This is a genomic window from Escherichia sp. GZ89 (assembly GCF_019366485.1).
Classification (GTDB): domain Bacteria; phylum Pseudomonadota; class Gammaproteobacteria; order Enterobacterales; family Enterobacteriaceae; genus Escherichia; species Escherichia fergusonii.
Genome location: NZ_JAEOHX010000002.1, coordinates 288358 through 403700, shown reverse-complemented (window position 1 = coordinate 403700; position 115343 = coordinate 288358). Strand labels below are relative to the sequence as shown.

110 protein-coding genes, 1 tRNA gene and 2 pseudogenes (2 of these 113 only partly in view) are annotated in these 115343 nt (G+C 49.1%); 72 read left to right on the top strand and 41 right to left on the bottom strand.

Annotated elements, in window-relative coordinates:
* From K0335_RS06275 to K0335_RS06260, 4 genes are all read right to left on the bottom strand, one after another.
* Positions 1-868: the 5' portion of a DUF1266 domain-containing protein gene (locus K0335_RS06275; protein ID WP_000442532.1), read on the bottom strand. The gene continues 695 nt to the left of window position 1, outside the view; 868 of the gene's 1563 nt are visible here — the first part of the coding sequence; it begins with the start codon at positions 866-868; its stop codon lies off the left edge, out of view.
* Positions 869-1017: 149 nt separating this feature from the next.
* Positions 1018-1938 (bottom strand): agmatinase, encoded by a 921-nt coding sequence (gene speB / locus K0335_RS06270; RefSeq protein WP_000105566.1) that lies wholly within the window; start codon positions 1936-1938, stop codon positions 1018-1020.
* A 190-nt stretch (positions 1939-2128) separates the two neighbouring features.
* Complete coding sequence (locus tag K0335_RS06265) at positions 2129-3382, bottom strand: enolase C-terminal domain-like protein (protein ID WP_104920301.1); 1254 nt, start codon at positions 3380-3382, stop codon at positions 2129-2131.
* Between the two features lie 78 nt (positions 3383-3460).
* The gene (locus K0335_RS06260) at positions 3461-4186 is read right to left on the bottom strand and encodes a FadR/GntR family transcriptional regulator (RefSeq protein ID WP_000773633.1); all 726 of its coding nucleotides are present in this window, start codon (positions 4184-4186) and stop codon (positions 3461-3463) included.
* Positions 4187-4373: 187 nt separating this feature from the next.
* On the opposite strand from K0335_RS06260, the gene K0335_RS06255 reads away from it, so the two are divergent.
* The 4 genes from K0335_RS06255 to K0335_RS06240 all read left to right on the top strand — a co-directional run bounded on the left by K0335_RS06255 (position 4374) and on the right by K0335_RS06240 (position 8101).
* Positions 4374-5141 carry an SDR family oxidoreductase gene (locus K0335_RS06255; RefSeq protein WP_000546457.1) on the top strand — a complete coding sequence of 256 codons (768 nt, stop codon included), beginning with the start codon at positions 4374-4376 and terminating at the stop codon, positions 5139-5141.
* Positions 5142-5218: 77 nt separating this feature from the next.
* Entirely contained in the window at positions 5219-6241 is a 1023-nt protein-coding gene (locus K0335_RS06250) for a DctP family TRAP transporter solute-binding subunit (protein ID WP_219393771.1), read from the top strand.
* A gap of 58 nt (positions 6242-6299) precedes the next feature.
* The gene (locus K0335_RS06245; protein WP_104920302.1) at positions 6300-6824 is read left to right on the top strand and encodes a TRAP transporter small permease; all 525 of its coding nucleotides are present in this window, start codon (positions 6300-6302) and stop codon (positions 6822-6824) included.
* A complete protein-coding gene (locus tag K0335_RS06240; protein WP_001196216.1) occupies positions 6824-8101 on the top strand; it encodes a TRAP transporter large permease subunit in 1278 nt (425 codons plus the stop codon). Before K0335_RS06245 ends, K0335_RS06240 begins: the two co-directional genes overlap by 1 nt.
* 43 nt (positions 8102-8144) lie before the next feature.
* On the opposite strand, the gene speA is transcribed toward K0335_RS06240, so the two are convergent.
* The 3 genes from speA to K0335_RS22610 form a co-directional block, all read right to left on the bottom strand.
* Positions 8145-10121 carry a biosynthetic arginine decarboxylase gene (gene speA, locus K0335_RS06235; RefSeq protein WP_002431382.1) on the bottom strand — a complete coding sequence of 659 codons (1977 nt, stop codon included), beginning with the start codon at positions 10119-10121 and terminating at the stop codon, positions 8145-8147.
* A gap of 8 nt (positions 10122-10129) precedes the next feature.
* Positions 10130-10261, bottom strand: a complete 132-nt coding sequence (gene yqgB, locus K0335_RS06230; protein ID WP_000729003.1) for an acid stress response protein YqgB — start codon at positions 10259-10261, stop codon at positions 10130-10132.
* Between the two features lie 93 nt (positions 10262-10354).
* Positions 10355-10498, bottom strand: a complete 144-nt coding sequence (locus K0335_RS22610; protein WP_269446566.1) for a hypothetical protein — start codon at positions 10496-10498, stop codon at positions 10355-10357.
* Positions 10499-10915: 417 nt separating this feature from the next.
* Between K0335_RS22610 and metK the strand changes: the two genes are divergently transcribed.
* From metK to ruvX, 8 genes are all read left to right on the top strand, one after another.
* Complete coding sequence (gene metK / locus K0335_RS06220) at positions 10916-12070, top strand: methionine adenosyltransferase (RefSeq protein WP_001062131.1); 1155 nt, start codon at positions 10916-10918, stop codon at positions 12068-12070.
* A gap of 435 nt (positions 12071-12505) precedes the next feature.
* On the top strand, positions 12506-13900 hold the full coding sequence (gene galP, locus K0335_RS06215) for a galactose/proton symporter (RefSeq protein ID WP_001352953.1): 1395 nt from the start codon (positions 12506-12508) through the stop codon (positions 13898-13900).
* A 76-nt stretch (positions 13901-13976) separates the two neighbouring features.
* A complete protein-coding gene (locus tag K0335_RS06210) occupies positions 13977-14474 on the top strand; it encodes a SprT family zinc-dependent metalloprotease (protein ID WP_104917519.1) in 498 nt (165 codons plus the stop codon).
* 94 nt (positions 14475-14568) lie between these two features.
* A complete protein-coding gene (gene endA / locus K0335_RS06205) occupies positions 14569-15276 on the top strand; it encodes a deoxyribonuclease I (RefSeq protein WP_104920303.1) in 708 nt (235 codons plus the stop codon).
* 79 nt (positions 15277-15355) lie between these two features.
* Complete coding sequence (rsmE, locus tag K0335_RS06200; protein WP_219393770.1) at positions 15356-16087, top strand: 16S rRNA (uracil(1498)-N(3))-methyltransferase; 732 nt, start codon at positions 15356-15358, stop codon at positions 16085-16087.
* Positions 16088-16099: 12 nt separating this feature from the next.
* On the top strand, positions 16100-17050 hold the full coding sequence (gshB, locus tag K0335_RS06195; RefSeq protein ID WP_000593298.1) for a glutathione synthase: 951 nt from the start codon (positions 16100-16102) through the stop codon (positions 17048-17050).
* A gap of 108 nt (positions 17051-17158) precedes the next feature.
* On the top strand, positions 17159-17722 hold the full coding sequence (locus K0335_RS06190) for a YqgE/AlgH family protein (RefSeq protein ID WP_002431379.1): 564 nt from the start codon (positions 17159-17161) through the stop codon (positions 17720-17722).
* Positions 17722-18138: a Holliday junction resolvase RuvX gene (gene ruvX / locus K0335_RS06185; RefSeq protein WP_000017111.1), complete on the top strand. Its 417-nt coding sequence runs from the start codon at positions 17722-17724 to the stop codon at positions 18136-18138. Before K0335_RS06190 ends, ruvX begins: the two co-directional genes overlap by 1 nt.
* A gap of 114 nt (positions 18139-18252) precedes the next feature.
* On the opposite strand, the gene K0335_RS06180 is transcribed toward ruvX, so the two are convergent.
* Positions 18253-19233 (bottom strand): PilT/PilU family type 4a pilus ATPase, encoded by a 981-nt coding sequence (locus K0335_RS06180; protein ID WP_072048899.1) that lies wholly within the window; start codon positions 19231-19233, stop codon positions 18253-18255.
* 17 nt (positions 19234-19250) lie between these two features.
* Here K0335_RS06180 and yggS point away from each other — a divergent pair, with 17 nt between their 5' ends.
* The 8 genes from yggS to K0335_RS06140 all read left to right on the top strand — a co-directional run bounded on the left by yggS (position 19251) and on the right by K0335_RS06140 (position 25705).
* Complete coding sequence (gene yggS, locus K0335_RS06175; protein ID WP_000997795.1) at positions 19251-19955, top strand: pyridoxal phosphate homeostasis protein; 705 nt, start codon at positions 19251-19253, stop codon at positions 19953-19955.
* 17 nt (positions 19956-19972) lie between these two features.
* Positions 19973-20539, top strand: a complete 567-nt coding sequence (gene yggT, locus K0335_RS06170; RefSeq protein ID WP_001094831.1) for an osmotic shock tolerance protein YggT — start codon at positions 19973-19975, stop codon at positions 20537-20539.
* Positions 20536-20826, top strand: coding sequence for a DUF167 family protein YggU (gene yggU, locus K0335_RS06165; protein ID WP_001277222.1), 291 nt, complete (start codon positions 20536-20538; stop codon positions 20824-20826). The genes yggT and yggU overlap by 4 nt, the downstream gene beginning before the upstream one ends.
* Positions 20827-20833: 7 nt before the next feature.
* Positions 20834-21427: an XTP/dITP diphosphatase gene (locus tag K0335_RS06160; RefSeq protein ID WP_001174747.1), complete on the top strand. Its 594-nt coding sequence runs from the start codon at positions 20834-20836 to the stop codon at positions 21425-21427.
* Positions 21420-22556, top strand: a complete 1137-nt coding sequence (gene hemW, locus K0335_RS06155) for a radical SAM family heme chaperone HemW (protein WP_000239970.1) — start codon at positions 21420-21422, stop codon at positions 22554-22556. The genes K0335_RS06160 and hemW overlap by 8 nt, the downstream gene beginning before the upstream one ends.
* Positions 22557-22869: 313 nt before the next feature.
* Positions 22870-23856: a TRAP transporter substrate-binding protein gene (locus K0335_RS06150; protein ID WP_000783993.1), complete on the top strand. Its 987-nt coding sequence runs from the start codon at positions 22870-22872 to the stop codon at positions 23854-23856.
* Positions 23857-23900: 44 nt separating this feature from the next.
* The gene (locus K0335_RS06145; protein WP_000577031.1) at positions 23901-24404 is read left to right on the top strand and encodes a TRAP transporter small permease; all 504 of its coding nucleotides are present in this window, start codon (positions 23901-23903) and stop codon (positions 24402-24404) included.
* Positions 24404-25705 (top strand): TRAP transporter large permease, encoded by a 1302-nt coding sequence (locus tag K0335_RS06140; RefSeq protein WP_219393769.1) that lies wholly within the window; start codon positions 24404-24406, stop codon positions 25703-25705. Before K0335_RS06145 ends, K0335_RS06140 begins: the two co-directional genes overlap by 1 nt.
* A gap of 103 nt (positions 25706-25808) precedes the next feature.
* Here K0335_RS06140 and K0335_RS06135 read toward each other — a convergent pair whose 3' ends face one another.
* From K0335_RS06135 to trmB, 5 genes are all read right to left on the bottom strand, one after another.
* Positions 25809-26813 carry a DUF1202 family protein gene (locus tag K0335_RS06135; RefSeq protein ID WP_181199298.1) on the bottom strand — a complete coding sequence of 335 codons (1005 nt, stop codon included), beginning with the start codon at positions 26811-26813 and terminating at the stop codon, positions 25809-25811.
* Positions 26814-26929: 116 nt separating this feature from the next.
* Positions 26930-27976 (bottom strand): L-asparaginase 2, encoded by a 1047-nt coding sequence (gene ansB, locus K0335_RS06130; RefSeq protein ID WP_000394143.1) that lies wholly within the window; start codon positions 27974-27976, stop codon positions 26930-26932.
* A gap of 185 nt (positions 27977-28161) precedes the next feature.
* The gene (locus K0335_RS06125) at positions 28162-28881 is read right to left on the bottom strand and encodes a DUF2884 domain-containing protein (protein WP_160193705.1); all 720 of its coding nucleotides are present in this window, start codon (positions 28879-28881) and stop codon (positions 28162-28164) included.
* Positions 28882-28933: 52 nt separating this feature from the next.
* Positions 28934-29260 carry a YggL family protein gene (locus tag K0335_RS06120; protein WP_104920308.1) on the bottom strand — a complete coding sequence of 109 codons (327 nt, stop codon included), beginning with the start codon at positions 29258-29260 and terminating at the stop codon, positions 28934-28936.
* Entirely contained in the window at positions 29260-29979 is a 720-nt protein-coding gene (gene trmB / locus K0335_RS06115) for a tRNA (guanosine(46)-N7)-methyltransferase TrmB (protein WP_000786911.1), read from the bottom strand. Before trmB ends, K0335_RS06120 begins: the two co-directional genes overlap by 1 nt.
* 160 nt (positions 29980-30139) lie before the next feature.
* Between trmB and mutY the strand changes: the two genes are divergently transcribed.
* From mutY to nupG, 4 genes are all read left to right on the top strand, one after another.
* Entirely contained in the window at positions 30140-31192 is a 1053-nt protein-coding gene (gene mutY / locus K0335_RS06110) for an A/G-specific adenine glycosylase (protein ID WP_104920309.1), read from the top strand.
* Positions 31193-31219: 27 nt separating this feature from the next.
* Positions 31220-31495: an oxidative damage protection protein gene (locus K0335_RS06105; RefSeq protein WP_000091700.1), complete on the top strand. Its 276-nt coding sequence runs from the start codon at positions 31220-31222 to the stop codon at positions 31493-31495.
* Positions 31496-31559: 64 nt separating this feature from the next.
* On the top strand, positions 31560-32639 hold the full coding sequence (mltC, locus tag K0335_RS06100) for a membrane-bound lytic murein transglycosylase MltC (protein ID WP_104920310.1): 1080 nt from the start codon (positions 31560-31562) through the stop codon (positions 32637-32639).
* A gap of 227 nt (positions 32640-32866) precedes the next feature.
* Positions 32867-34123, top strand: coding sequence for a nucleoside permease NupG (nupG, locus tag K0335_RS06095; protein WP_001049783.1), 1257 nt, complete (start codon positions 32867-32869; stop codon positions 34121-34123).
* Between the two features lie 50 nt (positions 34124-34173).
* Here nupG and K0335_RS06090 read toward each other — a convergent pair whose 3' ends face one another.
* Complete coding sequence (locus K0335_RS06090) at positions 34174-36309, bottom strand: ornithine decarboxylase (RefSeq protein ID WP_104920311.1); 2136 nt, start codon at positions 36307-36309, stop codon at positions 34174-34176.
* Positions 36310-36715: 406 nt separating this feature from the next.
* Between K0335_RS06090 and K0335_RS06085 the strand changes: the two genes are divergently transcribed.
* From K0335_RS06085 to K0335_RS05995, 18 genes and pseudogenes are all read left to right on the top strand, one after another.
* Positions 36716-37423: a DUF554 domain-containing protein gene (locus K0335_RS06085; protein ID WP_024256526.1), complete on the top strand. Its 708-nt coding sequence runs from the start codon at positions 36716-36718 to the stop codon at positions 37421-37423.
* Positions 37424-37528: 105 nt separating this feature from the next.
* Positions 37529-37604: transfer RNA gene (locus tag K0335_RS06080), tRNA-Phe, on the top strand.
* A gap of 167 nt (positions 37605-37771) precedes the next feature.
* Positions 37772-37951 carry an Arm DNA-binding domain-containing protein gene (locus K0335_RS22600; protein ID WP_307774214.1) on the top strand — a complete coding sequence of 60 codons (180 nt, stop codon included), beginning with the start codon at positions 37772-37774 and terminating at the stop codon, positions 37949-37951.
* 760 nt (positions 37952-38711) lie between these two features.
* Positions 38712-43238, top strand: coding sequence for a lipoprotein metalloprotease SslE (gene sslE / locus K0335_RS06065; protein ID WP_219393768.1), 4527 nt, complete (start codon positions 38712-38714; stop codon positions 43236-43238).
* Between the two features lie 163 nt (positions 43239-43401).
* Entirely contained in the window at positions 43402-44211 is an 810-nt protein-coding gene (gene pppA / locus K0335_RS06060; RefSeq protein ID WP_160193708.1) for a prepilin peptidase PppA, read from the top strand.
* Between the two features lie 65 nt (positions 44212-44276).
* Positions 44277-44687, top strand: a complete 411-nt coding sequence (gspS2, locus tag K0335_RS06055; RefSeq protein ID WP_001332998.1) for a type II secretion system pilot lipoprotein GspS-beta — start codon at positions 44277-44279, stop codon at positions 44685-44687.
* A 15-nt stretch (positions 44688-44702) separates the two neighbouring features.
* Positions 44703-45656, top strand: a complete 954-nt coding sequence (gene gspC, locus K0335_RS06050; protein WP_160193709.1) for a type II secretion system protein GspC — start codon at positions 44703-44705, stop codon at positions 45654-45656.
* 29 nt (positions 45657-45685) lie between these two features.
* Entirely contained in the window at positions 45686-47752 is a 2067-nt protein-coding gene (gene gspD / locus K0335_RS06045; RefSeq protein WP_181199301.1) for a type II secretion system secretin GspD, read from the top strand.
* Entirely contained in the window at positions 47752-49245 is a 1494-nt protein-coding gene (gspE, locus tag K0335_RS06040; RefSeq protein ID WP_000249374.1) for a type II secretion system ATPase GspE, read from the top strand. Before gspD ends, gspE begins: the two co-directional genes overlap by 1 nt.
* Positions 49245-50468, top strand: a complete 1224-nt coding sequence (gene gspF, locus K0335_RS06035) for a type II secretion system inner membrane protein GspF (RefSeq protein ID WP_001173476.1) — start codon at positions 49245-49247, stop codon at positions 50466-50468. Before gspE ends, gspF begins: the two co-directional genes overlap by 1 nt.
* Positions 50469-50484: 16 nt before the next feature.
* On the top strand, positions 50485-50940 hold the full coding sequence (gene gspG, locus K0335_RS06030; RefSeq protein ID WP_001087291.1) for a type II secretion system major pseudopilin GspG: 456 nt from the start codon (positions 50485-50487) through the stop codon (positions 50938-50940).
* A gap of 3 nt (positions 50941-50943) precedes the next feature.
* Positions 50944-51507 (top strand): type II secretion system minor pseudopilin GspH, encoded by a 564-nt coding sequence (gene gspH, locus K0335_RS06025; protein ID WP_160193710.1) that lies wholly within the window; start codon positions 50944-50946, stop codon positions 51505-51507.
* A complete protein-coding gene (gspI, locus tag K0335_RS06020; protein ID WP_046076356.1) occupies positions 51504-51875 on the top strand; it encodes a type II secretion system minor pseudopilin GspI in 372 nt (123 codons plus the stop codon). Before gspH ends, gspI begins: the two co-directional genes overlap by 4 nt.
* Entirely contained in the window at positions 51872-52477 is a 606-nt protein-coding gene (gspJ, locus tag K0335_RS06015; protein ID WP_001255038.1) for a type II secretion system minor pseudopilin GspJ, read from the top strand. Before gspI ends, gspJ begins: the two co-directional genes overlap by 4 nt.
* Entirely contained in the window at positions 52474-53451 is a 978-nt protein-coding gene (gene gspK, locus K0335_RS06010) for a type II secretion system minor pseudopilin GspK (protein WP_219393767.1), read from the top strand. The genes gspJ and gspK overlap by 4 nt, the downstream gene beginning before the upstream one ends.
* Positions 53448-54626 (top strand): type II secretion system protein GspL, encoded by a 1179-nt coding sequence (gene gspL, locus K0335_RS06005; RefSeq protein ID WP_160193712.1) that lies wholly within the window; start codon positions 53448-53450, stop codon positions 54624-54626. Before gspK ends, gspL begins: the two co-directional genes overlap by 4 nt.
* Before the next feature lies 1 nt (position 54627).
* A complete protein-coding gene (gene yghD, locus K0335_RS06000) occupies positions 54628-55164 on the top strand; it encodes a GspM family type II secretion system protein YghD (RefSeq protein WP_160193713.1) in 537 nt (178 codons plus the stop codon).
* Positions 55165-55552: 388 nt separating this feature from the next.
* Positions 55553-56341: pseudogene (locus tag K0335_RS05995) on the top strand (hypothetical protein).
* A gap of 437 nt (positions 56342-56778) precedes the next feature.
* Here the strand turns inward: K0335_RS05995 and gss are convergent.
* Positions 56779-58638, bottom strand: a complete 1860-nt coding sequence (gene gss / locus K0335_RS05990) for a bifunctional glutathionylspermidine amidase/synthase (protein WP_000033699.1) — start codon at positions 58636-58638, stop codon at positions 56779-56781.
* Between the two features lie 416 nt (positions 58639-59054).
* Here gss and K0335_RS05985 point away from each other — a divergent pair, with 416 nt between their 5' ends.
* Together K0335_RS05985 and yghU are read left to right on the top strand one after the other, a co-directional pair.
* Complete coding sequence (locus tag K0335_RS05985; RefSeq protein WP_001239994.1) at positions 59055-59816, top strand: AraC family transcriptional regulator; 762 nt, start codon at positions 59055-59057, stop codon at positions 59814-59816.
* A gap of 69 nt (positions 59817-59885) precedes the next feature.
* The gene (yghU, locus tag K0335_RS05980) at positions 59886-60752 is read left to right on the top strand and encodes a glutathione-dependent disulfide-bond oxidoreductase (protein ID WP_002432522.1); all 867 of its coding nucleotides are present in this window, start codon (positions 59886-59888) and stop codon (positions 60750-60752) included.
* A 69-nt stretch (positions 60753-60821) separates the two neighbouring features.
* On the opposite strand, the gene hybG is transcribed toward yghU, so the two are convergent.
* The 10 genes from hybG to yghX form a co-directional block, all read right to left on the bottom strand.
* A complete protein-coding gene (hybG, locus tag K0335_RS05975; protein ID WP_000334896.1) occupies positions 60822-61070 on the bottom strand; it encodes a hydrogenase maturation factor HybG in 249 nt (82 codons plus the stop codon).
* 12 nt (positions 61071-61082) lie between these two features.
* A complete protein-coding gene (hypA, locus tag K0335_RS05970; protein ID WP_000544957.1) occupies positions 61083-61424 on the bottom strand; it encodes a hydrogenase maturation nickel metallochaperone HypA in 342 nt (113 codons plus the stop codon).
* Positions 61417-61905, bottom strand: a complete 489-nt coding sequence (gene hybE / locus K0335_RS05965; protein ID WP_104920283.1) for a hydrogenase-2 assembly chaperone — start codon at positions 61903-61905, stop codon at positions 61417-61419. The genes hypA and hybE overlap by 8 nt, the downstream gene beginning before the upstream one ends.
* Positions 61898-62392 (bottom strand): HyaD/HybD family hydrogenase maturation endopeptidase, encoded by a 495-nt coding sequence (locus K0335_RS05960; RefSeq protein WP_104920282.1) that lies wholly within the window; start codon positions 62390-62392, stop codon positions 61898-61900. Before K0335_RS05960 ends, hybE begins: the two co-directional genes overlap by 8 nt.
* The gene (gene hybC / locus K0335_RS05955; RefSeq protein WP_000083057.1) at positions 62392-64095 is read right to left on the bottom strand and encodes a hydrogenase 2 large subunit; all 1704 of its coding nucleotides are present in this window, start codon (positions 64093-64095) and stop codon (positions 62392-62394) included. Before hybC ends, K0335_RS05960 begins: the two co-directional genes overlap by 1 nt.
* Positions 64092-65270: a Ni/Fe-hydrogenase cytochrome b subunit gene (gene hybB / locus K0335_RS05950; protein WP_000017694.1), complete on the bottom strand. Its 1179-nt coding sequence runs from the start codon at positions 65268-65270 to the stop codon at positions 64092-64094. The genes hybC and hybB overlap by 4 nt, the downstream gene beginning before the upstream one ends.
* Entirely contained in the window at positions 65260-66246 is a 987-nt protein-coding gene (gene hybA / locus K0335_RS05945) for a hydrogenase 2 operon protein HybA (RefSeq protein WP_104920281.1), read from the bottom strand. Before hybA ends, hybB begins: the two co-directional genes overlap by 11 nt.
* Positions 66247-66248: 2 nt before the next feature.
* Positions 66249-67367, bottom strand: a complete 1119-nt coding sequence (gene hybO / locus K0335_RS05940) for a hydrogenase 2 small subunit (RefSeq protein ID WP_000145402.1) — start codon at positions 67365-67367, stop codon at positions 66249-66251.
* A 188-nt stretch (positions 67368-67555) separates the two neighbouring features.
* Complete coding sequence (locus K0335_RS05935) at positions 67556-67843, bottom strand: DUF2623 family protein (protein ID WP_001059144.1); 288 nt, start codon at positions 67841-67843, stop codon at positions 67556-67558.
* 113 nt (positions 67844-67956) lie between these two features.
* Positions 67957-68844, bottom strand: coding sequence for a YghX family hydrolase (yghX, locus tag K0335_RS05930; protein ID WP_024256528.1), 888 nt, complete (start codon positions 68842-68844; stop codon positions 67957-67959).
* Positions 68845-69000: 156 nt separating this feature from the next.
* Between yghX and gpr the strand changes: the two genes are divergently transcribed.
* Entirely contained in the window at positions 69001-70041 is a 1041-nt protein-coding gene (gpr, locus tag K0335_RS05925; protein ID WP_000262185.1) for an L-glyceraldehyde 3-phosphate reductase, read from the top strand.
* A gap of 39 nt (positions 70042-70080) precedes the next feature.
* On the opposite strand, the gene K0335_RS05920 is transcribed toward gpr, so the two are convergent.
* Positions 70081-70575, bottom strand: a complete 495-nt coding sequence (locus K0335_RS05920; protein ID WP_000439331.1) for a TIGR00645 family protein — start codon at positions 70573-70575, stop codon at positions 70081-70083.
* 190 nt (positions 70576-70765) lie between these two features.
* Here K0335_RS05920 and yghA point away from each other — a divergent pair, with 190 nt between their 5' ends.
* Positions 70766-71650, top strand: coding sequence for an NADP(+)-dependent aldehyde reductase (yghA, locus tag K0335_RS05915; RefSeq protein WP_000018772.1), 885 nt, complete (start codon positions 70766-70768; stop codon positions 71648-71650).
* Positions 71651-71688: 38 nt separating this feature from the next.
* On the opposite strand, the gene exbD is transcribed toward yghA, so the two are convergent.
* Together exbD and exbB are read right to left on the bottom strand one after the other, a co-directional pair.
* Positions 71689-72114 (bottom strand): TonB system transport protein ExbD, encoded by a 426-nt coding sequence (gene exbD / locus K0335_RS05910; protein WP_001240704.1) that lies wholly within the window; start codon positions 72112-72114, stop codon positions 71689-71691.
* A 6-nt stretch (positions 72115-72120) separates the two neighbouring features.
* Positions 72121-72855 carry a tol-pal system-associated acyl-CoA thioesterase gene (exbB, locus tag K0335_RS05905; protein WP_000527865.1) on the bottom strand — a complete coding sequence of 245 codons (735 nt, stop codon included), beginning with the start codon at positions 72853-72855 and terminating at the stop codon, positions 72121-72123.
* Between the two features lie 251 nt (positions 72856-73106).
* Here exbB and metC point away from each other — a divergent pair, with 251 nt between their 5' ends.
* The gene (metC, locus tag K0335_RS05900; RefSeq protein WP_104920279.1) at positions 73107-74294 is read left to right on the top strand and encodes a cystathionine beta-lyase; all 1188 of its coding nucleotides are present in this window, start codon (positions 73107-73109) and stop codon (positions 74292-74294) included.
* A 139-nt stretch (positions 74295-74433) separates the two neighbouring features.
* Positions 74434-75093: a DedA family general envelope maintenance protein YghB gene (yghB, locus tag K0335_RS05895; RefSeq protein WP_000268411.1), complete on the top strand. Its 660-nt coding sequence runs from the start codon at positions 74434-74436 to the stop codon at positions 75091-75093.
* A gap of 37 nt (positions 75094-75130) precedes the next feature.
* On the opposite strand, the gene K0335_RS05890 is transcribed toward yghB, so the two are convergent.
* Positions 75131-76030, bottom strand: coding sequence for an AraC family transcriptional regulator (locus tag K0335_RS05890; RefSeq protein ID WP_141095969.1), 900 nt, complete (start codon positions 76028-76030; stop codon positions 75131-75133).
* 192 nt (positions 76031-76222) lie between these two features.
* On the opposite strand from K0335_RS05890, the gene yqhD reads away from it, so the two are divergent.
* From yqhD to yqhH, 4 genes and pseudogenes are all read left to right on the top strand, one after another.
* Entirely contained in the window at positions 76223-77386 is a 1164-nt protein-coding gene (gene yqhD / locus K0335_RS05885; RefSeq protein WP_001058836.1) for an alcohol dehydrogenase, read from the top strand.
* A 103-nt stretch (positions 77387-77489) separates the two neighbouring features.
* A complete protein-coding gene (gene dkgA / locus K0335_RS05880; RefSeq protein ID WP_000013171.1) occupies positions 77490-78317 on the top strand; it encodes a 2,5-didehydrogluconate reductase DkgA in 828 nt (275 codons plus the stop codon).
* 155 nt (positions 78318-78472) lie between these two features.
* Positions 78473-79955 (top strand): annotated as a pseudogene (locus tag K0335_RS05875) (DASS family sodium-coupled anion symporter).
* 116 nt (positions 79956-80071) lie between these two features.
* Positions 80072-80332 (top strand): lipoprotein YqhH, encoded by a 261-nt coding sequence (yqhH, locus tag K0335_RS05870; protein WP_000719318.1) that lies wholly within the window; start codon positions 80072-80074, stop codon positions 80330-80332.
* A 50-nt stretch (positions 80333-80382) separates the two neighbouring features.
* On the opposite strand, the gene K0335_RS05865 is transcribed toward yqhH, so the two are convergent.
* A complete protein-coding gene (locus K0335_RS05865) occupies positions 80383-82602 on the bottom strand; it encodes a YgiQ family radical SAM protein (RefSeq protein ID WP_000095188.1) in 2220 nt (739 codons plus the stop codon).
* A 252-nt stretch (positions 82603-82854) separates the two neighbouring features.
* Between K0335_RS05865 and K0335_RS05860 the strand changes: the two genes are divergently transcribed.
* The 7 genes from K0335_RS05860 (at position 82855) to K0335_RS05830 (ending at position 90330) form a co-directional block, all read left to right on the top strand.
* Entirely contained in the window at positions 82855-83604 is a 750-nt protein-coding gene (locus K0335_RS05860; RefSeq protein ID WP_000438651.1) for an FCD domain-containing protein, read from the top strand.
* Between the two features lie 324 nt (positions 83605-83928).
* Positions 83929-85401 carry a mannitol dehydrogenase family protein gene (locus K0335_RS05855; RefSeq protein WP_000016333.1) on the top strand — a complete coding sequence of 491 codons (1473 nt, stop codon included), beginning with the start codon at positions 83929-83931 and terminating at the stop codon, positions 85399-85401.
* Positions 85398-86414, top strand: a complete 1017-nt coding sequence (locus K0335_RS05850) for a zinc-binding alcohol dehydrogenase family protein (protein WP_000853934.1) — start codon at positions 85398-85400, stop codon at positions 86412-86414. Before K0335_RS05855 ends, K0335_RS05850 begins: the two co-directional genes overlap by 4 nt.
* 10 nt (positions 86415-86424) lie before the next feature.
* Complete coding sequence (locus K0335_RS05845) at positions 86425-87435, top strand: Ldh family oxidoreductase (protein WP_000214529.1); 1011 nt, start codon at positions 86425-86427, stop codon at positions 87433-87435.
* A 72-nt stretch (positions 87436-87507) separates the two neighbouring features.
* Complete coding sequence (locus K0335_RS05840; protein WP_219393766.1) at positions 87508-88491, top strand: TRAP transporter substrate-binding protein; 984 nt, start codon at positions 87508-87510, stop codon at positions 88489-88491.
* 41 nt (positions 88492-88532) lie between these two features.
* Positions 88533-89015, top strand: a complete 483-nt coding sequence (locus tag K0335_RS05835) for a TRAP transporter small permease (RefSeq protein ID WP_219393765.1) — start codon at positions 88533-88535, stop codon at positions 89013-89015.
* A 10-nt stretch (positions 89016-89025) separates the two neighbouring features.
* Positions 89026-90330, top strand: coding sequence for a TRAP transporter large permease (locus tag K0335_RS05830; RefSeq protein WP_104920277.1), 1305 nt, complete (start codon positions 89026-89028; stop codon positions 90328-90330).
* A gap of 213 nt (positions 90331-90543) precedes the next feature.
* Here K0335_RS05830 and ftsP read toward each other — a convergent pair whose 3' ends face one another.
* From ftsP to K0335_RS05810, 4 genes are all read right to left on the bottom strand, one after another.
* On the bottom strand, positions 90544-91956 hold the full coding sequence (gene ftsP / locus K0335_RS05825; protein WP_000059407.1) for a cell division protein FtsP: 1413 nt from the start codon (positions 91954-91956) through the stop codon (positions 90544-90546).
* A gap of 68 nt (positions 91957-92024) precedes the next feature.
* Positions 92025-92762: a 1-acylglycerol-3-phosphate O-acyltransferase gene (plsC, locus tag K0335_RS05820; protein ID WP_104920276.1), complete on the bottom strand. Its 738-nt coding sequence runs from the start codon at positions 92760-92762 to the stop codon at positions 92025-92027.
* 251 nt (positions 92763-93013) lie between these two features.
* The gene (gene parC, locus K0335_RS05815; protein WP_001281867.1) at positions 93014-95272 is read right to left on the bottom strand and encodes a DNA topoisomerase IV subunit A; all 2259 of its coding nucleotides are present in this window, start codon (positions 95270-95272) and stop codon (positions 93014-93016) included.
* A 119-nt stretch (positions 95273-95391) separates the two neighbouring features.
* On the bottom strand, positions 95392-95784 hold the full coding sequence (locus tag K0335_RS05810) for a YgiW/YdeI family stress tolerance OB fold protein (RefSeq protein ID WP_000731634.1): 393 nt from the start codon (positions 95782-95784) through the stop codon (positions 95392-95394).
* Positions 95785-95934: 150 nt separating this feature from the next.
* Here K0335_RS05810 and qseB point away from each other — a divergent pair, with 150 nt between their 5' ends.
* The 4 genes from qseB (at position 95935) to K0335_RS05790 (ending at position 98975) form a co-directional block, all read left to right on the top strand.
* Entirely contained in the window at positions 95935-96594 is a 660-nt protein-coding gene (gene qseB / locus K0335_RS05805; RefSeq protein WP_002431359.1) for a quorum sensing response regulator transcription factor QseB, read from the top strand.
* Positions 96591-97946 carry a quorum sensing histidine kinase QseC gene (qseC, locus tag K0335_RS05800; RefSeq protein WP_104920275.1) on the top strand — a complete coding sequence of 452 codons (1356 nt, stop codon included), beginning with the start codon at positions 96591-96593 and terminating at the stop codon, positions 97944-97946. The genes qseB and qseC overlap by 4 nt, the downstream gene beginning before the upstream one ends.
* A 102-nt stretch (positions 97947-98048) precedes the next feature.
* Positions 98049-98630: an NADPH:quinone oxidoreductase MdaB gene (gene mdaB, locus K0335_RS05795; protein WP_000065442.1), complete on the top strand. Its 582-nt coding sequence runs from the start codon at positions 98049-98051 to the stop codon at positions 98628-98630.
* A 30-nt stretch (positions 98631-98660) separates the two neighbouring features.
* On the top strand, positions 98661-98975 hold the full coding sequence (locus K0335_RS05790; RefSeq protein ID WP_104920274.1) for a putative quinol monooxygenase: 315 nt from the start codon (positions 98661-98663) through the stop codon (positions 98973-98975).
* A gap of 47 nt (positions 98976-99022) precedes the next feature.
* On the opposite strand, the gene parE is transcribed toward K0335_RS05790, so the two are convergent.
* Genes parE through nudF form a run of 5 tightly spaced genes read right to left on the bottom strand, consistent with a single transcriptional unit; the run spans position 99023 to position 103428 of the window.
* Positions 99023-100915 carry a DNA topoisomerase IV subunit B gene (parE, locus tag K0335_RS05785; RefSeq protein WP_104917486.1) on the bottom strand — a complete coding sequence of 631 codons (1893 nt, stop codon included), beginning with the start codon at positions 100913-100915 and terminating at the stop codon, positions 99023-99025.
* Positions 100916-100943: 28 nt separating this feature from the next.
* Positions 100944-101525 carry an esterase YqiA gene (gene yqiA, locus K0335_RS05780; protein ID WP_000105732.1) on the bottom strand — a complete coding sequence of 194 codons (582 nt, stop codon included), beginning with the start codon at positions 101523-101525 and terminating at the stop codon, positions 100944-100946.
* Complete coding sequence (gene cpdA / locus K0335_RS05775) at positions 101525-102352, bottom strand: 3',5'-cyclic-AMP phosphodiesterase (protein ID WP_000444764.1); 828 nt, start codon at positions 102350-102352, stop codon at positions 101525-101527. Before cpdA ends, yqiA begins: the two co-directional genes overlap by 1 nt.
* Positions 102353-102376: 24 nt before the next feature.
* Positions 102377-102799 carry a DUF1249 family protein gene (locus K0335_RS05770; protein ID WP_000833402.1) on the bottom strand — a complete coding sequence of 141 codons (423 nt, stop codon included), beginning with the start codon at positions 102797-102799 and terminating at the stop codon, positions 102377-102379.
* The gene (gene nudF, locus K0335_RS05765) at positions 102799-103428 is read right to left on the bottom strand and encodes an ADP-ribose diphosphatase (RefSeq protein ID WP_000917196.1); all 630 of its coding nucleotides are present in this window, start codon (positions 103426-103428) and stop codon (positions 102799-102801) included. The genes K0335_RS05770 and nudF overlap by 1 nt, the downstream gene beginning before the upstream one ends.
* Positions 103429-103633: 205 nt before the next feature.
* Here nudF and tolC point away from each other — a divergent pair, with 205 nt between their 5' ends.
* From tolC to dsbI, 6 genes are all read left to right on the top strand, one after another.
* Positions 103634-105109, top strand: a complete 1476-nt coding sequence (tolC, locus tag K0335_RS05760) for an outer membrane channel protein TolC (RefSeq protein ID WP_000735267.1) — start codon at positions 103634-103636, stop codon at positions 105107-105109.
* 144 nt (positions 105110-105253) lie between these two features.
* Positions 105254-105925 (top strand): DUF1190 family protein, encoded by a 672-nt coding sequence (locus tag K0335_RS05755; RefSeq protein ID WP_000831540.1) that lies wholly within the window; start codon positions 105254-105256, stop codon positions 105923-105925.
* Positions 105926-105930: 5 nt separating this feature from the next.
* The gene (locus K0335_RS05750) at positions 105931-107091 is read left to right on the top strand and encodes a glutathionylspermidine synthase family protein (RefSeq protein WP_160193714.1); all 1161 of its coding nucleotides are present in this window, start codon (positions 105931-105933) and stop codon (positions 107089-107091) included.
* A 522-nt stretch (positions 107092-107613) separates the two neighbouring features.
* Positions 107614-109410: an aryl-sulfate sulfotransferase gene (locus K0335_RS05745; protein ID WP_000459875.1), complete on the top strand. Its 1797-nt coding sequence runs from the start codon at positions 107614-107616 to the stop codon at positions 109408-109410.
* A 15-nt stretch (positions 109411-109425) separates the two neighbouring features.
* Entirely contained in the window at positions 109426-110094 is a 669-nt protein-coding gene (locus K0335_RS05740; protein ID WP_000039664.1) for a thiol:disulfide interchange protein DsbA/DsbL, read from the top strand.
* A 14-nt stretch (positions 110095-110108) separates the two neighbouring features.
* Complete coding sequence (gene dsbI, locus K0335_RS05735; RefSeq protein ID WP_000511503.1) at positions 110109-110780, top strand: protein-disulfide oxidoreductase DsbI; 672 nt, start codon at positions 110109-110111, stop codon at positions 110778-110780.
* 47 nt (positions 110781-110827) lie between these two features.
* Here dsbI and ygiD read toward each other — a convergent pair whose 3' ends face one another.
* Positions 110828-111616, bottom strand: a complete 789-nt coding sequence (ygiD, locus tag K0335_RS05730; RefSeq protein WP_219393764.1) for a 4,5-DOPA dioxygenase extradiol — start codon at positions 111614-111616, stop codon at positions 110828-110830.
* A 141-nt stretch (positions 111617-111757) separates the two neighbouring features.
* Between ygiD and zupT the strand changes: the two genes are divergently transcribed.
* Entirely contained in the window at positions 111758-112531 is a 774-nt protein-coding gene (gene zupT, locus K0335_RS05725; protein ID WP_000115867.1) for a zinc transporter ZupT, read from the top strand.
* A 65-nt stretch (positions 112532-112596) separates the two neighbouring features.
* Here the strand turns inward: zupT and K0335_RS05720 are convergent, their stop codons facing one another.
* Positions 112597-112764, bottom strand: a complete 168-nt coding sequence (locus tag K0335_RS05720; RefSeq protein ID WP_002431356.1) for a hypothetical protein — start codon at positions 112762-112764, stop codon at positions 112597-112599.
* Between the two features lie 570 nt (positions 112765-113334).
* On the opposite strand from K0335_RS05720, the gene K0335_RS05715 reads away from it, so the two are divergent.
* Positions 113335-113898, top strand: coding sequence for a fimbrial-like protein (locus tag K0335_RS05715; RefSeq protein WP_000475130.1), 564 nt, complete (start codon positions 113335-113337; stop codon positions 113896-113898).
* 86 nt (positions 113899-113984) lie between these two features.
* Positions 113985-115343 carry the 5' portion of a fimbria/pilus outer membrane usher protein gene (locus K0335_RS05710; RefSeq protein ID WP_104920272.1) on the top strand. 1164 nt of this gene lie beyond the right edge of the window, so 1359 of the gene's 2523 nt are visible here — the first part of the coding sequence; it begins with the start codon at positions 113985-113987; the stop codon falls past the right edge of the window.

Below are 115343 nucleotides of genomic sequence, written 5' to 3'. Positions count from 1 at the left end.
TAACGACTCGTCGCGCCCAGTGATTGTTACCCGCAATGGCATAAGGCGCGCCGACTGCCATTGCCCAACGTTCAGCCACGGGAATTTTTTGAATTGAGGGATCTTTACAAGATGCTTTGAAAAGGCGATGTCCGGCGAACACCAGGCCATAACCAATCCACAAAACAGCCACCAAGGCGAGAATAAGTATTATCGCTACCAGATAAAGGGCATATTTGCCTATTGTCAGTAAGACATCCAGCCAGGAAGAGTCTTGCTCCGTAACTGTTTGCTCCACCGATGTCAAAGGGGACTTACTGACCCGCTCAGGCGCGGTCCTCGTCAACACAGGGGAATCCCTATGTTGCTTGAATGAGCGTTTTTTAAGCAAATCTATTTGCTTTTGCACCTCATCAGTAACCCGAGCGTTTTTTTCAAACTCATGTAACGATGCAAAATCAATCGCCGCAATCTTCCATTTACCATCCCCTTGCCGGATTAACTCCATTGGAATATCAATATCAGATTGGTGACCAAAAAAAGCACCAACCTGCGCCTTGTCGCCTTCGATGAAGGTCGCTAAAGGATCGCTATAACTGGGAAAACGTCGTTTACACGTTTTGGGTGACTCTTGCCAGAATTTCAGTACAGGCTCCATTAAAGCAGGCGTAAATACTTGCTGCATTTCCGCAAGGCGATCGTGCGAATCTGTGCTGGTGACAAACTCAGGGCCACATAATGCGCGATAACTCTTTTTGACGACAGAGGAAATAGCTTCTTTGTCTTGTTGCAGCTGTGCGGCAATTTTCTGTTTTTCTGCTCTATCGCAGCCAGTTGATAAAAGAAATAACAAACAAAGAAGGGGCTTCCAGGGAAGAGTGCGTTCCATCTATTTATTCCCTTAAAAACGCAATAATAACAATCCATTAAAAAACAGCAGCCACGGTAAAAATGACTTAATTAACAGGAAAGACTTTAAATGATAAGCCCCTTGTGCCATACAAGGGACTGTGCAAAAAATTCAACCAGGCAGATTACTTACTCGCCCTTTTTCGCCGCCTGAATATACAGCATCTCCAGCGCCAGCGTCGCCGCAGCCAGAGCGGTGATTTCCGACTGATCGTATGCCGGAGCCACTTCCACTACGTCCATCCCAACGATGTTGAGATCTTTCAGGCCGCGTACCAGTTTAATGGCGCGATCGGAGGTCAGACCGCCAATCACCGGTGTACCGGTGCCCGGCGCGAAAGCAGGATCCAGGCAGTCGATATCAAAGGTCAGGTAAACTGGCATATCACCTACAATCTGTTTCACCTGGGCGATAACGTCATCCACGCTGCGATCGTTCACCTGGCAGGCGTCCAGTACGGTAAAGCCGTTGTCTTTATCAAACTCGGTACGAATACCAATCTGTACGGAGTGATTCGGGTCGATCAGACCTTCTTTCGGCGCGGTATAGAACATGGTGCCGTGGTCAAATTCACAACCGTTCGCATAGGTATCGGTGTGGGCGTCAAAGTGTACCAGCGCCATTTTGCCGAAATGCTTCGCATGAGCACGCAGCAGCGGCAGCGTCACAAAGTGGTCACCACCGAAAGAGAGCATACGCTTACCAGCAGCCAGCAGTTTTTCCGCGTGTGCCTGCAGTTTCTCGCTCATCTCACGGGCATCGCCGAAGGCATATACCAGATCACCGCAGTCCACGACGTTCAGACGCTCGCGCATGTCGAAATTCCACGGGAAGCGGTTGTGTTCCCAGGCCAGATTTGTTGAAACCTGACGGATCGCCGCCGGACCGTGGCGTCCACCCGCACGGCCTGACGTCGCCATATCAAACGGTACGCCGGTAATCACCCAGTCGGCGTCACTGTCGTACGGCTGGAAGTTCATCGGCAGGCGTAAAAAACCAAAGGCGTTAGAAACCAGTGAGTTATCGTATTGATGACCTAAGGTGCTCATGGATGGACTCCTATTACAAAGTCGATATAAAAAAAACCCTTCCGCGTCGTTAGGCCCGACGAGGAAGGGTTGGATTTGGTAGAAGCGTATTAAGAAGAATTATCGCTGGTAATTTGCACGAGTTCAAGTAAGTCAGGGGAAAGGTTACAGTTCCCCTTGATGAGAGATAACGTCAAAAATAAATCTACGGCTATGGTCGGGCAGCCGTACCGTCAGGGGTACGCGCTAATGTCCAGCCTGGAATACCGCCATTAATTGGCCATGCTTTTGCTTTATGTTCATCCAGTTCGATACCCAGCCCTGGTTTATCACTCACATAGGCAAATCCGTCCTTAACCTGAACGCAGCCTGTAAATACCTCTTGCAAAGCCTCATTGACTGGCGTGTATTCCTGAATACCAAAATTGCCAGAACTTACTGACAAATGCATATTAGCGGCTACCCCTACCGGAGAAATATCCCCTGGACCATGCCATGCCGTTCGAACACCGAACATCTCGCTCAAAATCGCCAGTTTTCTTGCTGGAGTGATCCCGCCAATTGTACTTACATGGCAGCGAATAAAATCGATCTGTTGATTAATTATTAATGGCTTATATTCATTAACATTCGTGAACAATTCCCCCATTGCAATAGGTGTTGATGATTGCTGACGCATTAACTTCAACCACTCAAGATTTTCTGGGGCTACGGGATCTTCAAGATAAAAAAGTGAGTAAGGTTCGAGTGATTTTGCTAATTGAATTGCGTTGATGGGACTTATACGTTCATGAACGTCATGGATAAATTCAATGCCAAAACCAAACTTATTACGCAAATGATCGAACAAACGAGGAACACTTCTGGCATACGCTTCTGGGTCAAAATAGATGCCTGAAGTTTTATTGGCGGGTGAACGTTTCGGTTGAATATTTTTAGCTCTGGCTAATTTACTGGCAATAAGTTTCAGATCATCGGTTCCAGCCCCACCATACATCCCCATCTGACAACGAACATACTGATACCCTTCTGCGATAGCGCGGTGAATATTATCTTCAACCTCAATCTCATCAGCCCCATCAGTATGGCGGTATAATGGCACGCCATCACGGCATTTCCCCCCCAGTAATTCATAAACAGGGAGTCCGGCGACTTTTCCCTTTAGATCCCATAAAGCCATATCGATCCCTGACAAGGCATTATTCATAATTGGGCCATTACGCCAGTAGCCGCTGACACATGCTGATTGCCAGATATCTTCTATACGAGCAGGATTTTTCCCAATCAAGAAAGGCTTCATATACTCATTTACTGCTTTTTCCACTGCCACTATCCGCTGAGTAAACGTAGCGCATCCAAGCCCATACAAACCTGGCTCATTTGTTTCAATTTTTACAACTGCCAGATCGATCCCGCCGGGTGCAGTGAGGATCGTTCTAACATCCGTTATTTTTAAATTCTGCATATTCATTTCCACTATAGTTAACCGATTCGCGCAACCTGTCAGTTGTCCTACGAGTGGTATGAAGCAGTATGAGCTGAATTATTTTCTCAGGCAACTATTTTTTTCATTAAGGGTTTGGATGACTTTGAGATTGCTCGCCATATGCGTATCAAGAATTTCGGCAGCAGCTTGCGGATCGCGGTTTTTTATTGCCAGATAAACATTCAAGTGAGCATCAATGCTTTCAATAGTGATACCAAGAGTACGATTTAACTCTTCAAGATATTGATAATATATGTCTTTTATTGCATGCATTGCTGCAGTAAAAACAGTGTTTTTTGCTGCATTAACAATGCCAAGATGGAATTCGTAGTCCGCTTTACTGTACTTTTTATAGTCGTTTTTGTTAATTAACATTTGTCCAAGCAGGCGTTCGAGAGTCGCGATATCTTCATCATCTGCGTGCTGTGCAGCGAGTTCAATGCACTTAAATTCCACTGTTTGCCGGAAAACCAGCATATCGCGAAACGCAGCTTCACTAAGATGCATAGCAGGTTTTGCGAGTAAATCATCAATACCATATTTATCTATATTATCAGTTACATACGTTCCTTTACCCTGATACGTAATAACAGCCCCCATATCACGCAATTTTTGAACTGCACTTCGAACGCTGACCCTGCTTACACCAAATTGAGTGGCAAGTTGAGCTTCTGAAGGAAGTTTGTAACCCGCTTTCCAGCTACCATCTTGCAGATAACCTTTCATAGCCTCAAATAAAACAGATACAACATTATGATTTTTAACGGATTTATTCAATTTCATATTTCAACAGGCTTTATAAAATAATGATGAGTATAACATGTCCTACAAGTTCAAATTTTAGTTTTTTGTGATTATCCACACATTTTACAAGTACTTTTATTGAACAAGATTCTTAATGATGTATCGTTTTTATGCAACTTGTCAGACGTCCTACCTTTAAAACTTTTCTATCGATAAGGAAAATAGAATGCATCATTTATTTGATCTGACAGGAAAAATAGCTTTGATTACAGGCTCCGCTCGCGGTCTGGGATTTGCATATGCAGAGGGATTAGCCAACGCTGGTGCACATGTCATTCTAAACGACCTGAATGACACCGTGTTGCAAGAAGCTGTTGAGCAACTCCAGAGCAAGGGCTTGTCTGCGCAAGGAATTGTATTCAATGTGGCAGATGAAAAAGCTGTGGAACAAGCATTTCAACAAATAGATGAACAAGATATCGCTATTGATATTCTTATTAATAACGCGGGAATTCAGTACCGCCAGTCGATAGTAGATCTTGCTTTAGCAGACTGGCAGAAAGTTATTGATGTAAATCTCACCAGTGTTTTTCTGGTTTCAAAGGCAGTAGCCTCTCGCATGATAGCTCGCAATACAGGTGGCAAAATTATCAATATTGCCTCTTTAACAAGTGAAGCAGCCCGCCCCACTGTTTCTCCTTATACGGCTGCAAAAGGCGGGGTAAAAATGCTTACCCGTTCGATGGCTGCTGAATGGGCAAAATTTAATATTCAGGCAAATGCTATTGGCCCTGGATATATATTAACTGATATGAATACTGCGCTTATTAATAATGCTGATTTTGATAAATGGGTGAAAAATAGTAATCCAGCAGAACGATGGGGAAAACCAGAAGAACTGGTAGGAACTGCCATTTTCCTGTCCTCTAATGCTTCCGACTATATCAATGGACAAGTTATTTATGTCGATGGTGGTTGGTTGGCGGTATTATAACAACTTATAAACCAGATCATTAACCTCATAAATGACAATGCAGATACAAATCATATTATTTACTAAAGGATCTTTATATGAAAGCAAAGGAATTTACTTCTGTCGTTCAAAGTCTAAGTTTAGGGATATTATTAGCAAGTTGTAGCCTTTTTTCTACAACCCTTAATGCAGAAGTCAAAGCAGTAAAGTTAGGTCATTCATTTTCAGATGCACATCCAAGAGCCATTGCCATGAAAAAATTTGCGGCAGATGTTGAAAGTGCAACAGATGGTGAAATTAAGATTACTGTTTACGGTAATGCTGTCCTCGGATCTGAACAGCAAATGTTGCAGGCAACACGTAGCAATGTTCAGCAACTCTATATGGGAGCCGTTTCTCCACTTGCAGGTTTTCAGAAACAATTTCAAATATTCGACTTTCCATTTCTTTTCTCCTCTAACGAGGAAGCAGCAAAAATACTTGATAGCGAATTCGGCGATAAATTATTAACAGACCTTAATAGCATCAACCTGAAAGGATTGACATGGGCTGGTGGCGCTTTTCGTAATGTTGCAAATATAAAACGAGAAGTAACCACACTTGAAGGTTTTAAGGGCTTAAAAATTCGTGTAATGCCAACACAGGTTGCTATAGATAGCTTTAAAAGTTTAGGTATAAACCCTTCACCCATGGCTTATTCAGAGGTATTTACAGCACTAGAAACTGGCGCCCTTGATGGACATGAACATCCTTCTGTCGATATTTTACAGAATAAAATGTATGAAGTTGAAAAATATATGACACTGACAGGCCATGTTTATACACCTGTTGCTTTGATTGTGTCTAAAAAATGGTTTGACTCGCTAACTGAGAAACAAAAAAAAGTGATTCAGAAAGTTGCCAACGGCAATAAAATATTTCAACGACAACAGGAAATTGAACAAGAAAAAGGAGCTATTGATGAACTTAAGAAAAATGGCATGATAGTCTCCTCTTTACAGGAAGGAGAACTGTCAAAAATTCAGCAAGCCGTACAATCTGTTATAGAAAAACATAAAAAAACCGTCGGTGAAGATACTATTAAGCATTTTTATGATGTAAAGAAAAAACTCGCTGAATAATATTACCCGGATAGCGGGAAATACTATATACCCGCTATCCTCAAAAAAGGTTCCCATAATGAAAATTCATGAAAAAGCCACAAGGTTTTTTATAGGTAGCCTTGAAGCCATCATGGTGATATGTATCAGCATTATGTTTCTTCTTGTGCTTATCAATGTATTGATGCGTTTTATATTTAACAGTGGAATAGATATTGCCGAAGAATTACCTCGTTTCTTATTCGTATGGATGATATTTATTGGTGCTGTGGTAGCAATCAAAGATCAGAGCCATATTCGCGTAGACCTTTTTATTAAAAAAATGCCTGTATTGGGTCAACAGATGTGCCAATTAGCTTCACAGGTACTTATGTTGATATGTAGTATAACGCTAATTTACGGTACCTGGATTGAGTCTGATATTCTGTCAACAACATATTCACCGGTTTTAGATGTTAATATGTTTCTTATTTTCGGAATTTCATGGCTAACCGGCATTTGTATTTTTATTAGTGCATTGATAAACATCATATCTGTTTTCACAAAAAATTCTCTCTTCCGGACTAAAAAGCTTTCATCCATATATTCAAGGGAGGGTAAGTAATGGCATTATTAATATTTGCTGGTTCACTTTTGTTATCGATGTTCATCGGTTTACCTATCGCTTTCTCACTAATTATTTGCGCTCTTTCATTAATGTATTTTTTGGATATGACAGATATCCAAATTATTACTCAAAATATGTGGAATGGAGCTAATAACTTCCCGTTACTGGCAGTACCTTTTTTCATGCTGGCGGGTGAATTTATGAATGCCGGAGGTATGACCAAACGAATTATTGGTATTGCCATGACCTGGGTTGGTCATGTGCGAGGAGGAATGGGATATGTCGCCGTTTTTGCCGCCATTATTATGGCTTCGCTCTCCGGTTCTGCTGCAGCTGATACTGCTGCATTAGCGGCGATTCTCTTACCGATGATGCGTGAAGCTGGATATAAATTAAATCGGACTGGAGGTTTAATCGGAGCCGGTGGAATAATTGCACCAGTAATTCCACCATCAGTAGCGATGATTTTGTATGGTGTTACAGGCCAAATTTCCATTACCAAATTGTTTCTCGCGGGTATCGTACCAGGCATAATTATGGGGATAGGATTACTCCTGACCTGGCGATTACTGGCTAAATCAGAAAATGTACAAACAAGTCCGAAGAGCACATTACGAGAGAGGCTGAAAAAGACTCGTGAAGGGTTTTGGGCGCTGTTGCTACCTGTTATTATCATTGGTGGATTAAGGATTGGTATATTTACCCCAACAGAAGCGGCAGTGATAGCAGCTGCTTATTCATTATTTGTCGGCGTGTTTATTTATCGTGGCATAAACTTAGGATCGCTTTATGGATTAATGCTCAATGCTGCTAAGACAACAGCTGTTATTATGTTCCTGGTTGCTGCTGCATCGGTTTCTGCATGGCTTATAGCAGCAGCAGATATTCCAGCACAATTAACGGAACTGCTGGCGCCGGTTATGTATAACCAAACTTTGTTAATATTAACATTAATGTTGCTGATATTTATCATCGGTACAGCAATGGATTTAACACCCACAATTTTAGTTATGACACCTGTACTTGTACCTTTGATTAAACAGGCTGGAATAGATCCGGTATATTTCGGTGTTCTTTTTGTAATAAATACGTCCATTGGTTTGATAACACCACCAGTAGGCACAGTATTAAATGTAATTTGTGGTATTGGAAAGATAAGTATGGATGAGCTGGTCAAAGGTATTTTGCCGTTCTTACTCACATGCGTGGTAATCCTTATTTTACTGGTACTCTTCCCGCAATTAGTGCTCTTTCCTTTGGCCCTTATGACCTGAGAAAAGGTTGGGTGTTGTATAAAACACCCAACCATCGCTTTAATTACTCATCTTCAAGATAAGTATAACCGTACAAACCTGCCTCGAACTCTTCCAGGAACTGTTGTTGCAGTTCAGCATCAAGATCGGTTTTCTTCACTTGATCACGGAACTGGGTTAACAGCGTTTTCGGATCGAGCTGCACATATTGCAGCATGTCCGCCACGGTATCGCCTTCGTCAGACAGTTCCACTTCTACGCTACCATCAGGGAAGACGAACACATCAACCGCTTCGGTATCACCAAACAGGTTGTGCATGTTGCCGAGGATTTCCTGATACGCGCCGACCATAAAGAAACCGAGCATCGGCGGATTCTCTGGATCGTACTCCGGCATTGGCATTGTCGTGGCAATACCATCACCATCGATATAGTGATCGATAGCACCGTCAGAGTCACAGGTAATATCCAGCAGCACGGCGCGGCGCTCCGGAACTTGATTCAGCCCTTCCAGCGGCAGAACCGGGAACAACTGGTCGATCCCCCATGCGTCCGGCATCGACTGGAACAGCGAGAAGTTGACGTACATTTTATCCGCCATACGTTCCTGCAATTCGTCGATAATCGGGCGATGCGCGCGGTTTTGCGGATCCAGCTGCTTTTGCACTTCATGGCACATGCTCAAATAAAGCTGCTCAGCCCATGCGCGTTCTTGCAGGCTAAAGGTGCCGGAAGAGTAGCCGATATGAATGTCGTGCAGATCCATCTGGCTGTCGTGTAACCATTCACGCAGAGAACGGCGAGTTCCCGGTTCGTGCATCTCCTGCCAGGTTTCCCACATACTTTGCAATGCGCGCGGCGCGTCTTCTGCTGGCGCGGTCGGCACCGTGTATTCGTTACGTTCCACACCGATGATATTAGACACCAGCACGGTGTGATGCGCAGTCACCGCACGACCCGATTCGGTGATTACCGTCGGATGCGGCAGACCATTTTCTTCACACGCATCACCAATCGCCCAGATGATGTTGTTGGCGTATTCATTGAGGCCGTAGTTCACTGAACAGTCGGACTGCGAACGAGTACCTTCATAGTCCACACCCAGACCGCCGCCGACATCAAAGCACTGAATATTGACGCCCAGTTTGTGCAGCTCAACATAGAAACGCGCGGATTCACGAACGCCCGTGGCGATATCGCGAATATTCGCCATCTGCGAACCAAGGTGGAAGTGCAACAATTGCAGGCTGTCGAGACGCCCGGCTTCACGCAGGGTTTCAACCAGTTGCAGTACCTGAGTCGCCGCCAGGCCGAACTTCGATTTTTCCCCGCCAGAAGACTGCCATTTGCCAGAACCTTGAGACGCCAGACGCGCGCGCACGCCCAGACGAGGAACGACATTCAGACGTTCTGCTTCATCCAGCACAATGGCAATTTCTGACATCTTCTCAATGACCAGATAGACCTTATGGCCCATCTTCTCGCCAATTAATGCCAGGCGGATATATTCGCGGTCTTTATAACCGTTGCAGACGATGACGCTACGGGTCATGCCAGCATGCGCCAGTACCGCCATCAACTCAGCTTTGGAACCGGCTTCCAGGCCCAGTGGTTCGCCCGAATGAATCAGGGACTCAATCACGCGGCGGTGCTGGTTAACTTTGATCGGATAAACGAGGAAGTAATCGCCGTTATAGCCGTAGGATTCCCGCGCACGTTTGAACGCGGCGTTAATGGAACGCAAACGGTGTTGCAGGATCTGTGGGAAACAGAACAGTGCAGGCAGACGCTGACCCTGTGCTTCACGAGTTTTCACTAACTGCGCGAGATCGACGCGAGCTTCCGGGACGTCCGGGTCCGGGCACACGCTAATGTGGCCCAGCTCGTTAACGTCATAGTAGTTATTGCCCCACCAGGCAATATTGTAAGTACGCAGCATCTTGCTGGCTTCCTGGGAGCTCATTGCAACCTCCTGCATGGAGCGTAGTACACCGTGTTCGCCCGCTGACGAAGGCAAACTCATAGACATGTCGTCAGACATAGCGAACCTCAAATTATTTTATTAAGTGTAAAACAGTTAACCACTATCGCAGCCTGAAACTGCGATAACAACCCATAAGCATACGGATTTTCCAGCAGCGTATGCTGGTGTTCCGACTGCGCAATCGGTTTCTTTTTCATAATGATTTAAAGCACTTAACCGAACTGAGAATGACAGATTCGGCGAAACCACGAGAAAACTCTTGTTTTTACAAGAGCGCCCTTGTTCAGCTCTTAGTTACCGTTACCGGCCCTGGAGTCCTGAGAAGCGCCGAGATGGGTATAACATCGGCAGGTATGCAAAGCAGAGATGCAGAGTGCGGGGAACATATCTACACCAGAATGGTGCGGCAGATTAAGCAGAAAACAACGGTTCATTATCTCGTATCACCTCCACGGCCGCCCCGAAAGACGAACCCACAAGCCAAAACACCTATTTCAACCCGGCTGGAAGTGGCGACACGATGAACTTCGTCGTGTGCTTTTTATTTAAGCCGCGCGCCGCGTTTTATACCGTCATGATAAGAAAAATGCAAAACATAAATGCCCACTTTGTCAGCGGCAACAAGAAATATTTTCAGCTACGTTTTTAGCGGAATGAGACCCGATTCAAAAAAAACTGGAAATTGGGTGAAGAAGTAACCTAAAATAGCCATCCAGATGTTAATCCATCCATACCGATTAACACTCAGACTGCCAGTGTTTTTAACCTGCAGAGTCGTGGTAGGATCCGCTACTACAGAAAATCCACACAACAGTTTGAGCTAACCAAATTCTCTTTAGGTGATATTAAATATGGCAAAACACCTTTTTACGTCCGAGTCCGTCTCTGAAGGGCATCCTGACAAAATTGCTGACCAAATCTCTGATGCCGTTTTAGACGCGATCCTCGAACAGGATCCGAAAGCACGCGTTGCTTGCGAAACCTACGTAAAAACCGGCATGGTTTTAGTTGGCGGTGAAATCACCACCAGCGCCTGGGTAGACATCGAAGAGATCACCCGTAACACCGTTCGCGAAATTGGCTATGTACATTCCGACATGGGCTTTGACGCTAACTCCTGTGCGGTTCTGAGCGCTATCGGCAAACAGTCTCCTGACATCAACCAGGGCGTTGACCGTGCCGATCCGCTGGAACAGGGCGCGGGCGACCAGGGTCTGATGTTTGGCTACGCAACCAATGAAACCGACGTGCTGATGCCAGCACCTATCACCTATGCACACCGTCTGGTTCAGCGTCAGGCTGAAGTACGTAAAAACGGCACTCTGCCGTGGCTGCGCCCGGACGCGAAAAGCCAGGTGACTTTCCAGTATGACGACGGCAAAATCGTTGGCATCGATGCTGTAGTACTTTCCACCCAGCACTCTGAAGAGATCGACCAGAAATCGCTGCAAGAAGCGGTAATGGAAGAGATCATCAAGCCGATTCTGCCCGCAGAATGGCTGACTTCCGCAACCAAGTTCTTCATCAACCCGACCGGACGTTTTGTTATTGGCGGCCCGATGGGTGACTGCGGTCTGACTGGTCGTAAAATTATCGTTGATACCTACGGCGGCATGGCACGTCACGGTGGCGGTGCGTTCTCTGGTAAAGATCCATCAAAAGTGGACCGTTCCGCAGCATACGCAGCACGTTATGTAGCGAAAAACATCGTTGCTGCTGGCCTGGCCGATCGTTGTGAAATTCAGGTTTCCTACGCAATTGGCGTGGCTGAACCGACCTCCATCATGGTAGAAACTTTCGGTACCGAGAAAGTGCCTTCTGAACAACTGACTCTGTTGGTACGTGAGTTCTTCGACCTGCGCCCATACGGTCTGATTCAGATGCTGGATCTGCTGCACCCGATCTACAAAGAAACCGCAGCATATGGTCACTTTGGGCGCGAACATTTCCCGTGGGAAAAAACCGACAAAGCGCAGCTGCTGCGTGAAGCTGCTGGACTGAAATAATCCTCCAGCGCCTTCGTCTTCAAGGCCAGCCTCGCGCTGGCCTTTTTCTTTTTGTAAGCCCCAAAATGCTTCCTCATCCATCCGGCAAGAAGACGCTTGCGTGATGACAATAAACTGCCGCTAAGTGCTTTGCATCAAAATCACCACTTTTGATGGAACCGATTACACCTTCTATTCAACTCAACTATTGATAATATTTTCATAATATTATTGAGTTTTCACAAACGTTACATTTATTTTCAGTAAAGTCTTAAGTAAAGACAATTTGCTTTGTTCTATGATGATATAAATCGATAATTTTCATTAAGTTAAATAATAAACATAATGAATGTTAGTGTAAGCGATTACACTAACGTGATGTGCTTCGCATCTTTTTACGCACTACTCACTTATCCTTTACATCAACAAAATAAATAACCCATATTGGAGGGCATCATGCCTGACGCTAAAAAACAGGGGCGGTCAAACAAGGCAATGACGTTTTTCGTCTGCTTCCTTGCCGCTCTGGCGGGATTACTCTTTGGCCTGGATATCGGTGTAATTGCTGGCGCACTGCCGTTTATTGCTGATGAATTCCAGATTACTTCGCACACACAAGAATGGGTCGTAAGCTCCATGATGTTCGGTGCGGCAGTCGGTGCGGTGGGTAGCGGCTGGCTCTCCTTTAAACTCGGGCGCAAAAAGAGCCTGATGATCGGCGCAATTCTGTTTGTTGCCGGTTCACTGTTCTCTGCGGCTGCGCCAAACGTTGAAGTACTGATTCTTTCCCGCGTTCTGCTGGGGCTGGCGGTGGGTGTGGCCTCTTATACCGCGCCGCTGTACCTCTCTGAAATTGCCCCGGAAAAAATTCGCGGCAGTATGATCTCGATGTATCAGTTGATGATCACTATCGGGATCCTCGGTGCTTATCTTTCTGATACCGCCTTCAGCTACACTGGTGCATGGCGCTGGATGCTGGGTGTGATTATCATCCCGGCAATTTTGCTGCTGATTGGTGTCTTCTTCCTGCCAGACAGCCCACGTTGGTTTGCCGCCAAACGCCGTTTTGTTGATGCCGAGCGCGTGCTGCTGCGCCTGCGCGACACCAGTGCGGAAGCGAAACGCGAACTGGATGAAATCCGTGAAAGTTTGCAGGTTAAACAGAGTGGCTGGGCGCTGTTTAAAGAGAACAGCAACTTCCGCCGCGCGGTGTTCCTTGGCGTACTGTTGCAGGTAATGCAGCAATTCACCGGGATGAACGTCATTATGTATTACGCGCCGAAAATCTTCGAACTGGCGGGTTATACCAACACCACCGAGCAAATGTGGGGGACAGTGATCGTCGGTCTCACCAACGTACTCGCCACCTTTATCGCAATAGGCCTTGTTGACCGCTGGGGACGTAAACCAACGCTAACGCTGGGCTTCCTGGTGATGGCTGCTGGCATGGGCATACTCGGTACAATGATGCATATCGGTATCCACTCTCCGTCGGCGCAGTATTTCGCTATCGCCATGCTGCTGATGTTTATTGTCGGCTTTGCCATGAGTGCCGGTCCGCTGATTTGGGTACTGTGCTCCGAAATTCAGCCGCTGAAAGGCCGCGATTTTGGCATCACCTGCTCCACCGCCACCAACTGGATTGCCAACATGATCGTTGGCGCAACGTTCCTGACCATGCTCAACACGCTGGGTAACGCCAACACCTTCTGGGTGTATGCGGCTCTGAACGTACTGTTTATTCTGCTGACACTGTGGCTGGTACCGGAAACCAAACACGTTTCGCTGGAACATATTGAACGTAATCTGATGAAAGGTCGTAAACTGCGCGAAATCGGCGCTCACGATTAATCTCATCAGGCTTCCTCCCGTCGTGGAGGAAGCCACCTCTTGCAGTCATCTTTTCTTCGCTCTATCCTCTGCCGCTATGAAAACATCCCGTCTCCCTATTGCCATCCAACAGGCCGTTATGCGTCGCCTGCGGGAAAAGCTCGCCCAGGCCAACCTGAAACTGGGGCGTAACTACCCGGAGCCAAAACTTTCTTACACCCAGCGCGGAACCTCCGCCGGAACAGCCTGGCTGGATAGCTATGAAATTCGCCTCAATCCCGTTTTGCTGTTGGAAAACAGTGAAGCCTTTATTGAAGAAGTGGTGCCGCACGAACTGGCACATTTGCTGGTATGGAAACATTTCGGCCGCGTAGCGCCACATGGCAAAGAGTGGAAGTGGATGATGGAAAGTGTGCTGGGCGTTCCCGCCCGTCGTACGCATCAGTTTGAACTGCAATCCGTGCGTCGCAACACCTTCCCCTACCGCTGCAAGTGCCAGGAACATCAGCTTACCGTACGCCGTCATAATCGCGTAGTTCGTGGTGAGGCGGTCTATCGCTGTGTTCATTGCGGTGAACAGCTGATTGCAAAATAACCACCTGAACTATCAGGAACTTTCCTGATCTGGCTGATTGCATACCAAAACAACTTTCGCTACGTTGCTGGCTCGTTTTAACACGGAGTAAGTGATGTACCGTTATTTGTCTATTGCTGCGGTGGTACTGAGCGCAGCATTTTCCGGCCCGACGTTGGCCGAAGGTATCAATAGTTTTTCTCAGGCGAAAGCCGCGGCGGTAAAAATCCACGCTGACGCGCCGGGTACGTTTTACTGCGGATGTAAAATTGACTGGCAGGGCAAAAAAGGCGTTGTCGATCTGCAATCGTGCGGCTATCAGGTGCGCAAAAATGAAAACCGCGCCAGCCGCGTAGAGTGGGAACACGTTGTTCCCGCCTGGCAGTTCGGTCACCAGCGCCAGTGCTGGCAGGACGGTGGACGTAAAAACTGTGCCAAAGATCCGGTTTATCGCAAGATGGAAAGCGATATGCATAACCTGCAACCGTCAGTCGGTGAGGTGAATGGCGATCGCGGCAACTTTATGTACAGCCAGTGGAATGGCGGCGAAGGCCAGTATGGTCAATGCGCTATGAAGGTCGATTTCAAAGAAAAAGTCGCCGAGCCACCAGCACGTGCACGCGGTGCCATTGCGCGCACCTACTTCTATATGCGTGACCAATACAACCTGACACTCTCTCGCCAGCAAACGCAGCTGTTCAACGCATGGGACAAGATGTATCCGGTTACCGACTGGGAGTGCGAGCGCGATGAACGCATCGCGAAGGTGCAGGGCAATCATAACCCGTATGTGCAACGCGCTTGCCAGGCGCGAAAGAGCTAACCTACACTAGCGGGATTCTTTTTGTTAACCCCTACCCCACGCGTACAACCGCGTGGGGAGACGACGCGGATTTTTAACTATGCGTATCCCCCGCATTTATCATCCTGAACCACTGACCAGCCATTCTCACATCGCGCTTTGCGAAGATGCCGCCAACCATATCGGGCGCGTACTGCGCATGGGGCCAGGACAGGCGTTGCAATTGTTTGACGGTAGCAACCAGGTCTTTGACGCCGAAATTACCAGCGCCAGCAAAAAAAGCGTGGAAGTGAAGGTGCTGGAAGGCCAGATCGACGATCGCGAATCTCCGCTGCATATTCACCTCGGTCAGGTGATGTCGCGTGGTGAAAAAATGGAATTTACTATCCAGAAATCGATCGAACTCGGTGTAAGCCTCATTACGCCACTTTTTTCTGAGCGCTGCGGCGTTAAACTGGATAGTGAACGTCTGAACAAGAAGCTCCAGCAGTGGCAGAAGATTGCAATTGCTGCCTGTGAGCAGTGTGGTCGTAACCGGGTGCCAGAAATCCGTCCAGCGATGGTTCTGGAAACCTGGTGTGCAGAGCAGGATGAAGGACTGAAACTGAATCTTCACCCGCGCGCCAGTAACAGCATCAATACGTTGCCGTTACCGGTTGAACGCGTCCGCCTGCTGATTGGCCCGGAAGGCGGTTTATCGGCAGATGAAATTGCCATGACTGCCCGCTATCAATTTACTGATATCCTGTTGGGACCTCGCGTTTTGCGTACTGAGACAACTGCGCTCACCGCCATTACCGCGCTACAAGTGCGTTTTGGCGATTTGGGCTAACGGAGAAGAATAATGATCAAGCTCGGCATCGTGATGGACCCCATCGCAAGCATCAACATCAAGAAAGATTCCAGTTTCGCTATGTTGCTGGAAGCACAGCGTCGTGGTTACGAACTTCACTATATGGAGATGGCTGATCTCTACTTAATCAACGGTGAAGCACGTGCTCGTACGCGCACTTTGAGCGTCGAACAAAACTACGACAAATGGTACGAGTTTACGGGTGAGCAGGATCTACCGCTGGCCGATCTCGATGTGATTCTAATGCGTAAAGATCCGCCATTTGATACCGAGTTTATCTACGCGACCTATATTCTTGAGCGTGCCGAAGAGAAAGGGACGCTGATCGTAAACAAACCGCAGAGCCTGCGCGATTGTAACGAAAAACTGTTCACAGCCTGGTTCTCTGACTTAACACCAGAAACGCTGGTCACGCGCAATAAAGCGCAGCTGAAAGCGTTCTGGCAGAAACACAGCGATATCATTCTTAAGCCGCTGGACGGTATGGGCGGCGCGTCGATTTTCCGCGTGAAAGAAGGCGATCCAAACCTCGGCGTCATTGCCGAAACGCTGACCGAACACGGCACCCGCTACTGCATGGCACAAAATTACCTGCCAGCTATTAAAGATGGCGACAAGCGTGTGCTGGTGGTGGATGGCGAACCTGTACCATACTGCCTGGCACGTATTCCACAAGGCGGCGAAACCCGTGGTAACCTGGCTGCCGGTGGTCGCGGGGAACCACGTCCACTGACGGAAAGCGACTGGGAAATTGCCCGCCGTGTTGGCCCTACGCTAAAAGCCAAAGGGCTAATCTTTGTGGGTCTGGATATCATTGGTGATCGACTGACCGAAATTAATGTCACCAGCCCAACTTGCGTTCGTGAGATCGAGGCGGAATTTCCGGTATCGATCACCGGAATGTTAATGGATGCCATCGAAGCACGTTTGCAGAAATCTTAAATAACCTCCGCGGGACGGAGCCCATAAAGACTAAGAGTGACAGCGCCCATCTTTCCCCGCATACTGGGCGCTGTTGCTTTTTTGAACCAGGAAACAGAACCTCTGACAATGAATTTACAGCATCACTTTCTTATTGCCATGCCTGCTCTCCAGGATCCGCTTTTCCGCCGCTCAGTAGTCTACATTTGCGAGCATAATCCCGATGGCGCAATGGGGCTGATCATTAATAAGCCGCTGGAAAATCTGCAGATCGAAGGAATTCTGGAAAAGTTAAAAATTACGCCAGAACCGCGCGATCCTGCCATTCGTCTGGATAAGCCCGTTATGCTTGGTGGCCCGCTGGCAGAAGATCGTGGGTTTATTTTGCATACCCCGCCGTCACGCTTTGCCTCCAGCATCCGTATTTCTGATAACACTGTGGTGACCACTTCCCGCGATGTTCTGGAAACGATAGGCACTCCTAAGCAGCCAGCCGATGTTCTGGTCGCGCTGGGTTACGCCTCCTGGGAGAAAGGCCAACTTGAACAAGAAATTCTCGATAACGCATGGCTAACCGCCCCTGCAGATCTGAATATTTTGTTCAAAACGCCGATAGCTGACCGCTGGCGCGATGCAGCAAAACTGATTGGTGTTGATATTCTCACCATGCCTGGCGTTGCGGGGCATGCCTGATGAGTGGAACCTTACTCGCCTTCGACTTCGGCACCAAAAGCATTGGCGTAGCGGTCGGCCAACGCATTACCGGCACCGCTCGCCCTTTGCCTGCAATTAAAGCACAGGACGGTACGCCGGACTGGAACCTTATCGAACGTTTACTGAAAGAGTGGCAGCCTGACGAAATTATCGTCGGTTTGCCGCTGAATATGGACGGCACCGAACAGCCGTTAACCGCCAGAGCGCGTAAATTTGCCAATCGTATTCATGGTCGTTTCGGTGTTGAAGTAAAGCTCCATGACGAGCGTCTTAGCACCGTAGAAGCACGATCCGGTCTGTTTGAACAGGGCGGCTATCGGGCGCTAAATAAAGGCAAAGTTGACTCTGCCTCTGCGGTTATCATTCTCGAAAGTTATTTCGAGCAGGGATATTAAGGCGATTTACATCATCGCTCCTTATTGCCGGATGCGGCGTGAATGACTATGTTTGTAAGCCTGATTAGCGTAGCGCATCAGGCATATTTACGATGTTATTCAGCCGCCCTGGCCTCACAAACGCCCTTCCCCCACCCGCTGCTGATAACTCTGCTGAAACGTCAACATCCCCACCTGCTGCCCAGTTTGAATAACATGCGGTAACTGGTGGGTTTTCCCTTCACGTATCAAATTCCCCACCGCGGGTGTGTTAATCAGCAATTCAAACAGCGCCACGCGTCCTTCCTGTTTATCCACTTCCAGCTTTTGTGACAACACTGCCCGTAAACTACCTGCCAGTTGATTACGTACGGGATCTTTTTCCTGCGCAGGAAATGAATCCACCAGTCGCTCAACTGCCTGCGCGGCACCGCGTGTATGTAAGGTCGCCAGCACCAGATGTCCGGTTTCTGCCGCGGTCAGCGCCAGACGGATTGTCTCGCTGTCACGCAGCTCTCCGAGCAATATCACATCGGGATCTTCCCGCAATGCGGCACGCAATCCCGATGCGAACGTCATACAGTGCAAACCAATCTCCCGCTGCTGGATCAAACACCGCTGGCTGGCATAGAGATATTCCACAGGATCTTCCAGCGTCAGAATATGCGCATCAGCATGTTGATTGAGATAACCAACCATCGCTGCCAGCGTGGTAGATTTTCCACTTCCCGTCGCCCCCGTTACCAGAATCAGGCCATTCTCGCTCTTGAGTAATTCCGGCAATATCGGTGGTGCGCCAAGCTGTTCGAGCTGCGGGCAGTGCGAAGGCAACAGCCGTAACGCCAGAGAAATGCCTTGCCGTTGCGCGAACGCACTGCCGCGCAATCGCTGTTTTTCCGCCAGCGACACGGCAAAATCCAACTGACCATTCTCCAGCAATATTGCCCGCTGATCGTCATCCAGCCACTCCCGCAGTAGCTCTTCCACGTCCGGCGCATCAAACGGCGCAGCTTCCATTCTCCCGCGAATACGCCATCGTGCGGGCCAGGCGCTGCACAGGTGTAGATCCGAGACATTATGCTTTACACTAAGGGCCACAATTTCTTCCATATTCATACTAAGATCCTCGGAAAATGAACGATATTGCGCATAACCTGGCACAGGTCCGGGACAAAATCTCAGCGGCTGCAACGCGTTGCGGCCGTTCTCCAGAAGAAATTACGCTGCTTGCAGTCAGTAAAACAAAACCCGCGAGCGCCATCGCAGAAGCCATTGATGCCGGGCAGCGTCAATTTGGTGAAAACTACGTTCAGGAAGGGGTAGATAAAATTCGCCACTTTCAGGAACTGGGCGTAACAGGATTAGAATGGCATTTTATTGGCCCGTTGCAGTCTAATAAAAGCCGCCTGGTGGCAGAACATTTCGACTGGTGTCATACCATCGACCGTTTGCGCATCGCCACCCGCCTGAACGACCAGCGCCCGGCAGAACTCCCCCCTCTTAACGTACTGATTCAAATTAATATTAGTGATGAAAACAGTAAGTCCGGGATTCAACTGGCTGAACTGGACGAGCTGGCAGCTGCGGTCGCTGAACTACCGCGTTTACGTCTACGCGGGCTGATGGCGATCCCTGCGCCTGAGTCAGAATATGTAAGGCAGTTTGAAGTTGCACGCCAAATGGCTGTAGCATTTGCCGGACTGAAAACGCGCTACCCGCATATCGACACGCTCTCTCTGGGAATGTCGGACGATATGGAAGCCGCCATTGCGGCAGGTAGCACGATGGTTCGTATCGGCACTGCAATTTTTGGTGCGCGTGATTACTCTAAAAAATAAGGAATTAAAGGAACGCCATGAATACGTTGACTTTCCTGCTTTCAACGGTCATTGAGCTGTATACCATGGTGCTGTTATTACGCATCTGGATGCAGTGGGCTCATTGTGATTTTTATAACCCCTTCTCACAGTTTGTGGTGAAGGTGACGCAGCCGATTATCGGGCCACTGCGCCGCGTTATTCCGGCAATGGGACCGATTGACAGCGCCTCGCTGCTGGTTGCCTATATTCTCAGTTTTATCAAAGCCATCGTGCTGTTTAAAGTCGTGACTTTCCTGCCGATCATCTGGATTGCTGGTTTACTGATTTTGCTGAAAACCATCGGCCTGTTGATTTTCTGGGTCCTGCTGGTGATGGCGATTATGAGCTGGGTAAGCCAGGGTCGTAGCCCGATTGAATACGTCCTGATCCAGCTTGCCGATCCACTGCTGCGCCCGATTCGCCGCCTGCTGCCAGCAATGGGTGGGATTGATTTCTCGCCGATGATCCTCGTTCTGCTGCTGTATGTCATTAATATGGGTGTCGCAGAAGTACTGCAGGCGACCGGAAACATGCTGCTACCGGGGCTGTGGATGGCGTTATGAGTGCCGTAACAGTTAACGATGACGGTCTGGTTTTACGGCTTTATATTCAGCCGAAAGCCAGCCGTGATTCTATTGTCGGTTTACATGGCGACGAAGTAAAAGTCGCCATTACCGCGCCGCCGGTTGACGGCCAGGCCAACAGCCATCTGGTGAAATTTCTCGGTAAACAATTCCGGGTAGCCAAAAGCCAGGTGGTAATTGAAAAAGGCGAACTTGGCCGACACAAACAAATTAAAATCATTAATCCGCAACAAATCCCGCCAGAAATCGCGGCGTTAATTAATTAGGTATCCTATGCAAAAAGTTGTCCTCGCAACCGGCAATGCCGGTAAAGTGCGTGAGCTGGCGTCGCTGCTTAGCGACTTCGGTCTTGATATCGTGGCCCAAACAGACCTCGGCGTAGATTCTGCCGAAGAAACCGGCCTGACCTTTATCGAAAACGCGATTCTGAAAGCACGACACGCGGCAAAAGTGACCGGTTTACCAGCAATTGCCGACGACTCTGGTCTGGCGGTAGATGTGCTTGGCGGCGCGCCTGGGATTTACTCCGCACGTTATTCCGGTGAAGACGCGACCGATCAAAAGAATCTGCAAAAACTGCTGGAAACTCTGAAAGACGTACCGGACGACCAACGTCAAGCGCGTTTCCACTGCGTGCTGGTATATCTGCGCCACGCGGAAGATCCGACTCCGCTGGTGTGCCACGGTAGCTGGCCGGGCGTGATTACTCGTGAACCGGCGGGTACTGGCGGCTTTGGTTATGATCCAATCTTCTTCGTGCCTTCCGAAGGTAAAACTGCTGCCGAACTGACCCGCGAAGAAAAGAGCGCCATTTCCCACCGTGGTCAGGCATTGAAACTGCTGTTGGACGCTTTACGAAATGGTTAAATTACCGCCGCTGAGTCTCTACATTCACATCCCGTGGTGCGTGCAGAAATGTCCGTACTGCGATTTCAACTCTCACGCGTTGAAAGGAGAAGTGCCGCACGACGATTATGTTCAGCACCTGCTTAACGATCTGGACAACGATGTGGCTTACGCTCAGGGCCGTGAAGTGCAGACAATCTTTATTGGCGGTGGCACGCCGAGCCTGCTTTCCGGCCCGGCGATGCAAACGCTGCTGGACGGCGTGCGTGCGCGTTTGCCGCTGGCAGCGGATGCAGAAATTACTATGGAAGCGAACCCAGGCACGGTAGAAGCCGATCGCTTTGTCGATTATCAGCGTGCTGGTGTAAACCGCATCTCTATTGGTGTGCAGAGTTTTAGTGAAGAAAAGCTAAAACGACTTGGACGTATTCATGGCCCGCAAGAAGCGAAACGGGCGGCAAATCTGGCAAGCGGGCTGGGGCTGCGTAGTTTTAACCTTGATTTGATGCATGGGCTGCCGGATCAATCACTGGAAGAGGCGCTTGGCGATCTACGCCAGGCCATTGAACTGAATCCGCCGCATCTTTCCTGGTATCAACTGACCATCGAACCTAATACGTTGTTTGGCTCACGCCCTCCTGTACTGCCGGACGACGATGCATTGTGGGATATCTTCGAGCAAGGGCATCAGTTATTAACGGCTGCGGGTTATCAGCAATATGAAACCTCCGCTTACGCCAAACCGGGTTATCAGTGCCAGCACAATCTCAACTACTGGCGATTTGGCGACTACATCGGCATCGGCTGCGGGGCGCACGGCAAAGTCACCTTCCCGGATGGGCGCATTCTGCGCACCACCAAAACGCGGCACCCGCGTGGTTTTATGCAGGGGCGTTATCTGGAAAGCCTGCGTGATGTCGAAGCCACAGATAAGCCGTTTGAGTTCTTTATGAACCGCTTTCGCTTGCTGGAGGCCGCACCACGCGCAGAGTTTAGTGCGTATACCGGGCTTTGCGAAGATGTGATTCGCCCACAGTTAGACGAGGCTATCGCTCAGGGTTATCTCACAGAATGTGCGGATTACTGGCAGATAACCGAGCACGGTAAATTATTCTTAAACTCACTTCTTGAATTATTCCTCGCTGAGTAATCATTAATGCGCCTGCGGGCGCATTAATCACTTCTTTTATCCCCCCGTTAATTAACTTCGGCAAAAATATATTTCTTACTGAATAAATATCGACGATATTTATTATATATATTTAATGAATATTTACTAATCATTTATTGATTATAAACATGTACAACATAGCGCACAAAATTAATATTTAATTTCTGACTTTATTTCAAATTGTGATAAACATAGACAAGTTGTCAGACAGGTTAACCAATTTGTCGCACAAAGCACTGATAAACACAATTAGATATCAACCAATTTCCATCCTTCAACAGAGAGTTTTTATATGAAGATGAGGTCATTTACCCGCTCATTAGTCTGCGCATCCTTGCTGGCTCTGCTTAGCACTGGCGTAAACGCCGCAGAAAAAGTGACGTTAAAGTTAGCACACAACCTGGAAAGAAGTCATGTTGTGCATCAGAGTTTTGAAGAGCTGGCGAAAGAGGTAAAACAGCTGTCAAAAGGTAATATGGTGATCCGCATTTATCCCAGTAGCCAAATGGGTAACGCGCGAGAAACCATGGAGTTGTTGCAAAATGGCGCACTGGATATGACCAAGGGTTCAGCCAGTGATCTGGAGTCTTTTGATAATATTTATGCTATCTATAATTTGCCGTTCTTATTTAAAGATCAGGCGCACTTCAACAAAGTTGTTTTTGGTGAAGTTGGTAAAGAAATTATGGATTCAACAAAAGATAAAGGCTTTTTTGCTTTATCAGCTTATGTAGCGGGTACTCGCAGTTTCTATGCGAAAAAACCGATTACTAAGCCAGAAGATCTTAAAGGGCTGAAAATTCGTGTTCAGCCAAGCCCGACCACCATCAAAATGATTGAACTGATGGGTGGCTCCCCCACTCCAATTTCATTTGGCGAAGTTTATACTGCGATGCAGCAAGGTGTAGTAGATGGCGCAGAAAATAACGTGCCTTCCTGGGTGCAGACTCGGCATATCGAAATTGCCAAAGTCTTTTCTGAAGATGAACACGCCTCAATTCCGGACTTTTTGGTTATCTCCACCAAAACATGGAATAAATTAACCCCGGAACAGCAGCAAATTATCGAAACAGCGGCGAAGAAATCCGAAGCTTATCAACAAAAGTTGTGGGAAAAAATCGACGCTGACACTCGTGCTCAGGCGAAAGCCATGGGTGGTGAAATCGTTAAGGTTGATAAAGCCCCATTCCGTGCCGCAGTTCAGCCTCTGTTTGACGACTTCAAAAAAGATCCAAAACAAGCTGCTTTGTTAGAGAAATTCGACAACGCTGCTCAATAATATTCCGGGCCAGTCTCTGGCCCTGATTTTCCAGGATGCTTACAATGATATTTAACCGCCTGAAACTTGCGGTAGACCGCGTCATTGCCGCGTTTTCTGTCGCCGTCATGCTTGCTCTTGTTGTATGCGTAGTCTGGCAAGTATTTAGCCGCTACGTACTTAACCAGCCAAGTACATTAACCGATGAGCTGGCACGCTTTTTGATGATCTGGGTAGGATTATTAGGTGCTGCATATACCGTCGGCGCGCAGAGACATCTCTCTATTGATTTATTTGCTCTCGCCCTGAATAAGCGCAAACAATTACTTCTTAATATAGTCATTAACTTTCTCATTTTAGGCTTTGCCGGTTCGGTCATTGTGACTGGCGGCCTGAAATTAATTGATAAAACGCTGGCAACATCGCAAGTATCTGCCGCGATGCAAATACCGATGGGATACGTATATATCATTCTGCCATTAAGTGGAGCGGTGATGATGTTTTATGCCTTGTGTTTTATTAATCAAAGTATTCAACAACTGAAACAACATGCGCAGGAGGCCAGTTAATGGATAGTTATATCGTGCTTACACTGTTTGGCTGTTTTTTTGTACTTGTCTTCATTGGTGTGCCCATTTCGTTCTCAATCGGTATTGCGACTGTAACTTCAATGCTATTGATGTTTCCCTGGGATATCGCGGCAATTACTGTTTCGCAGCGACTGGCTAATGGACTGGATAACTTTGCCCTGTTGGCAATCCCCTTTTTCATCTTTGCCGGAACGCTGATGAACAGCGGCGGTATTGCGATACGTTTGATTAACCTCGCCCAGGTAATGGTTGGCCGCGTTCCTGGTTCACTTGGTCATGTGAACGTCCTGGCGAATATGATGTTTGGTTCTATTTCCGGTTCAGCCGTTGCGGCTGCTGCTGCCGTTGGTGGCACACTTAATCCCATTCAGACCAAAGAAGGTTATGATCCGGCATTTTCTACCGCTGTAAACGTCTCATCCTGTATTACTGGATTACTGATACCGCCCTCAAACGTGTTAATCGTGTTTTCCCTGACAGCTGGCGGCGTTTCTGTAGCATCGTTATTTATGGCGGGATATTTGCCAGGGCTCTTAATGGGTCTCGCGGTAATGATAGTCTGCGGCGTTATTGCTAAACGCCGTGGTTACCCACTTTCAGAAAGAGCAACCCTTGCCCAGGCATGTAAAGCGTTTCTGGATGCCTTACCAAGTTTGCTTCTGGTGTTCATTGTAATGGGCGGCATTCTGGGCGGCATTTTTACCGCAACTGAAGCGTCTGCGATTGCCGTTGTCTACACATTTATTCTCTCGGTGCTGATTTACCGGGAAGTAAAATGGCGCGATTTACCCAAACTGATTCTGGAATCGGTTGTTACCACTTCGATTGTATTACTGTTGATCGGTTTTTCCGTGGGCATATCCTGGGCAATGACTAATGCTGATATTCCTTATATGATCAGCGACGCGTTGATGGGGATTTCTGATAACCCACTGATCATATTGCTGCTAATTAATATCGTCTTATTAATTGTCGGTATCTTTATGGACATGACACCGGCTGTACTAATCTTCACACCAATCTTCTTGCCGATTGCACAAGAGCTGGGAATGGACCCGGTACATTTCGGTATTATGATGGTGGCCAACCTTTGTATTGGGCTGTTAACACCGCCGGTGGGTAGTGCGCTATTTGTTGGTTGTTCTATCTCTGGTGTGAAGATTCAACATTTGATCAAACCATTGCTGCCATTTTATGCCGCATTGTTAATCGCGTTGATGATGATCACTTATATCCCGCAAATTTCTTTGTTTGTTCCACAGTTATTGGGATTAATGTAAATAAGCCCTGAATAATTTATGTTGCAGACTATGCGACGTGATGTACGACGGAAATTACTCATTGCCGGATAAAACGTATTTATCCGGCAATGATATGCAACAATTATTTAATCACGCCCCGACGACGTAATTCGGTAATATCATTGTTCCAGCGGTCATACTCAGCTTGCAGATCTTCACTGGCATAGGCAAGTTTAATTCTTTCGTGATTCAATGCGGTTTGTTTATCACTGAGTGGTTTCACTTTTTTATCCAGCTCAGCCATGTCCGTTTTTATTTTCTCAAGCATCAACTGGTGCTGAGTGACGTAATAACGTTTCTTCTCCGCTACAACCGCATCACGCTCGGCGCGTAATGGCGCGGCATCACAGTCTGATTTTGCCTGACAAGCCGCAAGCGCAGGGGAATAAACAGTTTCATAATAGTTATTTTCAAATTTCAGCGGATCGTTTTGCCGATCGGCTTCATACATTTTCTGCAGCATTTCCTGCTGTACATTGTAACGGGTGCGTTGTTCTCCTTTTGCATCCTTGCCCCAGAAAGTTTTGATCTTTTCACCGACATCATCGTATTGTTTCTGAAGTTCCTTTTCCTGCTCTTTTGAGCGTTCGATCTTATCTTTCATCTCGCCATAGCCAGCTTCAACTTTTGCCAGTTGCGCATAAAAATTGCTGTCGGTAGTGATCAGATATTTTATTTTTTCATCGGGCTTGGGCAACGGGTAGCCCATATTTTTAGCCGCCGTTTGCATAGAGAAAAATTCAGTAGTCCACCCTGAATCTGGCGTTCCTTTGGCTTTGATCATCGCGGAAAATTTCACCGATTGGTCTTTAACCCAGGTTTTTTCCATAAAACGATAATCAGCGGCCATTCCCGCCATAACATACAAATCTTCCGTTGCCGACATATCCCCTTCAGCAGACCAGGTTGACTGGTTGCCTTCGGAACTTACCGGTTTCAGGGATATTTGGTCGAGACGCATAATGCCCGCAAAATCGTCATTGAACTGCATCTTTAACGTCTTCTCATCAGGCGGTACTGCTTCTGCCCAAACGTACCCCGACATCAACACAAACAAAGTCGTGCCTACAATCCATTGCCTTTTCACCCGAAAATCCTCCCGTGGAATAATTTATTCCGGTGATTATCATTAGTGAATTAACAATTAGCAATGGACGTGAGTCTGAAGTGTAAATACCCCGGCAAGATGCCGGGGCGAGGTGATTAGTACTGATTGAAGATCTGCTGGATCTGCTGCGGATCTTTGGTTTGCGTCAGAGCCAGTTGCAGCAGAACACGCGCTTTTTGCGGGTTCAGCGTGCCAGAAGCGACGAAGCCGTATTTCGCATCATCCACTTCGGCATCCTGAGTGGTTGCGCCCGTTGGTACGCGAGAAGAACGCACTACCGCAGTGCCGTTTTTCGCGGCGGTTGCCAGGGTATCAAACACGGTTTTATACAAGTTACCGTTACCCACACCAGCACTTACGATGCCGTCATAGCCCGCGTCCACCAGTGCTTTAGCCGGAAGATCAGACGCGTTAGCGTAGTTATAAACAATACCGACTTTCGGCAGTTCATTCAGCTTAGAGACATCGAACGGTGTGTCGCCAGTATGCTTACGCGCCGGGGTACGCTGATAGTCAATCTTACCGTTGTGAATGTAACCCAGCGGACCATAGTTAACAGATTTGAAGGTCGCTACGTCGGTGGTGTTGGTTTTAGTGACATCGCGACCATCCAGCACGGTGTCGTTCATCACCACCAGAACGCCACGGTTGGCGGAGGCTTTATCTGCTGCGGTCACTACCGCGTTATACAGGTTGAATGGACCGTCTGCGCTCATGGAAGTGGAAGGACGCATTGCGCCGACCATCACCACCGGTTTGTCGCATTTCACCGTCAGGTCGAGGAAGTAAGCGGTTTCTTCCATCGTGTCGGTGCCGTGGGTAATGACGAAGCCGTCGGTCTTATCACAGTCGGTGTTAATTTTTTTCGCCAGTGTCAGCCAGACATCATCGTTCATGTCCTGGGAGCCGATATTAACGACCTGCTCACCTTTAACATTCGCAATGTCTTTTAGTTGCGGCACCGCATTAACCAAATTTTCTACGCCAACTTTACCTGCTGTGTAGTTAGATTTGGTTGCGGAGTCACCACCACCGGCAATCGTTCCTCCGGTCGCCAGGATAGTGATATTTGGCAGAGCCAGTGCTGCGCTGCTAAACCCCATAACCAGTGCGGCAAGTGCCGTCTTTTTGAAAAACTCCATTTCATTCCTCCAGTTACGTGAATCAAAGGCATTATTGAAATTCACGGGATGAATGATTTGATGTAAAGCAATTTACTGAACAAATATACTTTTCTAATTTCGAAAATCTGATTCGGTTAACAAAAATACTGAAAATGCAAAAACGGCACCGCAAATACCGTGCCGTTAGAAAAAGAAAGAAGAGATTATTTTAGGGTACTTACCAGCGCTTTGCGGCTGTCTTCGAGAGAAATCACGCGGTTACAGACATCTTTACCAAACTGCTGGAAGTCTTTTTCCTGCTTTTTCCATTCATCCTGAATTGACGTTTGTAGACCGCCGAGTCCGCCCAGCACATTTTGTAATGGGTTACCGCCGCTTTTCAGCACCGCTTTCGCCCCCATTTCGTTAATGCTGTCCTGTAAAATTCCGCCCATCGCCTGATTTACTAACTGCTGGCCTTCGGCACGAACTTGATCAATGGCTTTATAGTGGAACGTCAGGCCATCGCTGCGCGTTTCAATAATGCGGTTCATTTGCTCTTTTAATTGCGCATCAAGTTTGGTCAGACGGCTGCGCATTTTGCTGTTTTCGCCCATTTCCTGAACGATAATTTTATCCAGCGCGACACGGGCTTTCTCGACGCGGCTTTTCGCGCCTTCATCAATCCACGGCAATGTGCTACGTAGTTCTGTTTGATAATCTTGCGCCTGTTCACGTTGTGCGGCATTCAGTGAATACTGCTTGCCATTGAACATTACGTTGCCGTCCGGGGTAATCACCAGATTGCCGTTTTCGCCCGTCACCTGCACGGTTTTTGGGCTAAGGATCACATCGTCACTCGGTGTGACGCTGCACTGGTAGTCGGCATGAGCGACCATTGCCGTTACTGAAAGTGCTGCCGCCAGCAGCAGTTTGCGCATCATAGTCTTCCCTCAAGAAAAAATTAGGCCAGCATCTGCTGGCCCGTATGCTTTATTAGTCCCACCAAACGTCGAAAAGTTCGCTGGTGCGTACCTCATCCAGTTTGCGCTCTTCCAGCCACTTACGCACAACCGCCTGATGTTCTTCGGTGCATTTGCCGATTTCCTGCATGCAGATCAGACCTTCCCAGGCCAGATATCCGCTGCCGTCAAAGGCCAGTTTGTTCGGTTCGATAACCTCGTTAATAAAGTCATCAACGGTTTTATCAATCTGTTCTTCCGATGTACCTTCCGGGAATCGCCATGCCACCGAAAATCCTAATTCCTGGAATTCGTCGATGTGCATTTTTTTACGCAGACGACGGCTACGGTTCTTTGCCATTATTTCACCCTCTCGAACATTAAGTCCCATACTCCGTGACCAAGACGATGACCACGTTGTTCAAATTTCGTCACCGGACGTGATGCCGGACGCGGTACGTAATCATTGCTCTCTGACAGGTTTTTATAACCGTCAATAGAAGACATCACTTCAAGCATATGTTCCGCATAAGGTTCCCAGTCGGTCGCCATATGGAATACGCCACCCAGTTGCAGTTTGCTTTTTACCAGTTCGGCAAATGGCACCTGAACGATACGGCGTTTATTATGGCGCGCTTTGTGCCACGGGTCAGGGAAAAAGAGCTGCACCATGCGCAATGAATTGTCAGGAATCATTTTGTGCAGCACTTCAACCGCATCATGACACATCACGCGCAGGTTGCTTAAACCTTCTTCATGCGCAGAAGCCAGGCACGCACCAACGCCCGGTGAATGCACTTCAATGCCAAGGAAGTCCTGCTCGGGGCGATCTTTGGCCATTGCCACCAGCGACGCCCCCATGCCGAAACCAATCTCAAGCGTCACTGGCGCTTCACGGCCAAAAAGCGCAGGGAAATCCAGCATATCTTCGCTGAACTCAACGCCCATCACCGGCCAGTAGTTTTCCAGCGCATGTTCCTGGCCTTTGGTCAGTCGCCCCTGGCGGCGCACAAAACTACGGATACGGCGCAGTGGGCGGCCGTTTTCATCAAATTCCGGTGAGATGACGTCGTTTTTCATAAAGATTTAGTCGCTTGTGAAAGTGTTCTGAAAACGGGCATTATCCAAAGTTAGTTGCCGGATGCAAGCATGATAAGGCCGTGGCTGCGGAAAGTTCCGGTTTACACCCTGCCGTCGCTGTGCTGCAATCTTGCCCCCAACAACAGTGAATTCGGTGACCATGCAAGCGTCGCAATTTTCAGCCCAGGTTCTGGACTGGTACGATAAATACGGGCGAAAAACTCTGCCCTGGCAAATTGACAAGACGCCCTACAAAGTATGGCTCTCAGAAGTGATGTTGCAACAAACTCAGGTTGCGACCGTTATCCCCTATTTTGAACGCTTTATGGCGCGCTTCCCGACGGTGACCGATCTCGCCAATGCGCCGCTGGACGAAGTTCTCCACTTGTGGACCGGACTGGGCTATTACGCCCGCGCGCGCAATCTACATAAAGCGGCACAGCAAGTTGCCACCTTACACGGCGGTAAATTCCCGGAAACCTTTGATGAGGTCGCCGCGTTACCGGGCGTCGGGCGTTCCACCGCAGGCGCGATTCTCTCACTTTCTCTGGGTAAGCACTTTCCGATTCTCGACGGTAACGTCAAACGCGTGCTGGCGCGCTGCTATGCTGTAAGCGGCTGGCCTGGGAAAAAAGAGGTCGAGAATAAACTATGGAGTTTGAGCGAGCAGGTGACGCCCGTGGTTGGCGTGGAGCGGTTTAATCAGGCGATGATGGATTTGGGCGCGATGATTTGTACGCGTTCGAAACCGAAATGTTCGCTCTGCCCGCTACAAAACGGGTGTATTGCCACCGCCAACAATAGCTGGTCGCTTTATCCAGGCAAAAAACCGAAACAGACGCTACCGGAGCGCACCGGCTACTTTCTGCTGTTACAGCACGAAAATGAAGTATTTCTGGCGCAGCGTCCGCCGAGCGGATTGTGGGGCGGTTTATACTGTTTCCCGCAGTTTGCCGATGAAGAAAGTTTGCGGCAATGGCTGGCGCAACGGCAGATTGCTGCCGATAACCTGACGCAGCTGACCGCGTTTCGGCATACCTTCAGCCATTTCCACTTAGATATTGTGCCTATGTGGCTTCCCGTGTCGTCATTCACCGGCTGCATGGATGAAGGCAATGCGCTCTGGTATAACTTAGCGCAACCGCCGTCAGTTGGCCTGGCGGCTCCCGTGGAGCGTTTGTTACAGCAGTTACGCACTGGCGCGCCGGTTTAGCGCGTGAGTCGATAAAGAGGATGATTTATGAGCAGAACGATTTTTTGTACTTTCCTGCAACGTGAAGCAGAAGGTCAGGATTTTCAGCTGTACCCCGGCGAACTGGGAAAACGCATCTATAACGAGATCTCCAAAGAAGCCTGGGCGCAGTGGCAGCACAAACAAACCATGCTGATTAATGAAAAGAAACTCAACATGATGAATGCCGAGCACCGCAAGCTGCTGGAGCAGGAGATGGTCAACTTCCTGTTCGAGGGTAAAGAGGTACATATCGAGGGCTATACGCCGGAAGATAAAAAATAAAAACAGAGCCGGAGGTCACCTCCGGCAACTTGCATAAAAACAAACACAACACGCACCCGGAATGATGAAAAAATATCTCGCGCTGGCTTTGATTGCGCCGTTGCTCATCTCCTGTTCGACGACCAAAAGAGGCGATACCTATAACGAAGCCTGGGTCAAAGATACCAACGGTTTTGATATTCTGATGGGGCAATTTGCCCACAACATTGAGAACATCTGGGGATTCAAAGAGGTAGTGATCGCCGGTCCTAAGGACTACGTGAAATACACCGATCAATATCAGACCCGCAGCCACATCAACTTCGATGACGGTACGATTACTATCGAAACCATCGCCGGGACAGAACCTGCCGCGCACCTGCGCCGGGCAATTATCAAAACGTTGTTGATGGGTGACGATCCGAGTTCGGTCGATCTCTATTCCGACGTTGATGATATTACGATTTCGAAAGAACCTTTCCTTTACGGTCAGGTGGTGGACAACACCGGGCAGCCGATTCGCTGGGAAGGTCGTGCGAGCAACTTCGCGGATTATCTGCTGAAAAACCGTCTGAAAAGCCGCAGCAACGGGCTGCGTATCATCTACAGTGTCACCATTAACATGGTGCCGAACCACCTTGATAAACGTGCGCACAAATATCTCGGCATGGTCCGCCAGGCGTCACGGAAATATGGCGTTGATGAGTCGCTGATTCTCGCAATTATGCAGACCGAATCTTCCTTTAACCCCTATGCGGTCAGCCGTTCCGACGCGCTGGGGCTAATGCAGGTGGTACAACATACTGCCGGGAAAGATGTTTTCCGCTCGCAGGGGAAATCCGGCACGCCGAGCCGCAGTTTCTTGTTTGATCCTGCCAGCAATATAGATACCGGCACCGCGTATCTGGCGATGTTAAACAATGTTTATCTCGGCGGAATTGATAACCCAACATCGCGACGTTACGCCGTCATCACCGCCTATAACGGCGGCGCAGGCAGCGTGCTGCGAGTCTTTTCGAATGACAAGATTCAGGCTGCCAATATTATTAACACCATGACACCGGGCGATGTTTATCAGACTCTGACGACCCGCCATCCCTCTGCAGAATCTCGCCGTTATCTTTATAAAGTGAACACGGCGCAGAAGTCATACCGTCGCCGATAATGTTATTTCCGCTGCGTTAACTTTACGCAGCGGAAATAAAAAATGAGATCTTCATCACTATTCCTCTTGCAATTTGAAACTGCTTGCAAATTTTTGTGACGTACAACACCAGACTCTCACCAGAATTTGATATTATTCGCGTCACCAATTGATGTAATTACATCATAATCCTTCCAGAAATGTACCTTTGTTAACATCAACACGCATCGCGGTGTGAGGAAACTAACATGAATTTAAAGCTGCAGCTGAAAATACTCTCCTTTCTGCAGTTCTGTCTGTGGGGGAGCTGGCTGACCACCCTCGGCTCCTATATGTTTGTGACGCTTAAATTCGATGGTGCTGCCATCGGTGCTGTCTATAGCTCACTGGGTATCGCCGCCGTCTTTATGCCGGCCCTGCTGGGGATTGTTGCCGATAAATGGATAAGTGCGAAATGGGTATACGCCATTTGCCACACCATTGGCGCTATCACTCTCTTTATGGCGGCGGAAGTCACCACACCGGAGGCAATGTTCCTTGTGATTTTGATTAACTCGTTTGCTTATATGCCAACACTTGGGTTAATCAACACCATCTCTTACTACCGCCTGCAAAATGCGGGGATGGATATCGTTACTGACTTCCCGCCAATCCGTATTTGGGGCACCATCGGCTTTATTATGGCGATGTGGGCAGTTAGCCTCTCTGGTTTCGAACTGAGCCATATGCAGCTGTATATTGGCGCCGCACTCTCTGCCATTCTGGTGCTGTTTACCCTGACACTGCCGCACATCCCGGTTGCTAAACAACAAGCAAACCAGAGCTGGACAACCCTGTTGGGCCTCGATGCGTTCGCGCTGTTTAAAAACAAGCGCATGGCGATTTTCTTCATCTTCTCAATGCTACTGGGCGCGGAACTGCAGATTACCAACATGTTTGGTAATACCTTCCTGCACAGCTTCGACAAAGACCCAATGTTCGCCAGCAGCTTCATCGTGCAGCATGCGTCGATCATCATGTCGATTTCGCAGATTTCTGAAACCCTGTTCATTCTGACCATCCCGTTCTTCTTAAGCCGCTACGGTATTAAGAACGTAATGATGATCAGTATCGTGGCGTGGATCCTGCGTTTTGCTCTGTTTGCTTACGGCGACCCGACTCCGTTCGGTACTGTACTGCTGGTGCTGTCGATGATTGTTTACGGCTGCGCATTCGACTTCTTTAATATCTCTGGTTCCGTATTTGTGGAAAAAGAAGTTAGCCCGGCGATTCGCGCCAGTGCGCAAGGGATGTTCCTGATGATGACTAACGGCTTCGGCTGTATCCTCGGCGGCATCGTGAGCGGTAAAGTGGTTGAAATCTACACCCAGAACGGCATTACCGACTGGCAGACCGTGTGGCTGATCTTTGCTGGCTACTCAGTGGTTCTGGCCTTCGCGTTTATGGCAATGTTTAAATACAAACATGTTCGTGTACCTGCCGGTACGCAAACTACCAGCCACTAATAAGTGATGAAACAGCAACGGGGCGCCAGAAGGTGCCCCGTTTATTATTCTCACTTCAAAACATAACCATACAAACGTTTCATCCCGTCCGTATCTGTTTCGCTATAGACACCTTGTAACTCCGGCGAAAATCCTGGTAGCAAATTCACCCCTTCTTCTAGCGCCAGAAAATAACGCTGTACTGCCCCGCCCCACTCTTCTCCAGGCACCACGCACAGCACGCCAGGTGGATAAGGTAACGCCCCTTCGGCCGCAATTCGCCCTTCGGCATCACGAATCCGCACCAATTCCACTTCACCGCGAATATAGGCGCTATGCGCATCCTGTGGGTTCATCATTACTTTCGGGAAACTCAGCTGGCGGAACATCGCTTTTTGCAGGTCTTTGACGTCGAAACTGACATACAGATCGTGCATCTCCTGACAGAGCTGGCGCAGGGTATAGTCACGATAACGTACCGGATACTTGTTGAAGACAGACGGCAGCACATCAGCCAGTGGTGTGTCATCTTCAATATGTTGTTCAAATTGCACCAGCATTGCCACCAAATGTGCCATCTTCTCGGCACTTTCGGCAGGCGTCAGCAGGAACAAAATGGAATTGAGATCGCACTTTTCAGGCACTATGCCATTTTCACGCAGGTAATGCGCCAGAATGGTCGCAGGAACGCCAAAATCGCTATACTCACCACTGGCGGCATCGACTCCTGGTGTTGTCAGCAGCAATTTACACGGATCGATAACATATTGGTCCTCCGCATAACCTTCAAATCCATGCCAGGTTGCTCCAGGTTCAAAACTAAAAAACCGTCTCTCGCTGGCGATAACTTCTGTCGACCACGCTTGCCACGGCTTACCATCCACAACCGGCGGCACAAACGGGCGCAGCAGATGACAACGTTCCAGAATCGCCTTACGGGTTTCGATCCCCAGAGTCACGCAATCAGCCCACAACCGACGCCCACTCTCCCCTTCGTGGATTTTGGCGTTAACATCCAGCGCGGCAAACAATGGATAAAAAGGGCTGGTGGAAGCATGCAACATAAATGCGTTATTCAGCCGTTTATGCGGACAAAAACGTGCCTGCCCGCGAATATGGTTATCTTTTTTATGGATCTGGGAGGTTTGCGAGAATCCGGCTTGCTGCTTGTGTACCGACTGAGTGACAAAAATGCCAGGATCTTTTTCGTCAAGCTCTAACAACAACGGCGAGCTATTTGCCAGCATCGGGATAAACTGCTCATAACCGACCCAGGCAGAATCAAACAAAATGTAATCACAAAGATGACCGATGGTGTCGATCACCTGACGAGCGTTGTAGATAGTGCCGTCGTAAGTTCCCAACTGAATAATTGCCAGACGGAATGGGCGCGGCTGGTCAGCCTTTTCTGGCGCAACGGCACGAATTTGCTGGCGCAGATACTCTTCATTAAAACAGTGCGCATCAATACCCCCAATAAAGCCAAACGGATTACGCGCAGCTTCTAAATAAATCGGTGTTGCGCCAGCCTGAATCAGAGCACCATGATGATTTGATTTATGATTATTGCGATCAAAAAGCACCAGATCGCCACGTGTCAGTAATGCATTGGTGACCACTTTATTTGCCGCCGAAGTTCCATTCAGAACAAAGTAGGTTTTATCGGCATGAAAAACTTTGGCGGCAAACTTTTGAGCATCTTTTGCTGAGCCTTCATGAATCAATAAATCGCCCAACCTGACATCGGCATTACACATATCGGCGCGAAAAACATTCTCGCCAAAGAAATCATAAAAATGACGACCAGCAGGATGCTTTTTAAAGAATGCGCCATGCTGATGCCCAGGGCAGGCAAAAGTGCTATTCCTCATTGCGACATACTGAGTCAAGGTGTCATAAAACGGCGGTAGCATATTTTCTTCATAGCGACGGGCAGCAGCTTCCAACTCCAGCCATTGTTGTTCGCTACCGTTCATAACCGCTGTCACCCCCTGCGGCATCGAGCAAGCCTGCTCGCTAAAGAGAAATACGGGTAATTGAAAACCAGTGCGTTTGAGTAAGGTAAGGATCCCACTGCGACTATCCGTAACCGTGATGACGACAGCGGCGACTTCGGTAAAATCGGTACTATCCAGCGCCACCACATCACGATGCGTAGACAAACGGGCAACCAGTTCACCACTGGCGGCAATTTTCATTGTTTTCATGCTCAATTCATTTCGAAAAAGTTAGCACCAGAGCAAGGTGCTAGCCTTGCCCGAAGAGTCGTTGCCCAGACTGGTTCGCAGCTGCAACCACCAGACATCAGTAAAAACAGAGTCACTCTGCGCTTACTGTTGTCCTTCAGTGAGCCTGATATACCTTCACCGCATGGTGCGTTGGAGAGTTAAAAATGGGGAAATGGTGCACACAACCAGACAATGCAAAAAGCGTAACGCACGTTTAATAAGCATCTTTTGTGGCCCATCAAAAAGGAGAAAATTTGCGCAATCATGGCATCTTTAGCCAGGAGGCGCAATAAAGCACGGACCGACTCTTTGCGATTGAACAAGCATAAGAGCGAGTAATCAGGGCATAATAATGCACTTTGATATATTTTCAGAAGGAACGAAGGTGGTAATCGGACCCTTTATAAACGCCGCAGCGGTGTTAATTGGCGGGGCGCTTGGCGCAATCATCAGCCAGCGCTTACCTGAACGGATTCGCGTCTCCATGACCTCAATATTTGGTCTGGCCTCACTGGGGATTGGTATTTTATTAGTGGTCAAATGCGTCAATTTACCTGCAATGGTACTGGCAACGCTGATTGGTGCACTGATAGGTGAATTCTGTTATCTCGAAAAAGGCATCAACGGCGGCGTGGCAAAAGCGCAACAGATGTTCAGTAAGCCAGGTAAAAAATCGACTCATGAATCATTCATTCAAAATTATGTGGCAATTATTGTGTTGTTTTGTGCCAGCGGCACCGGGATTTTCGGTGCAATGAATGAAGGAATGACAGGCGATCCCAGCATTTTGATCGCCAAATCATTCCTCGATTTTTTTACTGCACTTATCTTTGCCTGTTCATTAGGGATTGCTGTTTCTGCTATTGCTGTCCCATTGCTAGCGGTGCAGCTCACACTTGCCGCCTGCGCCGCCTTGATATTGCCATTTACAACCCCGGCGATGATGGGAGATTTTAGTGCTGTAGGTGGGTTACTGTTAGTGGCGACGGGTTTACGAATTTGCGGTATCAAAATGTTCCCGGTGGTCAATATGCTTCCTGCTCTGGCACTGGCAATGCCGATGTCTGCTGCCTGGACTGCATTTTTCGCCTGAAAATGACTGTAATAGCAACAAACTGGTGGTGGAATGCGCAGTCTGAAAGGATTTAAAGAATTTTCATTGACGAAACGAGGCAGATAAGGTTTAATGCGCCCCGTTGCCCGGATAGCTCAGTCGGTAGAGCAGGGGATTGAAAATCCCCGTGTCCTTGGTTCGATTCCGAGTCCGGGCACCACCTTTCCTTTTTATACTTCCCTTTCAATCCCAGCACATAGTAAATTCAACGAGTTAACGTAACATCTTTCTCAATACGTTTTGATTTGTTCCTGTGTATCCGGGAAATTTGCGGTCAAATAACAGATCTTTCAGTTCAATGAAACAGAAAGCCCAATATGACCCTGGCTGACAATAAAATCAACGCTGCGAAGCCCCTCGCAAAGTCACCTGACTGTATCCACCTGCGGCTCCAAGCTGTGGTATTTTCGCTATAGTTTCAGCGGTAAAGAAAGCAGCCTGGCTTTTGGCCCCTACCAACAAATAACACAGGCGGAAGCCCGCAAAAAGCGCGATTCTCGCAGCTAAGCTACTGGTATCCCGTATCAATTCCTCTCAGCTACGCAAACCGACACCGTTGACGCCTCCCGGACGTTTCTGTATATCGCCACCGCGTAGCACACCAGTTGTCTATAGAATCCACGCCGCAGCAGAACGACATCAGAACATGCCTGGCGTGAAGAGGCTCAGGAGCAGAGTGCATTTTTCCTGCTCCCACGGCACGGAGTCTGTATGGTTTGCGCAATGCCTCGTTTGATGCGGGAGCATGGTCCAGACAAAATGCCAGAGGCATGACACATCGGCTATAAAATCCTCAACATTAGACTCTCTACATTAGCTTATAAAGCGTGTTTAGTGCCGTTAAATAATAACTACCGTGAGTAATAACCTGTAAAAGAATAAATAATTTCACCAATTAACATACCAGGCAAAACAATCATGTTAGTGCAAATTATGATATTAACTATTTCCTCGTCATATATTAAATTTATAAAGCGTTAATAATATGTATTAATAGATGTTAAATTTCACCATCCTTATTGATTTTAAAGTGATAATTAATAATACTCCCGCTCCTTTAGAGTTTAGGTAATCGCATAAGTAATTAAGTATTCTGTCGAATATTGCCGTAGCGAGGCTGTTAGCACAGTAAAACTACAGAGGCAAAAATCTTACTAAAAATGACACTTTCTGAATAACAGGAGGGTATTTTCGAACAGAAGATAATATATAAAACTATTTCTTGCGTTACGATTCCGTCAACTTAATTTATTCACTTGCGTTATTAATGAGTAAGAAATTTAAATATAAGAAATCGCTTTTAGCGGCTATTTTGAGTGCAACGTTATTAACGGGCTGTGACGGTGGTGGCTCAGGCTCTTCTTCTGCCAATCCACCTGGAGATTCTGGCTCTGGTTCCATCCCGGATGTTAATCCAAATCCAACACCAGATCCGGAACCGACGCCGACACCTGATCCAGACCCGGAACCCACTCCAGACCCGGAGCCTGAACCAACGCCCACTAAAACCGGTTATCTGACCCTGGGGGGAAGCCAACGGGTAAGTGGCGCTTTCTGTAATAACGCACCCAGTGTTGGCTTCACCTTTACGCCCGGCGATACGGTTACCTGCGTAATCGGCGGTACGACTATCGCCACATTTGACACGCTGGCGGAAACGGCACGCAGCCGCAGTGATGTAGAGAAAGTGGCGTTTAGCCTCGAGGATGCGCAGGAGCTGGCCAGCTCTGAGAATAAGAAAAACAATGCGCTCGCCCTGGTGACTTCCAGCAACAGCTGCCCGTCAGATGATGAACAGGTCTGTCTGAACTTCACATCTGTGGTTGATCGCGCACGCTTTGAAAAACTGTATAAGCAGATTGATCTGGCAAAGGAAGATTTCCAAAAGCTGGTGAATGAAGAGGTGGAAAACAATGCCGCCACTGATAAAGCACCATCGACTCATACGTCACCGGTTGTGCCTGCCACTACACCGGGTACAACGCCGGATCTGAATGCTAAATTCGTATCGGCAAATGCCGAACAGTTTTATCAGTATCAACCTACTGAAATTATTCTCTCCGAAGGCCGTCTGGTGGATAGCCTGGGCAATGGTGTTGTTGGCGTAAATTACTACACCAGCTCAGGCCGTGGCGTAACTGGCGAAAATGGCAAATTCTCCTTTAGCTGGGGCGAAACCATCTCCTTTGGCATCGACACATTTGAGCTGGGTTCGGTACGCGGTAATAAATCGACCATTGCATTGACTGAGCTGGGTGACGAAGTTCGTGGAGCGAATATCGATCAGCTTATTCATCGTTACTCCCAGGCTGGAGAAAATAACGATCGTGAGATCCCGGATGTGGTCCGCAAGGTCTTTGCCGAGTATCCCAACGTGATCAACGAGATTATCAATCTCTCGTTATCCAATGGCGCGACGCTGAACGAAGGCGATCAAACCGTTGAGCTGCCAAACGAATTTCTTGCACAGCTTAAATCCGGGCAAGCAAAAGAGATCGATACCGCGATTTGCAACACAACCGGGAGCTGTAACTCTCCACGCTGGTTCTCACTGACAGCGCGCAACATTAATGAAGGTCAAATTCAGGGCGTTATCAACAAGTTGTGGGGAGTGGACGAGGATTACAAATCCGTGTCGAAATTCCACGTTTTCCATGACTCCACCAACTTCTATGGCAGTACGGGTAACGCCCGTGGTCAGGCGGTGATTAATATCTCTAACGCGGCCTTCCCGATTCTGATGGCGCGTAATGATAAAAACTACTGGCTGGCCTTCGGCGAGAAACGTGCCTGGGATAAAAATGAGCTGGCGTACATTACTGAGGCGCCTTCCATTGTGCGACCAGAGAACGTGACACGCGAAACCGCCACCTTCAACCTGCCGTTTATCTCGCTGGGGCAAGTGGGCGATGGCAAGCTGATGGTTATCGGTAACCCACACTACAACAGCATCCTGCGTTGCCCGAACGGTTACAGCTGGAACGGGGGCGTTAATAAAGACGGGCAGTGTACGCTCAACAGCGCCCCGGATGACATGAAGAACTTCATGGAGAACGTGCTGCGCTATCTGTCAAATGATCGCTGGTTGCCGGATGCAAAATCCAATATGACCGTGGGTACTAACCTGGATACGGTGTATTTCAAAAAACATGGCCAGGTGCTGGGAAATAGCGCACCGTTTGCGTTCCATAAGGATTTCGCTGGCATCACGGTCAAACCGATGACCAGCTATGGCAATCTGAATCCAGATGAAGTTCCTCTGTTGATCCTCAATGGCTTTGAATACGTCACACAATGGGGTAGCGATCCTTACTCCATTCCTCTGCGAGCAGATACCAGTAAACCGAAGCTGACTCAGCAGGATGTGACCGATCTGATCGCCTATATGAACAAAGGTGGATCGGTGCTGATCATGGAAAACGTGATGAGCAATCTTAAGGAAGAGAGCGCATCTGGCTTTGTACGTCTGCTTGATGCTGCAGGTTTGTCGATGGCGCTTAACAAGTCGGTAGTAAATAACGATCCGCAAGGCTACCCGGACCGTGTTCGTCAACGACGTTCAACGCCAATTTGGGTCTATGAGCGTTATCCGGCTGTCGATGGTAAACCACCGTATACCATTGATGACACCACGAAAGAAGTTATCTGGAAATATCAGCAAGAAAACAAACCTGATGACAAACCGAAGCTGGAAGTTGCCAGCTGGCAGGAAGAAGTTGAGGGTAAACAGGTAACCCAATTCGCCTTTATAGATGAAGCCGACCACAAAACGCCTGAGTCACTGGCTGCGGCAAAGCAGAGAATTCTGGACGCGTTCCCTGGGCTGGAAGAGTGTAAGGATTCTGACTACCACTATGAGGTCAACTGTCTGGAATACCGTCCAGGCACGGATGTGCCGGTAACCGGTGGCATGTTTGTTCCACGCTATACGCAACTTAATCTTGACGCCGACACCGCGAAAGCGATGCTGCAGGCTGCGGATTTAGGCACCAACATCCAGCGTCTGTATCAACATGAGCTTTATTTCCGTACCAATGGCCGCCAGGGTGAGCGTCTCAACAGCGTTGATCTGGAACGTTTATACCAAAACATGTCCGTCTGGCTGTGGAACGAGACGAAATACCGTTATGAAGAGGGTAAAGAAGACGAGCTGGGCTTTAAAACGTTCACTGAGTTTCTGAACTGCTACACCAACAATGCATACGTTGGTACGCAGTGTTCTGCTGAGCTGAAAAAATCGCTGATTGATAACAAGATGATTTACGGTGATGAAAGCAGCAAAGCGGGAATGATGAACCCGAGCTACCCGCTCAACTATATGGAAAAACCGCTGACACGCCTGATGCTGGGTCGTTCCTGGTGGGATCTGAACATCAAAGTTGATGTTGAGAAGTATCCGGGAGTGGTGGATACAAACGGCGAAACCGTCACACAAAACATTAACTTGTACTCAGATCCAACCAAATGGTTTGCAGGTAACATGCAGTCAACTGGCCTGTGGGCACCTGCCCAGCAGGAAGTCAGCATTGAGTCAAAGGCGACAGTTCCTGTGACCGTGACTGTTGCGCTGGCCGACGACCTGACAGGACGAGAGAAGCATGAAGTTAGCCTGAACCGTCCGCCCAGAGTGACGAAAACCTATGATCTGAAAGCCAATGATAAGGTGACGTTCAAAGTCCCTTACGGCGGTCTGATTTACATCAAAGGCGACAGCAAAGAGGTGCAATCAGCTGACTTCACCTTTACCGGTGTAGTAAAAGCGCCGTTCTATAAAGACGGTAAGTGGCAACACGATCTGAACTCCCCTGCCCCGCTGGGCGAACTGGAGTCTGCGTCGTTTGTCTATACCACACCGAAGAAGAACCTTAATGCCAGCAATTACACGGGCGGACTGGAGCAATTCGCTAAAGATCTGGATACCTTTGCCAGCTCGATGAATGACTTCTACGGTCGTGATAGCGAAAGCGGTAACCACCGGATGTTTACCTATAAAGCATTGACGGGGCATAAACATCGTTTCGCCAACGATGTGCAGATCTCCATTGGTGACGCGCACTCGGGTTATCCGGTGATGAACAGCAGCTTCTCGCCGAACAGCACCACGCTGCCGACGACGCCGCTGAACGACTGGTTGATCTGGCACGAAGTGGGGCACAACGCCGCCGAAACGCCACTGACTGTTCCTGGCGCGACCGAAGTGGCGAACAACGTGCTGGCGCTATACATGCAGGATCGTTATCTCGGCAAGATGAACCGTGTCGCTGACGATATTACCGTCGCACCGGAATATCTGGAGGAGAGCAACAACCAGGCATGGGCGCGCGGCGGTGCGGGTGACCGTCTGCTGATGTACGCACAACTGAAGGAATGGGCAGAGAAGAACTTTGATATCAAGAAGTGGTATCCAGATGGCAATCTGCCAGCCTTCTACAGCGATCGTGAAGGGATGAAAGGCTGGAACCTGTTCCAGTTGATGCATCGTAAAGCGCGCGGCGATGAGGTTGGCGACAAAACCTTTGGCGGCAAGAATTACTGTGCTGAATCCAACGGTAACGCAGCGGACACGCTGATGCTGTGTGCCTCCTGGGTCGCCCAGACGGACCTTTCCGCATTCTTTAAGAAATGGAATCCGGGCGCGAATGCTTACCAGCTGCCGGGGGCGAGCGAGATGAGCTTCGAGGGCGGTGTGAGCCAGTCGGCGTACAACACGCTGGCGTCACTCAAGCTGCCGAAACCGGAACAGGGACCGGAAACCATTAACAAGGTTACCGAGCATAAGATGTCTGTCGAGTAATCCTGTATGCCGGATAAGGCGCTCGCGCCGCATCCGGCATGAAATAAGGCGCATTGGGTTAACACATTTGCCCGATGCGCAAGCTTATCGGGCCTGGAGGAAAGCTGTATGGCATACACCTGCAGGCCCACATCCGGCAAGTTACAACAAATAACCTTTAACCATGCTTTTTGATGTTTTTCAGCAATACCCTGCGGCGATGCCCATACTGGCAACCGTCGGAGGATTGATCATCGGCAGTTTTTTGAATGTGGTGATTTGGCGTTACCCCATCATGCTGCGCCAACAAATGGCGGAGTTTCATGGTGAAATGCCGAGTGCGCAGTCAAAAATAAGCCTTGCGCTACCGCGTTCGCACTGTCCGCATTGTCAGCAGACCATCCGCGTTCGTGACAATATTCCGCTGCTCTCCTGGTTGATGCTCAAAGGGCGCTGCCGTGATTGTCAGGCGAAAATCAGCAAGCGTTATCCGCTGGTCGAGTTATTGACAGCACTCGCTTTTTTGCTGGCGAGTCTGGTCTGGCCGGAAAGTGGATGGGGGCTGGCGGTGATGATATTATCCGCCTGGCTTATTGCCGCGAGCATCATCGACCTTGATAACCAATGGCTGCCCGATGTTTTTACTCAGGGCGTATTGTGGACAGGACTGATTGCGGCATGGGCGCAACAGAGCCCGTTAACGCTACAAGACTCAGTCACCGGCGTTCTGGTGGGGTTTATTACGTTTTACTCCCTGCGCTGGATAGCCGGAATAATTCTGCGTAAAGAAGCATTAGGCATGGGCGATGTATTACTCTTCGCCGCGTTAGGTGGCTGGGTGGGCGCGTTGTCGCTGCCCAATGTGGCTTTAATCGCCTCATGCTGCGGCCTGATATATGCCGTTATTACAAAAAGAGGATCAACCACACTGCCTTTTGGACCGTGTTTAAGTCTGGGCGGTATAGCAACACTTTATCTGCAGGCATTGTTTTAATGATAACCCCGTCATTATCAAAGTGACATTTTAACTCTTATTAATAACCTTAGAGATTATTTACCATGTCGATAAAACAGATGCCAGGGAGGGTATTAATATCGCTATTATTGAGCGCTACAGGATTATTAAGTGGCTGTGCCAGCCATAATGAAAATGCCAGTTTACTGGCGAAAAAACAGGCGCAAAATATCAGCCAAAACCTGCCGATTAAATCTGCGGGATATACCTTAGTGCTGGCGCAAAGCAGCGGCACGACGGTAAAAATGACCATCATCAGCGAAGCGGGTGCTCAGACCACGCAGACGCCTGACGCCTTTTTAACCAGCTACCAACGACAAATGTGTGCAGACCCAACGGTGAAATTAATGATCACCGAGGGAATTAATTACAGCATAACGATTAATGATACACGTACAGGTAACCAGTATCAGCGGAAACTGGATCGCACTACTTGTGGAATAGTCAAAGCATAACGTCGGGTATATAAATTGGCGCGGGTTGTTTTTCGTGACGCACGAATTTATCTCATTCAATGGCTGACTAAAATTCGTCACACTCTTAACCAGAGACAATCTCTTAATACAAACAAAGAGCATCTTCGCAAAATTGTACGCGCGATGTTCTGGCTGATGCTGCTTATTATTTCTGCAAAAATGGCGTATTCACTCTGGCGCTATTTCTCCTTTTCTGCGGAATATACGGCGGTTTCTCAATCGGTGAATAAACAGCCCCATGCGGATGTAAAAACGTTCGATAAAAAAGATGTGCAATTAATCAGCCAGCAAAACTGGTTTGGTAAATATCAGCGCGTCGCCACACCGGTAAAGCAACCTGAACCTGTAGCAGAAACGCGTCTTAATGTGGTGCTGCGCGGGATCGCCTTTGGTGCCAGACCCGGCGCGGTTATTGAAGAAGGTGGCAAACAGCAGGTCTATTTGCAGGGTGAACGGCTTGGCTCTCACAACGCAGTGATTGAGGAAATCAATCGCGACCATGTGATGCTGCGCTATCAGGGAAAAATAGAGCGGCTCAGTCTGGCAGAAGAGGAGCGTTCCACCGTAGCCGTGACCAACAAAAAAGCCGTCAGTGACGAAGCAAAGCAAGCTATTGCTGAGCCTGCTGCCAGTGCGCCCGTTGAGATCCCGGCTGCCGTGCGTCAGGCACTGGCGAAAGATCCGCAGAAAATTTTTAACTATATCCAGCTTACGCCTGTGCGTAAGGAGGGAATTGTCGGTTATGCAGTGAAGCCGGGGGCAGATCGTTCTCTGTTCGATGCCAGCGGTTTCAGGGAAGGCGATATCGCCATTGCGCTCAATCAGCAGGATTTCACTGATCCACGAGCAATGATTGCTCTGATGCGGCAGTTACCTTCAATGGATTCCATTCAACTTACGGTTTTACGCAAGGGTGCGCGCCACGACATTTCCATCGCGCTGCGCTAACCGCATTTAATCCAGGAGAATCATTCATCGTGTTTTGGCGTGATATTACGTTGTCGGTCTGGCGTAAGAAGACAACTGGCCTCAAAACAAAAAAGCGTTTACTGCCGCTGGTGCTGGTGCTGGCAGCGGCATTATGCAGTTCACCGGTCTGGGCGGAAGAAGCCACTTTCACCGCTAATTTTAAAGATACAGACCTGAAATCGTTCATCGAAACCGTCGGCGCTAACCTTAATAAAACTATCATTATGGGGCCGGGCGTACAGGGGAAAGTGAGTATTCGTACCATGACCCCACTCAATGAACGCCAGTATTACCAGTTATTCCTTAATCTGCTGGAAGCGCAGGGGTATGCCGTCGTACCGATGGAAAACGACGTGCTGAAGGTGGTGAAATCCAGCGCCGCAAAAGTTGAGCCGCTGCCGCTGGTCGGTGAAGGCAGCGACAACTACGCGGGCGATGAAATGGTCACTAAAGTAGTGCCGGTACGTAATGTGTCGGTACGCGAGCTGGCACCGATCCTGCGCCAGATGATCGACAGCGCAGGCTCAGGCAACGTTGTTAATTACGATCCCTCCAACGTAATTATGCTTACCGGACGCGCCTCCGTCGTGGAGCGCCTGACGGAAGTGATCCAGCGCGTGGATCATGCGGGAAACCGCACCGAAGAGGTGATCCCGCTGGATAACGCCTCGGCTTCGGAAATCGCCCGCGTGCTGGAAAGCCTGACCAAAAACAGCGGCGAGAACCAGCCTGCGACGCTGAAATCTCAAATTGTCGCTGATGAACGCACCAACAGTGTGATTGTCAGTGGTGATCCCGCCACGCGGGACAAAATGCGCCGCCTGATCCGTCGCCTTGATTCAGAAATGGAGCGCAGCGGCAACAGCCAGGTGTTCTATCTCAAATACAGCAAAGCGGAAGATCTGGTCGATGTTCTGAAACAGGTCAGCGGCACGCTCACCGCCGCTAAAGAAGAGGCGGAAGGCACAGTCGGTAGCGGGCGAGAGGTTGTCTCTATTGCCGCCAGTAAACACAGTAATGCCCTGATTGTCACCGCGCCGCAGGACATTATGCAGTCGCTGCAAAGCGTGATTGAACAACTGGATATTCGCCGTGCTCAGGTGCATGTCGAGGCGTTGATCGTGGAAGTTGCCGAAGGCAGCAATATCAACTTCGGCGTGCAGTGGGCGTCGAAAGATGCCGGATTAATGCAGTTTGCTAACGGTACGCAGATCCCTATCGGTACGCTGGGCGCAGCCATTTCTCAGGCGAAGCCACAGAAAGGTTCAACGGTGATCAGCGAAAACGGTGCCACCACCATTAATCCGGATACTAACGGCGATCTCTCCACGCTCGCCCAGCTTCTTTCTGGATTTAGCGGTACGGCGGTTGGCGTGGTGAAAGGCGACTGGATGGCGCTGGTACAGGCGGTTAAAAACGACTCCAGCTCGAACGTTCTCTCCACGCCGAGCATCACTACGCTGGACAACCAGGAAGCCTTCTTCATGGTAGGCCAGGATGTTCCGGTATTAACTGGATCTACCGTTGGCTCCAATAACAGCAATCCTTTCAATACGGTAGAGAGGAAAAAAGTCGGCATCATGCTGAAAGTCACGCCGCAGATTAACGAAGGAAACGCGGTACAGATGGTGATTGAGCAGGAAGTGTCGAAGGTGGAAGGACAGACCAGCCTCGACGTCGTGTTTGGCGAGCGCAAACTGAAAACCACCGTGCTGGCAAACGATGGTGAGCTGATCGTGCTTGGCGGTCTGATGGACGACCAGGCGGGAGAAAGCGTAGCGAAAGTGCCGCTGCTGGGCGATATCCCGTTGATTGGTAACCTGTTTAAATCGACAGCGGATAAAAAAGAAAAACGTAACCTGATGGTGTTTATCCGCCCGACCATTCTGCGTGATGGTATGGCGGCAGACGGCGTGTCGCAGCGCAAATATAACTATATGCGCGCCGAACAGATCTATCGCGATGAGCAGGGCTTAAGCCTGATGCCGCACACCGCGCAGCCGATATTGCCTTCGCAAAATCAGGCCTTACCGCCAGAAGTTCGTGCGTTCCTTAATGCCGGGAGAACGCGTTAATGGTGCCTGTAGCACAGGAAACCACTGCTAACACCGTGCGTCTGCCCTACAGTTTCAGCCGTCGGTTTAGCCTGGTGGCATGGTGCGAAGCGTCGCTGGAGATCCTCCATGTGCATCCGTTGTCGCTCTCTGTTTTGCAGGAGCTGCAGCGGGGGCTGAACGCGTCTTTTACGCTGCGGCAAATCGACGAGGCCGAATTTGAACAGCGGCTGAATGCGGTCTGGCAGCGGGACTCTTCCGAGGCTCGCCAGCTGATGGAAGATCTCGGTTCTGCCGAGGACTTTTTTACCCTCGCGGAAGAACTGCCGGAAACGGAAGATCTGCTGGAAAGTGACGACGATGCGCCGATCATCAAACTGATCAACGCCATGCTGGCAGAGGCGATTAAAGAAGGCGCTTCGGATATCCACATCGAGACGTTTGAAAAGAGTCTGGTGATCCGTTTTCGCGTTGACGGCACATTACATGAAATGCTGCGTCCGGGGCGCAAACTGGCCTCGCTGCTGGTATCGCGTATTAAGGTGATGGCACGGCTGGATATCGCCGAAAAACGCGTACCGCAGGATGGGCGCATTGCGCTGCTGCTGGGCGGTCGGGCGATTGACGTGCGTGTCTCCACCATGCCTTCCGCCTGGGGCGAGCGCGTGGTGCTGCGACTGCTGGACAAAAACCAGGCCCGCCTGACGCTGGAACGTCTGGGGTTGAGCCATGAACTGACCGCGCAGTTGCGCCAGCTGTTACACAAACCGCACGGCATCTTTCTGGTGACGGGGCCGACAGGTTCCGGCAAAAGCACCACGCTGTACGCCGGATTGCAGGAGCTGAACAACCACTCGCGCAACATTCTCACGGTTGAAGACCCCATCGAATACATGATTGAAGGGATCGGTCAGACACAGGTTAACACCCGCGTCGGCATGACCTTCGCCCGTGGCCTGCGCGCGATTTTGCGTCAGGACCCAGATGTGGTGATGGTCGGTGAAATCCGCGATACCGAAACCGCAGAAATCGCCGTCCAGGCGTCATTGACCGGACACCTGGTACTTTCCACGCTGCATACCAACACGGCGGTGGGGGCGATCACGCGTTTGCAGGATATGGGCGTTGAGCCTTTCCTGCTCTCTTCCAGCCTGACGGGCGTGATGGCGCAGCGACTTGTTCGCACACTGTGCACCGACTGCCGCCAGCCCGCGCCTGCCACTGATGAAGAAAAACGCCTGCTGGGGATTACCGACGTGCGTACCGTCACGCTGTACCATCCGCAGGGCTGCCCCGCCTGTAATCACAAAGGTTTTCGCGGACGTACCGCTATCCATGAACTGATCGTGGTGGACGCCACATTGCGTGATTTGATCCACCGTCAGGCCGGGGAACTGGAGCTGGAACGTTATGTCCGGCAACACTCTGCGGGTATCCGCAGCAACGGCATTGAGAAAGTGCTTGCCGGAGAAACCTCTCTCGATGAAGTGCTGCGGGTAACGATGGAGGCGTAATGGCACTGTTTTACTATCAGGCGTTACAGCGTAATGGTCGCAAAACCAAAGGCATGATTGAGGCGGATTCCGCGCGTCATGCCCGCCAGTTGTTGCGCGGTAAAGAGCTTATCCCCGTGCACATTGAAGCCCGGATGAATGCTTCGTCAGGGGGAATGTTGCAGCGTCGGCGACACGCACATCGTCGTGTGGCGGCGGCAGATCTGGCGCTGTTCACTCGCCAACTGGCAACGCTGGTACAGGCAGCAATGCCGCTGGAAACCTGCTTACAGGCGGTCAGTGAGCAAAGTGAAAAACTGCATGTAAAAAGCCTCGGAATGGCGCTACGCAGCCGGATTCAGGAAGGTTACACCCTGTCGGACAGCCTGCGCGAACATCCCCGCGTCTTTGACTCCCTGTTTTGTTCGATGGTGGCTGCCGGAGAAAAATCCGGGCATCTCGACGTGGTACTCAATCGCCTGGCGGATTACACCGAACAGCGACAGCGCCTGAAATCACGCCTGCTGCAGGCCATGCTCTATCCGCTGGTACTGCTGGTGGTGGCAACGGGCGTGGTCACTATTTTGCTGACGGCGGTGGTGCCGAAAATTATCGAACAGTTTGATCATCTCGGACACGCGCTGCCTGCCTCCACCCGCGCTCTTATCGCTATGAGCGACGCGTTGCAGACCAGCGGCGTTTACTGGCTGGCGGGTCTGCTGGGGCTTCTGGTGCTGGGGCAACGACTACTCAAAAATCCTGCTATGCGCCTGCGCTGGGATAAAACCTTGCTGCGTCTTCCCGTGACGGGGCGTGTTGCGCGCGGACTGAATACGGCGCGCTTTTCCCGCACCTTAAGCATCCTCACCGCCAGCAGTGTTCCGTTGCTGGAAGGCATTCAGACCGCCGCTGCCGTGTCGGCAAATCGCTATGTCGAGCAACAACTGCTGCTGGCGGCAGATCGCGTCCGCGAAGGAAGCAGCTTGCGCGCTGCGCTGGCGGAATTGCGCCTGTTCCCGCCGATGATGCTGTACATGATCGCCTCCGGCGAACAGAGCGGTGAACTGGAAACCATGCTTGAACAGGCCGCAGTCAACCAGGAACGGGAATTTGATACCCAGGTGGGGCTGGCGTTAGGGCTGTTTGAACCGGCGCTGGTGGTAATGATGGCGGGCGTGGTGCTGTTTATCGTCATCGCCATCCTCGAGCCGATGCTGCAACTGAACAATATGGTTGGAATGTAATTTACGGAGTTATCACATGAATTCGTTATCCCGCACACAAAAACCACGGGCAGGTTTTACCCTGCTGGAAGTGATGGTGGTGATTGTTATTCTTGGCGTCCTGGCAAGTCTGGTGGTGCCTAACCTTTTGGGCAACAAAGAGAAAGCAGATCGGCAAAAAGCCATCAGCGATATCGTGGCGCTGGAGAACGCGCTGGATATGTACCGACTGGATAACGGGCGTTATCCGACCACCGAACAGGGGCTTGAGGCGCTGATCCAGCAACCGGCCAATATGGCGGACTCCCGCAACTACCGTCCTGGTGGATACATCAAACGGCTGCCAAAGGATCCGTGGGGCAATGATTATCAGTATCTCAGCCCGGGTGAAAAAGGACTGTTTGATGTTTACACCTTAGGGGCGGATGGTCAGGAAAACGGGGAAGGTGCTGGCGCAGATATCGGTAACTGGAATTTGCAGGAGTTTCAGTAATCAGTGCCCAAACGCGGATTCACTCTTCTGGAAATCATGCTGGTGATTTTCCTTATCGGCCTTGCCAGTGCGGGCGTGGTACAGACTTTTGCGAGCCGTTCTGAACCGCCCGCGAAAAAAGCGGCGCAGGATTTCCTGACTCGCTTTGCGCAGTTTAAGGACAGGGCAGTGATCGAAGGGCAAACACTCGGTGTGCTAATCGACCCGCCTGGTTATCAGTTTATGCAGCGTCGTCACGGGCAGTGGTTGCCCGTTTCCGCGACCCGGTTATCGGCACAGGTTACGGTGGCGAAACAGGTGCAAATGCTGTTACAACCCGGAAGTGATATCTGGCAGAAGGAATATGCGCTGGAGCTGCAACGCCGTCGCCTGACGCTGCACGATATTGAACTGGAGCTGCAAAAAGAGGCGAAAAAGAAGACGCCGCAGATCCGTTTTTCGCCTTTTGAACCCGCCGCGCCGTTTACGCTGCGCTTCTACTCGGCGGCGCAAAACGCGTGTTGGGCGGTAAAGCTGGCGCACGATGGCGCGTTATCCCTCAATCAATGTGATGAGAGGATGCCATGAAGCGCGGATTTACCTTGCTGGAAGTGATGATCGCACTGGCGATTTTTGCGCTGGCTGCCACGGCGGTATTACAGATCGCCAGCGGCGCGCTGAGTAATCAGCAAATTCTTGAGGAAAAAACGGTAGCGGGCTGGGTAGCCGAAAACCAGACCGCGCTGCTTTACCTGATGACCCGCGAACAACGGGCGGTCAGGCATCAGGGCGAGAGCGATATGGCAGGAAGCCGCTGGTACTGGCGAACGATCCCTCTGAATACAGGTAACGCGCTGCTCCAGGCGGTGGATATTGAAGTCAGCCGTCACGAAGACTTTTCGTCGGTGATTCAGTCACGACGCGCCTGGTTTAGCGCTGTGGGAGGCCAACAGTGAGAAGGACTCGCGCTGGTTTCACGTTACTGGAAATGCTGGTGGCAATCGCCATTTTTGCCTCGCTGGCACTGATGGCACAGCAGGTGACAAACGGCGTCACACGCGTGAATAGCGCCGTCGCCGGACACGATCAAAAACTGAACCTCATGCAGCAAACGATGAGTTTTCTGACCCACGATCTGACACAAATGATGCCGCGTCCGGTAAGAGGCGATCAGGGTCAGCGAGAACCTGCGTTACTGGCGGGCGCTGGCGTGCTGGCCTCTGAGAGTGAAGGAATACGCTTTGTACGCGGCGGTGTGGTTAATCCATTGATGCGTCTGCCGCGCAGTAATCTGCTCACCGTCGGTTACCGCATTCATGACGGTTATCTCGAACGGTTAGCCTGGCCGCTGACCGATGCCGCAGGCAGCGTGAAGCCAACAACGCAAAAGTTGATTCCGGCGGATTCACTTCGTTTGCAGTTTTACGACGGCACTCGCTGGCAGGAAACCTGGTCATCAGTGCAGGCGATCCCTGTGGCAGTGCGCATGACTCTGCATTCGCCGCAATGGGGCGAGATTGAACGCATCTGGTTGTTACGCGGGCCGCAATTATCATGATCACCTCACCACCAAAACGCGGAATGGCACTGGTCGTAGTGCTGGTATTGCTGGCGGTCATGATGCTGGTAACCATCACGCTTTCCGGGCGGATGCAGCAACAACTTGGGCGAACGCGCAGCCAGCAGGAGTACCAGCAGGCGCTGTGGTATAGCGCCAGTACAGAAAGCCTCGCGCTGAGCGCACTCAGTCTGAGCCTGAAAAATGAAAAGCGCGTGCATCTGGCGCAGCCGTGGGCTTCTGGCCCTCGTTTTTTCCCACTGCCGCAGGGGCAAATCGCCGTCACTCTGCGTGACGCACAGGCCTGCTTTAACCTGAATGCCCTCGCTCAGCCGACGACGGCGTCGCGTCCGCTCGCGGTACAACAACTGATTGCCCTGATCTCGCGCCTGGATGTGCCTGCTTATCGGGCCGAACTGATAGCCGAAAGCCTGTGGGAATTTATTGACGAGGACCGCAGCGTGCAGACGCGTCTGGGCCGTGAAGACAGCGAGTATCTCGCCCGTTCGGTACCGTTCTACGCCGCCAATCAACCGCTGACCGATATCAGCGAAATGCGCGTGGTACAGGGAATGGACGCCGGACTTTATCAAAGACTGAAACCGCTGGTCTGTGCGCTGCCAATGACCCGCCAGCAAATCAACATCAACACCCTGGACGTCACGCAAAGTGTGATTTTTGAGGCGCTGTTTGACCCGTGGTTAAGCCCTGTTCAGGCGCGGGCGTTATTACAACAACGTCCGGCGAAGGGCTGGGAAGATGTCGATCAGTTTCTCGCACAGCCGCTGCTCGTTGACGTCGATGAGCGTACTAAAAAACAGCTAAAAACCGTCCTGAGCGTGGACAGCAATTACTTCTGGCTGCGTTCAGATATCACCGTGAATGAGATTGAACTGACGATGAATTCGTTAATTGTCCGCATGGGCCCACAACACTTTTCGGTTCTCTGGCATCAGACAGGAGAAAGTGAGTGAGTTCCATGCTTGAGATTTTTTTCCCGCTTTGCGCCGCTGATCCCATCCGTTGGCAGCGCCGTACACCCGACGTGGAGCACGGTATCTGGCCTGACGTTGCTGACGAACATCTCCAGCAATGGCTGCAAACTGATGCGATTCGACTCTACATTCCCGGCGAATGGATTAGCGTCTGGCAGGTTGAACTGCCTGATGTGCCTCGCAAGCAGACACCGACGATTCTGCCCGCCTTGCTGGAAGAAGAGCTGAACCAGGATATCGATGAACTGCATTTCGCCGCGTTGAAAATCGACCCGCAACTGGCAACCGTGGCGGTGATTCACCAACAGCATATGCGCAACATTGCGCAGTGGTTGCAGGCAAACGGCATCACCCGCGCTACCGTCGCGCCAGACTGGATGTCCATTCCTTGTGGGTTTATGGCTGGCGATGCGCAACGGGTTATCTGCCGCATCAATGAATGCCGGGGATGGAGCGCCGGGCGGGCGCTGGCTCCGCTCATGTTCCGCGCACAGCTCAATGAGCAGGCATCACCGCTTTCGCTGACCGTAGTCGGAATCGCGCCGGAAGAGCTATCTGCATGGGCTGGCCCAGACGCTGAACGTCTGACAGTGACGGCCCTGCCAGCCGTTACCACTTATGGCGAACCTGAAGGGAACCTGCTAACAGGGCCGTGGCAGCCTCGTGTCAGCTACCGAAAACAGTGGGCGCGCTGGCGGGTGATGATTCTGCCGATATTGCTGATTCTGGTTGCGCTGGTAGTGGAACGGGGCGTGACGTTATGGAGCGTCAGCGAACAGGTGGCGCAAAGTCGCACCCGGGCGGAGAAACAGTTCTTAACGCTATTCCCGGAGCAGAAGCGGATTGTGAATTTACGCTCTCAGGTGACGATGGCGCTGAAAAAATATCGCCCACAGGCCGACGATACCCGGCTGCTCGCAGAATTGTCAGCGATCGCCAGTACCCTGAAATCAGTGTCACTTACCGACATCGAAATGCGTGGTTTCACCTTTGATCAAAAACGCCAGACGCTTCATCTCCAGCTACGGGCTGCGAACTTTGCCAGCTTCGACAAACTGCGTAGCGCACTGGCGGCAGATTATGTTGTGCAACAGGACGCGTTACAGAAAGAGGGTGATGCGGTTTCCGGCGGCGTAACGTTGCGGAGGAAATAACATGTTACGCGATAAATTTATTCACTATTTTCAGCAATGGCGTGAACGCCAGTTAAGCCGTGGCGAACACTGGCTGGCACAACACCTGGCGGGGCGTTCTCCGCGCGAAAAGGGCATGTTACTGGCTGCGGTAGTGTTCCTGTTTAGTGCCGGATATTACGTCCTCATCTGGCAACCGCTGAGCGAACGGATTGAGCAACAGGAGACGATGTTGCAGCAACTGGAGGCGATGAACACCCGACTGAAGCGCGCCGCGCCGGATATTATTGCAGCGCGAAACTCCGCCACAACAACGCCTGCGCAGGTATCGCGGGTCATCAGTGATAGTGCTTCCGCGCACTCGGTGGTCATCAAACGGATAGCCGAGCGAGGGGAGAATATTCAAGTCTGGATAGAACCTGTGGTGTTTAATGGCCTGCTGAACTGGCTCAATATGCTGAATGAAAAATATGCGCTGCGGGTGACACAAATTGATGTCAGCGCTGGTGAGAAGGCAGGAATGGTGAACATGCAGCGACTGGAATTTGGGCGGGGCTGATCGTCACAAGTGGCTTATCACCGTGACCACACCCCTCCTGAATGATAAATGTGGATACTGGCGGGCTTCCGCCAGCCTTTCATATTGTGAACAATTGCACCATGCCATATCAGAACGTTGATTTGTGAAAACTACATCATGGTACGTTGATCATGAGAAAAATGTCATTCGCGGATGATTATTATCCTGTCCACGCGCTATGAATAGTTTGAAATAGCAGATAAGTAATTTTTCGATTTTTACACCATTCACCGCATTACTGTTTTCATAAAATACATTATTAATGTGAATATATTTAGCATTATCGTTGATTAGTTGCATCGGTATATAATGAGCACCTTTTTATAATCAACAGAACAATACAACTCACGAACGAAGGATCGAAAAAATGAGTACCAGGTCAATATTCTTTTTATGCGCAACCGCATTTCTGTTTGCAGGTTGCACACCTCACTCACCGATAGACGCAAAGAAAACGACACCTGTGGTGAAAGAGAATAATGCGAAATCGAAAAGTGCCTCATCCTTGTTGACAGATAAAGATATTTTTGGCAATGAAACGACCTTAAATATTTCAGAAGAAGATATTCAGGCGGCCCTGGAAGGTGAAGAATTCCGTGTTCCTTTGAGCTCCCCTATTATTCTTGTGCAATCTGGCAGTCGTGCGCCAGAAGCCATCATGCAACAGGAAATGAGTAAATATTATACTGTCGCTACATTTTCTGGCATCCCGGATCGGCAGAAAACACCAACATGCAATAAAGACAAAAATAAAAATGACGAATCAGATGTTGCCAATTCAGAAAATATTAACTGGATGCAGGCATTGCGCTATATTGCAGCAAAAGGACATCAGAAAGCAATTATTGTTTATCAGGATACGTTACAGACTGGAAAATATAACTCAGCGACAAAAATGATGGTCTGGTCAGATTATAAAAATGAGAAACTGACTGATACCATGTCGCTGCGTTACTTAATGCGCTTTACACTTGTCGATGTTGCATCAGGGGAATAGGCTACCTGGTCACCCGTTAATTATGAGTCGCGAGTTATTTTCCTCAAAGCTGATAAAAAAAGCGCAAATGGAACCGAAGTCACTGAGCAACAAATCTCTCAGCTAAAAGAAAGAACTTACGCAGCGATGGTACAAGACCTGGTAAAACGTTATCAATAATCATACCAGTCTGCCACTGGTGTAATTAGTGGCAGACTGGAATATGTTCATCTGTAAAATTCAAAGATTTTCTTATCATATTTTTTGATTGCATTATCATTATCCATATTGAATGTTTTTTTACCGGCATCAAATACCCACATCCGTTAATAAAGGGTTGCTCGGTTGCATTTCACGACAGGCGAATGTTAATTTTCTATATTACCTTCTTATTTACTGCTATTACAATTGCCCCTTTTATATCGTCTTTTATCACACAATATATAAGTGCACATTATCATTCATGCGGAGATAATACCGGCATTTTCTCTGGAGAGGCGTATGTTAAGAATGGTATGGATTGCAATTTATTGGTCTGGTAAGCGCAGTGCATCAGGCAATCCTTTATTTATCATTAGTCTCAGCCCGCCTTACCGGCGGGCTATTCATTTCCGTAATTACTCTTTCAACACAATTAACGGTTCAATATCACTCTCTTTTTTAATAACCAGAGAATCATCACCGCGTAAGCATGTGCCACCATAATTACCACCAACCGTAAATGTACAGACCTGAATATATTTTCCGGCTACGTTTGGTAAGCACCATAGTTGCTGGTAAATATTTTTTTGCTCTGCAAACTTACCGCTGGTCTTATCAAGCAACTCTTCCTGGTGGCTCACCAGATCAATATTGCTCCCGCACCTACCGGCAATTGGCTTCACAGCATAGCCCGTACGGATCAGTTCGTCGTTTACCGTAAAATCAGTGTCCAGTAAGTAACGATGATGCGGGAAAAGCGACCATAAGATAGGTAATATCGCTTTATTTCCTGGAATTACTGTCCATAAAGGCTCAAATACCAGCACTTCTGGACGCAGCAGAACATCGATCAGGCGCACCTCATTTTGCGGATGACCTGTACGAATTGGAACCGCAGCAAACTCTTTGTCACTCACTTCCCGGATTTGGTCGAAGGCGGTTTCCCACGCCCAGGTTTTCCAGACGCAATTGACCAACCGGCCTTCGCCGTCAATCAGCTGCCCGGCATCATCCCAGCGTAATTCTGCCAGTCCGCGCACTATTTTCGTTTCAAATCCTGCCTGATGAAGTGCCTGCTGCATAAACTGCGCGTGATAATTCTCTTCGATATCATCATCTTGCATAATATGCACAAAAGGTCGTGCACGGCTATGTTTCCATGCCCCTGCCAGCTCGTTCAATAAGCCCTCAGCCGGGTTATGACCGTTGCCTTTGTAGCCCTGCTCCGCCCACTTCTCAAGAATCAATCCAGCTTCGGTATGGCAGGAAGCAGAATCAGCGTTGTATTCATAGACCTTTAGCCCGCGCTCATCCATACAAAAGTCCATGCGCCCGGTGATCATATGGTGACGACGACGTTGCCAGGAAAGACGTAAACGTGGCCAAAGAATTTTGGGAATATCAAATAGCGCTAATAAGTTATCATCTTTCAGCACTTTGTCAGTGGCGTGAAGATACATTAAATGCAACTCGTTGGTTGCTTTGATTAACTCCTGCTCGGCGCTTTCGGTAATTGTGAAATACTGACATGGGTCCTGGTTAATCACCTGACCGTTCGCCTGAACGTAAGCGTTTTGTAGTGGATCCTGCTCATCCAGCCATTTCCCGTCAAACTGACCTTTATCTTCCAGACGAGCACCACGAATCTTCAGCGCATCACTGGCAATCTCCGGTTGTGGCAGGCTGTGTTGCGTATCATCAGTCTGGATCATCCAGCCCAAAATCGTCGTGTCATCGAAGGTGTCGCGCAGAGTATAACGCCCATTCTCCACAACCATCTCCAGTTCACGTGTCCATTGCTGCCCAGGAGGAAGCGGCGTGTGGATCACATTCTGTTCGGCGATGCGGACTTTATTGCCATGCAATTGGGTAATAATGGCAACATGACCGGTATCTTTAAATTCACCGCCTTTATCCCAGATAAGTAACGCACCAGCGACTGGCGCACGCGGTGAACCGTTCGGAAATGCCTGCAATGGCAGGATGTTGTCATTCACCACTTCACGCAGAAAACGCAGCGAGAAAATCTCCCACGCCATCCCTACGTCAGTGAACACTACCCCATAGTTAAGAAAGAGAAAACGGCGGGCGAACTCAACGCACTGCCATTTGTGCCCCATATATTCATCATCGATGTAGCTGCGAAAAGCGGAATCATCTTCATATTCCCGTGGATCAAGGGAGCTGTAATCTGATGAGTAGATAGCTACACCACCGGGGGCGTAGCCCAATAATGTCCCAAAGGGGGCATCCTGACTGGTCGTTCCTTTGCTCATGTAATTTAACCTTAACATTACAACCTGAGCAGTCTGGCGTGACTGTTGTGCTCTGTTTTACTGCTCAGCGACGATTACCGGACAGAGGTCCATTTATCATACACCTCATCACCACAGACTGCTGGCCCATAAAAAAAATTGATAAGCACAATAATTCAGGGTTACTTAACTTTTGGTTTTATGGAGACTTTTTTTATTGCTACCTCATTCATCAGCTTTTTATCAGGATGTTTTTCTGCGAAATATGTTAAAGGGATAAAGTGATGAAGATTTCGCCATCCATAAGAAATGCTAACGTAAAGAGATAAATAACAGACTATGGAATAAGGGGAAGTACTGATTCGTGCTTATTGTTGACCTGTTCTCGTGAAACGAGAAAGTCATTTAAGAAAATTTATCCGCCTCAGGAGTATGGTATGCGCCTAAGTAGTAGCACGCCTTGTGTGGTGATCCTCACGAAGAAAAAGGTTGAGCTTAAAATCAATGAACACTCCCCTATGATCCTCCCGGAAAATAATCTGACCGTCATTGCCTGCAATAATAACAATATTGAATTCTCCTCAATGAGCAACACGATGGTGGTGCATATCAGCATGGAGGTAATCAATGATTATCTCCTCTTTCTCAATAAAAATTTAACCTGCGTTAAACCATGGCCACGACAGAAACTACCGCTCATTTCCTGCCATAGCCGTACACCCGAAGTATTTGGCCTGGTGTCGTATCTTAATCAGGAAGAAAAAACGACGCCTTGCGAAATCGCCCTTAACCGCTCACTACTTTTTACTGTGCTTTCGAACTTTCTTGAACATAGCGGATTCATCGCGCTGCTTATGTATATGTTGCGCAGCAGCGTGCGTGACAGCGTTTGCCGGATTATTCAAAGTGATATTAAGCATTACTGGAGCCTGCGGCAAATCGCCAGCATTCTTTGCCTCAGCCCGAGTTTACTTAAAAAGAAGTTAAAAAACGAAAATACCAGTTATAGCCAGATCATTACCGAGTGCCGAATGCGTTATGCCAGTAAGCAACTATTAATGGATGACAAAAATATTGCTCAAATATCACAAATGTGCGGCTATAACAGTACGTCTTATTTTATTTCCGTATTTAAATCTTTTTATGGCGTAACGCCAATGCATTATATTGCTGAGCATCGCCAGCATGTAATGCCCTGATCTGCCACCTGACAGCAGGCAATGAACTGCTACACTGCTTCAACACCACCACTCACAAGGCAGGTCATTATGGCAGACAATACTTATCAACCCGCGAAAGTCTGGACGTGGGAGAAATCCGCAGGCGGCGCGTTCGCCAATATCAATCGCCCGGTTTCTGGTCCAACGCATGAGAAAACGCTGCCGGTGGGCAAGCACCCGTTGCAGCTCTATTCTCTGGGCACGCCAAACGGTCAGAAAGTGACAATTATGCTTGAAGAGCTGCTGGCGCTGGGCGTTACTGGTGCAGAGTACGACGCCTGGCTGATTCGTATTAGCGATGGCGATCAATTCTCCAGCGGCTTTGTCGAAGTGAACCCGAATTCGAAGATTCCGGCGCTGCGCGATCATACTCATAATCCGCCACTCCGCGTGTTTGAGTCAGGCTCGATTCTGCTTTATCTGGCGGAGAAATTTGGCTACTTCCTGCCGCAGGATCTGGCAAAACGGACCGAAACGCTGAACTGGCTGTTCTGGTTACAGGGTGCCGCGCCGTTCCTCGGCGGTGGTTTTGGTCACTTTTACCATTACGCGCCGGTGAAAATTGAATACGCCATCAACCGCTTTACCATGGAAGCCAAGCGCCTGCTCGACGTGCTGGATAAGCAACTGGCGCAGCATAAGTTTGTTGCGGGCGATGAGTACACAATTGCGGATATGGCAATCTGGCCGTGGTTTGGCAACGTTGTGTTAGGTGGTGTGTATGATGCCGCAGAGTTTCTTGATGCGGGCAGTTATAAACACGTGCAACGCTGGGCGCAAGAAGTGGGCGAACGTCCGGCAGTGAAACGTGGGCGTATTGTTAACCGCACCAACGGGCCGCTGAACGAGCAGTTGCATGAGCGCCATGACGCCAGTGATTTTGAGACGAATACGGAAGATAAGCGCCAGGGGTAAGTCGCAACATTGGCAGGCTTATAGCTATGTAGCCGGATAAAGCATTTACGCCGCATCCGGCTTTTATCATCACGCGCTGGTAATGTCGTAATCCATTTGGCGCAGCGCGTCTAATGTGGCTTTGGCTTCGTCTTCGTCGATGATGCTCATGGCAAATCCGACGTGCACCAGCACCCACTGGCCCAGCAGATCGGCAGGGTTACCTTCGCAAATCAGGGCGATATTCACGTCGCGCTTGATACCACATACTTCAACCTGCGCAAGCTGGTGAATATCTTCACCGACAGCCAGCACCTGGCCTGGAACGCCAATACACATTGTTAACTCCGGTTATTCAACTTCAATACTTTTGACGATCAGCGAATCGCCGGTATCGACACGCAACCGCTCGCCATGACAGAGCGGGCACTGCGCATCGTGCTGATGAATCTCCACCACCTGGCTGCAATCCCAGCACCAGGCCTGGGCGGGTTTATAGACGATATGTAAATCGCACCCTTGGGCCACCGTTCCCTGGCAGACAATTTCAAAACTAAAACGGACAGCGCTCTCCTCAACGCAGGAGAGCGCGCCAATTTCCAGCCACACGGCGGTGACGCGCTTAACATCATGCTGCTCCGCCTGCCGTTGGATAATTTCAACGGCGCTCTGGCAAAGCGACAACTCATGCATTTTCACCACTCCTGCGGCCAAATAGCAGGGCACGACGCCCTGCGTGTGGTACATCCGGATTGGTGACCGGCAGCGAAAGGATCATCCGCGCGCAGTCATCCGTCAGCCGTTGGCCCTCTTCAATCGACATGCTATGCGAAAGCGGCGACATCAGCGAGCAGGAGAGGTATTGCGAAACACCGTCCAGTTCACCAACAGTAAAGGTCATGGTGCCATACGGCAGTTGCAGACCAATTTTTTCACTGACTTTGCGCAGTGGCCAGAGTTGATCCGGGCCGGGGAAGATAACTGCACTCAGCATCCACGGGGTGATTACACACCCCGTCCACTGACCTTCGAACAGCGTAAAGTCAGAAACATACACTGGCATTGAAGGATGCAGAAAAGAGAGATCGTGCATCGAACGCCGGGCAATTTCTTCAAAAGCTGCCTGTATTTGCGCCTTCGGGGAGGTCTGAAAACCAGCTATCTCTTCAGTCATGAGTCGCCTCCCGTGGGATGGCTTCCACGCCTGATTCGCGCAGCGCAGCCAGAACCTGCTCAAGCGCAGGTTCAATCGTCGCTTCGACCGTCGGTGTCAAACCGATGTGCGGCTCCAGCGATTCCGGGATCACGCCGACCAGGGTCAGTTTTTTCGGAAACTCGCCGGTGAAGCGCAGGGCCGACAATACGTCGGCCAGGCCAAGCTGATGCGGAGAGATTTTGTTGGTAAACAACGCCGGAACTTCTTCATCCCGCAGGATCATCATCGTTCCCGGCGCGTTCTTTTTCGACACAATGGCATCGGCGATAATCAGATGATCGCGATTTGCCATGTCGCCAAGCAGCTCCATTCCCGCCGTGCCGCCATCGAGGATCTCAACATAATCCGGCAGAATGTATCGTTGTTCTAATGCTTCGACAATCCGCACACCGATGGCTTCATCGGTCAGCAAAATATTGCCAACCCCTAAGACTAAAATACGCATTACAGTACCTTCACTGAAACCACTTCGTTGCCGTCGGCATCCACTACGTGTACCGCACAGGCCATGCACGGGTCAAAGGAGTGAATGGTTCGCACGACTTCCAGCGGTTTATTCGGATCGGCAACCGGCGTGCCCACCAGCGACTGCTCGTAAGGACCAACGTCATCATTGAAGTTACGCGGGCCAGAGTTCCAGGTTGATGGAACAACTGCCTGGTAGTTGCTGATGATACCGTCTTTAATCACCATCCAGTGAGAGAGCATACCGCGCGGCGCTTCAAGGAAGCCAACGCCTTTGAACTCACCTGTAGCCGGAATGTTCGGCTTCACAAAGGTGGTGTGATCGCCTTTGCCGATATTGGTGATCAGCGCACTGTATTGGTTTTGCAGGATATCCTGCAATTCGCAGCAGTGAACGGTACGACCAATGATACGGCCCAGCGTGGAGTGCAGCTGCGCCACTTCCAGCGTGTTGCCAGTCAGTTTCTGATAAATCGCAACGATTTCATTCAGTTTGTTCTGGGTAGACTCGCGTCCTGCCGCCAGTTTCACCAGCATGTTAGCCAGCGGCCCCACTTCTACCGTTTTGCCGTAGAAAGTCGGTGATTTCACCCAGGAATATTTGCCGTCGTCAGACCAACCATCATAAGCCGGAATAGTGGTGCCTTCCCACGGTGCCTGCGGCGCTTCGTCTTTATACCAGGAGTGCTTCGCACTTTCCTGAATCCCTTTGATCAGATATTCATCGGAATGGGAAGTGATCGGACGATACGAGGACAGATCCGCATTCTCAATGTAGCCGCCTGGGAACAGGAAGCTACCGTTTTTGCTGTCGGTCGGGAATTCCGGCACGCTCAGGTAGTTCACCGCACCTTTACCACGCTCCAGCCATTCCGGATAGAACGCGGCGATAACCGCGGTATCAACCTTGTAAACCTGCTCAACAAAGTCGCTCAGTTTGTCGATGAAAGACTTGATGTACATCAGGCGCTCAAGGTTCAGCACACCCAGACCGTCGAGGTTGATCGGGTTCGCGACACCACCTACCGCCAGGTTCTGAATGTGCGGCGTTTTACCGCCCAGCAGCGCCACGACGCGGTTAGCGTCACGCTGGCACTCCAGCGCTTGCAGGTAGTGCGCTACCGCAATCAGGTTCACTTCCGGCGGCAGTTTCATTGCCGGGTGACCCCAGTAGCCATTGGCGAAAATACCCAACTGACCGCTGGCAACCAGATCTTTGATCTTGTTCTGAACTTTGGTGAACTCTTCCGGGCTGTTCAGATGCCAGGTCGAAACGCCTTTCAGCATTTCCGAGGCTTTGGTTGGGTCAGCTTGCAGTGCAGAAGTGATGTCCACCCAGTCCAGCGCTGAAAGCTGATAGAAATGAACGATATGGTCATGCGTGGTGTGCGCAGCCAGAATGATGTTACGGATGTATTGCGCGTTAACCGGAACGTCGATATTCAGCGCGCTCTCTGCCGCACGAACGGAAGACAGCGCGTGAGTAGTCGTACATACGCCACAGATACGTTGCACAATCATCCATGCATCGCGCGGATCGCGGTTTTTCACGATCTCTTCCATGCCGCGCCACATGGTACCGGAAGCCCATGCTTTCGAAACGACGCCATTTTCGATTTCGCAATCTATGCGTAAATGCCCTTCAATACGGGTTACCGGATCAATAGTAATTCTCTGGCTCATGCTTTGCTCGCCTCATGACGATTATGATCGTTTTGTTTTAAAGGAGGAAGTATCGGCAGTAGACGAATGAGTACGATGTAAGCGCAAATCTCAATAGCCACAAAACCAATAGAAATCAACAGTTCTTCCCAGGTCGGGAAGTAGGCGTAACCGCCGCCCGGGTTGAATGCCACCAGCGAATAGGTCAGACGCCAGGTTGCACAACCTAACAGTGCGCTCAGTGCCGACAGGAACAGCATGCGGGAATCATTACGCAGCTTCGCCACACGCAGAACGACCAGCGGGAAGAGCATCAGCAGGACTTCAATCCAGAACATCACGGAGTAGAAGTCACCGGCAAACGCTAACGACAGCTTGTCGCGATAGATCAGCTCGCCAAAGCGCAGCACGATGAAAATCGCCAGCAACACACTGATGGTGTTGGTCAGTTTGACGAACAGGCTCTTTTCATCCGGACCGTTGCCACGCAAACCCGCCTGTACCAGCGAACCTTCAAAAATGACAATCGAGAAGCCCATGATGAACGCCGTCAGCAGTGAGAACAGCGGTAACATTTCATAGCTCTGCCACAACGGATGCACTTTGTAGCCCGCCGAGATCATCAGCGACCCCATTGAAGACTGGTGCATAGTTGGCAGCAGCGCACCAAGCGCGATGATGAAGAACATCACCTTGTTCAGACGCTTGAGCGATACTTTCCAACCCAGACGTTCAAACAGTGCCGGAGCAAACTCGAGTGCCATCACGCCGATGTAGATAGTCATACAGACCGCCGTCTCGAACAGTACCGAGTTCACGTTGAAGTGACCCGGAATGTAGAAGTACGGCAGGTTCCAGTAGCGACCAACGTCGATAGTGATCGACAAGCCACCCAGTGAGTAACCAAACAGACTTGCCAACAGTGCCGGACGTACCAGCGGATGGTATTGCCCACGGTTAAAGACGTATACCGCCCACGCCAGCGCCCAGCCGCCACAGGCGAAGCCGGTGCCGATCAACAGGTCAAACGCGATCCACACGCCCCACGGGAAGCCGCCGTTCAGGTCAGAGACAGAGCCCAGACCGAACACCAGACGCTTCACAATCAGGAGCATACAGATGACGATTAACGGTCCAAAAATCATGACCGGTTTACTGATGATTTTGCCGCCCAGCGGTTGTGGATCATGACTCATGATCGTCTCCTCCGTCGTGATGGTCGTTTTTGGTGTTGCGACGAACCAGCACGGTTAAGCCCGCCAGCACAGCCAGTGGTAGCATCATGCCTTTATACAGGGTGTGTTGAACATGTTCGGAACGCGCACCAGTAGAAAGATCGTCCAGTTTCGGCAGGTCGAGATTTTCATAAGGCAAACCCGTCAGTACCAGTACCTGAGTACCGCCGCCCTCTTTCTCGCCGTACAGATGCGGATAATATTTCGGCACCGTATGCAGGTAAGTGTCGCCAGATTTCAGCGTCTGACGCGGATAGTGGTATTCGCTGCCAGGCTTCAGCGCCAGACGTTTTTTCGCCTCCGCCATCAGCTCTTCACGCGTACCAAAAATCACCGCGCCCGCCGGGCACACTTCTACGCAGCCAGGCAGACCGCCTTTATCAAGACGTTCCACACCTTTCTGGTTGCAAAGCTCACACTTATGCAGCGCACCAAACGGGTTGTTGTAGTCGTACTTCGGCACGTTGTACGGACAGGCAACCATGCAGTAACGGCAGCCGGTGCACACATCTTTGTCGTAATGGACAATGCCGGTTTTCGGATCTTTTTTCAGCGCAGAAACCGGGCACACTGAGACACAGTTCGGATCGACGCAGTGCATACACTGTTTCTTAATGTACGCATAGCCGTTCTCTTCCTGGTCTTTGTTGACTCCCGTGCCGCTGGTCCACACCTGGATAATGTTATTGGTGTACGGCGACAGTTTGTCGTTATTCGACCAGGTCTGTTCCCCTTGTGGGTTACGTTCAGGGAAGTTGATATCCTGACACTTAGTGACGCAAGCCTGGCAGCCTACGCACAGCGTCGAGTCGTACAACATCCCCAGCGATCCCGGAATTGGCGGGCGGTTTTCAGCAGCCGCATGACTGACAGACGGCAACGCGCCCGTCAGCAATGCCCCGCAGGAGGCTGCTTTAATAAAATTACGTCTGTTCACGGTTATTCTCCCCGTGAGTCAGCGTTATCTTTCTTTTGCTGACGACCCAGTTCACGCACCGCCATCACGCTGACACCGGCAACCAGCCCAACCACACCGCCGAGCAAACCGATAGCGCCCGCAGAGACGTTGCCGCCTTCTTTAGCGTTAACGTCCGGTTTCTGTGAACGCGGAGTCTGATTTTCGACGTTGGCAAGCTGATGGATGCCTTTATGGAAGCCGATACCTTCTTCATTACAGCCATAGCACGGGTGACCAATCGCCACCGGCCACACACCGCCAACATCGCAGAATTGCAGCGTTGAGCAGTTGCCGTAAGTTTCCGGCCCTTTACAGCCGAGATGGTACAGGCACCAGCCTTCACGGTGGCCTTCGTCGCCGAACTCTTTCGCAAAGCGACCAGCATCGAAGTGCGGGCGACGTTCACAGTGTTCGTGAATCAGACGACCATAGGCGAAGGTCGGACGGTTTTTGTCATCCAGTTTCGGCGGTTTGCCGTAAGTGATGATGTGCGCAACAGTCGCGAGGAAGTTGTGCGGGTTCGGCGGGCAGCCTGGAATGTTGATAACGGTTTTGCCCGGCAGAACCTCTTGCAGGCTGACAGCACCAGTTGGGTTAACTCCAGCTGCGGCAACACCGCCCCACGCAGAGCAGGAACCAATAGCGATAATGGCTGCTGCGCCTTCCGCCGCTTTGCGGATGTGATCCACAATCGGCTCACCGGCAACCATGCAGTAAATACCGTTATCTTTTAGCGGGATGGAACCATCAACCACCAACACGTATTGCCCTTTGTACTTCTCAAGTGCGTTGTGTTTGTTCTCTTCAACCTGGTGACCGAAAGCAGCAGAAAGCACTTCGTGATACTCCAGAGAAATAGTCTCCAGCACGAGATTTTCTACCGTCGGGTGGGTGGCACGAAGCAGAGACTCGGTACAACCGGTACACTCCTGCGCGCCAATCCAGATAACTGGTGGGCGCTGTGGATTAGCGACCGATTCCGCCATCTCTGCGGCGGCTTTGCTACTTAACCCCATGGTGGCGGCCAATGCTGCACAAAGCTTCATGAAATCACGACGGTTAATGCCGTGAGAATTATCGAGAGTGTTATCTCCAGTCATTTATAGTTATTCCATTGCAAAGACCTGGCTTATATTTTGCACCTTTCGCAAATTTCATAATGCGATCAATGCGCCATTTACCACACTTTTCTTATGGTTATCCGTGCAATGATACCGGGAAGGAATAACAAAACGAAGGGATGAACTATTAGTGTAAGTAATTTAAGTGAACAAATACCTAAGTCAGATCAATGTTCCAGCCGATAGCCCGCCATGAAAAAGCGCAGAGTCGTACTGGAGTTATTCTCGCGGAAAAAGTCCATCACCATATCTTTATCTAATCCATAGCGTTTGGTTAAAATTCCCGCTTCCCAGGCGCTTAATTGCCGATCGCCCGTTTTCTCATACATCCGATGAGAAAAGCCCAGCACGAATCCACGCTTATAATCGGCACAAAATTTCGCCACACTCTGTGCACTATCGGCATGAGTCGCGTTTAACCCTGCCATCAATCCTTTGCCAAAATGATTATTCATTGTTCGCTCCCAACCGATATATAACAATGTATATAACGATATATTAAGCAAAGAAATGAACGATCGCACGCTATTTTTAATCGCACTTGAACAAATAATAAATAATGTAATTATCAAGAGAGGTACTTATTAAACCATGCAAGTGTACGTTGCCAGGCTAATTCCGCCGCAGCCTGGTCATATCGGGGGGTAGAATCATTATGGAAACCATGGTTCACACCTGGGTAGATATATGCTTGATAGATTTTATTATTCGCCTTAAGCGCTTTTTCATACTCAGGCCAACCTTCATTTATACGCGTATCCAGTTCGGCATAATGTAACAATATTGGCGCTTTAATAGCCGGAACATCGGCGGCAGCAATCTGACGACCATAAAACGGCACCGCGCAGGCCAGTTCCGGATACGCGACAGCCGCCGCGTTCGATACACCACCGCCATAGCAAAATCCCGTAATAGCCACTTTGCCAGTCGCTTGCGGATAGCGTTGCATAAATTCGATCGCAGCAAAGAAATCATTCATCAGTTTGGTTGGATCAACCTGCTGTTGCAGTTCGCGGCCTTTATCATCGTTACCAGGATAGCCACCTACTGAGCTTAAACCGTCTGGTGCCAGGGCGATGTACCCCGCCTTCGCCACTCGCCGCGCCACGTCTTCGATATACGGATTCAGCCCACGATTCTCATGCACCACCACCACGGCTGGTGTTTTGCCGCTCATCTTCGCGGGCTTCACCAGATAACCACGTACTTCATCGTGACCATTTGGCGAAGGATACGTGATGTACTCAGCAACAATTTCCGGGTCGGTAAACTCCACCTGGGTCGCCCATACGTAATTTGGTCGAAGCAAATCAAACAATGCTAATGCCGTCATCCCACCCACCGCATACTTCGCTGCCATATTGAGGAACTCACGTTTCGAAATTTTCCCGTGAGCGTAATAGTCGTAGTAATCCAGCAGCTCCTGCGGGAAATCTTTGGCGGTCAGACGCGGCATCGTTGCATTCCTCAATTGCTGTTTTTTTAAGCAAAGCATAAGCGCGTGTTTTTGCCCAGTTTTTCGTCACACTGTGAGCGATGCTACGGGATATCCCCTGGTAAATCGCTAGACTGGAAACATTGTTTCGAAATTGAACGGTGGAAAGGAGAGGTCATGGTCTGGTTAGCGAATCCCGAACGTTACGGGCAGATGCAGTACCGCTATTGCGGAAAAAGCGGTTTACGCCTGCCCGCGTTATCGCTCGGTTTATGGCACAATTTCGGTCACGTTAACGCGCTGGAATCACAGCGCGTGATTCTGCGAAAAGCTTTTGATTTAGGCATTACACACTTTGATTTAGCCAACAACTACGGGCCTCCTCCAGGAAGCGCAGAAGAGAACTTTGGTCGCCTGCTGCGCGAGGATTTTGCTGCTTATCGCGATGAACTGATTATCTCTACCAAAGCTGGCTACGATATGTGGCCCGGCCCGTACGGCTCTGGCGGCTCACGTAAATACCTGCTCGCCAGCCTCGACCAAAGCCTGAAGCGTATGGGACTGGAGTATGTCGATATCTTTTACTCTCATCGCGTCGATGAAAATACGCCGATGGAAGAAACCGCCTCTGCGCTGGCTCATGCGGTACAAAGCGGTAAAGCGCTTTATGTCGGGATCTCCTCTTACTCGCCAGAGCGGACGCAAAAAATGGTCGAATTACTGCGTGAGTGGAAAATTCCGCTGTTAATTCATCAACCTTCATACAATTTACTTAACCGCTGGGTAGATAAAAGTGGCCTGCTGGATACCCTGGAAAATAACGGCGTGGGCTGCATTGCCTTTACTCCTCTGGCTCAGGGATTGCTGACCGGCAAATATCTCAACGGTATTCCTGAAGATTCACGGATGCATCGTGAAGGGAATAAAGTTCGTGGCCTGACACCGAAAATGCTCACCGAAGCCAACCTCAACAGCCTGCAGTTATTAAATGAAATGGCACAGCAGCGCGGTCAGTCGATGGCGCAAATGGCGTTAAGCTGGTTGCTGAAAGATGAGCGAGTGACGTCGGTATTGATTGGTGCCAGCCGTGCGGAGCAACTGGAAGAGAACGTGGAGGCGCTAAATAATCTGACGTTTAGCACTGAGGAGTTAGCGCAGATTGACCAGCATATAGCCGATGGCGAGCTGAATCTGTGGCAGGCATCGTCCGATAAATGACGTATTGATAACGGGCGCGAGAACCGCGCCCGAATCAGATCAGTGATTATGACGAGTCAGTCGGTCAAGATAGCCCATCACAAATGCAGAGAGCACAAACGTCAGATGGATAATGACGTACCACATCAGTTTGTTATCAGGGACATTTTTCGCATCCATAAAGACGCGCAGTAAGTGAATGGAAGAGATCGCCACAATCGACGCTGCTACTTTGTTTTTTAGCGACGTTGCGTCCATTTTCCCCAGCCAGTTAAGCTTCTCTTTATTCTCGGAGATATCCAGCTGCGAGACGAAATTCTCATAACCGGAAAACATCACCATCACCAGCAAACCGCCAACCAGCGTCATATCCACCAGCGACAGCAACACGAGGATCAAATCAGATTCCGCCATCGAGAAGATATTCGGTAGTACGTGAATAATCTCCTGGAAGAACTTCAGCGCCAGGGCAACCAACGCCAGCGAAAGGCCAAAGTACACGGGGGCAAGCAGCCAGCGAGAAGCATACATTGCATTTTCAAGAAAACGTTCCATACATTCCTGTCGTGTAGTTAAAACGGGTAACAGTATATCGCAATTGAGTAAACAGCACGCAACAGCAAATAAACATATCCGTTAAACCTTTGTCGCATAAATCCGAGGTTTAGGGATCTTCCTGGTTCCCTTATCAACGCACCGAGAGCGTCTACCCTTAAAGGACGTTGAACCTGAAGGGAGAAAAGCAATGTCTCATTTAAAAGACCCGACCACGCAGTATTACACTGGTGAATACCCCAAACAGAAACAACCGACGCCAGGCATCCAGGCAAAGATGACACCAGTGCCGGATTGCGGCGAGAAAACCTATGTTGGTAGCGGTCGCCTGAAAGATCGTAAAGCACTGGTGACAGGGGGCGATTCCGGAATCGGTCGTGCTGCCGCCATCGCTTACGCGCGTGAAGGCGCTGACGTGGCGATCAGTTATCTTCCTGTGGAAGAAGAAGACGCTCAGGATGTGAAAAAGATCATTGAAGAATGCGGACGCAAAGCCGTCCTGCTGCCGGGCGATTTAAGCGATGAGAAGTTTGCCCGTTCGCTGGTTCACGAAGCGCAGAAGGCGTTAGGCGGGCTGGATATTATGGCGCTGGTCGCCGGGAAACAGGTTGCCATTCCTGATATTGCAGACCTCACCAGCGAACAGTTTCAAAAGACCTTTGCCATTAACGTTTTCGCGCTGTTCTGGCTAACCCAGGAAGCGATCCCCCTGCTGCCGAAAGGCGCCAGTATCATCACCACTTCGTCAATCCAGGCGTACCAGCCAAGCCCGCATTTACTGGACTATGCGGCAACGAAAGCGGCGATTCTGAACTACAGCCGTGGCCTGGCAAAACAGGTCGCGGAGAAAGGTATTCGGGTGAATATTGTCGCGCCAGGCCCTATCTGGACAGCACTGCAAATTTCCGGCGGACAAACGCAGGATAAGATCCCGCAGTTTGGTCAGAAAACGCCAATGAAACGCGCGGGGCAACCGGCAGAACTGGCTCCTGTATATGTTTATCTGGCAAGTCAGGAGTCGAGCTATGTCACCGCAGAAGTGCACGGCGTGTGCGGCGGAGAGCATTTAGGCTAAAAAAATGCCCGGTTGTGAAAAGCAACCGGGCATCATTTTTATTTCGCTTTGGCAGTTTCTTCGCCAACCAGACCTATCTTCAGGTAACCCGCCTGATGCAGCGTGTCCATTACCTTCATCAACATCTCGTAATCGACGGTTTTATCCGCACGGAAAAAGATGGTGGTGTCTTTCTTGCCTTCGGTTAACGCATTCAACGCCGTAATCATTGTTTCATCGGTGACCGGATCGTTACCGATAAACATCGAGTTGTCCGCCTTCACCGACAGATAAACCGGTTTTTCCGGGCGCGGCTGCGGCGTGCTGGTAGAAGCAGGCAAGTTCACCTTCACATCTACCGTCGCTAACGGTGCCGCCACCATAAAGATAATCAGCAAAACCAACATAACGTCGATAAACGGCGTCACGTTGATATCATGCATTTCACCGTTATCGTCGAGATTTTCATTAAAATGCATTGCCATGGCGTATTACCCTACGCGTAATTTCTGTGCAACACGTACCGGATGCGCAGCGGCGCTGGCTTCCAGGTCCAGGTCACGGCTTTGCAGCAACAATACTTGCGCAGCAACATCGCCCAGCATCGCTTTAAAACCAGCAATCTGACGGGCAAAAATGTTATAGATAACCACCGCCGGAATTGCCGCCACCAGACCAATTGCGGTCGCCAGCAGTGCTTCTGCGATACCAGGGGCAACAACGGCCAGGTTGGTTGTCTGACTTTGGGCGATACCGATAAAGCTGTTCATAATGCCCCAGACCGTACCGAACAAACCGACAAACGGTGAAATTGCCCCGATAGTTGCCAGGAAGCCATTACCACGCCCCATATACCGGCCAACAGCGGCAACGCTACGTTCCAGGCGGAAACTGGTACGCTCTTTTATGCCATCGTTATCATCACTACCCGCAGAAAGCTCCAGCTCGTTTTGCGCTTCGTTCAGCAGCTGCAAACTTAAGCTGTATTTACCAAAATCACCGGCGATTTCGCTGGCCTGATCTAATGAGCGAGCGTCAGCCAGCAGTTGCTGTTCACGCTTAAGGCGACGTTTCTGTTTAAAGAACTCCACGCTCTTGGTGAAGAAGATTGCCCAGGTGACTACGGACGCCAAAATAAGCCCAATCATCACGCACTTAACGACAATATCGGCGTGCTGATACATACCCCAGACGGAAAGGTCCGTCTGCATTAAATTATTACCCACTGTGTATCTCCAGGACGCAAATCACAAAATCTGCGCATAATAATATCAAAACGACGTCGAATTGATAGTCGTTCTCATTACTATTTGCATACTGCCGTACCTTTGCTTTCTTTTCCTTGCGTTTACGCAGTAAAAAAGTCACCAGCACGCCATTTGCGAAAATTTTCTGCTTTATGCCAATTCTTCAGGATGCGCGCGGCAACATTCATGCTAGTTTAGACATCCAGACGTATAAAAACAGGAATCCCGACATGGCGGACAAAAAGCTTGATACTCAACTGGTGAATGCAGGACGCAGCAAAAAATATACCCTCGGCGCAGTAAATAGCGTGATTCAGCGCGCTTCTTCGCTGGTCTTTGACAGTGTGGAAGCCAAAAAACACGCGACGCGCAATCGTGCCAATGGCGAGTTGTTCTATGGACGGCGCGGAACGTTAACCCATTTCTCCTTACAAGAAGCGATGTGTGAACTGGAAGGTGGCGCAGGCTGCGTGCTGTTCCCCTGCGGGGCTGCGGCGGTTGCTAATTCTATTCTTGCTTTTGTCGAACAGGGCGATCATGTGTTGATGACCAACACCGCCTATGAACCGAGTCAGGATTTCTGTAGCAAAATCCTCAGCAAACTGGGCGTAACGACATCGTGGTTTGATCCGCTGATTGGCGCAGATATCGTTAAACATGTGCAGCCAAACACTAAAATCGTGTTTCTGGAATCGCCAGGCTCCATCACCATGGAAGTCCACGACGTTCCGGCGATTGTTGCCGCCGTGCGCAGTGTGGTGCCAGATGCCATCATTATGATCGATAACACCTGGGCGGCCGGTGTGCTGTTTAAGGCGCTGGATTTTGGCATCGATGTTTCCATTCAGGCAGCCACCAAATATCTGGTGGGGCATTCAGATGCGATGATTGGTACTGCCGTATGCAATGCCCGTTGCTGGGAGCAGCTGCGGGAGAATGCCTATCTGATGGGGCAGATGGTCGATGCCGATACCGCCTATATAACCAGCCGTGGCCTGCGCACTTTGGGTGTTCGCCTGCGTCAACATCATGAAAGCAGTCTGAAAGTGGCTGAATGGCTGGCAGAGCATCCGCAAGTAGCGCGAGTTAACCACCCTGCTCTGCCTGGCAGTAAAGGCTACGAATTCTGGAAACGAGACTTTACAGGCAGCAGCGGGCTATTTTCCTTTGTGCTTAAGAAAAAACTCAATGATGAAGAGCTGGCGAACTATCTGGATAACTTCAGTTTATTCAGCATGGCCTATTCGTGGGGCGGGTATGAATCGTTGATCCTGGCAAATCAACCGGAACATATCGCCTCCATTCGCCCACAAGGCGAGATCGATTTTAGCGGGACCTTGATTCGCCTGCATATTGGTCTGGAAGATGTCGATGATTTGATTGCCGATCTGGACGCCGGTTTTGCGCGAATTGTGTAACGTTGCCAGTTTTGGACAAATTTGCAGACATTTAATTGTGAAAAGTCTTAAATTGTTGCGCCCGTGATCAAGGCGTCACGGGCGAATCAGGAGTACAATAGGCAGTTAAAGGCTGAAATGCTGTTCCACAGGAAAGTCCATGGCTGTTATTCAAGATATTATCGCTGCGCTCTGGCAACACGATTTTGCGGCACTTGCCGATCCTCATATCGTTAACGTTGTTTACTTTGTCATGTTTGCCACGCTGTTTTTAGAAAACGGCCTGTTACCGGCCTCGTTTTTACCAGGCGATAGCCTGTTGTTACTGGCAGGTGCGCTGATAGCGCAAGGAGTAATGGATTTTATTCCGACTCTGGCGATTTTAACGACGGCTGCAAGTCTGGGTTGTTGGCTGAGCTATATTCAGGGGCGCTGGCTGGGAAATACCAAAACGGTGAAAGGTTGGCTGGCGCAGCTTCCAGACAAATACCACCAACGTGCCACTTGCATGTTTGATCGCCACGGTTTGCTGGCCCTCCTCGCCGGACGGTTTCTCGCGTTTGTTCGTACCTTGTTACCCACCATGGCGGGAATTTCTGGCTTACCCAACAACCGTTTTCAGTTTTTCAACTGGCTGAGTGGTCTGTTATGGGTCACTGTAGTGACCAGCTTTGGCTATGCCCTGAGCATGATCCCGTTTGTAAAACGCCATGAAGATCAGGTCATGACCTTCCTGATGATCCTGCCGATTGCCCTGCTGACTGCGGGTTTGTTAGGCACGCTGTTTGTGGTTATCAAAAAGAAATACTGCAACTCCTGAGTATGTAGCCTGTACCCGACATTTGTGCGGGTACAGGCTAACTCCCTTGTATCGTCCGCATTCTTGCCGCATCTTCTCCCGGCGTCACACCAAAATAGCGTTTAAACTCGCGGCTAAACTGCGAAGCACTTTCATAGCCAACACGCATCGCCGCCGCACTGGCTTTCATCCCGTCGTGAATAATCATCATCCGGGCTTTATGCAGTCGATAACTTTTCAGATATTGCAGCGGCGAAGTACTGGTGACCGACTTAAAATTATGATGAAAGGCCGAGACGCTCATGTTTGCTTCCGCAGCCAACTGCTCAACACTCAGGTTTTCAGTGTATTTATTTTCGATACGCTTAAGGACACGGCTAATCAAACTGAAATGTGTCTGGCGACTCACCAGTGCCAGCAGTGCTCCTCCCCGAGGTCCGGTCAACACGTGATAGAGGATCTCGCGAATAATCTGCTTACCAAGTATTCGGGCATCCAGCGGTCGTTCCATTACATCTAATAAGCGCTCTGCGGCACATAAGATTTCATCAGACAAGGTTGCAGAGTTAATACCACTGGCTGCCATCGCAGGCTGAAACTGCTCGTCTTCACCGATATCCATTAGCAGTTCCTGTAATTGCAGAACATCGACATCCAGGCGAATGCCTGCCAGCGGCACTTCAGGCGTGGCAAAAGTTTCACATTCGAAGGGAAGCGGTACGGTCAACAACAGGTATTCATTGGCGTCGTAACGAAACACGCGCTCATTGATATATCCGATTTTATGACCGGAAAAGAGAAAAATGATACCAGGATCATACATCACAGGTGTGCGCATACCGGGCGTAGTGCCATAAATCAGACGCACGCCAGGCACACTCTCTTTCGGAATATTAACGTTATTTTTCAGTGAATTAATTTTTTCTGTAAGCTGTAAGCAGATCTCTTCCCGGTTCATAGCACATGATTTTCTCGGCATTTTATGACGTTTTGATTGTGCGCAAATTTATTGCATTTCTCCAGCGCTCTGGAGAAATGGGCAAGACATTGGCAGAAATGAGCATTGAGAGGAGTGCCTCTCACTACCACAATGTTCACTATCAGGCAGCGTGATGCCTGCCCTCTTTTTACCCACATAAGGGAGCGAGTAATGAATAATTTTAATCTGCACACCCCAACCCGTATTCTGTTTGGCAAAGGCGCTATCGCGGGTCTTCGCAACCAAATTCCCCAGGGCGCTCGCGTATTAATTACTTACGGCGGCGGTAGTGTGAAGAAAACGGGAGTTCTGGACCAGGTACTGGATGCACTTAAAGGCATGGATGTACTGGAGTTCGGTGGGATCGAACCTAACCCGTCTTATGAAACACTGATGAAAGCCGTTAAGTTGGTACGTGAAGAAAATGTCACCTTCCTGCTGGCCGTAGGCGGTGGTTCAGTTCTTGATGGCACCAAATTTATTGCTGCCGCCGCTCATTACCCTGACGACATTGATCCGTGGCACATTCTGGAAACGGGCGGCAAGGAGATCAAAAGCGCTATTCCGATGGGCAGTGTATTAACCCTGCCAGCTACCGGTTCAGAGTCTAACGCTGGCGCGGTTATCTCGCGGAAAACCACTGGCGACAAACAGGCATTTCACTCCTCTCATGTTCAGCCAGTATTTGCCGTGCTTGATCCGGTTTATACCTACACCCTGCCGCCACGTCAGGTAGCTAACGGCGTGGTTGATGCCTTCGTACATACTGTTGAGCAATACGTGACTTATCCGGTGGATGGCAAAATTCAGGATCGTTTCGCAGAAGGTATTTTGCTGACGCTTATCGAAGAAGGTCCGAAAGCGCTGAAAGAGCCAGAAAATTATGATGTGCGTGCCAATGTGATGTGGGCGGCAACTCAGGCGCTGAATGGGCTGATTGGCGCAGGCGTGCCGCAGGACTGGGCAACACATATGCTGGGCCACGAATTGACAGCAATGCATGGGCTGGATCACGCACAAACTCTGGCGATCGTATTACCGGCTTTGTGGAATGAAAAACGCGATACCAAGCGCGAGAAACTGCTGCAATACGCCGAGCGCGTGTGGAATATCACTGAAGGTAGTGACGACGAACGTATCGATGCTGCCATCGCCGCCACACGTCATTTCTTCGAGCAAATGGGCGTACCAACACACCTTTCCGACTACGGCCTGGACGGTAGCTCTATCCCGGCATTACTGAAAAAACTGGAAGAACATGGCATGACTAAACTGGGTGAACATCATGATATTACGCTTGATGTTAGCCGTCGCATTTACGAGGCCGCCCGGTAAGGTTTTTCTGCCTTTGACTTTCGTTTTTGGGCATATCGTCCAGACTTAAGTCACACCACCTCGCCGAAGTCCGCTTCGGCGAGTTCACTCTAAGGAGGAACGCATGGCTAATCCAACCGTTATCAAGCTACGGGACGGTAATGTAATGCCACAACTGGGCCTGGGTGTCTGGAAGGCGAGCAACGAGGAAGTCATTACGGCTATTCATAAAGCGCTGGAAGTGGGCTATCGATCAATCGATACCGCGACTGCGTATAAAAATGAAGAAGGCGTCGGCAAAGCACTTAAAAGTGCCGGTATCCCCAGAGAATCTCTCTTTATTACCACCAAGTTGTGGAATGACGATCAGAAGCGTCCACGTGAAGCACTACTGGAAAGTCTGGAAAAACTGCAACTGGATTACCTCGATCTCTGGCTGATGCACTGGCCTGTACCCGCTATCGATCATTATGTTGAAGCCTGGAAGGGGATGATCGACTTGCAAAAAGAGGGGCTGATCAAAAGTATCGGCGTCTGCAATTTCCAGATCAACCACCTGCAACGACTGATCGACGAAACCGGTGTAACTCCTGTCATTAATCAGATCGAACTCCATCCATTAATGCAGCAACGTCAGCTGCACGCCTGGAATGCCACTCACCAAATTCAAACTGAATCATGGAGCCCATTAGCCCAGGGCGGTGAAGGTGTATTTGATCAGAAAATTATTCGCGATCTGGCCGATAAATATGGCAAGACGCCGGCGCAAATTGTTATTCGCTGGCATCTGGATAATGGCCTTGTCGTTATTCCCAAATCGGTTACGCCTTCACGTATCGCGGAAAACTTTAATGTCTGGGATTTCCGTCTCGATAAAGACGAATTAGGTGAAATTGCCAAACTCGATAAGGGCAAACGCCTCGGTCCAGATCCGGACAATTTTGGCGGTTAATTCCTCTCCACGCCCGGTATTCCTGCCGGGCTTTACTTTCGAAATATTAAGAAACAATTAGCTCCTGAACGTCAGTGTATTTTTTCCGAACACACGTGCAGCATTACCGGCAAATAACCAGATAATTACTCACGGTTATTATATTTAATGAATTTATATTCATATTAATTATAGGTACTGACTGTGGCGGAAAAAAATCCTCAGGGCGTCAAATGGCTCCCATTAATTATTATTGTTCTTATTTCTGGAGGATTGTGGCAAATTTCCCCGCCTTCCGGCCTTAGCGCACCGGCCTGGCATTCCGCCATTATTTTTGTCGCAACCATTGCATCGATTGTGGCAAAAGTTCTCCCCATCGGCGCTGTAGGCATTATCGGTATTACCGTCTTTGCTCTTGCCTATGCTGCAGGCGATACCACTCCCAGCAAAGCTATTGCTACCGCTCTGAGCGAATTAAACAGTTCGCTTATCTGGCTGATTGTCGTGGCATTTATGATTGCCAGAGGCTTTATTAAAACCGGATTAGGGCGGCGTATCGCGTTACAAATGATCCGTTTGTTAGGCAAACGAACGCTGGGGCTGGCGTATGGTCTGGCATTTGCCGACCTGATTCTCTCCCCTGCTATGCCCAGCAATACTGCACGCTGTGGTGGTGTCATTTACCCTATTGCCGATTCGCTGGCTCGCAGCTTCGACTCACGCCCGGATGATGAATCGCGCAGTAAAATTGGCACCTTCCTGGTCACCTGTATTGGTAACGTCAACGATGTCACCGCGGCGCTGTTTATGACTGGTTACACTGGCAACCTGTTGGCGGTAAAACTGGCAGCAAATGCCGGAGTAACGTTAACCTGGGGAAGCTGGTTTATGGCGGCGCTACTGCCATGTGTGGTTTCGTTGTTGATCGTCCCGCTTTTGGTTTACTGGCTGACGCGCCCTGAGATAAAACATACCCCAGATGCTCCTGATATCGCTCGTAAAGAGTTGGCGCAAATGGGTGGGATGTCGCGTGGTGAGTGGCTGATGTTGGCAACGGTTGGCGTCCTGCTGGTGTTGTGGATTTTTGGCGATGTACTGAAAGTTGATGCTACTACCGCGTCGTTTGTTGGCCTGTCAATTTTACTACTGAGTGGCGTTCTCAGTTGGGAAGATGTCAAAAGCGAAAAAGGCGCATGGGATACTTTAATCTGGTTTGCCGCGCTGTTGATGATGGCCAACCAATTGAAAAAACTCGGTTTCACCACCTGGTTTGGTAACCTGATAGGTGACACAATTGGCAGTGCAATGGGGGGCACCAGTTGGGTCGTGATTTTATTACTACTCAATGCGGCATATTTCTATACCCATTATTTCTTCGCCAGCGGTAACGCGCAGATTGCCGCACTGTATGCAGTCTTCCTCGGTGTAGGGCTACATCTTAATATTCCGGCGGCCCCCATGGCACTGATGCTGGCATTTACCAGCAGCCTTTATTGCTCATTGACGCAATACACCCATGCCCGGGGTCCGATTCTGTTTGGTGCAGGGTATGTACCAACAGGTGTATGGTGGCGTACCGGCTTTGTTATTAGTTTATTTAACCAGGCGGTGTTTATTACGGTCGGCCTGGCCTGGTGGAAAATGTTAGGTTTGTATTAAGTCTATTTATGGCAAATTAAACCGTTTTTTCTATCTGTGGAGAAAACAGTTTTAAACCGTATTTAATACTGCAATAAATAGATTCATCAAAAAAATGGATTATGAGGGAACAATAAATGAAAAAGATTTTCACTATAGGATCGATACTATTACTCAGCAGCCTGCTTAGTGGCTGTGTCAATGAAGCGAAAGTTAATCAACTTGCCACCAATGTTCAACTGCTAAATACCAAAATCACCAGGCTTGAGCAGGATATTAAAGCGTTACGCCCGCAAATCTACGCGGCAAAATCTGAAGCCAACCGAGCAAATACCCGTCTTGATGCCCAGGACTATTTCGATTGCTTGCGCTGCTTGCGTATGTATTCAGACTACTAAAAAACTAAATTTGTATTCCCGGTAACATTTCTGCTACCGGGAATAGTTAATTAACGACCTGTCGCTACTTTAGGGCGTTTCTTCGCACCAGCATTCACCGGACGAGACTGCGTAGACGACGCTTTCTTTGCCGTAGCTGGCGTCTGACGCTGGGTCGCCATCGGCGTATGTTTAGTCAACGCCGGACGGGTATTGCGGTTCTGGCGACGCGCTTCACGCATCTCTTCAATGGTTGGCGCAGGCACTAAACAATCACGACGGCTGCCAATCAGATGCTTTTTACCCATCGCTTCCAGCGCCTGGCGAATTAACGGCCAGTTTGCCGGATCGTGGTAACGCAGCAACGCTTTATGCAAACGACGCTGCTTGTCACCCTTCGGCACGAAGACGTCTTCACTCTTATAACCGATCTTCGCCAGCGGGTTTTTCCCGGTGTAATACATGGTGGTTGAGTTAGCCAACGGCGACGGGTAGAAGTTCTGTACCTGGTCGAGACGGAAGCGATGTTTTTTCAGCCACAGCGCCAGATTCACCATATCTTCATCACGCGTACCGGGGTGTGCCGAGATGAAATACGGGATCAGATATTGCTCTTTACCTGCCTGTTTCGAGTAGGTATCGAACAGCTCTTTAAAGCGGTCATAGCTGCCCATGCCCGGCTTCATCATCTTCGACAACGGCCCTTCTTCGGTATGTTCCGGGGCAATCTTCAGATAACCGCCAACGTGATGAGTCGCCAGCTCTTTGATATAGCGCGGATCTTCTACGGCGATGTCATAACGCACACCAGAGGCAATCAAGATCTTTTTAATGCCTTTCAGATCACGCGCACGGCGATAGAGGTTGATCGTCGGTTCATGGTTAGTGTCCATATGCGGACAAATATCCGGGTAAACGCACGACAAACGGCGGCAAGTCTGCTCGGCACGCGGCGATTTGCAGCGCAACATATACATGTTGGCAGTTGGGCCGCCGAGATCGGAAATCACGCCCGTAAAGCCCGGTACGGTGTCGCGGATCGCTTCAATCTCGTTGATGATCGAATCTTCCGAACGGCTCTGAATGATGCGCCCTTCATGCTCGGTAATAGAACAGAAAGAACAGCCGCCAAAGCAGCCACGCATAATGTTGACCGAGAAACGAATCATTTCGTAAGCCGGAATTCGGGCATTACCGTAAGCCGGATGCGGCACGCGCTTGTACGGCAGCGCAAAGACGCTGTCCATCTCTTCGGTAGAAAGCGGGATGGCAGGCGGGTTGATCCATACATAGCGGTCGCCATGTTTTTGCATTAGCGCACGCGCGCAGCCGGGGTTGGTTTCGTGGTGCAGAATACGTGAAGCATGAGCGTACAGGACTTTATCGCCCTTCACTTTCTCGAAAGAAGGCAGCAATACGTAAGTTTTTTCCCACGGTTTCGGGCGCGGTGGCTGCACGGTTACGGCTTTCGCTTCCTGCTTTTTCGGGGCCACTGGTTTGTTATCCGCGCACGGCAAATCTTCGCCATACGGATGCGGGATTGGGTCGATTTTCCCAGGGGTATCAAGACGGGTAGAATCCACGCCGCTCCAGCCAGGCAGCGCCTCTTTCACGATAATCGCGGTATTACGCACATCACGGATTTCACTAATCGGCTCGCCCATCGCCAGACGATGCGCCACTTCCACCAGCGGACGCTCACCGTTACCGAACATCAGCATGTCGGCCTTAGAATCCACCAGCACTGAACGGCGTACGGTATCGGACCAGTAATCATAATGTGCGGTACGACGCAAACTAGCCTCAATACCGCCGAGGATCACCGGCACATCTTTCCACGCCTCTTTACAACGCTGGGTATAAACCAGTGTGGCGCGATCCGGTCGCTTACCCGCGACGTTATCCGGCGTGTAGGCATCGTCATGACGTAAACGGCGATCGGCAGTATAGCGGTTGATCATCGAGTCCATGTTGCCTGCGGTAACACCGAAAAACAGATTCGGTTTACCCAGACGCATGAAATCGTCTTTGCTGCTCCAGTCTGGCTGGGCGATGATCCCGACACGAAAGCCCTGCGCTTCCAGCATACGACCGCAAATCGCCATCCCGAAGCTTGGGTGATCAACATATGCATCACCTGTTACCAAAATGATGTCGCAGCTATCCCAGCCAAGTTGATCCATCTCTTCACGTGACATCGGCAAAAACGGTGCCGGTCCAAAACAGGCGGCCCAGTACTGCGGCCAGGAGAACAGATCGCGATCCGGTTGGATCAAGGAGATAGAGCTCATTTTGCTTCCAGAAATGGTAAAAAAATAATCAAAGGCCGGGGATTATACGCTGTATCGCGCGCGGAAATGAAGTGGTGTTGATGAAAGGTTACGAAATACCCTGGTGAGCGTTTTTCACAGCTCAGCCATAGCAAACACATTTAAGGCTAGCGGTATCGTGGCAACTGCCGCTACTATTTATGCCGATCAGCAACGCTCAAGTCATGTTGCACGATGATCGGCTATCCGAGGACACCCACAGTAAGGCTAGGTATGGAACAGGTTATTACAAAGCGCCGCTATTACGATATTGGTCTACAGATTGAGGAGTTGCTGTATTCAGGCGTATTTAAAGCCGGAGAGCGCCTACCTTCAGAACGTGAACTGAGCGAGCGGTTTAATACCAGCCGAACTACCATTCGTGAAGCCATCATTATGCTGGAACTGAAAGGCGTGCTGAATGTGAAGCAAGGGTCAGGGATCTTCTTTGTTGATTCCACCGATAAGCTCAATCAGAAATCATTGATGCCTTATTCAGAAATTGGCCCGTTTGAACTGTTACAGGCACGTCAGGTAATTGAGAGCAATATTACCGGTTTTGCTGCCAGCCAGATCAGCTTTAACGAGTTACAAGAGTTGAAGAAAATCATTGGATTACAGGAAAAGGCTATCGCTGCGGAAAGCGATAAATTTGAAGAACTGGATCATCGTTTTCATAGCATTATTGCCGAAGCAACGCAAAATCGGGTACTCATCAAACAAGCCGCTGAATTATGGCGGGCGGTACGTACAGAAAACCCCCGCTGGAAGAAACTTAACTACAAGTACCTGCATGAAAAGCATTTGCGTCTGCAATGGCTGGAAGATCACCGGGCTATTTTCCTGGCTCTGCAACAGAAAGATTCAGAGCTCGCCAGGGAAGCGTCCTGGAGACATCTGGAAAACAGCAAAAATGAACTGATCAAAATCTTCAAACAAGACGCTTCCATCAGCGATTTTGATGACTTTTTCTTCGCTCGTTAACCTTCATTAGTCCAGAGCTGGCGTGAAAAATGACGCTGGCTCTGCGTTGCACCCTCCACTGGTACACGCTCTCTTCTCAATTGGTCTAATAAATCGATTATCATCAGATATCTTAGATTAGCGGCAATTATCCCAAAAACTGACCTCTAAAAAACTTTCCTTTCATTTTATTCATATAACTCATTGATACAGATATAAATAATGCCTTGTTGTTCTGTTTCGTACTTTTGCCTTTCTCTGCAAGCGTGATGCATCTCTCTGTCTTTGGTCTAGTGAATTATGTAAATTGGTCTATACACACCAGCTACCAGGAGTAAGAGCATAATGTCAGGGAACGAAAGTATCGCTGTCGCCCACTATGATCAGGTAACCACCTGGCCTCGGGACGAGTTACAGGCAGATATTGTCCATATTGGTTTTGGCGCTTTTCATCGCGGACACCAGGCTGTCTACATGGATCTCACTAATCAGCTTTCGGACACCCGCTGGGGGATCTTTGAGATCAACCTTTTTGGTGATGCTCAACTGATTGAAAACTTAAATGCGCAAAATGGGCTGTTTTCGGTTGTGGAAACATCTGCATCGCAATCTACCTCACGCCTTGTGCGTTCGGTGACTGGCGGTATTCACACCCCCGTGGATGGCATTACCGCAGCAATTCAGAAATTGACTGAACCTCAGGTAACAATCGTTTCATTAACCATCACCGAGAAAGGCTATTGTCTCGATTCGCAAACGCGATCACTTGATCTCACCAATGGATTAATCAAACACGATCTACAAAACCCGGATGCGCCTCAGTCGGCTATTGGCTTGATCGTCTGTGCTTTGCAACAACGTAAAGCGGCAGGACTCGCCGCTTTTAGCGTGCTCTCCTGTGACAACTTGCCAGACAATGGGCATCTGACGCGAAATGCCGTTCTCGGTTTTGCCCGACAACTGGACCAGCCCCTGGCTCAGTGGATCGAAGAAAATGTCTCATTTCCAGGCACGATGGTAGATCGTATTGTTCCGGCAATGACCGAATCGCAATTCGCCTTACTGGAAACTAAAACCGGTTATGCCGATCCCTGCGGGATTGTCTGCGAATCATTTCGCCAGTGGGTGATTGAAGATAATTTTGTGCATGGGCGACCGGAATGGGATAAAGCAGGCGCGATGTTTGTCAGCAATGTTCAGCCTTATGAAGAAATGAAGTTACGCATGTTAAACGGTAGCCATTCATTTCTGGCCTATAACGGCTCACTGGCTGGCTATGAATTTATCTGGCAATGCATGGAAGACGCTGATTTTCGTTCCATTACCCGCCAGCTGATGATTAATGAACAAGCCCGAACACTTAATCCAGACTTAAATATCGACGCCCAGGAATACGCCGACCTGTTAATTGAACGCTTTAGCAACCGTAATGTTGCACACCGTACCGGGCAAATTGCTATGGATGGTTCGCAAAAGCTTCCCCAGCGAGCGCTGACTCCCTGGCTGAAATTGCATCAGCAAAAACAAAACAATGCTGTTCTGTCACTGCTCGTGGCTGGTTGGTTGCATTATGTCATTGAAGCTGTTGAGAAAAGCCAGTCTGTCGCTGATCCAATGAATGAACAATTTCAGGCGCTAATAAAGGAACAACAAGACGCATGGCAACAGGCGCTCGCATTACTGCACCTTAGCGCCATATTTGGTGATTTAAGCAACCATCAGCCATTTATAAATGAAATAAAAATCGCATTTGCGAATATAAAAAACAAAGGCATCAAGGCCACCATCAGCCAATTATTATCGGATGAGCAGAAATGAAAACATTAATTTGTCAGCAGCCTGGCGTTATGGAATATGTGGAAAAGGATATTCCCACATCAGCAGATAATGAAGTGCTGTTAAAAATCAAAGCTGTGGGTATTTGTGGTACTGATATTCACGCTTTTGCCGGCAGACAGCCTTTTTTTAGCTACCCACGTGTATTAGGTCATGAAATATGCGCCGAAGCGGTTTCGCGAGGCAGTCAGTGCCAAACAGCACAGCCAGGCCAGCGCTATTCCGTCATCCCATGCATTCCATGTGGCGAGTGCGCAGCCTGTCGGGAAGAGAAAACGAACTGCTGCGAACGTGTTTCGCTGTATGGCGTGCATCAGGATGGGGGTTTTAGTGAATACCTTGCGGTACGTGAAGACAACCTTGTGCCGCTCCCTGACGAGGTAAGCGACAGCGCCGGAGCATTGGTTGAATGTTTCGCCATTGGTGCACATGCCGTTCGTCGGGCTGAGATCAAGGCTGAACAAAACGTACTGGTGATTGGCGCCGGGCCAATCGGTCTGGCTACCGCAGCCATCGCCAGGGCTAAAGGGGCGCATGTTGTTGTTGCTGATATTGATTGTCAACGTCGCCAGCACGTTGTGGATCATCTGGCTATTAATGCCTTCGATCCCACACAGGAAGATTTTATTGTCGCGCTTCGTGAGGCCTTTGGAGGTGAACTGGCTTGCGTAGTACTGGATGCGACGGGAAATAAAGCTTCAATGAGTCAGGATGTAAATCTTATTCGTCATGGCGGCAAAATTGTTTTCATCGGTTTGTATATTGGTGAACTCGTTATTGACGATCCGACCTTCCATAAAAAAGAGACAACTTTACTCAGCAGCCGCAATGCCACACGGGAAGATTTTGCGTTGGTGATTGAACTGATGCGCAGCAATAAAATTCACGAAAATTTAATGAAAAACCAGGAGTTCGATTTCTTTAGTGTTGGCGAAGATTACCAACGTAACGTTGTAGAAAATAAAAATATGGTCAAGGGTGTGATCACTTTTTAAGGGAACAAATATGACAACTGTTTATGTCAGTGAAGATAATTTAAAATCACTGGTGCACCACAAATTACATACCGCCGGGCTGGATCCTGACACTGCACAACAGGTGACAGATGTTTTAGTACATGCCGATATTACAGGTGTGCATTCACATGGAGTTATGCGTGTTGAACATTATTGCACCCGCCTTGCTGCCGGAGGGTTAAATAAAGCCCCGCAGTTTAGCATTGAGCAAATTTCACCGTCAGTGGCAATTCTCGACTCTGACGACGGAATGGGGCATTCGGCATTAATTAGCGCCACTGAGCACGCTATTAAACTGGCCCAGGAAGAGGGTCTCGGTTTTGTTAGCGTTAAAAATACGTCTCACTGTGGCGCGTTATCTTATTTTGCAGAGATGGTCACCAACAAAGGGTTGGTTGCTATCGTAATGACGCAAACCGATACCTGCGTGGCTCCCCATGGCGGCGCCGAGCGCTTTTTGGGTACTAACCCCATCGCCTTTGGTTTCCCGGTGGAAAACAGCCATCCGATGATTGTTGATATGGCGACCAGTGCCACGGCTTTCGGCAAAATACTTCATGCAAAGGAAACCGGAAAACATATTGGTGAAGGGCTGGCGATAGATAAAGACGGTTATGGCACCACTGATCCGCATAAGATTGAAAACCTGCTACCTTTCGGCCAACACAAAGGTTCAGGCATTGCGCTGGCTATTGATGCACTGACTGGCGTGCTGATGAATGCGAATTTTGGTAACCATATTGTTCGCATGTATGGTGATTATGACAAGATGCGTAAGCTGGCAAGTTTGGTTATTGCCATCGATCCGAAAAAGCTCGGCAATCCTGTTTTTGCAAAAACCATGGCGCAAATGGTCACGGAACTGCATGCCATTAAACCAGTTCCCGGTGTCGAAAAAGTGTTAGCACCGAACGATCCGCAAATGCACTACAAAGAAAAATGCCAGCAGGAAGGTATTCCGGTTCCGGCAGGAATATTCCATTATCTGGCAGAGAATTAATTACTACTTTTTATTATAACGATAGAAAAGCGCTGTATTTATCGTTTCTGTTATATTAACCAGGAGCAGGATATGAAAGCACTTCGTCCTCTGACGGCATCGCTTATGTTGTTAACCAGTTGTTTATTAATTTCCAATACCACACTGGCGAAAACAACATTAAAACTGAGTCATAATCAGGGTAAAAGCCATGCTGTCCATAAAGCATTAAGCTATTTAGCGGATAAAACCAAAGAGTATTCTAATGGTGAATTAGTTATTCGCATTTACCCAAATGCGACATTAGGTAATGAGCGTGAATCACTGGAGTTAATGAATTCTGGTGCATTACAGATGGTAAAAGTTAATGCCGCATCACTGGAGTCTTTTGCCCCGGATTACAGCCTTTTCAGTCTGCCGTTCTTATTCCGCGACCGTGATCACTATTATCGTGTTCTGCAAAGTGATTTAGGTAAAAAAATACTTAAGTCATCAGAGAGCAAAGGTTTTGTTGGTATTACGTATTATGACGGCGGTGCGAGAAGTTTTTACGCCAATAAACCGATTACAAAACCTGAAGATTTAGCAGGAATGAAAATCAGGGTTCAACAAAGCCCCAGTGCTATTGCAATGATGAAAGCACTTGGTGGTGTCGCCACTCCTATGGCACAGGGCGAACTCTACACCGCACTTCAGCAAGGTGTGGTTGATGGCGGAGAAAACAGTACCGTAGTTTATTCCGATATGCGTCACGCCGAAGTCGCAAAAATCTATTCACGTGATGAACACACCATGGTACCTGATGTGTTAATTATCAGCACCAATGTGTTGAATAAACTTGGTGATAAAGAGCGCACGGCATTATTAAAAGCAGCCGATGAGTCCATGATGCAGATGAAGGACGTCATCTGGCCTGCGGCTGAAAAAGAAGCCTACGACAAAATGAAAGGGATGAACGCAACAGTTGTTGATGTTGATAAATCCGCTTTCAAAGAACGCGTCAAACCGTTATACGATGAATTCAAGGCGAAAGATGCACAATCCGCCAAAAACCTTGAGCAAGTAGAAAGTATGTAACCCTAATGGGCAGGTAATTCCTGCCCTTTCATGGAAAACTTATGCGAACACTCACTCATATTCTTAATAAGATCCTTGCCGGATGTTGCTGCATTATTCTCGCCATTATGGTGTTCTGCGTAACCTGGCAAGTTATTGCACGTTTTATTTTTAACGCTCCCAGCACTGTGCTGGATGAGTTCACCCAGATTTTATTTATGTGGATGATTTTACTTGGCGGTGTATATACAGCGGGGTTAAAAAAACATCTGGCCATTGATTTGTTGGCTCAAAAACTTCCGGCTGCATCAGTTCTGACGCTTGACAGTTTTATCCAAATTATTATTACGACCTTTGCGGTTATTTTCATGATCTATGGTGGGAATATTGTTGTTGAAAAAGCACAACATGTTGGACAAATCTCTCCAGTATTAAAATGGCCGATGGACAAAGTTTATTGGGTTATGCCTGTCAGTGGACTGATTCTGGTCTGGTATTCAGTAATGAATATTATTGACAACTATCGCAAACGGAATTATCATTAACGAGGGAAGTATGGACTTTGAATATTTCTACCCCGTCTTAATTTTATTTGGCAGTTTTGCCGTCATGCTGGCAATAGGTGTGCCCATCACTTTTGCTATTGGCCTTTCTTCACTGTTATCAATTATTACTGCATTACCACCTGATGCCGCCATTTCTGTGATTTCGCAAAAGATGACAGTGGGACTGGACGGCTTTACGCTATTAGCCATTCCCTTCTTCGTATTAGCCGGAAACATTATGAATACCGGTGGCATCGCCCGACGACTGGTTAACCTGGCACAAGCATTAGTTGGGCGTCTTCCTGGCTCACTGGCTCATTGTAATATCCTCGCGAATACATTGTTTGGTGCGATTTCAGGTTCAGCCGTTGCGTCAGCCGCAGCGGTAGGTGGGATTATGTCACCTCTGCAGGAAAAAGAGGGCTATGATCCGGCGTTCTCTGCGGCGGTTAATATTGCCTCTGCACCTATTGGCCTGATGATCCCACCGAGCAATGTGTTGATTGTCTATTCCCTCGCCAGTGGAGGTACTTCTGTTGCAGCATTGTTCTTAGCCGGATATCTGCCAGGCATTCTCACCGCTGCTGCTTTAATGTTTGTGGCTGCACTTTATGCACGACGGAACCATTATCCAGTAGCCGAACGCATCAATTTTCGTCAGTTTTTACACGTATTCCGCGAATCAATTCCCAGCCTGATGCTTATTTTTATCATTATTGGCGGTATTATCGCAGGAGTATTCACGCCCACGGAAGCATCGGCAATTGCGGTAATTTATAGTTTAGTCCTGGCAATGATATACCGTGAAATCACCATCAAGAAACTCAATGACATCCTGTTAGACTCCGTAGTAACCAGTTCAATTGTTTTGTTGCTGGTAGGCTGTTCAATGGGGATGTCATGGGCCATGACGAATGCTGATGTTCCTGAGTTGATCAACGAACTGATTACCAGCGTTTCGGATAACAAATGGGTCATTCTTCTTATTATTAATATCATTCTGTTGATTGTCGGTACCTTTATGGATATCACACCGGCGATCCTGATATTTACGCCTATTTTCCTGCCGATCGCTCAGCATCTGGGGATAGATCCCATCCACTTCGGCATTATTATGGTTTTCAATTTAACTATTGGCCTTTGCACTCCCCCTGTCGGCACCATTCTGTTTGTGGGTTGCAGCATTGGTAAGGTCAGTATCGACAGGGCAATTAAACCATTAATGCCGATGTTTCTGGCGTTGTTTGTGGTAATGGCAATAATTTGTTATTTCCCACAACTTAGTCTGATGTTGCCAGGATTATTTTCAACTTGAGAGCAATGTTGAGTGTTCAAAGTGGGCCGGGTGTATTGCCTGGCCTACCTTGATTATTGTGTTGCTCAGGTTCTATGACTCATTGGCCATTACATGCAGCCAATTAACTACATCAGTTCTAATTAAAGAAGTATTGCCAGCATGAAGAATACTTATCCATTTCAATTTATGGCTGATATTAAAGCAGCCGACATCCTTGTCCGATAAATCTTATTAAGGCGCGGGATTCACCAACAGCTGCCCGATCGAACCTCGATCGGCCATCTCCAGCGTTTGGCTATTAAAGTAGAACGGGAAATGCGCCCAGGAAGGCTGCCCATAATAGACCAACAGTTCCACCTGGCCGTCTACCCAGACGGTATCTTTCCAGCCGCGATCTTCCGGGAACGGCATGGCGCCGTTAACGTTGCGGATTAAGAATGAAACCCCTTCAATATGGAATGCCTGCGGCATATCGGCGCGAACTGTCCAACGCTCCCATGAACCTTGCTGAGCAGTGATATCAATGCGATTAACATCCCACAGCTGACCGTTGATACCCGGATCATCACCAAGACTGATATCACGACTACGAATTGGTGCACCTGTGAGGATCCCGGTCGGTAACAGGCGCATCGGTAAGGTGTCAGTCACCAGCGGTAACAAGCCCGTCGGACGCAGCGTTAACACCAGCGTAGAAACCAGAATGCTTGAAGGCTCGAAGAAACCACGAATACGGTCCACGATACTTGCTGCTTCACCACAGGTAATCGACACCTCTTCACCATTGGTCATATCCACCAGGATTTCGCGACGCTCACCAGGTGCCAGCGAGAGCTGCTTCACCGAAACCGGGGCAGGGAGAAATCCCTGGTCGCCGGAAATTACATGCAAGTTACGTCCATCGCTCATCTGCAACTGATAGCGACGTGAGTTGGATGCATTCAGTAAACGCAGACGTACCCAGCCACGTGATACTTCAACGTACGGGCTTTGTACGCCATTGACCAGCAAGGTATCGCCAACAAATCCACCACTTCCAGGCTCGCTATACTCCGGCGAACCAAAGTTATCCAGCCGTTTATCCTGGATAATCACCGGGAAGTCATCGACACCATAATGATTAGGAATCGGCAGCGATTTACTGACTTCATCTTCTACCAACCACATTCCAGCAAGACCGTTATAGACCTGCTGCGCGGTACGGTTAGGTGTGTTGGCGTGATACCACAACGTTGCGGCGCTCTGACGAATCGGTAGTACTGGCGCCCAATCTGCGTTTGGCGACATCATGCGCGCCGGGCCGCCCATCAGTGGCCCCGGCACCTGTAACCCGGCAATGGTCATGGAGACATTTTCCGCCAGGCGGTTGCTGTAAATCAGTTTAACGTCGTCGCCTTTCCAGACACGAATAGTCGGCCCAAGATAGCGACCATTAATCCCCCAAACGGCCGCGCGAGTTCCTTGCATAAAGGACCAGTGCGTGCGTTGTAGAGTCAAGAAAAGTGGCTGTCCACGGCGGGATTCCAGCAACGGAGGCACAGGTAATGGCTGTTGCTGCCCGGCAGCATTTGCCCTCAGCGGAACCGCCCCTGCACAGAGTGCGATCCCCGATGCCTGAATGAACTGACGCCGACTGAGTGACATATAAGCTCCATGTGAAACTGGCTAAAGTAACAGCAGAAAATCTTTTCCTGCAAAAACAAAATGATAAATTAGATCTTGCCGGATGCTTCTCGTTCCGCAACTTCTTTGTCGAGTTCAGCAATCTTTTGTTCCATCAGTGAACGGCAGTAAGCCGCCAGTTCACGAACCTGATCTTTCCCATACTGGCTGACATCCACTGGCGGTAGCATCTCAACGATAACTAAACCGTTATTCAGTCGGTTAAGATTAATCTTATTCGAAGTTGTCGAAATACACACGGGAATAATCGGTACACCGGCGGCAATTGCGGCATGAAACGCGCCAGTTTTAAATGGCAGCAAACCACGTCCACGGCTACGTGTACCTTCCGGGAACATCCAGATTGAAATACGGCGTTTTTTAAAGTGATTCACGACTTCTGCAATCGTGCCGTGCGCTTTGGCGCGGTTGTTGCGATCAATCAGCAAGTTACCGGTTAACCAGTAGAGCTGCCCAAAGAAAGGGATCCACAGCAAACTTTTTTTACCAACAGTGACGGTAGGCGGCTGCACGATATTCGATGCCGTGACCATGTCGTAATTATTCTGATGGTTAGCAATGTAGATGGCATTACCGTAATTCTCTGCGTCTGCAGGTTTACGGCACTCCACTTTCAGACCAAATAAAGGGGCAAGGCGACCAAACATATGACCGAAAGTGGCGACGTGCTTCGGATTGCGCGGGCTGAAAAGGCAATAAATTGAACCAAATACACAAACCAGAATACTGTAAATTACGGTAATAATAAGACGAAAAATATATAGCATAACAACCTCTGAAGGCCTAAGAGCCTGGCATTCTACGTCACCTGAAATCAGGTTAGGGCATTGTTAAATGGCTCTACGAAAAGCGTATTGTTAATCGCAACGCATGAATAAACAACGGTTTCAAGGGAATTTTTCTTGTTCATCCTGTCTGGACAGGTTGTGGTAACCCCAGACTGGAAAGATGCTTACGCCGCTGATCAGTACCCTGCCTCTGCAAACTGACAGGGTTTACTAAATCAGCGGCGTTGTACTTACTCTTCGCTGTCGCCGCTACTGGCCTGACGAGGCGAATCAATTTCAATGCGGTCAATACGCTGCAAACCACGCATGAGCGTACCACGACGACCACGCTCACCTGTCACTTTCTGCAACTCTTCCGGGCGCAGTTTGATTTTGCGTTTGCCAACATGAATAGTCAGCGTGCTTTGTGGTGGCATGACGTAAAGATGTGCCAGGCCATCTTCCCCACGCGCCGCTTCCGCAGATGGAATATTGATGATCTTATTCCCCTTCCCTTTCGACAACTGCGGTAAGTCACTAACCGGGAACATCAGCATACGGCCTGCGTGAGTAATTGCCAGAAGCATGTCAGTTTCACTTCTAATGACAAGCGGAGGCATAACGCGCGCATTTTCTGGCAATGTAATCATTGCCTTGCCGGTGCGGTTACGCGCCACCAGATCATTAAAGGTGCAAACGAAGCCGTAACCAGCATCTGAAGCCATCAGCAGTTTTTGATCGTCGCTTTCCATCAGCATGTGATCAATAGTCGCGCCAGGGGGGAGTGTCAGTTTACCGGTTACGGGTTCACCCTGACCACGGGCGGAAGGTAGTGTGATCGGATCAATGGCGTAGCTACGTCCGGTTGAGTCAACAAACACCACCGGTTGGTTGCTCTTACCTTTCACTGCCGCTTTGTAGCTGTCACCTGCTTTGTAGCTCAAGCCTGGAGCATCAATATCGTGCCCCTTAGCGCTACGCACCCAGCCCATCTGTGACAACACAATCGTTACCGGTTCAGACGGCAGCATATCGTGCTCGCTCATTGCTTTTGCTTCTTCACGCTCATGCAACGGTGAACGACGATCATCGCCATAGGCGTCAGCATCGGCCTGTAACTCTTTTTTCAACAGAGTGTTCATTTTGCGTTCGGAAGCCAGAATACCCTGCAGCTGGTCGCGTTCTTTTTCCAGCTCGCTCTGCTCACCGCGAATTTTCATCTCTTCCAGTTTGGCAAGATGACGCAATTTCAGTTCGAGGATCGCTTCCGCCTGAGTTTCAGTCAGCCCAAAACGCGACATGAGTGCCGGTTTAGGTTCATCTTCGTTACGAATGATCTCAATGACTTCGTCGATATTGAGAAACGCCACCAGCAAACCTTCAAGGATATGCAGGCGTTTAAGCACTTTCTCCAGACGATAATTCAGGCGACGACGCACAGTATCGCGACGGAAAGCCAGCCATTCGGTGAGGATCTCCAGCAGGTTTTTCACCGCCGGGCGACCATCCAGGCCAATCATATTCAGGTTGATGCGATAGCTTTTTTCCAGATCCGTAGTGGCAAACAGGTGATTCATGACCTGCTCCATATCTACACGGTTGGAGCGCGGCACAATCACCAAACGGGTCGGGTTTTCGTGATCTGACTCGTCGCGCAGATCATCTACCATCGGCAGCTTTTTGTTACGCATTTGCGCGGCGATCTGTTCCAGCACTCGTGCACCAGAAACCTGATGGGGCAATGCAGTAATCACCACCGCACCATCTTCTTTCTTCCAGACTGCACGCATACGCACCGAACCACGACCGTTTTCGTAGATTTTGCGGATCTCTGCACGCGAGGTAATGATCTCCGCCTCTGTGGGATAATCCGGTCCCTGGACGATATCCAGCAGCTGTTCGAGCGTGGTTTTAGGCTCTTCAATCAAAGTGATTGCTGCTTTTGCCACTTCGCGCAGGTTATGCGGCGGAATATCTGTCGCCATCCCCACCGCAATACCGGTAGTACCGTTCAACAGAATATTCGGCAGGCGCGCAGGCAACATTTTCGGTTCCTGCAACGTGCCATCGAAGTTTGGCACCCAGTCTGCGGTACCCTGCCCCAGTTCACTGAGCAGCAGTTCAGAATATTTCGACAGACGAGATTCGGTATAACGCATTGCCGCGAAAGATTTCGGATCGTCTGGTGCCCCCCAGTTTCCCTGACCGTCAACCAGTGGATAACGGTAAGAGAAAGGTTGTGCCATTAATACCATCGCTTCATAGCAGGCACTGTCGCCATGCGGATGGTATTTACCCAGAACGTCACCGACAGTACGGGCAGATTTTTTAAATTTGGCGCTGGCATTCAGCCCCAGTTCTGACATCGCATAAACAATACGACGCTGAACAGGTTTCAAACCATCACCAATGAAAGGCAACGCCCTGTCCATGATGACGTACATGGAGTAATTCAGATAGGCGTTTTCCGTGAATTCATGCAGCGCAAGGCGCTCTGCCATATCGCTCATTAATTGTGATTCCTCAACTCAAAAGCCCGCTGTTTAAGAGGCAATATTGCCGCCGATAGTACCTTATCTGCCGCGTTGAGTCACAAAGAAAAGGGCCGCGATGGCGGCCCTGGCTGGGTTTATTTATCAAATTTACTGATTTGCTTAACGTCAATTTCGACGGAGTTCCAGTCTTTATCAACCTCGCCCCGAATCTCGACTTTATCTTGCGGAGTGACTGTTACGCCATTCCAGCGTTTATGGTCGATATCGACATTAATCGTGCCGGTATTATCTTTGAACAGATAGAGATCATCAGATATACGCTCTACGATATTACCGCGAAGCGTCACCCAGGTATCATCACGCATAGATTTTGCGGCTTCTACCGTTGTTACGCTGCCGTCAGGACCCACAAAACCACCGGTCTGGCTTTTCGTTGTTGACGGGCCAGAAAAACCGCCCTGTTCAGCGGCCAGAACAGGCGCAGAGCATAGCGCCATCACGGTGAAAAGTGCTGCCAGTTTCTTCATCTTACTTTCTCCCTTTGATATCGCTTTCCAACCATTAAATAAGATAGTCCTTAACAACATCTTAAGGGGAAAAAAGAAAATTTTTTGCTGTACAGCTGGCGTTACAAGGCGTTTTACTTGGTGCCATTGAAGTTTGGTGCGGGAGTAGCGATGCGAATTTTACTTATCGAAGACGATCGTTTGATTGGCGACGGCATTAAAACGGGCTTAATTAAAATGGGATTCAGTGTTGACTGGTTTACCGGGGGGCGCGAGGGCAAAGAGGCGCTTTATAGTGCCCCCTATGACGCAGTCATTCTTGATCTAACCTTACCGGGTATAGATGGGCGCGATATTCTGCGGGAGTGGCGGGAAAACGGTAAACGGGAACCGGTACTGATTCTCACCGCTCGGGATGCGCTGGCTGAACGGGTTGAAGGTCTGCGTCTGGGAGCTGATGACTATTTATGCAAGCCTTTTGCGCTGATTGAAGTCGCCGCTCGACTGGAAGCCCTGATCCGTCGAGCCAGCGGCCAGGCCAGCAATGAACTGCACCACGGAAAGGTCATTCTCGACCCGGGTAAAAGGGTTGCAACGCTTGCAGGCGAACCACTCCCCCTGAAGCCGAAAGAATTTGCCCTGCTGGAACTGTTGATGCGTAACGTCGGAAGGGTACTGCCACGTAAATTGATTGAAGAAAAACTCTATACCTGGGATGAAGAAGTGACCAGTAATGCCGTAGAAGTCCATATTCATCACCTGCGGCGTAAACTCGGCAGCGGGTTTATCCGCACTGTTCATGGTATTGGTTACACGTTAGGTGAGGCATGAAATTCACACAACGCCTTAGCCTGCGCATCAGGCTGACACTTATTTTTTTAATTCTGGCTTCCATGACCTGGCTTGTTTCTGGCTTTATTGCCTGGAAGCTGACCGCTGATAACGTTGACGAGCTATTTGATACCCAACAAATGCTGTTTGCAAAACGGCTTATCGCATTAGATATCAATGAACTACGCGCTTCCGAGCGTATCGCACAAACACCCAAAAAATTCAAACATGGTCATATTGATGACGATGTGCTGGCTTTCGCTGTTTTCACCCGTGACGGAAAAATGGTGATGAATGATGGTGACAATGGGCGATACATTCCCTACAGCTATCATCGGGAAGGCTTTGATGATGGACAATTGACGAACGATGACGATAGCTGGCGTTTTATCTGGCTGACTTCTGCTGACGGAAAATACCGCATTGTGGTGGGTCAGGAGTGGGAATATCGGGAAGAGATGGCACTGGGGATTGTGCTGGCGCAATTAGTACCGTGGCTGGTGGCCCTGCCATTAATGCTGCTTATATTACTGTTTGCCCTCGGTCGTGAGCTGAAACCACTACAAAAATTAGCTGCGGCTCTGCGTTTGCGTGACCCGGAGTCTGCCCAACCACTCGACACAACCGGTGTACCATGGGAAGTACGTCCCCTGGTTGACTCACTAAACCAACTTTTTGCTCGTATACATACTGTTATGGTACGCGAGCGACGATTTACATCCGATGCCGCCCATGAACTGCGTAGCCCTTTAACAGCGCTAAAAGTGCAAACCGAAGTGGCGCAACTTTCCGTGGACGATCCGCAAGTCCGAGACAAAGCGCTGATGCAGCTGCATGAAGGGATCGAGCGTGCAACTCGTTTGGTGGATCAGTTGTTAACGCTTTCTCGTCTGGACTCACTGGACAATCTTCAGGATGTAGCAGAAATCTCTTTTGATGACCTGCTGCAATCAGCAGTAATGGATATTTACCATACTGCTCAACAGGCACAAATTGATGTACGTCTGGCACTCAACGCTCAGGGCATCATACGAACGGGGCAGCCTCTGCTGCTCAGCCTGCTGGTACGAAATTTGCTGGATAACGCGGTTCGCTATAGCCCACCGGGTAGCATGGTGGAAGTCACTCTCAATACGCACAGTTTTACGGTGAAAGACAACGGTCCCGGCGTGTCAGAGGAAGCACTGGAGCATATTGGTGAACGCTTTTATCGCCCACCTGGACAAACAGCTACCGGCAGTGGGCTGGGGCTTTCGATTGTCCGCCGGATCGCCAGACTGCACGGCCTTCAGGTCACTTTTGGTAATGCGGAACAGGGTGGGTTTGAAGCGAAGGTGAGTTGGAAAACTTGAGATTTTTGCCAAATCTGCAAAAGACTTTGCACATTTTGCCAATTTTACCGACGCGCCAGCTGGCGTAATATGATCCTCAAACGTTTCTTTCGAGGATAAAAAATGAGCAATATTTTAATTATCAATGGGGCGAAGAAATTCGCTCACTCCAATGGTCAACTGAATGACACCCTGACCGAAGTCGCGGATGGCACGCTGCGCGACCTCGGACATGATGTCCGCATCGTTCGCGCCGAGAGCGACTACGATGTAAAAGCCGAAGTACAAAACTTTCTCTGGGCTGATGTGGTGATCTGGCAGATGCCAGGCTGGTGGATGGGCGCACCGTGGACGGTGAAGAAATATATCGATGATGTGTTCACCGAAGGTCACGGCACGCTGTATGCCAGCGATGGTCGTACTCGTAAAGATCCGTCGAAAAAATACGGCTCCGGCGGCCTGGTGCAGGGCAAAAAATATATGCTTTCCCTGACCTGGAACGCACCAATGGAAGCCTTCACAGAGAAAGACCAATTCTTCCACGGCGTCGGCGTTGACGGCGTGTATCTGCCGTTCCATAAAGCTAACCAATTCCTGGGTATGGAGCCGCTGCCGACATTTATCGCCAATGACGTGATTAAAATGCCTGATGTTCCACGCTACGTAGAAGAATATCGCAAGCATCTTACGGAAATTTTTGCTTAACTAAGAGCCTGGATTAAGAAGGAGTTAACCATGTTTACAGTAATTGCTGAAATCCGTACTCGTCCTGGCCAACATCATCGCCAGGCTGTACTGGACCAGTTCGCAAAAATCGTTCCAGTGGTATTGCAGGAAGAAGGTTGTCACGGTTATGCGCCGATGGTGGATCATGCGGCAGGCGTTAGTTTTCAGACTGTCGCACCAGATTCCATCGTAATGATTGAGCAGTGGGAAAGCGTTGCCCATCTTGAGGCGCATCTGCAAACCCCGCATATGAAGGCGTACAACGAAGCCGTAAAAGGTGACGTACTGGAAACCAATATTCGTATTTTGCAGTCCGGGATTTAATCCTGATCGCTTTGCCCGGCCACTCTGACCGGGCAATGATCTTTTCTTTAAACTTCAATCTCCGCCATGTCGCCTTTTTCCTGTAACCAGTTGCGACGATCTTCTGAACGTTTCTTCGCCAGCAACATATCCATCATCGCGTCAGTACGCTGATCATCTTCATCATCGATAGTCAACTGCACCAGACGGCGAGTATTCGGATCAAGCGTGGTTTCGCGCAATTGCATCGGGTTCATTTCCCCCAGACCTTTAAAACGCTGAACGTTCGGCTTGCCTTTCTTGCGTTTTAATTGCTCGAGCACGCCCTCTTTCTCTTCTTCTGTCAGCGCGTAATAAACCTCTTTTCCAAGGTCAATACGGTAGAGCGGTGGCAGAGCAACGTAAACGTGACCGTGTTTCACCAACGTGCGGAAGTGTTTTACAAACAGTGCGCAAAGCAGCGTGGCAATGTGTAGACCATCGGAGTCCGCATCCGCGAGGATACAGATCTTACCGTAACGCAGCTGGCTGAGATCGTCACTATCAGGATCGATACCGATCGCTACCGAAATATCGTGCACTTCCTGCGAAGCAAGCACTTCATCAGAAGAGACTTCCCAGGTGTTAAGGATCTTACCTTTCAACGGCATGATCGCCTGATATTCACGATCGCGCGCCTGCTTGGCAGATCCGCCTGCGGAGTCACCTTCGACGAGGAACAGTTCGGTACGATTAAGATCCTGCGCAGTACAGTCAGCCAGTTTGCCAGGCAGTGCCGGGCCGCTGGTCAGCTTTTTACGCACAACCTTCTTCGCCGCACGCATACGACGCTGGGCGCTGGAGATCGCCATTTCTGCCAACAGCTCAGCCGCCTGCACATTCTGGTTTAGCCACAAACTGAAGGCATCTTTCACCACACCAGAAACAAACGCGGCACATTGACGTGACGAGAGACGTTCTTTGGTTTGCCCGGCAAACTGCGGGTCCTGCATTTTCACTGATAGCACGTAAGCGCAGCGATCCCAGATGTCTTCCGCCGACAACTTCACACCACGCGGCAGGATATTGCGGTATTCACAAAACTCACGCATCGCATCCAGAAGGCCCTGACGCAAACCATTAACATGGGTACCGCCCTGCATGGTGGGGATCAGGTTGACGTAGCTTTCTGTCAGCAGTTCTCCGCCTTCCGGCAACCATAACAATGCCCAGTCCACGGCTTCCGTTTCACCCGAAAAATTACCAATAAACGGTTTTTCCGGCAGTGTCGGTAAGCCATTTACCGCTTCCGCCAGGTAGTCATTCAGGCCGTCCTGATAGCACCAGCGTTGTTCGGTGTTGTTGATTTCATCTTTAAAGGTGATCTCAACACCAGGGCAGAGCACCGCTTTGGCTTTCAGGACATGTGTCAGGCGCGAAACAGAAAAGCGTGGGCTGTCAAAGAAGGTCTCATCCGGCCAGAAGTGCACGCTGGTGCCGGTATTGCGTTTACCACAGGTGCCAACAACTTGCAGATCCTGCACCTTTTCGCCGTTCTCAAACGCGATGTTGTAGACCTGACCATCGCGGCGCACGTTGACTTCTACGCGCTTCGACAGGGCGTTAACCACCGAGATCCCCACGCCGTGAAGACCACCGGAGAACTGGTAGTTTTTGTTAGAAAACTTACCGCCCGCGTGCAGACGGCAGAGAATCAATTCGACCGCCGGCACACCCTCTTCCGGGTGAATATCCACCGGCATCCCACGACCATCGTCAATAACTTCTAACGACTGGTCAGCATGTAAAATTACGTCCACGCGTTTTGCGTGACCCGCCAGTGCTTCATCCACACTGTTATCAATAACTTCTTGCCCTAAATGGTTTGGGCGAGTGGTATCGGTATACATCCCCGGGCGGCGGCGTACCGGCTCAAGCCCGGTGAGTACCTCAATGGCATCAGCGTTATAAGTTTGCGTCATGGTTTAAGTTAGCAATTCGAGTTGATCGTCAGAAATTATGCAGTCCAAGAAAATCGACGATCGGGTTGAAATAATCTTCGAAGCCCGTGAATGCGTGGTTACCGCCTTCAATCACCGTCTGGCGGCAGGAGGCGTAATACGCAACTGCCTGGCGGTAATCCAGCACTTCATCTCCCGTCTGTTGCAGTAGCCAGATCAAATCTGGCGCCTCCAGCGGGTCAATCTGCATGACTTTAAGATCGTAAATATGGCGTGACTCTAGCACATATTGCTGCCCCGTGTAGGGGTTCTCGTTTTGACCAAGGTAGTCGGTCAGCAGCTCAAACGGCTTAACTGCCGGGTTTACCACCACTGCCGGTAGCATAAAACATTGCGACAACCAGGTCGCATAATATCCGCCTAAAGAGGAACCGACGATCCCCAGCGAATCGCCGCCATGCTCCAGAACGATTGACTCCAGCAGTTCAGCTGCATCGGAAGGATATGGCGGCAGCTGCGGAATAATCATCTCTACGTCAGGGTGATGTTCCGCCAGCCAGTTTTTCAACAAGCTCGCTTTCGCAGAACGCGGCGAACTGTTGAAACCGTGTAAATAAAGAAGCGTAGACATCAGTAGCCTTCTGAAGCGGTATCAGGTTGAAAGCGGGTATCTGACAAACGATGCACCTGCGTAGTCAACGTACCATCAGCGTGCAATTCCAGTGTACGCCAGCCCGGCGCAATGGTGTCCAGGGTAAAGTTGGAGCAGTGCGGTTTGAACTGTACGCAGGTTGATGGCGTTGCCAGCAGACGACGACCATTCCAGTCGAGATCCAGTTCCTGATGGATATGGCCGCATAGCAGGTATTTGACGTGGGGAAAATTCGCCAACACGTTATCTAACTCGCCCGCATTACGCAGGCTATGCTGATCAAGCCAGCTACAACCCGCAGGCAATGGATGGTGATGTAACAGCAGTAATGTGTGACGCTGCGGGGCATCTGCGAGTTTTTTCTCCAGCCATTCAAGCTGGAAATCACTCAGTTCGCCATGCGGCACGCCAAATACCTGGCTATCAAGCAACAGGATTTGCCAATGTTCACCAATAAATACGCGCTTCGCCGGAGAGATACCTGCATCCTGTAACGCGCTGTACATCGCGGGTTGAAAATCATGGTTGCCGGGCAACCAAACGCAAGGCGCACGGAAGCTTGCGATGCCTTCAGCAAAGTGCTGATAGGCCGCAGAGGTTTGATCCTGCGCCAAATCACCTGTTGCAACGATCAGATCGTATTCATGCTGTTGAGCATGAATCGCCTCCAGCACGGCCTGATAGCTTTCCCAGGTATTCACCCCCAACAGGGTTTCGTGCTTCTGCGCAAACAGGTGAGTATCGGTAATTTGTAAGATCCTTACAGTGGCCTCACCAGCCAAAGGAAGGGTTAACAGGCTTTCCAAATGGTGTCCTTAGGTTTCACGACGCTAATAAACCGGAATCGCCATCGCTCCATGTGCTAAACAGTATCTTAGCCAATCCGCTAAAAACTGATTAATTTGATGCTTTTCGTCGCGTTGATGCAACTTTTTATTGGGATAATCATACCGCGCTTTGAAGCGAAAAATCTGCTGACTCGAACACACTTCAGCCACCATCGCATCATGATACAGACGCACCGTCATTGACGGAAGACTCCAGTAACTGATTGCTGGCGCAGTCTGTTCTATTGTCACCAGCGTAGTGTATCGGGTCGATTCAACAATCGTTAGCCGATATTGTGCGTTTGCCACCTGATAGCTTACTGTTTCACCGGGTGCGTCGTTGCGCGGCAACAAACGGCGTAATTGCGAAAAGTTAGTCTCGCAAAGACGCATCATTTCAGGAAAGTCAGGTGTGTAACGCTTCATTATTTCCACTCGTTTTTTAACTCTTGATGATGCAGCTGCAACCATTGCAAAGCGATGACAGACGCTGCGTTGTCGATTTTCCCCTCTTCTACCCACTGGTATGCCTGTTCCCGGCTTACCACATGAACACGAATATCTTCGTTTTCATCTGCCAGACCGTGTATCCCACTGGCGGTCGTGGCGTCCACTTCCCCCACCATAATAGATGAGCGCTCGCTGGTGCCGCCGGGGCTTGCTAAAAAGCTTAACACCGGTTTGGTGCGTTTAACTTCCAGCCCCGCTTCTTCTATTGCTTCCCGGCGGGCAACATCTTCCACGCTTTCGCCTTCTTCAATCATCCCGGCAACCATTTCCAGTAACCACGGCGTTTCGCTGGTGTCGTATGCCGCAATTCGTATCTGCTCAACTAACACAACTTCATCGCGGACAGGGTCAAAGGGTAGCAAGACTGCAGCATGACCGCGCTCAAAAATTTCCCGGCGAACTTCCTGACTCATTTCCCCGTTGAATAGACGATGGCGAAATCTATAAAGATCTAATGAAAAAAAACCGCGATAAAGCGTTTCTCGTGCAATAATTTCTACATCATTTTTGCCAAAAGTTACGGGCTGACTGTCTGGCTTAAGCATGGTTAATGTCCTGGCACTAATAGTGAATAAAATGTGAATTTCAGCGACGTTTGACTGCTGTTTGAGCAGTCATGTGTTAAATTGATGCACATTAACGCCCGATGGCACTTAACGCCAACCTTTTGCGGTGGCGGGTTCTGCTAGAATCCGCAATAATTTTACAATTTGATCAGCGCTAAATACTGCTTCACCACAAGGAATGCAAATGAAGAAATTGCTCCCCATCCTTATCGGCCTGAGCCTGTCGGGGTTCAGTGCTTTAAGCCAGGCCGAGAACCTGATGCAAGTTTATCAGCAAGCACGCCTGAGCAACCCAGAATTGCGTAAGTCTGCCGCCGATCGTGACGCTGCATTCGAAAAAATTAATGAAGCGCGTAGCCCTTTACTCCCGCAACTGGGTTTAGGTGCCGATTATACCTACAGCAATGGCTACCGTGATGCGAACGGCATTAACTCTAACGCGACCAGTGCTTCCCTGCAGTTAACTCAATCCATTTTTGATATGTCGAAATGGCGTGCGTTAACGTTGCAGGAAAAAGCAGCCGGTATTCAGGACGTCACTTACCAGACCGATCAGCAAACGCTGATCCTCAACACGGCTACAGCCTATTTCAACGTGTTGAATGCGATTGACGTGCTTTCTTATACTCAGGCACAAAAAGAAGCGATCTATCGTCAGTTGGATCAAACGACTCAGCGTTTTAACGTGGGCCTGGTGGCGATCACCGATGTGCAGAACGCCCGTGCGCAGTACGATACTGTGCTGGCGAATGAAGTTACCGCACGTAATAACCTCGATAACGCTGTAGAGCAACTTCGTCAGATTACCGGTAATTACTACCCGGAACTGGCAGCGTTAAATATCGACAATTTCAAAACTGACAAGCCGCAGCCGGTCAATGCTCTGCTGAAAGAAGCCGAAAAACGTAACCTGTCACTGTTGCAGGCACGTTTGAGCCAGGACCTGGCCCGTGAGCAAATTCGTCAGGCACAAGACGGTCACTTACCGACTCTGGATTTAACGGCTTCTACCGGGATCTCTGACACATCTTATAGCGGTTCGAAAACCCGTGGTGCGAACAGCGCCCAATATGACGACAGCAATATGGGCCAGAATAAAGTTGGCCTGAGCTTCTCGCTACCGATTTATCAGGGCGGGATGGTTAACTCGCAGGTTAAACAGGCGCAGTACAACTTTGTCGGTGCCAGTGAGCAACTGGAAAGCGCACATCGTAGCGTCGTGCAAACCGTGCGTTCCTCCTTCAACAACATTAATGCCTCTATCAGTAGCATTAATGCTTACAAACAAGCAGTTGTCTCCGCCCAAAGCTCTTTAGATGCGATGGAAGCGGGCTACTCGGTCGGTACGCGTACCATTGTTGATGTGTTGGATGCGACCACCACGCTGTATAACGCCAAGCAGCAACTGGCAAATGCACGTTATAACTACCTGATTAACCAGCTTAATATTAAGTCTGCACTGGGTACGTTAAACGAGCAGGATCTGATTGCGCTGAACAATGCGCTGAGCAAACCGGTTTCCACTAACCCGGAAAATGTTGCACCGCAAACGCCGGAACAAAATGCTATCGCTGATGGTTACGCGCCTGATAGCCCTGCACCAGTTGTTCAGCAAACGTCTGTACGCACCAGCAACGGAAACAATCCTTTCCGTAACTGATGATGGCGGGGTTTCAGCCCCGCCTGAACGTAAGGCAACGTAAAGATGCGCCTGTTGTGGCGCATTCTTCATCCTTCTCGCTTCAATTTCGACCGACCATCCTCTATCCTGAGAAATATTTACCACTGGTCCCGGAAGACAAAAATGAAACGGACAAAATCCATACGTCACGCATCGTTCCGCAAAAACTGGAGCGCACGCCATTTGACACCTGTCGCTCTCGCTGTTGCCACTGTTTTTATGCTGGCGGGCTGTGAAAAGAGTGATGAGACAGTGTCTCTGTATCAAAACGCTGATGATTGTTCAGCTGCAAACCCAGGCAAAAGCGCAGAATGTACCACCGCGTACAACAATGCGCTGAAAGAAGCCGAACGTACTGCGCCGAAATACGCCACCCGTGAAGACTGTGTTGCCGAATTTGGCGAAGGTCAGTGCCAGCAGGCACCTGCTCAGGCAGGTATGGCACCAGAAAATCAGGCGCAGGCCCAGCAATCCAGCGGTAGCTTCTGGATGCCGCTGATGGCAGGTTACATGATGGGGCGTCTGATGGGCGGCGGCGCTGGTTTTGCGCAGCAACCGCTGTTCTCCTCGAAGAACCCTGCCAGCCCGGCTTATGGTAAATATACCGACGCGACCGGTAAAAACTATGGCGCTGCCCAGCCAGGCCGCACCATGACCGTACCAAAAACGGCCATGGCACCGAAACCTGCAACGACCACGACGGTTACACGTGGTGGCTTTGGTGAGTCTGTTGCCAAACAGAGCACCATGCAACGTAGTGCAACGGGCTCGACTTCACGTTCGATGGGCGGCTAATTCAGATGGAAAGAGTCAGTATTACCGAACGCCCGGACTGGCGTGAAAAAGCCCATGAATACGGTTTTAATTTTCACACCATGTATGGTGAACCTTACTGGTGTGAAGATGCTTATTACAAACTCACTCTTGCCCAGGTTGAAAAACTGGAAGATGTGACGGCTGAACTGCACCAGATGTGCCTGAAAGTGGTGGAAAAAGTGATCGCCAGCGATGAGCTGATGACTAAATTCCGCATTCCAAAACACACCTGGAGTTTTGTGCGCCAGTCATGGCTGACTCACCAGCCATCGCTTTATTCGCGTCTTGATCTGGCGTGGGATGGCACAGGCGAACCTAAGCTTCTGGAGAATAACGCTGATACGCCAACTTCTCTGTATGAAGCGGCATTCTTTCAGTGGATCTGGCTGGAAGACCAGCTTAACGCTGGCAACCTGCCGGAAGGCTGTGACCAGTTCAATAGCCTGCAAGAGAAGTTGATAGATCGCTTTGCCGAGTTACGGGAGCAATATGGATTCCAGTTGCTGCATCTGACCTGTTGCCGCGATACGGTGGAAGACCGGGGAACCATTCAATATCTGCAGGATTGTGCAGCTGAAGCAGACATCGCTACCGAATTTCTCTATATCGAAGATATTGGTCTGGGCGAGAAAGGTCAGTTCACGGATTTGCAGGATCAGGTTATCTCTAACCTGTTTAAGCTCTATCCGTGGGAATATATGCTACGTGAAATGTTCTCTACCAAGCTGGAAGATGCTGGCGTACGTTGGCTGGAACCGGCATGGAAGAGCATAATCTCCAACAAGGCGCTTCTGCCGCTGCTGTGGGAGATGTTCCCAAATCACCCGAACCTGCTGCCAGCCTACTTTGCGGAAGATGATCACCCGCAAATGGATAAATTTGTCGTTAAACCTATTTTCTCTCGTGAAGGGGCGAACGTCTCTATCATTGAAAATGGCAAAACGATCGAGTCGGTAGAAGGTCCATACGGTGAAGAAGGAATGATTGTTCAGCAATTCCATCCTCTGCCGAAATTTGGCGATAGTTATATGCTAATTGGCAGTTGGCTGATTAATGATCAACCTGCTGGCATTGGTATTCGGGAAGACCGGGCGCTGATTACTCAAGATTTGTCCCGTTTCTATCCCCACATTTTTGTCGAATAAAGGCACTCCTCTACTGACACAGCATATACAGCTTGAAGTATGAAGACCAAAGTTGCCCTGATTATCAGGGCAACGTCATATATTGCAGAAATGATAACTCCACTCAATATATCTCAGCATACATATCTCACTTTTATTTAACATTAATAAACAATTTAATGTCAATTTGTCATATGCAACCATTTTTGCAATTAAAACAACTCAAGAATTCATCGTTTATCATATTGATTTAATTGATAAAAACACATCACAAACAAATTGGCAATTACTGTAATAATTAAAAAACATTGTTATTTTGATCACACTAAACAATATTGAATATTGTTCTTGAAATAGTGCCAACCTACTATCCTCTGAAAATAAAAATATGTTTCAGCAATACGCAAACCATTAAAAAAAAGAAAAGAGTATTGCTTTTCATTATAAACACTCATTCATTCACAAAAACTATTAATTCGCTCCAACTAAACAGTAGATATTCATAATTATTATATATTTTGCGTTATATAAGGAGATATATCCATGTTTGATAAATATAGAAAAACACTGGTAGCCGGAACAGTGGCATTAACCTTAGGTTTGTCTGCAACAGGCGTGATGGCTGCTGGTTTTAAACCTGCACCTCCAGCCGGGCAGCTAGGTGCTGTAATCGTCGATCCCTACGGCAATGCTCCTCTTACCGCACTGGTTGATTTAGACAGCCATGTCATTTCTGATGTAAAAGTTACCGTACACGGCAAGGGCGAAAAAGGTGTACCAATTACCTATACCGTAGGTAAAGAGTCGCTGAAAACTTATGACGGTGTACCGATTTTTGGTCTGTACCAAAAATTTGCTAACAAAGTGACCGTAGAGTGGAAAGAAAATGGCAAAGCCATGAAAGATGATTATGTTGTGCATACTTCTGCCATCGTAAACAATTATATGGATAGCCGCTCACTGACCGACCTGCAAACGACTAAAGTCGTTAAAGTCGCTCCAGGCTTTGAAGACCGTCTATACCTCGTTAATACCCATACCTTTACCGCTCAAGGTTCTGATCTCCACTGGCACGGTGAAAAAGATAAAAACGCGGGCATCCTTGATGCAGGTCCGGCAACGGGTGCACTACCATTTGATATCGCACCGTTTACCTTCATTGTTGATACCGAAGGTGAATATCGCTGGTGGCTGGATCAAGACACCTTCTACGATGGACGCGACCGTAATATCAACAAACGTGGTTATCTGATGGGTATCCGTGAAACACCACGTGGCACCTTTACCGCCGTTCAGGGCCAGCACTGGTATGAGTTCGATATGATGGGCCAGGTGCTGGAAGACCACAAATTACCTCGTGGTTACGCTGATGCTACCCATGAATCTGTAGAAACACCAAATGGCACTGTGTTGCTGCGTGTTGGCAAGAGCAACTATCGTCGTGATGACGGCGTACACGTAACTACCATTCGTGATCATATTCTTGAAGTTGATAAGTCAGGTCGTGTTGTCGATGTGTGGGATCTGACAAAAATTCTGGATCCGAAGCGTGATGCTCTGCTCGGTGCGCTGGATGCTGGTGCCGTTTGTGTAAACGTAGACCTGAACCATGCAGGCCAACAAGCAAAACTGGAGCCTGATACTCCGTTCGGTGATGCATTAGGTGTAGGTCCTGGCCGTAACTGGGCACACGTCAACTCCATTGCTTATGATGCTAAAGACGACTCAATCATCCTCTCCTCCCGTCACCAGGGTGTTGTGAAAATTGGTCGTGATAAACAAGTTAAATGGATCCTGGCACCAAGCAAAGGCTGGGAAAAACCGCTGGCCAGCAAACTGCTGAAACCTGTTGACGCCAACGGTAAACCAATCACTTGTGATGAAAACGGTAAGTGCGAAAACTCCGATTTCGACTTTACCTATACCCAGCATACCGCATGGATTTCCAGCAAAGGTACACTCACCATCTTTGATAACGGTGACGGTCGCCACCTGGAACAACCAGCCTTACCGACCATGAAATATTCACGTTTTGTTGAATATAAGATTGATGAGAAGAAAGGCACCGTCCAGCAGGTTTGGGAATACGGTAAAGAGCGCGGCTACGACTTCTATAGCCCGATCACTTCTATCATCGAATATCAGGCTGACCGCGACACCATGTTCGGCTTTGGTGGTTCAATTCACCTGTTCGACGTCGGCCAGCCGACAGTCGGTAAGCTGAATGAAATCGATTACAAAACCAAAGAGGTCAAAGTGGAAATCGACGTGATGTCTGATAAAGCTAACCAGACTCACTACCGTGCACTGTTAGTACGTCCACAACAGATGTTTAAATAATCAGAGGGAACATAAATGTCAAAAAAATGGATTTCATCACTGTTTAAAAGCGTGCTGTTGACCGCTGCGCTGGCAGTGCCTTTTACCGCTTCTGCTTTCACCGAAGGCACGGATTATATGGTTCTGGAAAAACCAATTCCGAATGCTGATAAAACGCTGATCAAAGTGTTCAGCTACGCGTGCCCATTCTGCTACAAGTACGACAAAGCAGTTACTGGCCCGGTATCTGAGAAAGTGAAAGATCTGGTCGCCTTTACCCCTTTCCATCTGGAAACCAAAGGTGAATACGGCAAACAAGCGAGCGAAGTCTTTGCCGTATTGATTGCTAAAGACCAGGCAGCAGGTATCTCTCTGTTTGATGCAAAATCGCAGTTTAAGAAAGCCAAATTTGCTTACTACGCAGCTTATCACGACAAAAAAGAGCGCTGGTCTGACGGTAAAGATCCGGCAGCCTTTATCAAAACAGGTCTTGACGCTGCAGGTATGAGTCAGGCTGATTTTGAAGCTGCTCTGAAAGAGCCAGCTGTTCAGGAAACACTGGAAAAATGGAAAGCATCTTACGATGTTGCCAAAATCCAGGGTGTTCCGGCATATGTTGTTAATGGTAAGTACTTGATTTACACCAAGAGCATCAAATCCATTGACACTATGGCTGACCTTATCCGTGAGTTAGCAAGCAAATAACAGGGAAACAGGCTATGGGTATCAAGGGAATGTGGAAAGACCTTCGCACTTCACCGGTAGACACTCTGGTGAGATGGCAAGAGCAACGCTTCTTATGGTTGTTAATGGCTGTTGCGATGGGCGCGCTGATTATCCTGGCGCACTCTTTCTTCCAGATCTATCTCTACATGGCGCCGTGTGAACAGTGTGTTTACATCCGCTACGCCATGTTTGTGATGGTTATTGGAGGATTGGTTGCGGCGATCAACCCGAAAAACATCGTCCTCAAGCTGATTGGATGCGTTATGGCATTCTACGGCAGTATTATGGGACTTAAGTTTTCGTTCAAACTGAATGATATCCACCACGCGGTGCATAACCCGGATCCGGATTCACTGTTTGGCGTACAGGGTTGCTCGACCGATCCAACTTTCCCCTTTAACCTGCCGCTGGCACAGTGGGCGCCGAACTGGTTTAAACCTACCGGGGATTGTGGTTATGACGCACCCATCGTTCCCGATGGCGTCACACTGAGCAGTACTCAGCAATGGTTTGTTGACCTTTATCAGCAATCCGAAGGTTGGTATCTGCTGCCGCCGTGGCACTTTATGAACATGGCTCAGTCTTGTATGTTGGCGTTTGGTCTCTGCCTGTTACTGCTGCTGGTAATGAGTGGTGCATGGGGACTTAAGCTGGTAAGAAGGTAAGTAATGTAAACCGAAGCCAGGCTTCTGGCTTCGGTTTTATTCATTGCTTAGCCAATCTGTACTGACAACATACTCAGACTTCCCATTTCAATCCCCTCTACCGGAATCGTCACTGCTTCTTCTCCATCCCAGCTTCCCAGCATATACAGTAATGGCAGGTAATGTTCTGGCGTCGGATTAGATAAAACACCACTTTTATGTTCGAGATAATTTACCAACGGATGCTCTGCTGTTGGCCCTTTCCATGTCAGATTGGCTTTCACAAAATCACTGAACGATACCGCCCATGGATAAGGTGATTCATCGCCATGCCATTTGGCAGTTCGCAGATTATGAACCACATTACCGCTGGCAATCAGCATAATTCCTTCGTCACGCAATGCAGCCAACTTACGCCCTATTTCAAAATGCCATGCAGCAGGTTTCGTGCTATCGATACTCAATTGCACCATCGGGATATCGGCATTTGGGTACATTTTTATCAGCACGCCCCAGGAACCATGGTCAAATCCCCATGCTTCAAGGTCAAGCGTAACAGGAGTCGGAGCCAGCAGCGCTACCAATTGCTGTGCCAGTGCAGGCGAACCGGGGGCGGGATAATGAGTTTCGTAAAGTGCCTGGGGAAAACCACCAAAGTCATGGATTGTCGGCGGCATTTCCATCGCGGTAACTCCCGTTCCACGAGTAAACCAGTGTGCTGAAACAACGACTATGGCTTTCGGACGTGGCAATGTCTCCCCCAGACGCTGCCATGCCTGGGTGTAGCGATTATTCTGTAAAACGTTCATTGGGCTACCGTGTCCCAAAAACAAAGCTGGCATACGCGTTGAAGACATGATGATATCCTTCACTAAAGGTGTCATTTTTGATGTCTTCACCATACGCTGTTTCGGAAAATGAAGAACCCGGATAACAATGATGATCATTATCAGTTATTTTGAAGGTCAGCCGGGCAGCAGATTTATAAGGAGTTTTTTATGTCAGTACCTCTGATTCTGACCTTACTGGCGGGTGCCGCCACCTTTATTGGCGCGTTTTTGGCTGTACTTGGTCAAAAACCGTCTAACCGTGTACTGGCCTTCTCGCTGGGATTCGCGGCAGGTATTATGCTGCTGATCTCTTTAATGGAGATGCTTCCTGCTGCCCTTGCAGTAGAAGGTATGTCGCCAGTATTGGGCTACGGTATGTTTATCATTGGCTTGCTGGGCTACTTTGGTCTAGACCGGATGCTTCCGCACGCCCATCCACAGGATTTAATGCAAAAAACGCAGCAACCTCTGCCGAAATCCATTCGACGTACTGCAATTCTATTAACGCTGGGTATCAGCCTGCATAACTTCCCGGAAGGTATTGCCACATTCGTAACAGCCAGCAGTAACCTTGAGTTGGGTATGGGGATTGCTCTTGCAGTGGCTTTACATAATATTCCTGAAGGGCTGGCAGTTGCCGGACCCGTTTATGCTGCTACAGGTTCTAAACGAACAGCGATTTTCTGGGCAGGCATTTCAGGTATGGCGGAAATTCTCGGTGGCGTACTGGCATGGCTAATTCTAGGCAGTCTGATTTCACCAGTAGTAATGGCTGCCGTAATGGCGGCGGTAGCAGGAATTATGGTGGCACTATCTGTTGATGAGCTAATGCCACTGGCAAAAGAGATAGATCCTAATAATAACCCCAGCTATGGCGTGTTATGCGGGATGTCAGTAATGGGTCTAAGCCTTGTTGTTTTGCAAACCGCAGGCATAGGTTAAACACCACAGATGCAGATGTTGCCCAGTCCAGTGGGCAACATCTGAATATGAAGACAGAAATGTTATTATGACTTTTCAGACAACTCTTCGCCATTGCGATGTTCTAACTTACTACGACCAGCCAGCAGAGCATCTCTGTCTTGCCGAAAGGCTTTGCAGTAACGCTTAAGATGAAGAAAATAGCCGCCAACTAACAGAACGATTAATACAATCCAGTACCAGGCAATAAACATCCTTTTCACCTTCAAAATTTAACAATACTATACATTTAGCGTTAAAATTTCACATATTCATCGTTGAATATATTCATATACTCGCATAATTACCAGACAATTATATGATTTCGATCATAGGAAATGATATATAACTCACCAAAATAGCTTAAAAATCAACCAGAAAAATCATTAATTTATATCCACCAAATAAATATCATCAAAATAAATAAATCGACATTAACCTAAGTTATAAAGGCAAAGGATTTTTAATCATTATCATTTAAAAACATTGAGTTCAGTATTAACAGGCACTTATAATCAATTATGACCTATCAGGAAAATCATTCATTCATAAAATATATATAAATTATCAATTTTATATCAGTCACAAGACTGCATTATGATGAATAACCATTTAATCATATACAGCTTAAATATAATTTAAGTTTCTCTAAATTACATTTAAGCAAAAATAACAAGCCAGATCAGTTGCATTCATGGTAATGTTATGACCGGAATTAATATCAGATTCGACTCTATATTGTTTCCTCATCCCAAGCATTTCCTAATTTATAAAGGATTATAGTAATGTTTAAAAAAACGCTCCTCTCTGTTGTTGCAACCGCACTATTATCTGGCGTTGCTTTTAACGCGCTTGCTGATGACCCTAATCAGGGTTCCGGTAAAATAACGTTCAAAGGTGAAGTTATCGATGCACCTTGTTCTATTGCTCCTGGTGATGAAGATCAGACAATTAACCTCGGTGAAGTTGCTAATACTGTATTAAAAAGCGGACAGAAATCTCTGCCTGTAGATGTCACCATTCATTTGCAGGATTGTATTTTATCTGACGGTACTAACACTGTTGATAAAGTCAAAATCACCTTTAGTTCTGCCAGTGTTGACGCTACCGACTCCAACCTGCTTAAAAACACACTGGAAGGTAACATCGGCGGTGCAACTGATGTCGGCGTACGTCTGGTGAAATCAGACAACACCAACGTGACTCTTGGTACCCCAATCACCATCGACTTCCCGACGACTAATTCCTACCAGGAGTTGAACTTTAAAGCCCGTATGGAATCTCTGGGACGCACCGCGACCCCAGGTAATGTGCAGGCACAGGCTAATTACGTACTCGACTACAAGTAATCGGCAGTTAATACCCACACAACACCAGGCGGTAAAGCCGATGAAATTTCATCGGCAACTTTGGGTCTTTTTAGAAATGGATTTTTATGAACAATAAAAACACGTTTACCCGGGACAGATTATCCCATGCAATTAAAAATGCCCTGTCTGGCGTTGTGTGTTCGCTACTCTTCGTTTTGCCAGTCCACGCAGTAGAATTCAACGTCGATATGATTGACGCAGAAGACCGCGAGAATATTGATATCTCTCGTTTTGAGAAAAAAGGCTACATAACCCCAGGTAAATATCTGGTCCGTGTGCAAATCAATAAAAATATATTACCGAAAGCATTAATACTGGAGTGGGTAAAAGCAGATAATGAAAGCGGTTCATTACTCTGCTTAACTAGAGAAAATTTAATTAATTTTGGCCTGCACACAGACTTTATTGAATCATTACAAAGCACTGCTGGAAGCGAGTGTCTCGATTTAAGTCAACGACAGGAATTATCTGCACGGCTAGATAAATCTACGATGATATTATCACTTAGCATTCCCCAGGCATGGTTGAAATACCAGGCAACAAACTGGACGCCGCCAGAATTTTGGGATGACGGTATCACCGGATTTATCCTCGACTATAACGTATACGCCAGCCAGTACGATCCACATCACGGAGACAGCACCCAGAATATCAGTTCCTACGGTACTTTAGGTTTCAACCTCGGTGCATGGCGTTTGCGTAGCGATTATCAATACAATCAGAATTTTGCTGATGGCCGCTCGGTAAACCACGATAGCGAATTTGCGCGAAATTATCTGTTTCGCCCGATTCCCTCATGGTCGTCAAAATTCACCATGGGACAGTACGACCTGAGTTCCAATCTTTACGATACCTTCCATTTTACTGGCGCATCACTGGAAAGTGATGAAAGTATGCTGCCGCCAGATCTACAGGGTTATGCGCCGCAAATCACCGGTATCGCGCAGACCAACGCCAAAGTGACTGTAGCACAAAATGGTCGTGTACTTTATCAGACCACTGTTGCGCCTGGGCCGTTTAACATTTCTGATTTGGGCCAGTCGTTCCAGGGTCAACTGGATGTCACTGTTGAAGAAGAAGATGGCCGTACCAATACTTTTCAGGTCGGTTCCGCTTCCATCCCCTATTTAACCCGTAAAGGGCAAGTACGCTACAAAACGTCGCTGGGAAAACCAACATCTGTCGGACATAACGATATTAATAACCCATTTTTCTGGACGGCAGAAGCCTCCTGGGGCTGGCTGAACAATGTGTCGCTCTATGGCGGCGGCATGTTCACTGCGGATGATTACCAGGCGATCACCACTGGCATCGGTTTTAACCTCAATCAATTTGGTTCGCTTTCTTTCGATGTCACCGGAGCTGATGCCTCTTTACAGCGACAAAATAGGGACAATTTGCGTGGTTACAGCTATCGGTTTAAC

Bases quoted from the DNA above. Each gene is read 5' to 3' on its own strand.
- gshB (WP_000593298.1), top strand. From the start codon at position 16,100: ATGATCAAGCTCGGCATCGTGATGGACCCCATCGCAAGCATCAACATC.
- gspG (WP_001087291.1), top strand. From the start codon at position 50,485: ATGAATTCGTTATCCCGCACACAAAAACCACGGGCAGGTTTTACCCTG.
- K0335_RS22610 (WP_269446566.1), bottom strand. From the start codon at position 10,498: ATGAACCGTTGTTTTCTGCTTAATCTGCCGCACCATTCTGGTGTAGAT.
- pppA (WP_160193708.1), top strand. From the start codon at position 43,402: ATGCTTTTTGATGTTTTTCAGCAATACCCTGCGGCGATGCCCATACTG.
- K0335_RS06145 (WP_000577031.1), top strand. From the start codon at position 23,901: ATGATATTTAACCGCCTGAAACTTGCGGTAGACCGCGTCATTGCCGCG.
- yghU (WP_002432522.1), top strand. From the start codon at position 59,886: ATGGCAGACAATACTTATCAACCCGCGAAAGTCTGGACGTGGGAGAAA.
- K0335_RS05860 (WP_000438651.1), top strand. From the start codon at position 82,855: ATGGAACAGGTTATTACAAAGCGCCGCTATTACGATATTGGTCTACAG.
- mdaB (WP_000065442.1), top strand. From the start codon at position 98,049: ATGAGCAATATTTTAATTATCAATGGGGCGAAGAAATTCGCTCACTCC.
- K0335_RS05920 (WP_000439331.1), bottom strand. From the start codon at position 70,575: ATGGAACGTTTTCTTGAAAATGCAATGTATGCTTCTCGCTGGCTGCTT.
- gspK (WP_219393767.1), top strand. From the start codon at position 52,474: ATGATCACCTCACCACCAAAACGCGGAATGGCACTGGTCGTAGTGCTG.
- hypA (WP_000544957.1), bottom strand. From the start codon at position 61,424: ATGCATGAGTTGTCGCTTTGCCAGAGCGCCGTTGAAATTATCCAACGG.
- yqiA (WP_000105732.1), bottom strand. From the start codon at position 101,525: ATGTCTACGCTTCTTTATTTACACGGTTTCAACAGTTCGCCGCGTTCT.
- K0335_RS06150 (WP_000783993.1), top strand. From the start codon at position 22,870: ATGAAGATGAGGTCATTTACCCGCTCATTAGTCTGCGCATCCTTGCTG.
- ygiD (WP_219393764.1), bottom strand. From the start codon at position 111,616: ATGTCTTCAACGCGTATGCCAGCTTTGTTTTTGGGACACGGTAGCCCA.
- K0335_RS05835 (WP_219393765.1), top strand. From the start codon at position 88,533: ATGCGAACACTCACTCATATTCTTAATAAGATCCTTGCCGGATGTTGC.
- K0335_RS05845 (WP_000214529.1), top strand. From the start codon at position 86,425: ATGACAACTGTTTATGTCAGTGAAGATAATTTAAAATCACTGGTGCAC.
- K0335_RS05790 (WP_104920274.1), top strand. From the start codon at position 98,661: ATGTTTACAGTAATTGCTGAAATCCGTACTCGTCCTGGCCAACATCAT.
- metK (WP_001062131.1), top strand. From the start codon at position 10,916: ATGGCAAAACACCTTTTTACGTCCGAGTCCGTCTCTGAAGGGCATCCT.
- nudF (WP_000917196.1), bottom strand. From the start codon at position 103,428: ATGCTTAAGCCAGACAGTCAGCCCGTAACTTTTGGCAAAAATGATGTA.
- hybO (WP_000145402.1), bottom strand. From the start codon at position 67,367: ATGACTGGAGATAACACTCTCGATAATTCTCACGGCATTAACCGTCGT.
- yggS (WP_000997795.1), top strand. From the start codon at position 19,251: ATGAACGATATTGCGCATAACCTGGCACAGGTCCGGGACAAAATCTCA.
- K0335_RS06190 (WP_002431379.1), top strand. From the start codon at position 17,159: ATGAATTTACAGCATCACTTTCTTATTGCCATGCCTGCTCTCCAGGAT.
- dsbI (WP_000511503.1), top strand. From the start codon at position 110,109: ATGGGTATCAAGGGAATGTGGAAAGACCTTCGCACTTCACCGGTAGAC.
- metC (WP_104920279.1), top strand. From the start codon at position 73,107: ATGGCGGACAAAAAGCTTGATACTCAACTGGTGAATGCAGGACGCAGC.
- K0335_RS05715 (WP_000475130.1), top strand. From the start codon at position 113,335: ATGTTTAAAAAAACGCTCCTCTCTGTTGTTGCAACCGCACTATTATCT.
- hybC (WP_000083057.1), bottom strand. From the start codon at position 64,095: ATGAGCCAGAGAATTACTATTGATCCGGTAACCCGTATTGAAGGGCAT.
- gspF (WP_001173476.1), top strand. From the start codon at position 49,245: ATGGCACTGTTTTACTATCAGGCGTTACAGCGTAATGGTCGCAAAACC.
- K0335_RS05770 (WP_000833402.1), bottom strand. From the start codon at position 102,799: ATGAAGCGTTACACACCTGACTTTCCTGAAATGATGCGTCTTTGCGAG.
- K0335_RS06265 (WP_104920301.1), bottom strand. From the start codon at position 3,382: ATGCAGAATTTAAAAATAACGGATGTTAGAACGATCCTCACTGCACCC.
- K0335_RS06255 (WP_000546457.1), top strand. From the start codon at position 4,374: ATGCATCATTTATTTGATCTGACAGGAAAAATAGCTTTGATTACAGGC.
- K0335_RS05720 (WP_002431356.1), bottom strand. From the start codon at position 112,764: ATGTTTATTGCCTGGTACTGGATTGTATTAATCGTTCTGTTAGTTGGC.
- K0335_RS05745 (WP_000459875.1), top strand. From the start codon at position 107,614: ATGTTTGATAAATATAGAAAAACACTGGTAGCCGGAACAGTGGCATTA.
- ruvX (WP_000017111.1), top strand. From the start codon at position 17,722: ATGAGTGGAACCTTACTCGCCTTCGACTTCGGCACCAAAAGCATTGGC.
- gss (WP_000033699.1), bottom strand. From the start codon at position 58,638: ATGAGCAAAGGAACGACCAGTCAGGATGCCCCCTTTGGGACATTATTG.
- qseB (WP_002431359.1), top strand. From the start codon at position 95,935: ATGCGAATTTTACTTATCGAAGACGATCGTTTGATTGGCGACGGCATT.
- yggU (WP_001277222.1), top strand. From the start codon at position 20,536: ATGAGTGCCGTAACAGTTAACGATGACGGTCTGGTTTTACGGCTTTAT.
- K0335_RS05830 (WP_104920277.1), top strand. From the start codon at position 89,026: ATGGACTTTGAATATTTCTACCCCGTCTTAATTTTATTTGGCAGTTTT.
- K0335_RS06180 (WP_072048899.1), bottom strand. From the start codon at position 19,233: ATGAATATGGAAGAAATTGTGGCCCTTAGTGTAAAGCATAATGTCTCG.
- gspI (WP_046076356.1), top strand. From the start codon at position 51,504: ATGAAGCGCGGATTTACCTTGCTGGAAGTGATGATCGCACTGGCGATT.
- ansB (WP_000394143.1), bottom strand. From the start codon at position 27,976: ATGGAGTTTTTCAAAAAGACGGCACTTGCCGCACTGGTTATGGGGTTT.
- mltC (WP_104920310.1), top strand. From the start codon at position 31,560: ATGAAAAAATATCTCGCGCTGGCTTTGATTGCGCCGTTGCTCATCTCC.
- K0335_RS06160 (WP_001174747.1), top strand. From the start codon at position 20,834: ATGCAAAAAGTTGTCCTCGCAACCGGCAATGCCGGTAAAGTGCGTGAG.
- endA (WP_104920303.1), top strand. From the start codon at position 14,569: ATGTACCGTTATTTGTCTATTGCTGCGGTGGTACTGAGCGCAGCATTT.
- K0335_RS05755 (WP_000831540.1), top strand. From the start codon at position 105,254: ATGAAACGGACAAAATCCATACGTCACGCATCGTTCCGCAAAAACTGG.
- sslE (WP_219393768.1), top strand. From the start codon at position 38,712: ATGAGTAAGAAATTTAAATATAAGAAATCGCTTTTAGCGGCTATTTTG.
- speB (WP_000105566.1), bottom strand. From the start codon at position 1,938: ATGAGCACCTTAGGTCATCAATACGATAACTCACTGGTTTCTAACGCC.
- K0335_RS06140 (WP_219393769.1), top strand. From the start codon at position 24,404: ATGGATAGTTATATCGTGCTTACACTGTTTGGCTGTTTTTTTGTACTT.
- K0335_RS06250 (WP_219393771.1), top strand. From the start codon at position 5,219: ATGAAAGCAAAGGAATTTACTTCTGTCGTTCAAAGTCTAAGTTTAGGG.
- K0335_RS06105 (WP_000091700.1), top strand. From the start codon at position 31,220: ATGAGCAGAACGATTTTTTGTACTTTCCTGCAACGTGAAGCAGAAGGT.
- K0335_RS06090 (WP_104920311.1), bottom strand. From the start codon at position 36,309: ATGAAAACAATGAAAATTGCCGCCAGTGGTGAACTGGTTGCCCGTTTG.
- mutY (WP_104920309.1), top strand. From the start codon at position 30,140: ATGCAAGCGTCGCAATTTTCAGCCCAGGTTCTGGACTGGTACGATAAA.
- K0335_RS05865 (WP_000095188.1), bottom strand. From the start codon at position 82,602: ATGAGCTCTATCTCCTTGATCCAACCGGATCGCGATCTGTTCTCCTGG.
- qseC (WP_104920275.1), top strand. From the start codon at position 96,591: ATGAAATTCACACAACGCCTTAGCCTGCGCATCAGGCTGACACTTATT.
- yqgB (WP_000729003.1), bottom strand. From the start codon at position 10,261: ATGAAAAAGAAACCGATTGCGCAGTCGGAACACCAGCATACGCTGCTG.
- yghD (WP_160193713.1), top strand. From the start codon at position 54,628: ATGTTACGCGATAAATTTATTCACTATTTTCAGCAATGGCGTGAACGC.
- K0335_RS05935 (WP_001059144.1), bottom strand. From the start codon at position 67,843: ATGAATAATCATTTTGGCAAAGGATTGATGGCAGGGTTAAACGCGACT.
- gpr (WP_000262185.1), top strand. From the start codon at position 69,001: ATGGTCTGGTTAGCGAATCCCGAACGTTACGGGCAGATGCAGTACCGC.
- yghB (WP_000268411.1), top strand. From the start codon at position 74,434: ATGGCTGTTATTCAAGATATTATCGCTGCGCTCTGGCAACACGATTTT.
- K0335_RS06120 (WP_104920308.1), bottom strand. From the start codon at position 29,260: ATGGCAAAGAACCGTAGCCGTCGTCTGCGTAAAAAAATGCACATCGAC.
- zupT (WP_000115867.1), top strand. From the start codon at position 111,758: ATGTCAGTACCTCTGATTCTGACCTTACTGGCGGGTGCCGCCACCTTT.
- yqhD (WP_001058836.1), top strand. From the start codon at position 76,223: ATGAATAATTTTAATCTGCACACCCCAACCCGTATTCTGTTTGGCAAA.
- gspS2 (WP_001332998.1), top strand. From the start codon at position 44,277: ATGTCGATAAAACAGATGCCAGGGAGGGTATTAATATCGCTATTATTG.
- rsmE (WP_219393770.1), top strand. From the start codon at position 15,356: ATGCGTATCCCCCGCATTTATCATCCTGAACCACTGACCAGCCATTCT.
- yggT (WP_001094831.1), top strand. From the start codon at position 19,973: ATGAATACGTTGACTTTCCTGCTTTCAACGGTCATTGAGCTGTATACC.
- K0335_RS05850 (WP_000853934.1), top strand. From the start codon at position 85,398: ATGAAAACATTAATTTGTCAGCAGCCTGGCGTTATGGAATATGTGGAA.
- K0335_RS06210 (WP_104917519.1), top strand. From the start codon at position 13,977: ATGAAAACATCCCGTCTCCCTATTGCCATCCAACAGGCCGTTATGCGT.
- nupG (WP_001049783.1), top strand. From the start codon at position 32,867: ATGAATTTAAAGCTGCAGCTGAAAATACTCTCCTTTCTGCAGTTCTGT.
- K0335_RS06240 (WP_001196216.1), top strand. From the start codon at position 6,824: ATGGCATTATTAATATTTGCTGGTTCACTTTTGTTATCGATGTTCATC.
- K0335_RS06245 (WP_104920302.1), top strand. From the start codon at position 6,300: ATGAAAATTCATGAAAAAGCCACAAGGTTTTTTATAGGTAGCCTTGAA.
- gspE (WP_000249374.1), top strand. From the start codon at position 47,752: ATGGTGCCTGTAGCACAGGAAACCACTGCTAACACCGTGCGTCTGCCC.
- K0335_RS05740 (WP_000039664.1), top strand. From the start codon at position 109,426: ATGTCAAAAAAATGGATTTCATCACTGTTTAAAAGCGTGCTGTTGACC.
- dkgA (WP_000013171.1), top strand. From the start codon at position 77,490: ATGGCTAATCCAACCGTTATCAAGCTACGGGACGGTAATGTAATGCCA.
- ftsP (WP_000059407.1), bottom strand. From the start codon at position 91,956: ATGTCACTCAGTCGGCGTCAGTTCATTCAGGCATCGGGGATCGCACTC.
- K0335_RS06260 (WP_000773633.1), bottom strand. From the start codon at position 4,186: ATGAAATTGAATAAATCCGTTAAAAATCATAATGTTGTATCTGTTTTA.
- parC (WP_001281867.1), bottom strand. From the start codon at position 95,272: ATGAGCGATATGGCAGAGCGCCTTGCGCTGCATGAATTCACGGAAAAC.
- yqhH (WP_000719318.1), top strand. From the start codon at position 80,072: ATGAAAAAGATTTTCACTATAGGATCGATACTATTACTCAGCAGCCTG.
- galP (WP_001352953.1), top strand. From the start codon at position 12,506: ATGCCTGACGCTAAAAAACAGGGGCGGTCAAACAAGGCAATGACGTTT.
- trmB (WP_000786911.1), bottom strand. From the start codon at position 29,979: ATGAAAAACGACGTCATCTCACCGGAATTTGATGAAAACGGCCGCCCA.
- parE (WP_104917486.1), bottom strand. From the start codon at position 100,915: ATGACGCAAACTTATAACGCTGATGCCATTGAGGTACTCACCGGGCTT.
- tolC (WP_000735267.1), top strand. From the start codon at position 103,634: ATGAAGAAATTGCTCCCCATCCTTATCGGCCTGAGCCTGTCGGGGTTC.
- K0335_RS06125 (WP_160193705.1), bottom strand. From the start codon at position 28,881: ATGATGCGCAAACTGCTGCTGGCGGCAGCACTTTCAGTAACGGCAATG.
- hybG (WP_000334896.1), bottom strand. From the start codon at position 61,070: ATGTGTATTGGCGTTCCAGGCCAGGTGCTGGCTGTCGGTGAAGATATT.
- exbD (WP_001240704.1), bottom strand. From the start codon at position 72,114: ATGGCAATGCATTTTAATGAAAATCTCGACGATAACGGTGAAATGCAT.
- hybB (WP_000017694.1), bottom strand. From the start codon at position 65,270: ATGAGTCATGATCCACAACCGCTGGGCGGCAAAATCATCAGTAAACCG.
- yghX (WP_024256528.1), bottom strand. From the start codon at position 68,844: ATGCCGCGTCTGACCGCCAAAGATTTCCCGCAGGAGCTGCTGGATTAC.
- K0335_RS05810 (WP_000731634.1), bottom strand. From the start codon at position 95,784: ATGAAGAAACTGGCAGCACTTTTCACCGTGATGGCGCTATGCTCTGCG.
- K0335_RS05840 (WP_219393766.1), top strand. From the start codon at position 87,508: ATGAAAGCACTTCGTCCTCTGACGGCATCGCTTATGTTGTTAACCAGT.
- K0335_RS05750 (WP_160193714.1), top strand. From the start codon at position 105,931: ATGGAAAGAGTCAGTATTACCGAACGCCCGGACTGGCGTGAAAAAGCC.
- hemW (WP_000239970.1), top strand. From the start codon at position 21,420: ATGGTTAAATTACCGCCGCTGAGTCTCTACATTCACATCCCGTGGTGC.
- yghA (WP_000018772.1), top strand. From the start codon at position 70,766: ATGTCTCATTTAAAAGACCCGACCACGCAGTATTACACTGGTGAATAC.
- K0335_RS05890 (WP_141095969.1), bottom strand. From the start codon at position 76,030: ATGAACCGGGAAGAGATCTGCTTACAGCTTACAGAAAAAATTAATTCA.
- K0335_RS05855 (WP_000016333.1), top strand. From the start codon at position 83,929: ATGTCAGGGAACGAAAGTATCGCTGTCGCCCACTATGATCAGGTAACC.
- speA (WP_002431382.1), bottom strand. From the start codon at position 10,121: ATGTCTGACGACATGTCTATGAGTTTGCCTTCGTCAGCGGGCGAACAC.
- hybE (WP_104920283.1), bottom strand. From the start codon at position 61,905: ATGACTGAAGAGATAGCTGGTTTTCAGACCTCCCCGAAGGCGCAAATA.
- K0335_RS05985 (WP_001239994.1), top strand. From the start codon at position 59,055: ATGCGCCTAAGTAGTAGCACGCCTTGTGTGGTGATCCTCACGAAGAAA.
- K0335_RS05960 (WP_104920282.1), bottom strand. From the start codon at position 62,392: ATGCGTATTTTAGTCTTAGGGGTTGGCAATATTTTGCTGACCGATGAA.
- plsC (WP_104920276.1), bottom strand. From the start codon at position 92,762: ATGCTATATATTTTTCGTCTTATTATTACCGTAATTTACAGTATTCTG.